The organism is Micromonospora yangpuensis (assembly GCF_900091615.1).
GTDB lineage: Bacteria > Actinomycetota > Actinomycetes > Mycobacteriales > Micromonosporaceae > Micromonospora > Micromonospora yangpuensis.
The window spans coordinates 6359504-6472487 of sequence record NZ_FMIA01000002.1; the positions used below are offsets into that span (position 1 = coordinate 6359504).

Sequence of the window (112984 nt, forward strand, 5' to 3'; positions counted from 1 at the left end):
CCCGCACCGTCCGGGTCTGACCACCTAACCGGCGGCCGGGGTGAGCCGGTGCCGGCGCAGCGCCACGTAGAACGGCTGGTGGTGGTCGCGGTAGCGGGCCAGCAGCGGGTTGTTCTCGGTGGTCTCGGCGTAGGCCGCCGGCCGCCGGACGAAGCCCCGGCTCCCGTTGACCTCGACGTGCCAGCGACCGGTCCGTTCCCAGTCCGGCAGGGCCCCCTCCGGCCAGCTCAGCGCCGCCGGGTCGAACGGCAGACCGACGGCTGCGCAGTAGGCGGCCATCGTCGCCGTCGGGCGGTCCACCAGGTCGTCGGAGTCCAGCACCACCGGTTCGTGCCCACCGGCGGCCCGGACCGCCTCGAACAGCTCGTGCATGTGCTCGATCCCGACGTCGGAGAGCCGCATGTCGGGGCGGAGCGCGTAGTAGGAGGGGATGATCTCCTCGGGCCGGCGGATCACGAAGGTGTGCCGGGCCGTGGCGAGGAAGTCCCGGTCCGCCAGCACCGCCGGGTACCGGTAGTCGGTGGTGTCCTTGAAGAAGACCGGCCCGTCGTCGCCGAGCGCCCGCAGCGCCCCGATCACCTGCCGGTGGTCGGCGGCGGTGACGGTACCGATGGTGACCTGCCCGAAGTCGGTCACCCCGCAGAACGGCTCGTGCACCGTGCGCAGGTCACCCCGGGCCACCATGGACCGGTAGAAGGCGGTGGAGCGGGACCTCGGCGCGCTCCAGAGCGCGACGATCGGGGCGGTCACCGGCCCGCCTCCCGTTCGGTCAGCAGGTCGCGCAGCGTCGCGGCGAGCGCCGGCGCGGCCGGCTGCCCCATCATCGCGTAGTGGTCGCCGGCCACCCGGTGCTCGCGCAGCCCGCCGGTCACCAGCGCACCCCAGCCGGTCCGGAAGCGTTGCGGGTCTCCCCCGTCCGTGGCCAGCAGCAGGTCCACCGGGCCGGCGAAGGGTTCCGGACGCCACACCGCCCCGGCCGCCACGGTGGCCAGGAAGACCCGGGCCCGGGCCGCCACGTCCGCAGGCCGCATCCCGGCGGTGAGCCCGGCGTCGGCCAGCCGGGCCAGCAGCACGTCGAACTGCTCCGGCTCCGGCCGGCCGCGCAGCTCGGCCGCCTCCAGCGCCGGTGGTTGCGCACCGATCGACAGGGCGAAGTCGGCCGCGAACAGCGCCAGCACCTCGGCGGTCTCCGGCGGTTCGGCAAGCATCGGCGGCGGCGCGGCGTCGAGCAGGGCCAGCAGCCCGACCTCGGCGCCGTCGGCCCGCAGCCGCTGCGCCACGGCCAGCGCCAGCCCGCCGCCGGTCGACCAGCCCACCAGGTGGTACGGCCCCTGCGGCGTGGTGGCCCGGATCAGCGCGGCGTACCGCTCGGCCATCTCCGGCACCGAGGTCAGCGGTGGCGTGCCGGTCAACCCGACGGCGTCGATGCCGTACCCGGGCCGGTCCGCGCCGAGGTGCCCGGCCAGGTGCAGGTACGCAAGCGACGACCCGCCACTGGAGTGCACGAACCAGACCGGCGGCCGACCGGTGCCCGGGTGCAGCGGGACCGGCCCCCCGGTGTTCTCCTCGGCGGTGCCGCCCACCGCGCGGGCCAGCTCGGCGATGCTCTGGTGGGTGAAGAGCAGCCGGACGCTGATCCCGAGCCCACGGCGGTTGACCAGGTCGACGACCCGGATCGCGACGATCGAGTTGCCGCCCAGCTCGAAGAAGTTGGCGAGCACGCTCACCTGGTCGAGTTCCAGCACCTCGCACCAGACCTCGGCCAGGGTCCGTTCCACGTCGTTGCGCGGCGCCAGCATCGGCGTCGCGGGGGCGGCCTGTCCCGGCTCGGGCAGCGCGGCGGTGTCCACCTTGTTGTTCGGGGTCAACGGCAGGGCGTCGAGCCACTCGTACGCCGCCGGCACCATGTGCTCCGGCAGGTGGGCCCGGAGGGCGACCCGGAGGTCCTCGGTGTCGGGGCGCGGCTCTCCGGCGGCGGCCACCAGGTACGCCACCAGCCGGGCCTCCCCACCGGCGGAAGCCCGGGTGACCACCGCCGCGTTGCCGACGCCGGGCACCGCGCGCAGCGCCGCCTCGATCTCACCGAGCTCGATCCGGAAGCCGCGCACCTTCACCTGGTGGTCGGCGCGTCCGTGGAACTCCAGCCGCCCGTCGGAACGCCACCGCACCAGGTCACCGGTGCGGTAGAGGCGGCCGGTGCCGGCGGCGTCGGGGCCGTACCGTTCGGCGGTCAACGCCGGCCGGCGGTGGTAGCCCCGGGTCACCCCGGCCCCGCCGATGGACAGCTCCCCGGTGATGCCGACCGGCACCGGTCGCTGCCAGCGGTCGAGCACCCGGACGACGGTGTTGGCGATCGGTCGCCCGATCGGCACGGCGGCGGCTGCGGTGTCCCCGGGCTCTCCGGCGGGCTGGGTGGTGGACCAGATGGTGGTCTCGGTCGGGCCGTACATGTTGACGATCCGGGCGTCGGTGGCGTCGGTCAACGCCGCCAGCAGCGCGCCGGGCAGGGCCTCCCCGCCCACCAGCAGGGTCCGCAGCCGGGCCAGCCCGGCCCGCCCGTGCGGGTGCTCGACCAGCAGCCGGGCCAGCGCCGGGGTGCACTGCAGGTGGGTCACCCCGTGCCGGGCGATCAGCGCGGGCACCGACTCGTCGGCCGGGTCGTCGGGGCCCTGGTCGCGGCCGGTCTGGGTCGGCTGTGCGCCGGTGACGAGCCGGCGTAGCCGGTCCAGGTGGGGCAGGGCCGCGAGCACCTCGTCCCGGTCCACACCGAAGTCGACCAGGCAGGCAATCTCGTCGACGCCGACGCCTACCAGCCGGTCGACCAGCGGCAGGCAGTCCTCGGGGGTGCCGAAGAGGCCGCTCTCGTGCACGTACCTGTCGAAGGCGTGGTCGAGGACGACGTCGATGTCGTCCGCGCTGACCGTGCCGGCGGCCACGTCCATCCCCATCCGCTGGGCGAGCGTACGGACCAGGTCCAGCGAACCCCGCAGGTACTCGATGAACGGCCCGCGTACGGTCCGCAGCACCCGGTCGTGGTCGTCGCCGACGAACGCGTGCAGCATCAGGGTGACGTGGCCGTCGGTGCCGGTGGCCTCCCGATGCGCGGCCCGGTACCCGGCGATCTTCTCGGCGAGCTGGTCGACGTCCTGGCCGAGCAGGTGGGTGAGCAGGTTCGCGCCGATCGCGCCGGCCTTGCGGAAGGTCTCCGGGCTGCCGGCCGCGGTGATCCAGACGGGCAGTTCCGGCTGCACCGGCCGGGGCCGGATCCGGACGTCGACCGGCGCGCCGGCACCGCCGGGCAGCCGGACCGAGCCCCCGCGCCACAGCTCACGCACCGCTTCGAGCTGCTCGACCATGACCGTACGCCGGTCGGCGTAGTTGTCCGGGGCGAAGACGAAGTCGTCGGCGTGCCAGCCCGACGCCACCGACAGCCCGACCCGGCCGTGCGACAGGTTGTCGATCACCGACCACTCCTCGGCGACCCGTACCGGGTGGTGCAGGGGCAGCACGACGCTGCCGGCCCGGATGGCGACCCGCTCGGTGACCATGCTCAGCGCCGAGGCGACGACCGCCGGGCTGGGATAGTTGCCGCCGAAGGCGTGGAAGTGCCGCTCCGGCACCCAGACCGCGCTGAACCCGTGCCGGTCGGCGAACCGCGCCCCGTCGAGCAGGAGCTGGTACCGGTCGCCGGGCAGCTCCGCGTCGCTGGCGAAGTAGAAGAGGCTGAACGCGGTGTCCGTGGGGGTACGCGGGGCGGGCCGGGCCGGCAGCACGTCGGCGGCCCGGCCACCGGCGACCACCACCCGCAGGCCCCGGGTGAGGGTCCAGAGCAGCTCCAGCACGGAGATGTCGAACGAGACACTGGTGACCGCGAGCCAGGTGCCGGGGCCGTCCTCGCCCCCGACCTCGATCTGCTGGTCCATGGCCAGGAAGAAGTTCAGCACCTGGGCGTGCTCCACGACCACGCCCTTGGGACGCCCGGTGGACCCGGAGGTGTAGATGACGTAGGCGGCGTCCCCGGCCAGCACGTCGTCGACGGCGGCGACCGGTTCCGCCCCGCCGTCGGCGTCCCGCTCCGGCCGGTCGTCGGCGTCCCGCTCGGGCCCGTCGTCGGCGGCAGCGTCGGCGAGGTCCACCAGGCGCGGGCCGGCCGGCAGCGGTCCCAGACACTCCCGACCGGCCTCGTCGACAAGCACCGCGACCGGTTCGGCGTCGTCGAGCATCAGCCGCAGCCGGGCGAGCGGGTACTCCGGGTCGAGCGGGACGTAGGCGGCCCCCGACCGCAGCACCGCCAGCAGCGCCACCACCAGCTCCGCCGAGCGGCCCGCGCAGATCCCGACCAGGGTGCCCGGCCGGGCACCGACGGCACGCAGCCGGGCCGCGAGCCGGTCGGCCCGCTCGGCGAGTTCCGCGTACGACAGCCGGGTGTCGCCGTGCACGACGGCCACCGCGTCCGGGGTACGCCGCACCTGCTCGGCGACGGCGTGGTGGATCAGCCGCGCCGGGCCCGGTGCCAGGTCGGTGGCCGTCCACTCGCCGAGGATCAGGTCCCGTTCCGCGCCGGTGAGCAGCTCCAGGCCGCTCAGCCGGGTGTCCGGGTCGGCGGTTACCTGACGCAGCACCTCCGTGAGATGGTCGAGCAGGCGGCTCATCCGGTCGTCGTCGAAGAGTTCGGTGGCGTACTCCAGCTCCAGGTCGATCCCGCCCTGGTCCGGAGCCTCGGCGGCGCTGATCGTGAGGTCGAACCGCGAGGTGCCGAGCGACACCGGCAGCTGGTCGACCCGGACGTCACCGAGGGCCAGCTGTCCGGCACCACCGTCGGCCAGGTAGAGCGCCACCTGGAACAGCGGGTTGCGGCTGGGGTCGCGGGCCGGCCGCAGCTCGTTCACCAGGTGGTCGAAGGGCAGGTCCTGGTGGTCGTGGGCGCCGAGAACCGCCTCGTTAACCCGGTCGAGCAGCTCGCCGAAGGTGGGGTCACCGGCGGTGGACATCCGCAGCACGACGGTGTTCGCGAAGAAGCCGAGCAGCGGCTCCACCTCGGAGCGCGTCCGACCGGAGAAGATCGACCCGACCGGCACGTCGAGCTGCCCGGTGTAGCGGCTCAGCAGGGCGGTGAACCCGGCGAGCAGGACCGGCAGCAGCCGGACCCCGGCCCGGTCGGCCAGCGCGGCGATCGACCGGTGCAGCTCCGCCGGGAGCCGCCGGCCCAGCACCGCACCGGCCCAGGTCGGCTCGGCCGGTCGGGGACGGTCGGTAGGCAGGTCCAGCACGGGCAGGCCGGCCAGGCGGTCCCGCCAGTAGGTGAGGTGCCGGGTGGCCCCGTCGCCGGCGAGCTGCCGCTGCTGCCAGGTCGCGTAGTCGGCGTACTGCACGGCCAGTGGGGCCAGGCCCGGAGTCCCGCCGGCACGGGAGGTGGCGTAGAACTCGCCGAGCTCGCGCACCAGCAGCCCGGTCGACCAGGCGTCGGTGGCGATGTGGTGCACGGCCAGCACGAGCACGTGGTCGTCGGGGTCGAGCCGGGCGACGGTGGCCCGGAACAGCGGCCCGGCCGCCAGGTCGAACGGTTGGGCGGCCAGCTCGGCGGCGAGTTCCCGGGCCCGCTGGTCGCGCTCCTGCGGCGGGATCCCCGGCAGGTCGTGCACCGGCAGGTCGAGCCGGTCCGGCGGCGGGTCGACGACCTGCCGCGGACCGGCCTCGGTGTGCACGTACCGGGTCCGCAGCACCTCGTGCCGGCCGACCACCCGGCGCAGCGCGTCGGCGAGCAGGTCCAGCTCGACCGCGCCGCGCAGCCGCAACGCGTACGGGATGTTGTAGAGCGGCAGTCCCGGTGCGAGCTGGTCCAGGAAGTACAACCGCTGCTGCGCGTACGACAGCGGAAGCGGCTCGTCCCGGCCGACCACCGGGATCGCACCGGCCACCGGGCGCCCGGCGCGGGCCGCCCGCAGTTGCTGGATCAGCTGGGCGCGCTGGGTGGGCGGCAGCGCCATAAGCCGGTCCCGCATGTCCGGTCGGTCGATCATCGGGCAGCCTCCGCAGGTGGGGCGTCACGGGAGCCGGGGACCGGGCCGAACAGGACACCGCCGGTAGAGTGGTTCGGGATGCTTCACGCCACTCTTCGCCCAGCCGGGCGAGCGGGCCAGTCAGGGATTACCCCGACCGGCGGAGGGAGCCGACGGTGAGCCTCGCCGAGCTGGGTTGGGACGACGAGCGCGACCGGGCCTTCGCCGCACTGCGCAACGCCGGCCGGACCCCCGCCCGGGTCGCCCGGGTGGACCGCGGCACCGCCCTGCTGTACGCCGCCGCCGGGCCGGTCCGGGCCCGGATCGTCGACGGTCGGCACCGGTCGGCCGCCCCGGCGGTGGTGACCGGTGACTGGGTGGCCCTGCGGGCCGGTGAACCGCCCACCGTCGACGTGCTGCTCGACCGGCGCGGCACGGTACGCCGGCCGGCCTCCGGAGGCGGGGTGCCCGACCAGGTGCTGGGCACCAACATCGACGTGCTGGCCGTGGTGGAGGCGCTGGATCCCGCGCCGGAGGCGCTCCGGGTGGGCCGGTTGCTCACGCTCGCCTGGCAGTCCGGTGCCGTACCGGTGCTGGTGTTGACCATGGCGGACCGGGTGGCGGATCCGGCGGCGGTGGCCCGGCAGTTGGCCGACGACGCACCCGGGGTGCCGGTGCACCCGGTCGACGCCACCGATCCGGCGCAGGTGGCGGTGCTGCGGCGGTACCTGTCCGGCGGGCGCACCCTGGGCCTGGTCGGCGCGCCGGGGGTCGGCAAGTCACTGCTGGCCGCCACCCTGGCGGCCACCGCCACGACCGACGGCCGGGCCGCGACAACCGACAGCCGGGCAACGCCGGACGACGACGGCCGGGCCGCGACGCCCGGCGGCGGTCGGGTGCTGGTCCGGGTGCCCTCGGGCGGCTGCGTGCTGGACACCCCCGGTCTGGCCGGCACCGGTCTGCTCGGGGCGGCCGAGGCGGTCGACCGCACCTTCGCCGACGTCGTGGCGCTGGCCGCGGAGTGCCGGTTCCCGGACTGCGCGCACCTGACCGAGCCCGGCTGCGCGGTGCTGGCCGCGATCGACGACGGCGTGCTGCCGGCCCAGCGGTTGGCCAACTGGCAGCGACTCGGCCGGGAGATCGACTGGGAGACCCGCCCCCAGGAGGCCCGGATCGCCTCGGCCGCCCGATGGGAGCAGCGCCGGGCCCAGCGCCGCGCCCGGGGCTGACCCCGACCCGCCGGCCGGACCCCGCGCGCCGCCCGTCGCGCGCCCGCCGGTCGGTCAGGTGCGAGCCGGTTCCCGCGCGGCCAGCGGGCCGGTGGCGGCGATCGAGGCGGCGGCGGCGATGTCGAGCAGGTCGCGGACCATGGCCGCGGAGGCCGGCTCCGCCCCGGGCTCCAGACTCGACGCGACGATCCGGTCCACCTCGTCGCTGTGGTAGACGACGCCCATCTCGTCGGGGGTCAGCCCGGCCAGCGGGTGGGTGAGCGGCACGGCGGTGGGGCGCACCGACAACCGGAACCCGCCGTCGGTGGCCTCGGCCAGGCAGAGCAGCACGATGCGCTCACCGCGTTCCGCGGCGGCCGTCACCGCCTCCCGGGTCACGCCCCGAATGCCCTCGACCCGCACGTCACCCAGCTTCGCCTGCTGGTCGAGCACGGCGTTGACGGTGATGACGAGCTTGCACGCGGCGTCCAGCCCGTCGACGTCGAGCGACGGGTCGGCCTCGGCGATGCCCCGGCGTTGCGCGTCGGCCAGGGCCTCGGCGTACCCCTGGCCGGCCTCCATGGCCCGCAGGATGCTCTGCGTGGTGCCGTTGAACAGCGCCTCGATCCGGGTGATGCCGGCACCGGCGAGGTCCCGGGCACCGATGTTCACCACCGGCAGGGCCCCGGCCACGCAGGCACTGAACCGCAGCCGCGGCCCCGGGTGCCGGTGCGCCAGCCCCCACCCGTCGCGCAGGTCGGCGGCGCCGGTCAGCTCCTCGTACGCCAGCGCCAGCGGGCCCTTGTTGGCCAGCACGGCGTGGGTCCCCAGCGCCAGCGCGGTGCGTACCGTGCCCAGGCCCGGCTCACCGTCGTCGAGGTTGACCGGGGTGGCCTCCAGCAGCACGTCCGGCCGCAGCTCGGTGACCAGCTCGGCGGGGGTCAGCCCGGGACGACCCACCCCGGGCAGCTCGGCGACCGGACGACCCTCGCGTACCGTCCGCCGGATCGTGGCGAGGTCGAGGCCGGCCGGGTCGACCGCCGCGCCGCCGTGCTCGGCGACGCCCACCAGGACGAACTCCAGACCGTGCCGGCGCCGCAGCTCGGCGGCCCGTTCGTCCAGGATGCGCAGCACCCCGGAACCGACGTTGCCCAGACCGGCGAGGACCAGCCGCCACGGCCGGTCCGCCGGGGGCCGGGGATGCGGGGACGCTACGGACTCAGGCATGGTGGCACTCCTCAGCGGGTGGCTGGTCGGCGGGCGGACCCGACAGCGGGTGCCACCGGGTCAGGGGATCGACCATCGGCCAGTTTGCCAAGGTGGTGCCAGGTCGGCGACTCGTCCGCGCGCCGGGGAGTGCTCGTCGCCCCGGTCAGCGGGTCTTCTTCGCCGCCCGCTTGCGGGGTGGCGTCAGCAGGTCCGCGATCGTGGCGATCGCGGACGGCACCAGGCGGTAGTACGCCCAGACGCCACGCTTCTCCCGCTCGATCAGGCCGGCCTCGGTGAGGATCCGGAGGTGGTGGCTCACGGTCGGCTGGGAGAGGCCGAGCGGCGCGGTGAGGTCGCTGACGGACGCCTCCCCCGCCGGCGAGGCCTGAATCAGGCTGAGCAGTCGCAGCCGCGCCGGATCGGCGAATGCCTTCAGCACTCCCGCAAGCCGCTCGGCATCGGCACGCTTGATCGGCTCGCCGGCGAGGGGCGAGATGGCCGGCGTCGAAGTCTTCGCAGTTCCCACGCCTTGCATAGTGGCAGCAACAGCGCCGGTCGGCGGCGAAACGAGGGCGGAATCACCGCGAGGCGGTGCGGCCCGTCACGCCGGCTCGGGTACGCCGCCCGGCTCGCCGTCGTCGGGCATCGGCTCGACCGGTGCGTCCGGCAGCGTGTCGGGCGTACCGGGAAGCAGTTCCTCGGCGTTGTCCGGCACCGGCTCACGCGGGTCCAGGGGTGGGTAGACGTCCGGATCGAGGTCAGGATTTGTCATCGGGCAAGTATCCGTCACCATCGCCGGCACCGCCTCCGGAGCCGCGGACGCGGGCCCGACGACCGCGCCGCCGTTCACCACAGACCCTCCATCTGCGCGACGGAGCTGGCCGGCGGCGGCTCCCGGAGGAAGACGTCGAGCAGGAAGTCCGGCTCCTCGTGACGAGCTGTGCGGGCCAGCCCGTCCAGGTCACCGAGGAGCCGGTGCACGTCGTCCCCGCTGCGTACGTGGTCGGGCACCGACGGGCGCCAGTGCACCGCGACGAGCGTCCCGCCCGGCGCGAGCGTCGCCATCACGCGGCTGGTCAGCAGGTCGAATCCGGCGTCGTCGAGGTAGTGGAGGGTGAAACCTGAGGCCCGTCCTATCCCCTGGGGTCGGAACCCCGTCCGGCCTGTCGTGCCTTGCCGATCAGCCCCAGGTGGGTGTGCTCGAACCCGTCGGTCGTCTTGAGGCCGTAACCCAACGCGCGGTCGACGGCGATGTGGAACACCCACGCGACGGCCAGCACCCCGAGCCAGCCGATCTCGTCGCGGAACGCGGCTGCGGCCACGGCCACCGCGCCGAGCAACGCCGGCACCGTGTACGAGTGGACCACGTTGTAGCAGAAGGCGCCGAGGCGCGGCCCCCGCAGGTAGCCGAGCATGGACAGGTCGAAGACGAGGAAGAGGGCGAGCAACGACCACCACGGGTATCCGACGGCGACGGTCACCACGACGGCGAGGGCCGCGACGACGACGGCCTCGACACGCTGCGCCACGACCGGGTTCAGCTCTGGCATCTCCACACCTCGATCAGGGGGTGTCGCTCGAACCCATGGTACGGGGCGTTCCCCCGGGTCCTCTTCTTCGGTAGATTTCGGTCGACGTGCAGCAGGACGGTGACGACAGCCTCGATCCGCGGGTCCTCCGGGAGATGGTGGACGACCGGGTGGTCGACGCCGTCCTGATCGGGCTGGCCGCCGCGGTGGGCCTGACCGCCGCCGTCCAACAGGCGAACGACCCGGTGCCGGTGTCCGCCTGGATCCTGGCCGCGGACTGGGTCGCGGGGGTGCTCGGCTGCCTCGCGCTGTGGTGGCGGCGCCGGTTCCCGGTCGTACTCGGCGTCGTCCTGACCGTGGCGAGCGCGTTCTCCGAGACGGTCGCCCCGGCCGCGATCGTCGCGTTGTTCACCGTCGCGGTGCACGGCTCGACCAGGGCGACGCTCGCGGTGTGCGCGGTCAGCCTCGCCGCGCTCGGCACCCATCAGCTGCGCTGGCCCGAGCCGGCGGTCCCGCCGTTGACGGTGTTCGTCATCATCGGGCTGGGACACCTCGCCACCGTGGCGTGGGGCCTGTCCGTGCGCAACCGGCGGGCGTTGGTCGCGTCCCTGCGGGCACGGGCGGCGGCGGCCGAGGTCGAGGCGCTGCTGCGGGCCGAGCAGACCGCGCGGGAGGCCCGGGAGGCGCTCGCGCGGGAGATGCACGACCTCCTCGGGCACCGGCTCTCCCTGCTCAGCGTCCACGCGGGTGCCCTCACCTACGCCCGCGACGCGCCGGCCGAGGACCGGGCGCGGGCGGCCGAGGTGGTCCGCGAGAACGCGCACCGGGCCCTGCAGGACCTCCGCGAGGTGATCGGGGTGCTCCGGGCCCCCGTGGGTGAGGAGCTGCCGATGCCGGGCGCCGAGGACGCCCTGGAGCTGATCGAGGAGGCCCGCCAGGCCGGCACGGCGGTCGAGCTGCGCGACGAGGCCGGGGTGACGACCGGCGACCGGAACATCCCGGAGACGTACGGCCGCACGCTCTACCGCCTCGTCCAGGAGGGCCTGACCAACGTGCGCAAACACGCCCCGGGTACGCCGGTGCTGATCCGGATCACCGGGCGACCCGGCGACCGGGTGACCGCCGAGGTGGTCAACGGGCCCCCGGCGGATCCACCCTCGCGCCCGGACGGTGCCGGTGCGGGGCTGCGCGGGTTGCGGGAACGCGCCCAGCTCGTGGGCGGGCGGCTCGACCACGGACCGACGAACTCGGGCGGCTGGCGGGTCCGGCTCCGGCTACCCTGGCCGTCGTGACCCATCCGATGCCCGCCGACGGCACGGGCGACCCGGTCATCGACGTGCTGCTGGCCGACGACGACCCGGTGGTCCGGTTCGGGCTCAAGATGATCCTGAGCGGCGCCCCCGACCTGCGGGTGGTGGCTGAGGCGAGCGACGGCGCGGAGGCCGTGGAGCTGGCCCGGCGCCACCGGCCCGACGTGGTGCTGATGGACATCCGGATGCCCGACACCGACGGGCTCACCGCCACCGAGACGCTGCGCAGCGGTGCGTCCGGCCCGCAGGTAGTGGTGCTCACCACCTTCGACGCCGACGCCCAGGTGCTGCGTGCCCTGCGGGCGGGCGCGGCAGGTTTCCTCCTGAAGGACACCCCGCCGGACGAACTCGTCGTCGCGATCCGGCACGCGGCGCAGGGCCGCCCCGTGCTCTCGCCCGAGGTGACGCGTCGGCTCATCGCGCGGGTCGCGGAGCCGGGGCAGGACGACCGGCAGCAGGCCGCCCGACGGCGGCTCGACGTGCTCGCCGACCGGGAGCGGACGGTCGCGGCCGAGATCGGTGCCGGGCGCACCAACGCGGAGATCGCCGCACGGCACCACCTCGGCCTGACCACGGTCAAGACCCACGTGTCGGCGATCCTCACCAAGCTGGACCTCAACAACCGCGTGCAGGTGGCACTGCTCGTGCAGGAGGCCGGGCTCACCCCCCTGGAGTGACCGGGCGGTCAGCTGCCGTACCCGCGCTCCTACTTTGGTTGGTGGATCCGGAGCCTTGGACGGAGAACGGAGCCGGGTGGCCCGCCTAGCGTCGATGTCATGCGACTTTCATCCCGACATAGCCGCGTGTCACCCGTACCCCTTCGGATCGGCGCGGCGCTGGCCGGCGCGGTGCTGGCCCTGACCGGTTGCACCGGTGCGGCCGGACCGGCGGCGCCGGACCGCCCGGTGGCGGCCGTCGGCCCGACCGGGCCCGCGCCGACCCCGGACCCGGTGCAGTGGAAGGAGTGCGGGCCGGGCCGCGACTGCGCCACCGTCGAGGTGCCGCTGGAGTACACCGACCCCGACGGGAAGCAGATCCCGCTCGCCGTGACCCGGCACCGGGCCACCGACCCGGACCGGCGCATCGGCAGCCTGTTCATCAACCCGGGTGGTCCGGGGGTGTCGGCCACCGAGACGGTCGCCTCCATCGACGCCGCCCACGACAAGGGTCCCTACTCGCCCGAGGTCGTCGCCCGGTTCGACGTCGTCGGCATGGACCCGCGCGGTGTCGGTGAGTCCGGTGCCGTGCGGTGCCTGACCGACGAGCAGCGGGCCGAGCAGGCAGCCGAGGACCGTGACCCGACCGTCCCCGGCGGAAAGCCGTTCGGCAAGCTGCTCACCGACGCCCGCACCTTCGCCAAGGGCTGCCTGGACCACCAGAGCCCCGAGTTCCTGGCGAGTCTCTCCACCGACAACGTGGCCCGGGACCTGGACCAGGTGCGCGCCGCGCTCGGCGAGGAGAAGATCACCTTCTACGGCGCCTCCTACGGCACGGTGGTGGGTCCCATGTACGCCACGCTCTTCCCCGACCGGGTACGCCAGATGGTGATCGACGCCCCGGTCGACACCGGCCTGTGGCAGAACGACCCCCTGCGGCTCCTGGACGACGTCGCCCGCTCCAACGAGGAGACGCTCGACGCCTGGTTCAAGACCTGCCGCGCCGAGGGCGTCAAGGTGTGCGCCTTCGGCGACGGTGATCCGGAGGCCGCGTTCGACGCCCTGATCACCAAGCTGGAGGCGAAGCCGCTGCGGGTTCCCCCGGTCGAGGGCCTCACGCCGGGCGGCACGCTCGACGGGGCGATGGCCCTGGAGGCCGTGCGCGCCGCCGCCGGCAACCGGACACTCTGGCCCACGCTCACCGCGGGTCTGCTCGCCGCTCAGCGGGGCGACGGCACGGCTCTGCACTTCGTGGTCTCATTCGTCACGGTCGCGCCGTTCGGCGCCCCGTTCGCGAGCCTCCAGGAGCCGCACAACGCCGTCCGCTGCGTCGACTGGCCGGAGCTGGGCAAGCTGTCCGAGCACCACGCCGCGGCGAAGAAGATCACCGGGCGTGGCGAACGGCTCGGCAGCCGGGCCGCCTACAGTGCGCTCAACTGCGCGTCGTGGCCGGTCGAGAACAAGGACCGGTTCACCTCCGAACTCACCGGTGCCGGCGCCCCGCCGATCCTGGTGGTCGGTGGTCGACTGGACAACGTGTCGCCGCACCACTGGGCCGAGAACATGACGAAGCGGCTGGCGGACGCCGTCCTGCTCACCCGCGAGGGCGTCGGCCACACCTCCTACCGGATGAGCGGCCCGTGCGTCGACGCGGCCGTGGACGCCGTACTGATCGACGGGGTGCTGCCCGCCGACGGCACCGTCTGCGACGACGTGCCCCCCGGCACCACCCGGCCGCCTGCTCCGCAGGGGTAGCCAGGGAGGCGCTCAGTCCCCCTGCTCCAGCGGTAGCCGTCTATGCTGTGCCGGTCGACAGCGATCCGCACCCCGGTGCGGTGGGGAGGTCCAGGGCAGTGGGACTGAGCGTCGTCATCCCGTACTTCCGACAGGCCCGGTGCCTGGACCTGACGCTCGGTGCGCTGGCGGCACAGGACCCGGACGCGGGCCGCTTCGAGGTCCTCGTCGTCGACGACGACTCCCGGGACGACGTGGACGCCCTCGTCCGCGCCTACCAGGACCGACTCGACCTGCGGCTGATCCGGTTGCCGGTCAACCGGGGCCGGGCGGTGGCCCGCAACCGGGGCATGGCCGAGGCCACCGGCGACCGGATCGTCCTGCTCGACGCCGACTCGCTGGCCGGCCCCGGGCTGATCGGTCGGCACGCCCGGTTCCACCGCAGCCGCCCGGAGGACGTGCTGTTGGGTGCCCGGATCGAACACGACTGGCGGGCGGTGCACGACCCCACCCGACCCCCGGCACCGTCGGCGTACCACACCGACCTGCGCTACCGGTGGGGCCTGGACCCGGGGACGTTCGCCGACCACCCGGCCCCGTGGATCTTCGGCTACAGCCATCACATGTCGGTGCCGTCGGCCCAGGTCCGGGCGGTCGGCGGTTTCGACGAACGCTTCGTCCGGTGGGGGCACGAGGACGTCGAGTTCGCCTACCGGCTCTTCCTGGCGGGCCGACGGCGAGCGGGTCACTTCCACTTCGACCCGCTCGCCCTCTGCCACCACATCCCGCACTTCCGGGAGACCGCCAACAGTTGGGCGGAGGCCGGCCAGCTGCTGACCTACATGATCGACAAACACCGTACGCTGGAGTTGGAGCTGTACAAGGACGGGCCGATGGGGGTCGCCGCGGCCCTGCCCACGTACCTGGAACGGCTGCGGGCCCTGCACGACTGGGACAACCGGGCCGCCCGCGACGAGGCCCTCGCCGCGCTACCGGCCCGGCAGGAGCCGGGTCGACTGGTGATGGGCATCGGACTGGCCGACCGCGTGCCGTTCACCGGGCACACCGAGGTGCTGGACCAACGGCCGCCGACCGAGGCGCCGCCCGGACTGATCGGCCTGCGCCTGCCGTTCCCCGCCGACCACTTCGCCGACCTGCTCCACCTGGACGTGTGGCGGACCGCCGCACCGGACCACCTATCCAGGATGGTGGTCGAAGGGCTACGGGTGGCCCGGACGGTGTACCTCGGCGCGTCGAAAGGTGTCCCCACCGCGGACGAGGTCGGCCTGGTCGACTGTCCCGAACACCTCTGCGACATGCTGCGCGGGCACACCGACAGCGAGGTGGTGCACGACGGTGACCACGCCTGGCTGATCCGGATCAGAAGGGGATAGTCCCGCCCCGCGCACCACGGCCGCCGGGTGCGCGAATGGATGTTCGGGCAGCCATGACACCCGGACGGTCGATCCATTGGGGACTGTCGGATTCCCGCTTTCGAGGGCCGGTTCCGCGCCGGAGGATGCTCTTCCAAGCTCCTCTGTCAGGTCCGCTGTGGAGGTGTCCGCAGGCGAAGGCGGTGAACGATGCGTTGTGTCACCTGTGGTGCCGACACCGATGCGGTGCTCCCCACCTGCCAGCGCTGCGGTTCGGCCCTGCCCGGCGCCGCCGCCGTACCGCAGGTGCAGTCGCCGGCCCACCCGGTGGGACCCGTGCCACCGGTGCCGCCCGGTGCTACGGAGCCGCCGGTCGTGCCGTCCGCGTCGCCGGGGTCGGCCGTGGCGGCACCGGTCCCGTGGTGGGACCTGCTGCTCTGCGCGGTCCTGCTCGTTGCCTGGCTGCTGGTGGTGCTTCTGCTCGCCTTCGCCCGGGGCGCCCGGGACCTCTCCCTGGTGCCGGATCGGCTGGCCCTGTGGCACCACCTGCTCGCCGCGCTCGCGGTGGCCGTCTACCTGGTGAGCGCCGTCCGGGGCGTACCCGAGACACCCGGGCACACGCTGGCGCGCAACATCCGGGGATCGGGGCGTGCCGGCGATCTGGCGCGGGCGGTCCGACTCCTCCTGCCCAGCCTGCTGGTGACCGTTGTGGTGGCGCTCATCGCGGGAGTGACCGTGCCGCTGCCCGCGAAGGTCTCCGGACCGGTGGTCACCGCCACGCCGCCGCCCGCCGCCGACCCGGTGCCGGTCGACACGACGCCGGCGCCCGCCCCGTCCGCGATGACGGCATCGGCACCGGAGACGCTGACCGGGATCGACGATCCGGACGCCCGGCGGCTTGCGCAGGCCGTGGCGGTGGATGCCCTGCTCTCCGAGTCGATCAATTCGCGCAGCGACCTGGCGGTCGGCATAGCGGCGGTGGGACAGTGCCGCGATCTGGAACGTTCACTCGGGCTGCTGGAGGGCGTGACAGAACGACGCCGCGACCAGCGGGACCAGGCCAAGGCGCTGGACGTCGACGCGCTCGCTGACGGGTCGGCGATGCGGAGCCACCTGGTGTCCGCCTTCTCGTACGCGGGGGACGCCGATGCCGCCTACGCCGCCTGGGCCCGGCGGTCCATCCGCTCCGGCTGCTCGCTCGACGCCAACTGGCGGCGCGGCAACCAGCTCTCCGAGCGGGCGCAGCGGGCCAAGAGTGAGTTCCTCCGCAGGTGGAACCCGATCGCCAGCTCCTGTGGACTGCCCACCCGCACGACGAAGGAAATCTAGGCTCCCGGGAGATGGTGACGGTGACCGACCCGCCGCAGGCTGATCATTTCGACTTTCCGTCGTACCAGGTGCCGCCCTCGCTGTCCGATACCACCCGGCACCTGTGCGGGGCGGCCCACCTCGACGAGAAACTCGCCGACACGGTTATCCGGGAGGTGGTCGAGGAGGGGCGCCGCGCCGTCGCCCTCTCGTTCGGCTTCGGAGCTTGCCATGGCAGATCCGGATCAGCCGGCCCGGTCGATCGTCTTCCACAACACCATCCACGGCGGCCAGCAGGCGATGGCCAGCGACAAACCGGTCATGGTCCAGTACAACGGGACGAGCGGGCCCGGGGAGAGGTTCGACGCGTTACTGCGGATCCTCAAGGAGCAGGTGACCGACTTCGACGACCCGGATCGGGCCGGCCGTGAGGTGGCGACGATCGAGGCGGCCCGGACGGAGCGGGCGACGGACCGCCGCCCGGTGCTTACCTCGTTGGAGGAGCTGGCCGCGTTGGCCGCGGCGGGTGGCACGCTGGCGGAGACGGTCGGCAAGATGATCGAACTGGTCTCCCAACACTGGCCGCTGTGAACCCCGCCGCAGGTGCGCCGCCACCTGGCGGGCCTGACTCATGTCACGTGCCGGGAGTGCGTACGGGGCCCGATTTCCTGGTCATCCACCAGATGATCGCGGTGATGACGACGAGCCCGGCACCAGGCAACAGGTTGTTGATCGAGCCGACCGCCTCGTCGCGACTCTCGAGGGAGCCACCGACATCGAGGTGCAGGGTCGTGGCGAGGACGAAGGCCATGGCGTTGTAGACGGCGTGCAGCACGACGGCGACCTCCAGCCCGCCGGTGCGCCAGGTGACGATCGCCATCGTCGAGAACAGCACGAGATACGACGTGAGCAGGTAGGGGTCGAGCGTGCCGTGCAGGAGCGAGAAGAGCACGGTCGTGACGATGATGCCGAGGACCGCCCCGGAGCGGGCGCCGCGGGTCCAGCCGCCGACGACGCGGAACATCAGGCCGCGCAGTCCGTACTCCTCACCCGCCGCCGCCAGCGGCGTGAGCAGGACACTGATCAGGAGGAACGCCACGAGGTCGGCGGTCGTCCAGGGGACCGGGTCGTCGGGAACGAAGAACCCGATGGTGACGAGGACGGCCAGCAGCGGGCCGAAGGCGAGCAGCGTACGGCCGAGGACGCCGTAACGGAAACGCCCCTCTCGAGGTCAGCTCGCGAGGGAGTCGAGCCAGTTCGTGCGCAGTCGCAGTGCGCGCTCGGCGCTGCCCGCGACCGCTGCGGCACCGGCGGCGATGTTCACCGCGAGCGGGATGCGCACCGGCAGTTCGAAGGTTCCGAGGGAGTCCGCCACGGGCGGGACGTGCGAGAGCGTCGCGACGAGTTGCGGCATGGCCACGCCGAATCCGACGAGTACGAGCAGGGCCGAGACGACGCCGATGAGGCGGCTCACGCCCGGGTGGGTCTGATGGAGGCGGGCGCGTCGACCTTCGGCGGAAGCGGGATGGGGCACCAACTGCGACTGGGTGCCGTCGGCACGCACGTAGTGGCAGCGGCGTAGGCCGAAGGTGTTGACGGCGACCTCGATGTGACCGCCCGGCACGGGGAAACGGGCGGGCACCGTCGAGAACGACAGGAGCGCGCCGTCGAGGTAGAGCCGCGCCCGTACCGCGCCGTCGTCGCGATCGCCCAGCTGACGGACGTCAACCGCGTACGTGGACACGGTGCCGTCTGGTGCGCGCAGGGTCAGTGTGCGTACGGACCTGCTCAGCAGCTGCCACCAGCGGAAGCGCGGCAGCGGCTCGCCGTTGCCGGGGCGGATGCGCCGCGCCGCGAGATGGTTTCGCATTATTCCGAACGCCACCCGAGGACCCCCTGTCTTCGATCACCACACGACTAACACACTGTGCTAGTCCCTGGAATCTAGCACAGTGTGCTAGAAATGGGTGTGAGGAGGTGCCGAAGATGCCTGACCGGCCGACGAAGCGGGACACCCGCGACCGGATCCTGATCGCCGCGGCGACCATGCTCGGGGAGAACCCGACCGCTCGGCTGAGCGTCCGAGGAGTCGCCGCGCGGGCAGGCGTCAGCACCGGGTCGCTCCGCCACTTCTTCCCGACCCAACAGGCGCTCGTCGACACCGTCGTGGCCAGCCTCTACGACATCGACATCCCCGACGATCCGATCCGCGACACCGAACGCACGCCGGCGGAACGCCTCGTCGAGTGCCTGCGGCAGTTGCTCGCGCAGGTAGGCACCGGAGATCGGGCGCGTGCGTACTGGCGCGGACTGTACGAGACGTACATCGCGCCCGGCCTGGCGGACGACGAGGTCGCCGCGTACCGCTCGCTCGAACGGTTGGGCCTGCACCGCATCGAGCGGTGGCTGACCGTCCTCGCCGAGGAAGGCGTGCTTCCGGCGGACGACGTCGCACGACGCGCACGCTTCCTGGGCACCGTGCTCAACGGTCTGTGCACCGAGCGCGCGCTACCCGTCGACGCCCTACGACACGAGTTCGAGGCCGACACCCTCCGGATGGCCGCCGACGCCGTCACGAGCGGCGGCACAGGGGGCGCCCTGAACGGTTGACGCCGCTGCGGCCCTGCGCTGAGAATCGGTCGTCGGGCAGCACGGGCCCGAGCCGCAGGAACGCGGCTCGGGCCCCTCGATCCCCAGGTGGGGCCACGAGTCAGCCGATGGTCACCCGTCGCTCAACCGGTACGCCCGGACGACCGTCTGGTCGAGGCTGTTGCCCTGCCCGTCGGTGACCGAGGTACGCAGCGACACGTACCCACCGGAGCGGGGGTGCTGGAGGGTCGCGGTCCACGTCGTGCCGGCACCCCGGACCGTGGCCGGCTGCCAGGTCTTGCCGTCGTCGTAGGAGACCCGCACGGTGACCTGCTTCGGGGTCACCGGGACCCCCTCGGCGCCGAGGACCCGCAGCCGTACCTCGAAGGGCCGACCGGCCGGTGCCGCCGACCGGCCGTCCAGCTCCGGGGCGTACCGCACCACCATGACCGGCAGCCGCACCCAGTCGTCCCCGTCCGGCCGGGCGGAGCGGAACCGCCAGGTCAGGTCGACCTCGGTGGAGAGTTCGGTGAAGCTGCGCCGGGCGGAGGCCTCCAGCCGGTACGCCGCCGCCTCCGCCGGCACCTCGAAGAAGCCGAAGCCGGCGGCGGTGGGTTCGGTGAACTCCTCGACCAGTTCGTCACCCCGGTAGAGCGCCGTCCGACCGACGTCACCGGCGGACCAACCGCCGTGCCCGGCCGCGTCGCCGTGCAGCGGGATGTCGACCCGGATCACGTCCTCGATCCGGCCGGCGCTGCTGTACGGGGTCCCGGTCGCCACCAGGGTCGGTCCGATCGGTGCGGTGTTCCACACCTCCCGGTAGCTGCGACCGGCCTGGTACCGCCGGGGCTGGCTGTAGAGCACCTTGCGGAACTCCGCCTCGGGCTCCCCCTCGACGCTCTGCCAGATGGTGATGCCACCCGACCAGGCGACGTCCGTGATGCTGTAGTACTCGGTCCAGGTGTCGCCGACCGGTACCTCCGCGCTGAAGGTCGAGCCGTACACCCCGTCGAACTCCGCCGACATGTTCCGTTCGACCTGGTCACCCAGCCGCTCGCCGCGCAGCTCGTGACGCATGGTGGCCAGCTCCGCGCGCCGCACGTCCTTGCGGTACCCGGTGGGCAGCCGGCCGGGGAAGCCCTCACCCAGGTGATAGAGGTACGGCGTCCCGGCGAAACCGCCGTCGCCGTCCGGCCTGGCCCACTGGTGCGCGACGTAGCCGGCGACGTGCCCGTGGGTGGCCTGGTCACCGAGTTGGGCCGAGTAGAGGCTGCCGAACCCGGCAGCCCCGATGTCGATGATCGCCGGGGAGCGGCCGAAGAGTTCCACCAGCACCCCGGTCTGCACCAGCACCGGACGGGCGGTGCGCTCCGGCACGGTCGCCGTGATCGGCTTGGCCTTCCGCGCGTCCAGGGTGACCGTGGTGTCCCGGGTCAGATTGATCTCGGGTCGGCTCAGCAGGCTGCTGCGCTCCCGCTCGCCGAACTCCTCGACCACCCCGGTCACCGCGTAGCGGCCCTTGGGCAGCCGCCGGATGGTGGGTCCGCCGGCGGTCCCGTCGAGCGGCTCGATCCCCGGTACGTCGATCCCGCTGACCAGGCTCCAGTACGTGTCGGCCGGCGCGCCTGTCGAGTCCAGGTGGGTGACGGTCAGGTCGTAGCTCTCCACCTCGCGGTGCACTCCGACCGGGACGACGGTGCGGTGCTGCCCGGCGGTGGCGAGCAGGTGCCCGCTGTAGTAGCCGTCCTTGCCGTCGACGCTGGTGTCCACGGTGGCGGCCACCTCGGCGGTACCCCCGGCCGGCACGGTGACCTGCGGCGCGGCGGTGCGGAACATGCCGGCCGGAGCGGGCCTGCCGTCGGGCCCGATGATCTGCCAGGCCAGGTCGAGGGTGAGCGCCTCGGTCCCGTCGTTGCGCAGGGTGAGGGTCCGGGTGATCGGGTCGTCGTCGTGGTGCGGCCACCTCGTGCGTCCGTACGACAGGCTCTGCGGGGTGGCGGTCACCGACTGCCCGATGGCCCGCGCCACGTCGACCAGGCCCGCGCCCTGCTGGTACGCGGTGTCACCGGGTCGCGGGTTGGCCGAGCCCATCAGGGTGGCCTTGATCCGGGTGGCGTCCCAGTCGGGGTGCTGCTGGGCGAGGAGCGCCGCCGCGCCCGCCACGTGCGGGGCGGCCATCGAGGTCCCGGACTCGGCGACGTACTGCTCCCCGACCGGTACCCCCATCTGACCCTCGGCGGCCTTGGCGGCGACGATGCCGACACCCGGCGCGGTGAGGTCCGGTTTCACGGCGTCGTCGCCTACCCGCGCGCCCCGGCTGGAGAAGGGTGCGAGGGACCCGTCCCGGTCGACCGCCCCGACGGTCAGCGCGGCGTCCGCGCTGCCGGGCGAGCCGACCGTCTGCCCGTCCGGCCCCTCGTTGCCGGCGGAGACCACGAAGAGGGCGCCGGTCTGCGCGGTGAGCGTGTTCACCGCCTCCTCGAACGGGTCGACCTCCGGCCCGTCGCCGCTGCCGAGGCTCATGTTGACGACCGTGGCCTTCTTGTCCACGGCCGCCCAGTGCATCGCCGCGAGGATCGCCGAGTCATCGCACCAGTAGTCGCAGACCTTCGCGGAGACCAGGCTGGCGTCCGGGGCCACCCCCCGGTACTTCCCGTCGGAGGCGGTGCCCCGGCCGGCGATGGTCGAGGCCACGTGGGTGCCGTGCCCGAACCGGTCGACCGGGTCGGTGTCCGGCAGGAAGGTGACCGCCTCGGTCACCGCCCCGGCCAGGTCGGGGTGGGTCGGGTCGACGCCGCTGTCGATGACCGCCACGGTCACCCCGGTGCCGGTGAAGCCGGCCTCGTAGGCGGCGGGCGCGCCGATCTGCCGTACGCCCCGGTCCACCGTCAGCCGACGCTTCCCGTCGAGCCAGATCCGCTCGATGCCGGGGATGCGGTCGGCGGTCTTCGGCGCGGCCCCGGTCAGCTTCGTCCAGACGTCGGCCAGGTCGGTCTTGTCCGCGCTGACCGCTACCCCCTCGATCGCCGGTAAAGCCCGGTCGACCCGGAGTTCGGCACCGGGCAGCGGCGATCCACCCCGCCGGGCGGCCGCCCGGTCCGGGTACGCCACGATCAGCGGTAGCCGGTCGCGGGCCGCGTCGTGGTAGCCGTACTCGATCAGCCTGCTGACGTTGAACAGTCGACGGTCCAGCACCCCGGAGGCGATCAGCGGCACCGCGTCCGCGGGTACCACGTGCAGTTCGCCGTCGATCCGGTGGGACCGGAACCGGATGCCGGCGCGGTCCTTCGCCGGTCGGATCGTCACCCGACCACCCCGGTCGACGGTGATCCGGTCGCCCGTGACCAGCGTGACCGTCGCCGGCTGGCCGTCGGCCCCCACCGGCACCCCGCCACCCGGGCCGGTTCCGTCGCCGCCGGGCGTACCGCCACCGTTCGGCGCGGCCCAGCCGGGTTGCCCCAGCCCCAGCAGCATCGCGGTGGCCAGCCCGGCCGCGCCGATCCGTGTGCGTCTCCTCATCGAACCTCCCGATCAGATCATCAAGACGTACGAGCAGGATCCGGACCACTCATCAGGTTCCGGTTAGGACGGTGCGGGTTGGGAGTGGCGCGTGTCACACTCACCCGTCTGCAACCCTTTGCCCGACTGCCACCGTTCCACCTCCGTCGAAGGAGGCAGGCGATCGTGAATGCCGAGGAAGAGGAAGGGTTCCGTCAGTTCGTCGCGGCCCAGTTGGGCCCGTTGCGCAAACTGGCGTACCTGACCTGCGGTAACTGGCACACGGCGGAAGATGCCGTGGCCACCGCCCTAGCCAAGCTGTATCCGCGCTGGCGGAAGCTCGACCGTCCCGACCTGTACGTCAAGACGATGGTGTACCGGGCCGCGGTGGACGAGATCCGCCGGCCGTGGCGTCGGGAACGCTCCGCCGGTGACGAACTGCCGGACGTCGCGCTACGTGACCCGGCGGCCGGCACCGACGAACGGATCCGGGTTCAGGCCGCCCTGCGTACCGTGCCCCGCAAGCAGCGGGCCGCGCTGATCCTCCGCTACTACCTCGGGATGACCCTCGAGGAGAGCGCGGCGGTCCTCGGGGTCTCCGTCGGCACCGCCAAGAGCCAGACGTCGCGAGGGCTGTCCCGCCTTCGTGAGGTGCTGGCCACCGAGAGCATCGACCTGCAGGTCGTGGAGATCAAGGAGTTGTCCCGTGCGGTTGCATGAGGTGGTGGAGCTGGCGACGTCCGACGCGCCGCCGGACCGGAACACGATCGACGAGATCGTGGGCAGGGGCCGCCGGGCGCAACGTCGCCGGCGGGCCGGCTTCGCCGGTGCGGGCGCGGCGCTCGCCGTGGTCGCGGTGAGCGCCGCGGTCGCCCTTCCCCCGCTCTTCGGGGGTACGCCCCAGGGCCCGGCCCTCCAGGCGGCGGCACCCCCGCCGGTCGAGCAGGCCGCCAAGCCGGCCCAGTGGGAGTTCCCGGCCGACCCGTTCCAGTTCACGTTCGGCGCCTTCGAGGTCGGCCGCTGGAAGGTGGCGGCACCGACCGTGGCGTCGACGTCGTACCAGATCGCGTCGGTGTACCTGGACGGCCGGACCACGAACGACAGGGCGATCACCGACGAGGAGGCCGCCCGGGTCGGCGACCGGCGGAAGAAGGGCGAGGCGGGCCAGCAGTCGGAACCGACGATCTTCGCGCACCTGACGCTGTACCGGCCGGGCGCGTTCGACCCCGCCGGCCTGACCGGGGCCACCCGGCTGACTGTCGACGGCAAGGAGGCGTACCAGGTCAGCAGCCTGAAATACGGCTACATGACCAACCGGACGCTCGCCTGGTCGTACGCCGGGGACGCGTGGGCGGTCCTGTCGGCGATCTCGGACTCCGCGCAGGACCCCTCCGACGCGGAGCTCCAGAAGATCGTCAAGGGCCTCAAGCCCACCCGGGCCACCCCGGCCACGCTGCCCTTCACCCTCGACTACGTGCCGGCCGGCTACCAGCCCGTCGAGCTCGGCTCGCACGTCATCTCCGGTCTCAACGGCATCGCGGGAGCCCGGGACGGCGACTACGGTGGCGCGATCTTCGCGAACCCGGCGCCGCCCACCACCGGCCTGGTCGAGCCGTACGGTGGCGCCGAGGGCGAGAGCATCCCCGGCAGCTTCCAGATCTTCGTGGTGCCGGCGAAGAACTCGAACCAGACGACCGGTGACACGACCATCAAGTGCGGCAACGGCTTCTGCACCCACCGCAGCGCCGACGGCGAGACCAGCATCCAGGTGGCCAGTGACGGCCGCCTCTCCGACGCCGAGATGACCAGGATCCTCAAGGGCCTGAAGCTGAGGAACGTGAACGACGACTCCACCTGGGCGGACGCGGCCACCGCGCTCGGCAGGTGACCGTCTCCTGACGCAGGCGGCCGGGCCCCGAGGGCCCGGCCGCTTCCGTTTCCGCCGAGTCCTCGGCGGATCACCAGAACCACCACCGCCGGCCTGACCGTCGATGGCCCTATCCGCCGCAGGCAGGGGCCTCGTGCTCGCTGTCGAGGTGGTTGGTGATGATGTCGGCTATGTCCCCTAGCGTGTCGAGCTGAGCGGGCGTGAGGAGATCGGCGAAGCAGTGTCGTACCGCGGCCACGTGCTGCGGCGCTGCGGCGTCGATGGCGGCGACGCCGGCGGTGGTGAGGACGACGTCGAATCCCCTCCTGTCGTCCGCGCTGGCGGCCCGCCGTACGGTGCCGCGATTCTCCATCCGGGCGATCTGGTGCGAAAGTCGACTGCGCTCCCACCCGAGCAGCTTGCACAGCTCCCTGGCGCGTAGCCGTCGGCCCGGGGCCTCGGAGACGGTTGCGAGGATCGCGTACTCGGCCTCGGTGAGGCCGTTCTGTTGGGCGAGTTGCCGTGCGAGGTGGGCGGTGAGTTCCGCGCGCATGGCCTGAAAGCCTCGCCAGGCCCGGTCCTCCCGGTCGTTCAGCCATCGTGGGGTCACCCCTGCAGGATAGGCTTTGTTGACACATCACGAGAAGCCTCGACCGCCCGGGACCTGCGGGGTAACCAGCACCACAGCACCTTTGTTGACATGTCACGGAGCCCGACGTAGCTTTGTTGACATGACAACATCGGTGGTCCGCAGCGACCCCCGACCCTCTCACCGGAACCGTTGATCACAGGGGTGGACATGGCCAAGATCGGGATCATCCTGGGTAGCACCCGTCCGAACCGCAACGGCGAGCAGGTCGCCAAGTGGGTGTACGACATCGCCTCCCGCCGGACAGACGCCGAGTTCGAGCTCGTCGACCTGCGGGACTATCCGCTGCCGCACCTGGACGAGCCGATGTCGGCGTCCTTCGGGCAGTACCAGCACGAACACACCAAGCAGTGGGCGGCCAAGATCGGCTCATTCGACGGCTTCGTCATGGTGACTCCGGAGTACAACCACAGCACCTCCGGAGTGCTCAAGAACGCGATCGACTACCTCTTCGCCGAGTGGAACAACAAGGCGGTCGGGTTCGTGTCGTACGGCGGTGCCGGCGGCGCCCGAGCCGCTGAACACCTGCGCCTGATCGCCGGCGAGCTGATGATGGCCGACGTGCGTCAGCAGGTGACGCTCTCCCTGGTGACCGAGTTCGAGAACTTCTCGGTCTTCAAGCCCGGCGAGTACAGCACCGGCGCGCTCCACACGCTGCTGGACCAGGTCGTGGCCTGGAGCACCGCCTTGGCACCGTTGCGCGTCACGGCCCGCGCAGCCTGACCACCTTCCTGCGGTCCCGGTGCCGGCTGCCGTCCTCCGGCAGCCGGCACCGCCGCCATCGACACCCATCCGGGATCGGAGCCATCACCATGTCGATCACCTTTTCGCCGGTTGTGGCCGCCGGAACGCGCCACATACCCGGCTTCACCGCACTGCACTTCATCGACCTGGAGAAGTTGGAAGTAGCGGCGTCGCCGCTGGCCGTTCTCGACGACTTCCGCGTCGACGGACTCCCGTTCTCACCTCATCCCCATGCCGGCTTCGCGGCTGTGACCTACGTGTTCGAGGACTCCCCGGGTGAGGTACGGAGCCGCGCCTCCTCGGGCGTCGACATCACCGTCGGGCCCGGCGGAATCGTGTGGACCGACGCCGGCAGCGGCGTCGTGCACGAGGAGGTCCCCGCCGTCCGCGGTCGCGAGCTGCACGGACTTCAACTCTTCGTCAACCTGAGCGCCAGGAACAAATCGGCCGCGCCACAGGTCCGCCACCTCCAGGGCCACGAGGTCCCCCAATGGCACAGCCCGGACGGCGACGACCGGGTCCGGGTGGTCGTCGGCTCGTTCAAGGGTGTGTCGTCGCCGTTGAGGCCCACCGAGCCGTTCACCATGCTCGACGCTCGGATACGACACGAGATCACTTTCGATCTTCCGCAGGCTGAGAACGCCGTCGTGTACGTCCTCGACGGGACGGTCGACGTCCACGCCGACAGCCAGACCCGGCAGGTCGGCACCAGCCACGCGCTGGGCGTCCGCGGCGGTGGCAGTGGCGGCCGACTCACGGTCGCACCGCGGCAGAGCGCGCACCTGCTCATTCTGAGCGGCGCGGAGATCCGGGAGCCGGTGGTGACTGCCGGCCCCTTCATCATGAACGACGCGGCGCAGGTCAGGGACGCCGCCGACCGCTACCACGCAGGATCGATGGGACAGCTGACGCCGCTCAGCGACGCGGGATGATCCGCTCGACCAGCTCCGGCACCCACTCGACGTACTCGACCTCCGCCCCACCGGCGTGCCGGGCGTACAGGTAGCGGCCGGTCGGACTGGTCGCCTCCGGCGTGGTGACCTCGCCGCCTGCGGCGGTCAACCCGGCGACGACGGCGTCCAGGTCGGCCACGATCACGGTGGCGGAGGCGTGCCGGTAGCGGGCCCGTTCCGCCGGCGCGCCGGCGATCACCAGGAAGTCGCCGATCGCTGCCAACTCGATCGCGTCGAAGGCGAAGCGCAGCTCCGGCTCGCTGCCGACCAGGGTCCGTAGTGACGGCAGCGACGCGTCGAGGTCATCCACCCAGAGCCGGGCGTACGTCTTCAGGATGGTCATGTCTCCTCCAGTACGTTCGAGATGGTCGACCAGACCGTACGACGACTGCCTCGAATGGGGTAAGTACGCACTTTTTGGTAAGTAGTGCGTGCCACGGAGGGAGGCAAGTGGACGAGCCGATGCCCGGCGCGCCGACAGCGGCGGCGGAGGTGGCGCAGGCACACCAGGCGGCTCGCGAGGTGTTCGACGTGGTCGGCACCAAGTGGGCGCTGTCGGTCATCGAGGCCCTCGGTGCCGACACCCGCCGCTACGGGGAACTGCACCGGCAGGTCACCGGCATCAGCCACCGGCTGCTCACCGCGACCCTGCGGCAGCTGGAGCAGCACGGGGTGGTCGAGCGGACGCTCCATCCCACCGTGCCGCCCCGTACCGAATACCGGCTCACCCCCGCCGGCCAGGAGCTACAGCACACGATCAACGGGTTCTGTCGGTGGAGCCGCCGACACCTTGACGAGATCCTGGCCGCACGCCGCCGGTCCGAGCAGGCCTGACTCCGGTGACTCAGCCGATCCGACGGGGACCGCGGGTCAGGTAGGCGGCAGCTCCGGTGACCGCGAAGACCGCGGCGGTCGTCAGGGCCGCGACGCTGTCCGGTGGTTGGCCCGCCCAGGTGAGCAGGTACAGCGCGAACGGCTCCGGGATGGCCGGGATGCCGGCGGAGACGCAACCCGTCACGACCGGCAGGGTCCAGGCCAGTCGCCGCCCGAACAGGGTCGCGGCCAGGGCGGCGAGCCCGGTGAGGCCCGCCGCGTCGCGCAGGACGACGCCGGCCGGGGCGGTGGTCACGACCGTCACCACGGTGGCGGTGAGCACGGCTATCGCGGCCAGGTGCAGCGCGCGGCGGGGGGCCCAGCGGATCGCCGCGGTCGCCTCCAGGCTGGGGTCCGCCCCGCCGAGGCCGTTGCCCAGGATGGCCACCCCCAGGGCCAGGGCGAGGGCAGCGGTCGTGACGGCGTGCCGTGGCTCGGCCTGTGCGGCGCCGAACCAGGCGAGGAGGACCATGGCCGGCACCGCCCACAGCACCCCTCCCGGCACCTCCCGGGAACGCACGAACAGGAGCAGGGGCGGATGCCGAAACTCGACGGCCTCGAAGCGACCCGGCTGCTGGCCGGTCCGGCCGTCCGGAACCCGCTGAACGTCCTCATCGTCACGACCTTCGACCTCGACGAGTACGTCTACCGGGCGCTGCGCAACGGCGCCTGCGGATTCCTGCTCAAGGACACCTCACCCAACCTGCTGGTGGAGGCGGTACGCGCCGCCGCCGCCGGAACCTCGCTGATCTCGCCGGCGGTGACCGTACGTCTCCTGGCCCACCTCGCTCCCCGCCGCGACGGCGGGCCGGAGACGGTGGAGACGACGGAGGCGCCGCCCACCGAGCCGCTCACCGAACGTGAGCTCGCGGTGGTCCGACTCGTGGCACACGGGCACACCAACGACGAGATCGCCGGACGGCTCTACGTGACGCTGTCGACTGTCAAGACCCACCTGGCCAACGTGCAGCGCAAACTCGCCGTCCGCAACCGCGTCGAGATCGCGGCCTGGGCCTGGCGCAACGACGTCAGCTCCCCGACCTGACCCACGAGCACTACGATGCCCCGCATGGCTCAGCTCGCCACGAAGGACAACGACGGTACGCCGTGGGCGACGATCAGGTTGGGATCCGTGGCGGTCAGATAGGCCGCACTGGTCACGTACACGGTTCTGCCCTGTACGGCGACCGACGTCGGGTTCTGCAGGCCGTCGGCCGCGGTCAACAGCGTCGTCGATCGGCCGGTCACGTCGACGCGGACCACGGTGTTCTGGCCGACCAGAGCGGCGATCACCTGGTCGGTGCCGTCGCCGGTGAAGGCGAAGTCGTCGATGCCGGTCAGGCCACCGGCCCGGACCTCGACCGGCGCCGGCCTGCCGTGGCGTACCGGAATCCGCAGGAGGGTCCCCTGGTCCAGGTTGGAGGCCCACACCGCTCCATCGCGGACCTTGATGCCGTTGACACCCAGGAAGCCGGTCGAGGCGAGTTCGGGAGCCGAGGACCAGACCGTCACCGGTCCGCCGGCCTGCCGCACGGTGGAGATGGTGCCGAGCACCGAGTCGGTGATGAAGAAGATCTTGCGGCGTTCGTCGAAGGCCAGTCCGTTGGGCAGGCCGTCGGCCGGCAACGCGGCGATGCGCCGCGGGGTCCCGCCCGGCCTGAGCCGGTACAGCCCCGTCGAGGCGGCGTCACCGCTGGCGTACAGGAAATCCACCGTGCCGTCCCGGTGCCGCACGATGCCGGTGGTCAGGGCGAACCCGAGCGCCGGCGTGTTGACGCCGCCGTCGGCAGGAGCGGCCAGGGTCGCCAGGATACGGATCTTCCCGCCCCGGTCGATCGCGGCGACCTGCCGGGCCCCGGCGAACGTGACGTACGCGGTGCCGTCCGGCGACAACGCGATGTTCTCCGGCATCTGCCCCCTGGCCAGGTCGAGGTGCAGCATGATCCGCGAACGGAGCACGGCAGCCGGCGTGGCCGACTGGTCCCGTGCGGCCACGGCCGGGGTCGGGCCGGTCGGCGACCCGGCCACCGCCGGGGTCGTACCGGTGCTCAGCGCCGCCACGGCGACGAGACCGGCGACCGTGACCGCGATCGGGGCATTGATTTTTCTCGTACGCATTCTTCCTTCTTTCCTGACTGGGTGACGCTCGGCGATCTGTCGGCCGAGCAGCGGACCAGGCGGCGGAAACCTCTTTCGGGCACGCGGCACCCGTTCCGCCTTTCCGGAGCTTGAAAACCCGATGATGAGCTGGGCGCGCGAAATGGCCACGCAATTCCCGCCCGATCAGGTACGACGAACGAATGGTCGGCGAAGCTACCGACCGGTCGGCGTGTCGGCGGTCGTCACCGCGCGGGACGCCGGCTGCCCGGTGACGACGCTGTGCACCAGGAGGGTCATGGCGGCCTGCGCCGGTGAACCGTTCTCGGTGGTGGCGACCACGACGTGCTGACCCTGGTCGGTCCGGAGGTTCTGCTGGGTGACCCGCATCGTGCCGACCAGCGGATGCCGCATCACGTACACCGGCTCACCGCCGGACTTCACCCGGTGGTCGGCCCACATGCGGCTGAACTCCGGGCTCTTGACCGACAGTTCACCGACCAGCGCCGCCAGGGCCGCGTCACCGGGATGCTGCCCGGACGCCAGCCGCAGGGCGCCGACCACGGCCCGCGCCTTCTCCGGCCAGTCGACGTACAGCTCGCGGGTGTGCGGATCGAGAAAGACCATGCGGGCCATGTTCGGCCGGTCCTCTGGCAGGTCCGGACCCCGGAAGTCCACATGGCCGGCGAAGAGGGCGTTCCCGGCCCGGTTCCAGGCCAGCACGTCGCCACGCCGCCCCAGCACCAGCACCGGCGCCTCACCCAGTGCCGCCACGAGCTGACGTACCGCCGGACTGATCCGCTCCGGCGTCGCTCGCCGGGCGTTGGCCCGGCGGCGGCTGCCGGTGGCCAGGTCGTGCAGGTGCCGGCGTTCCGCCTCGTCCAGCCGCAGGGCGGCGGCGATGGCGTCCAGGACCTGCGCGGATGCGTTCGACGACTGCCCCTGCTCCAGCCTGGAATAGTACGAGGAGCTGACCCCGGCGAGCAGCGCCAACTCCTCCCGCCGGAGTCCGGCCACCCGCCGCCGACCGGGGTAGGTGGTCAGTCCCACATCCGCCGGCCTCAGCTGTGCCCGGCGGGTCTGCAGGAACTCGCCGAGCTGTCGTTTCGCGTCCACGTCACCCAGTATTCGGCCGGCCGGACCGGGTAACCACACCTTGTCAGGGGTAGGCAGGCGTCTGCTCAGCCGTCCATACCGCTGATGGCCACCTGCACCCAGAGGATCGAGGCTGCGGCGATGCCCAGGAAGGTGAGCGCCGACAGTCCCGACGCGGCGGCGAGGCTCAGGCGCCTGCGGGTCACGACGAAGACGGTTGCGGATGCGGCCACTGCGAACAGCGCCAGGTAAGTCGTGAATCCCATGTTCTGCTTCTCTCTGTCCAGGTGGTTGGCATCGACGAGGAGACCGGCCGGTCGAGCGCCGTTACGGGGCGTACGGCAGGACCTGCTGGCTCTTTTTCCTCATGCCGTAGAGACTGCCGAACGGAGGCTGCGGCCTCTTCCGTCCGCGGGCCGGCGTCGGCTCGGCGCTGAGCGGATATCAGGCGCCGCGCCTCATTCGAAAGGTGGAGGCGACCTCACCGCGGCGACCGGGTCAGGCGTCGACCAGCCCGGCCCGCCACGCCCAGGATGCGACCTCGACCCGGTTGCGTACGCCGAGCTTCGACTGCGCGGCAGCCAGGTGGGTCTTGACGGTGGACACCGCCACGAACAGTTCACCCGCGATCTCCTGGTTGGTCAGTCCCCGGGCCACCGCCCGTACGACGTCGCTCTCCCGGTCCGTCAGGGCCTCCACCGGTGCGGTCGTGCGTTGCTGCGGCCGGTGCCGGAAGTGGCGCAGCAGCCGGACGGTGACCTGTGGCGCCACCAGGACGTCGCCGCGTACGGCCGCGCGGACCGCCTCCACCAGCAGGGCCGGTCCGCAGTCCTTGAGCAGGAACCCGCTCGCCCCGGACTGCAGGGCGATGTCCACGTACTCGTCGTCGTCGAACATGGTGATGACGACGACGGCGATCGGATCGGCCACGTCGGGGCCCGCGAGCAGCCGGGTGACCTGGAGTCCGTCCAGGCCCGGCATCCGGATGTCCAGGAGGCACACGTCCGGGCGCAGCCGACGCGCCGCCTCGACGGCCGCTCGCCCGTCGGCGACGTCGGCCACCACGGTGATGTCCGGCTGGGCCTCCAGGATCATCCGGAACCCGACCCGCATCAACTCCTGGTCATCGGCGATCAAGACCCGCACTGGCTACCGTCCCGTTCTCGTGACCGCTTCCCGGTGGACACCTGGCAGCCCTCGACTGATACTCGGCGGGACACCCCCGGAGGCCGTCGGAGTTCCCCGCTCAACGAGCACGGATGATACGGGTGGCACTACCGTTCGGCCGGGTACAGCGGCAGGTCGGCGCTCACCTGCCAGCCGCCGCTCGTGCGGCCGGCGGTGAACCGGCCGCCGAGCAGGCGCACCCGCTCCCGCATGCCGACGAGTCCGAAGCCACCGCGACGTCTGCCGATCATCCGGGTCACCCTCCCGTCGTCGCGGACCTCGACCCGGACGTACCCCTGCTCGGTCCGTACCGATGCCACGATCTGCCGTGCCCCGGCGGCATGCCGCCGGGCATTGGACACCGACTCCTGGACGAGGCGCAGTACCGATGTCGCGACCTCGTCGGCCACCGGTTCAGCCAGCTCGACCGTCACCCGTACCGGCGGACTGCCGGCCGACGTCATCGCCCGTAGGTCGGCCGACAGGTCGGTGGTCCGGGTCAGCGGTGCCGGCATCCTGCCTTCGCCCGGTTCGCCCGCACGCAGCGCGGCGACGAGGTGCCGCATCGAGGACAGCGCCTCGGTACCGGAGCGTTCGATCACCGGCAGCGCCCGGGCGGCCGCGTCGGGGTCCGACGCGGACCGCTCCTGGGCGGTCTGTGCCTGCTCCATCATCATCCTGACCTGGTACGTCACCACGTCGCGGAGTTCCCGCGCCAGGCCGAGCCGCTCCCGCTGCTGCACCGCGATGACGGCAGCCCGCCTCGCCCGGTCCCGTTGCCGGTCACGACCCCGCAGATACCACCCGTACGCCACTGGCAGCACCACCACCGCCATGTCCGACAGCGACACACTCCACCACGGCTCCGGCACCGACCCCGCGGACAGCGACCAGTACTGCGGCCGGAACTGCTCGGCCGCCGCGCCGGCGGCCAGGACCAACCCGACGAGGCCGGTGGCGACAGCCCCGGAAACCCGCCGGACGACCGCCACGGTGACGATCACCTGCGCGCCGATCTCGGTCATCGCCAGGCCCCCGGGCACCTCGCCACCGACCGCCCGCAGTAGCGCCGTCGAGAGGACGAGAGTTGCCGCGGCACCGAGCGCCCCGGCGACCGGCCGCGCCTGTGCCAGCAGCGCCATGGCCGCCATCACGACGATGCCGGGGACCAGCCACCCCCGGCCCGTGGTGTCGAGTTCCCCGGTGATCTGCACGTCGAGCAGGGCCAGGGCCGTCAGTACGACGGCCCACGGCAACTGCCGCAGCACCAGCGCCAGCACCATCGTCTTCTCACCATCCCGCGCGGTACCTCCACACTCGACCGGAGGACACCGGGAACCGTACGGCTCCTCGGCACCGCAGCGGAAACCGCTGCGGCACTACCCGTCACCGACGACACCCCCGAATCCGGACCGGTACGAGGACTGTTGTGATTGTGGTGTGAAGCTCGACTGGCGAGATCTGATCACCTGGGACTGGCCCCTGGCCGGGCTGCTCACGATCGCGCTGCTGCTGGACGGTGCGGCGGCGAGCGAGGTGGGACATTACGACGGGCGGTGGGAGCTGCCGGGTTTCCTCGCGGTGTGTGCCCTCGCGCTGCTGGCGTCCCGCTGGCCGGTCGTCGCGGGCGTCGGTGTCGTGGTGGTGCTGCTGGCGGGGTCGGTGGTGCTGCGGCTGGCCGGCGTCACGGTCCCCTCCGCCGCGGGCGGACTGGGGGCCGCCGAGGTCGCCGCGGTGCTGGCCGTCATCGTCGCGGTGGTCCGCCGGTTGTCCAGATCCACCGCCGCCGGCCTGGTGGTGCTGCTCCTGCTCAGCTGTCTGGTGGTCGGGGTGCTACGGCCGGAGCACCCCGCTGCTCCGCAGGATCTGGGCTGGTCCGGGATCCTGCCGGTGGTGGCCGTTCTCGCCGGATGGTACCTGCGTACGCGCGACGCCCGGCATGCGCGGGAGATGCGGGCTGTGACGGTCGCGGCGCAGTTGCGTGAGCGGGTGGCCCTGGCGCGGGAACTGCACGACGTGGTGGCCCACCACATCGGCGGCATGGTGGTGCAGGCCCAGGCGGCGCAGGCGGTGGCCGTACCTGATCCCGGCGCTCCGGCGCGGGTGCTGCCGGTGATCGAACGTGCTGGCGAGGGTGCCCTGTCGGCGATGCAGCGGATGGTCGCCATGCTGCAGGACGTCGGCGGGGAACCGGCGTCGCCGACCACTGACCTGCTCGCCGACCTGCGCGCGGCGACAGTCACCCCGGCAGGCGCCACTGAGGTCCGGTTGGCGGTGGAACTCGCCGAGCCCGTACCGGCGGCGGTCGCGACCACGGTGCTGCGGCTGGTCCAGGAGTCGGTGACGAACGCGCGGCGCTACGCCGTAGGCGCCCGTGAGATCACCGCGACGGTACGGTCCGCAGACGGGACCGTCCGGGTGCAGGTACGCGACGACGGGCGACACACCGACCGACCGAGCAGGTCCGGGGGCGGCGGTTACGGCCTGGTCGGCATGCGGGAACGGGTGCACCTGCTCGGCGGCCGGTTCGAGGCGGGCCGGGTGCCCGGTGCGGGCTGGCAGGTGCTCGCGGACGTGCCGCTGCGGGCCGAGTGAGCTCCGGGTGGCGGTCACGGACGCCGAGACCGGGTAGCTCAGGCCGTTGCTCACGGCGCGACCGTCGCTGGGAGAAACGGTGGAGAACACCTGTCAGCGCACTGGTCGATCCTCCTTGAAGGCCGCGCGCAGCATGTCGCGGTGCGTCCGTACGTAGCGGATGTCCGCCTCGTACAGATCGGCGTGCCCTGCCACGATGTGCTGCCGGAACGCCGCGTTGCCGTGACTGGCCTGATCGCGCATGAAGTCGATGAGCGCCTGCAGTCGGCCCGGGACGACGTCGACGACCTCGACGCCGACGTCCGGCCCGTACGCGCGGCAGAACTCGGGGGTACGCAGCTCCGGCGTGATCACGTCGGGCACCTCGCCGTCGAGGAACGTGAGTATCTCGTTGCCCTCGATGTCGAAGCCACGTGGCTCCGGCGCGCCGTGGAACCCGTGGTCATGGAGGTGCCGCAGGAGCCGGTGAATCGCCGGCGCCGCCGGTGACGCCGGCCGGTGGACGACGTCGCCGTGGCGGCGCACGACGTTCACTCCGCCACGGAACTCCTGCTGTTCAGTCATGCGCTGCTCGCTTCCACCGGACCAGGGTCCGGCCGTGGCCGGTTGTACCAGGGCGGGCAGCCGGTGCCGGAAGATCCCGCAGGGGACCATCGGGTGACAGGCGGCACCACCGTCGGTGACGCACCTCGGCAAGTATCACCGCCAGTGCGATCAGCGCGCCGAGTAGGCCCGTCGCGGCGAAGCCCCAGGCCGGTGCGGAGGCGTCGATCACCGCCCCGACCAGGGGGGTGCCGAGGGCGGCGATCGACTGCCGGATCACGGAGAAGACCGGGAGTGTGAGCAGCCCGCCCACGAGCGCGGCACCGAGCAGCACCGGGTACGGCAGGACCGGCGCCGTACCCCAGAACAGCGCCGAGACCGCCGTGGTCAGCAGCAACATCGGCCGTAGGCCACGCCTGTCGACCAGCCGGCCGAGCAGTGGCGCGCCGAACGCCGAACCGACCGTCAGCACGGCTCCGACCAGTCCGGCGGCGAAGTATCCGTGACCCAGATCGAGTACGTGCAGCGTCATCGCCACCGCGGTGGCCGCCACCGGCACCCGGGCGAGGATCGCGACCAGCAGCAGGGGCCGCAACCCCGGCAGCGCGAGCGCGTCGCGGCAAGATCTTACATCCAGCATGACCGATACCTTCCAGGGTGACCTGCTAACCGGAACTGAGGGATGTCTGCGTCAGATCTCGTTGCTGACCGACCGGGGTTTCATGGCCACCTGTCGAGCGTTGAGGCGAGGGCGGGCCCGGTGAAGCTGATCGAGTGGCGTCTTACCGGACCGCCCGCGAATCAGAAGCTGTACAACCCACCCCACCTGCCCGGACAGCACGGCAGGCCAAGGCTCACCGTGGTGGAGGCGGCGGGGATCGAACCCGCACATCCGGAGTGGTCAGGGGCATCGTCGTGAGGCCACCGCCACTGTGCCCGTCCGGTCGCTTCCGTGCCCTGGTCGTGTGGCGACCCTAACGGTCGCCCACTCCTGCATACCGGCCGTATTGAGCACCGCGCCGCAAGGCCCGGCCGGCGGACCACACGTCGGCACGACCGCTGATCCGACGCACTGCGGCACCCGACTGTCTCACCGTCCTACGCGCAGGAGATGCAGTGGCGGGCGAACGGCCGCACGGCGAGTCGCTCCTCGCCGATCGGCTGCTGGCAGCGCTCGCAGATCCCGTAGGTTGCCGCGTCCACCCTGAGCAGGGCGTCGTCGACCTCGGCAATCCGTGCCCGCGTTGCGGTGAGTAACGCGATCAGCTGAGCGCGTTCGAAGCCGACGGTGGCACCCTCGGGGTCGTGTTCGTCGTCGGCGTTCGAATCCCGCGATGCTGTGAAGAGCGCCTTCAGATCCCGCGCCAGCGTCTCCGCCTCGGACTCCGCACTCGCCCGTAGCCGCAGCAGCTCCTCCCGGACCATCTTCACAGTTTAGTACGGGAGGGTCGCACCAGCGGCTGATCCAGGTGGCGGGCGGGGCCGCTCCCGACCGTCGGCGGCCCGCGCGGTCAGGGTGCCTGGCGGGGTGCGGCGACGACAGCGACGTGCTCCATCGGTAGCGCACCGGTCCGCTCGACGTCCAACCCGGCACGGCCGAGAAGCTCGGTGACGTGGTGGAGGCTCCGGTGCGCGCCGCCGGTGATCATCAGCAGGTGAAGATCCCACAGGGCCGGCAGCACGGACGGGTCCTCGTCAACGACGAAGCGGTCGAGGACCAGCAGCCGTGCCGTCGGGCCGGACATCGCCCGGCGACAGTTGTCGAAGGCCTGGACGACCGCGTCGTCGTCCCACCCGGCCAGCGCGCGGGACAGGATGTAGACGTCGCCGCCCGTCGGCACGCTGGTGAACATGTCGCCGCCGACGAGGGTGACCCGGTGGAGCCCGACGGTGGCGGCGAGGTGTTCGCCGGCCCTGGGCATCATGTGCTCGCGGTCGAACAGCACGCCCTTGGCGTCGGGTGTGGCCGCGAGGAGCGTGGAGAGCAACTGCCCACCCCCACCACCGACGTCCACGATGGTCTTGCCGCCGGTGAAGTCGAAGGCGGCCGGCACCTCGTGGAAAAACATGTTGCCGGCATTCATGGTGGCCTGGAACCGGCGGGCGGTGTCCGGGTCCCCGCTCAGGTAGTCGTAGAAGGATCTGCCGTAGGCGGCCTCGAAGCCGGAGCTGACTGTGCTGATCGCGCGGTGCACGTGTCCCCACGCGGCGTAATACTCCTCGCCGTGCAGCAGGCACATGTCGCGCATCGACAGTGAGCCGGAGCGCAGTGCCTCGCTGATCGGGGTGCTGCGGTAGCCGCTCGTCTCGTTGCCGTCGAACACGCGCATCGCCACCAGGAGTCGCATTAGACGACGTAGCCCCACTGCGCCGGCACCGCTCGACGCGGCCAGTTCGTCGCTGGTGGTCCGGCCGGCGGCGACATGATCCGGTAATCCGAGTTTGACTGCGGTGTAGAGAGCCTGTGCCTTCCACCCGCCGGTCATGACATCGACAATGTCCCGAGTGGCCTGCAAGTCGATCGTCATTGGTCCTCCGCCCGCACTGCCCTTCGCGACGACGGTGGCAACCGTACCGCGTAGTGAACTGCCGAGGAAAGGATTTGGTGTCACGGACGCCCTCCCAACTTACCCAGCGGGCAGAAAGTCATCTTCCATGGCCCTTTCGGCCAATGACCGAAGTGCGACAAACTTGATGTACAACAACGGTGGATCCCGGCGTGCGTTCTGGCGAACCGCCGTTGTTGTATTGGCTGGTTGCTCGCGGGCGACGGGTTAGGGTGCGCACGACATACCCAGCTCACCGAAGGGGAGGGCCACCAAGCGTGTCCCAGCAGAGCACCGTCGCGACGGACGGCCGTGACGACGGAACGGATGACAACATCGAGACACTGTTCGAATTGCCCGCCCCGTCCTTCACCGCCCCGTCCACCGGCCCACGGCCGGGCGCGGCGGCACCGGACGCCGGCCCGCTGGCGACCCGGATGCGACCTCGCACGATCGACGAGATCGCCGGTCAGGCTCACCTGCTGCGTCCCGGTGCCCCGTTACGCCGGCTGCTCGAGGGTGCCGGCGCGGCCTCGGTACTGCTCTACGGCCCGCCCGGCACCGGCAAGACCACGATCGCCCGGCTGCTGGCCACCGCCGGCAGCACCCGGCAGTTCGTCGCTCTCTCGGCGCTGTCCAGCGGCGTCAAGGAGGTGCGCGACGTGATGGTCGAGGCCCGCCGCCGGCTCGACCGGCAGCATCGGCAGACCGTGCTGTTCATCGACGAGGTGCACCGCTTCTCCAAGACGCAGCAGGACGCGCTGCTCGGTGCGGTCGAGGACCGGCTGGTGTTGCTGGTCGCCGCCACCACCGAGAACCCGTCGTTCTCGGTGGTGACCCCGCTATTGTCGCGCCTGCTGGTGCTGCAACTGCGGTCGTTGGACGACACCGACGTCCGCGACCTGCTGCGCCGCGCCGCAGCGGATCCGCGGGGTCTCGGCGGCGCGGTCACGCTGTCGGCCGAGGCCGAGGCCGCGCTGGTGCGGTTGGCCGCTGGCGACGCCCGCAACGCACTGACCGCGTTGGAGGCCGCCGCCGACGGGGTGCTGGCGACCGGAGGCACCGAGATCGACGTGCCGGCCGTGGAACGGGCCGTCGCGGAGACAACCGTGCGTTACGACCGGCAGGGCGACCAGCACTACGACGTCATCAGCGCCTTCATCAAGTCGATCCGTGGTTCCGACCCCGACGCCGCGTTGCACTACCTGGCCCGGATGCTGGTGGCCGGGGAGGACCCGCGGTTCGTCGCGCGGCGGCTCGTCGTGCACGCCAGCGAGGACGTCGGTCTGGCCGACCCCACGGCCCTGCACACGGCGGTCGCCGTGGCACAGGCGGTGCAGTTGATCGGGATGCCCGAGGCGCGTCTCGCGCTGACGCAGGCCACTCTGCACCTCGCGATGGCGCCGAAGTCCAACGCGGTGATCGAGAGCATCGACGCGGCGATGTCGGACGTGCGCAGGGGTGCCGTGGGCGACGTTCCCGCCCACCTGCGCTACGGGCGCTACAAGGGTGCCGCGGAACTCGGCAATGCGATCGGTTACCGCTATCCCCACAAGGCGCCGGACGGGGTGCTGGAACAGCAGTATCCGCCGGACGGTTTGGTGGGAAAGAACTACTATCATCCGAGTCGGCACGGTGGTGAGCGCACCCTTCGTGATCGACTCGCAGACCTCCGCCGCGCGATTCGCGGCGGCTGAGACGTAGCACATAGGACGGTCGATGCAGAAGGGTTGGGCGGGTGGTCGGATCGGTATTTTCGGCATGATGTTCGAACCACTGTGTCGAGCGCCTCGAAGGGTAGTCTCGGGTGAGGCAACCAAGGATCAGGATGCGGATTGTGCGGTGCCGCCACAAGAGGGGTCGGGATGCCAATGCATAGATTGGTGACAATCGGAGTCTACGACTTTGACGTCGAATCATTCCTGCAACGCCTGCGCGCCGCGGACGTCAGACTGCTGTTCGATGTGCGCCAGCGTCGCGGGGTCCGCGGGCCCGACTACGCATGGGCGAATGCTCGCCGGCTGCAGGCGACCCTGGCCGGTGCCGGCATCGCCTACGAGCACCACCGCGAGTTGGCCCCGACCACCGAACACCGCCATCTGCAGTACGCCGAGGACGACCGTCAGGGCGTCGGTAAGCGGTCCAGACGGGAGTTGGCCGCCGAGTACGTGCGCCGCTACACCGCCGAGGTCCTCGACCTCGTCGACCTGGTGCCGCTGCTGGCGGTGTTACCGACGCAGGGACGGGCGGCGCTGTTCTGCGTCGAGCGCGATGCGGTGGCCTGTCACCGGTCGCTGATCGCCCGGCGGCTCACCGAGCAGCACGACGTGTCGGTCGAGCACCTGGCCCCGGCATGACCGGCCTGACCCCGACGGGCGGGACACGGCCCCGGATCGCGGTGTTCGCCGGGCCGACGGCGACCATCCTGAATACCCCCGACCTGGTCACGTCGAACAAGGCCCGCACCCGGCACGGCCTCGCACCCCGGCCGGGCCGGTTCGACGCACTGCGTCCGCAGCGGCTGGCGGCGCCGGTCACGGCATACGTCGAGGCGTACAGCGCGCATCCACTCGAACGCGACGCGGCACACCTGTACGCGCCGCCGGACGGCTGGCTCGACACCGACGGCGCGTTCCACACCACGCAGCCGACCGGCGACGCCACCCCGGTGTTCGTCGTGGAGCTGCACCCCGACGACGGGCTGTACCCCCTGCCCTATATGGGGCGGCAGCGTGACGGTTCAGCGTGGGAGGAGGCCGCGACCGCGCCGTACGCGCCGTCGGAGGCGGCCCGGCAGACGTTCTACCCGGACGCGCGCCGCCTCTACGAGGAGATCGAACGGTTCGGGCTGGGCGATCACGGCACGCCCGTCGAGTTCGGTTCGATCGCCGACTTCGACTTCTTCCGCGCGGCCCCGTCGGGTGGCTACACCGCAGGTCCGGACGGGGAGCGGCCCGGCCGTGACTTCTTCGTCTACTACCCCTACCACCTGCAGAGCGAGCCGCACCTGGGTGACCTCGCCGGGGCGACCAACCAGGTCCAGGCCATCCTCGCCGCGGGTGAGCACGACGGCGTGCAGTGGCTCGAGGGCAGCCCGACCGTCGACGAGACCCTCTACTGGCTCGGCCTGTTGATCGACACGACGGTGCCCCTCGTCGGCCACGCCGCCCAGCGGCGGCATCACTCGCTCAGCGCCGACGGCGACCGTAACGTGGTGGACGGAGTGAAGTACATCGCCTCCGGCGTCGCCCTCGACGCGCAGGGTGTCGACCGGGTCGGCGCCTGCGTGATCGTCGACGAACTCGTCTACACCGCTCGCGACGTGACCAAGGTCGACGCTCGGCCGGGCGGATACGAAGTCACCGGCGGCCACGGGGGAATCGTCGCCGACCTGGGCGGGTACGGTCCCCCGCAGCTCACCTACCTGCCGACGCGCCGGCACACCGCGCGCTCGCAGCTGCGCCTCACCGTGCTACCGAAGGAGGTGACCGGCGTCGCCGGCTCGTTGGAGTCGGGCGTCACCCTGCTCGGCGTCGCGACGAGGGACGGTGACGGGCTGATCCCGGAGGCCATGCCCAGGGTGACGATCACCAAGTACAGCCGCTACGCGGTGGAACCGGGCGGCGATCCCCAGGTGGGCGACGAGGTGGAGATCCTGGCCCGGATCCGGGCCAATCTCGCCGCTGCCCCGCTCGCCGGTTTCGTCTGCGAGGGCATGTCGCCGTTCGGGATGGCGGACCCGGCGAAGAACTTGGCGCTCGGTGTGGCCATCTTCGCGGGGATGCCGGTGGTGCGTACCGGCCGTGGCGACACCGGCGGCATGGCGTACCGGACGGATCCGACGTTCATCGTCGGCAACAACCTGACCGCGACCAAGGCCCGGTTGCTGCTGATGGCTGCCCTGCTCAAGTACGGTGCGCTGCCACCGGCCACGGACCCGTTCCGGCCCACCCACGCCGAGCGTGCGGTGACCGAGCAGGCGGTCGCCCGCTACCAGGCGCTGTTCGACACCCATTGACCCAGCTGAGTTCCGGATGGAGAGAGCCTGTGGGCACTCACGAGTACGTGGTGGCGGACGTTTTCACGGAGACGGCGTTGGAGGGCAACCCGGTCGCGGTCTTCCTGGACGCGGCAGCCCTGTCCGCCGAGCGGATGCAGCAGATCGCGAACGAGATGCACCTGTCGGAGACCGTCTTCGTGCTGCCTCCGCGCCGCGACGGTGACGTGCGGGTCCGCATCTTCACGCCGGTCAACGAGCTGCCGTTCGCCGGGCACCCGACCCTGGGCACGGCGATCGTGCTCAGCGAGCTGAAGCCGGTCGGGGAAATCCGGATGGAGACCGCCATGGGGACGGTGACCTTCGACATCGAGCGGTCCACCCGGGACGGGCGCGGCTCGGCGAGTTCGTGGCAGCCCGTCCCCACATGGGGGCGCTACGACCGGGCCGAGGAGCTGCTCGCCGGGCTGGGTGTCCCGGCCACCGACGCCGTCCTGCCGGTGGAGGTCTACGACAACGGGCCGAGGCACGTGTTCGTCGGTCTGCCGGGCGTACCCGAGTTGTCCGCGCTGGAGCCCGACCAGCGCGTTCTCGCCCGGCTGCCCGACATGGCCGCCAACTGCTTCGCGGGTTCCGGCGGGCAGTGGCGGCTCCGCATGTTCTCGCCCGCATACGGCGTCGTCGAGGACGCCGCCACCGGTTCGGCGGCCGGTTCGTTGGCGGTGCATCTGGCGCGGCACGGCATGATCCCGTTCGGTGAGTGGATCGAGGTCCGGCAGGGCGTCGAGATCGGTCGCCCGTCGACGATGCGGGCCCGGGCCACCGGTGCACCGGACCGGATCGAGACGGTCCAGGTCGCCGGATCCGCGGTCGTGGTGGCCCGGGCGACGCTCTACACGTGAGCCCCGGCGGTCCCGCCGACGCGCGGTGAGCCGACAGACCGAGGTGGGCCCGCCCGCTGTCAGCGGGCGGGCCCACCTCGGTGGCTGCCGTGCCGGATCGGCCAGGTGCGGCTGTTCAGCCCTTCGACCGGGTGATGTTGACCATCCAGAAGATCCCGAACTGGTCGATGAACGAGCCGGCCTCGTCGCCCCACACCTGCTTGTTGAGCGGCATCGTCACCGTGCCGCCGACCGACAGCCGCTCGAAGTACCCGCGCAACGCGGGATCGTCGCCGCCGAGATAGATGGCGACGTTGTTGCCCGGGTGGAACGGCACCCGTTCGGGGACGTCCCAGGCCATCAGGGTGAACCCGTCCGGGGTGGTGAGCACCGCGTGCATGATCTTGTCGGCGGCCATCACGTCGGACGCGCCGTACTCGGTGAACGTGCCGATCTTCAACTCGCCGCCGAGGACCTCGCGGTAGAACCGCAGGGCCTCCCGGGCGTTGCCATTGAAGGCGATGTACGGGTTGAGTCGAGCGGTCATCTGCTGCTCCTAGGTGGGGATTCCGCCGCGGTCGATCGTCGGCACCTCGATGCCCAGCGCCCGGAGCTGCTGGAACGGGTTCATGAATTCCCGCTGGCGGCGGATCTTGCCATTGTCCAACTCGAACGAGTGGATGAAGTGGTTGCGGTAGTACCCGGGCGGGTACGCCGGATAGAGGATCTGACCCTCGCCGTCGCACTCGACCCAGAACCGGTTCGGGTCCTGCGTCTCGAAGATCTCGACGTTCGTCCACTCCCAGTCGGGGAACATCCGCAGCGACCACTCGCCGTGCGCCCGGAGCAGTTCGTGGCCCTGTGAGGCGACCGGCTGCCCGGTGTCGGTGGTCCACAGGCCGGCGCTGCCGTCCTCGGTGAACAGCAGGTAGCGGGTCAGCCGGTTCTCGCCCATGCGACTCATGTAGTCGGTGACGGTCGCGCGGTTGCGGGCACGCAGGTCCACTTGGTCGGTGAATCCCGGAAGCTGGGTCTCGGTCGTCAACGGAAGTCCCTTCTCAGCCGGTAGCAGTCAGGTCAGAACCGAAGCTCGGGGCGGTAGATGTCCAGCCAGGTGCTCAGGTCGAGCACCCGCTCCATGCCGTTGCGGATCTCGATCGGCAGGGCGCCAGACTCGCGGGTGATGTCCTCCAGGTAGGTGCGGTCGACCAGGTTGAACACGGGGCTGTCGGTGGCGAGCAGGTCCCTGCACTGCTGCAACAGGGCGCTCGTGTACATCGGGTCGAGCGTGGCTGGATACGGGGCCTTCACCCGGTCGAGGACCGACCGGGGGAGCAGGTCGGCGGTCGCGGCCCGAAGCAGGCTCTTCTCCCGCCCGTCGAACGTCTTCATCGACCACGGGGTGTTGTAGACGTACTCGACCAGCCGGTGGTCGCAGAACGGCACCCGGACCTCCAGACCGACGGCCATGCTGATCCGGTCCTTGCGTTCGAGCAACATCCGGACGAAGCGGGTCAGGTGCAGGTAGCACATCTCGCGCATCCGGAACTCGTGGTCGCTCTCGCCGTCGACCCGCTCGATCTCGGTGAGCGCCTCGGCGTACCGGTCCCGGATGTAGCTGGGCAGGTCGAGAGCGGCCGTGATGTCGGCGTTGAACCGATCCGACACCTGGGCCTTCGCGCCGCTGACGAACACCGCCATCCAGGGGAAGGTCGCCGCGGCCTGTGCCTCCGGCTGAAAGAACCACCGGTAGCCGCCGAAGACCTCGTCGGCGGACTCGCCGGACAGGGCTACCGTGGAGTGCTGACGGATCGCCTGGAACAGCAGGTACAACGAGGTGTCCATGTCACCGAGGCTGAGCGGACTGTCCCGGGCGGTGATCACCGCCCGCCGTACCGCGGGGTCGGCGATGTCCTGGTGGTTGAGGACCACCGACTCGTGCAGCGAGCCGACGTGCGCGCTCACCTCGCGCGCGTACGGGGCGTCGGTGGTGGCGCGCAGATCGTCGGCGACGAAGTCGTCCTCGCGTCCGGTGAAGTCCACCGCGAAGCTGCGTACCTTCTCACCGCGTTCGCCGAGCTTGGCGGCGGCGATGGCGGTAATCGCGCTGGAGTCGAGCCCACCGGACAGCAGGGTGCAGCGCGGCACGTCGGAGACCAGTTGGCGTTCCACCACGTCCCCGAGTAACGAGCGGACGTTGGCGATGGTGGTCTGCAGGTCGTCGGTGTGCGGGCGGCTCGGCAGCGTCCAGTAGCGGTGCTCGCGCAGGCCTGCGCGGTCGACGGTGACGATCCCGCCGGGCAGCACCTCGTTCATCCCGCACCAGACGGCGCTGCCGGGCGTCTGGGTGAAGCTGACCAGCTCCCGGATCCCCGCCAGGTCGACGACACGTTCGGCCAGCGGGTTGGCGAGGATCGCCTTGGGTTCGGAACCGAAGAGTACCCCGTCGTCGGTGCGATAGTAGTAGAGCGGCTTGACGCCGAGCCGGTCCCGGATCAGCACCAGCTTCTCGACCCGGGAGTCCCACACGGCGAAGGCATACATGCCGTTGAGCCGTTCGGCGACCGCCTCGCCCCATTCCAGGTAGCCGTGCAGCACCACCTCGGTGTCGCTGCGGGTCCGGAAGCGGTGACCGCGGCGTCGCAGTTCGCCGCGCAGCTCCCCGAAGTTGTACACCTCGCCGCTGTAGGTGATTGTCACGGTGCCGTCGTCCGTCTGCACCGCCATCGGCTGGGTGCCGCCGTCGATGTCGATGACGGCGAGCCTGCGGTGGCCGAGCCCGGCGTGCCGGTCCAGCTGGACACCGGCGGCGTCCGGGCCCCGGCAGGCCATGGTTGCCGTCATCGCGTCCAGGTCGGCCTGGTGTCGCGCCAGATCCCGATCGTACGAGACCCAGCCCGCAATTCCACACATCTCGTCTACCTGTTCCTCTCGAGCGAACTGTCCGGGTGTGGTCAGGGTTGGAGGCGGCCGGACCTCCACCCGGTGCCGTCGCGGTCGAAGCGCAGCCGACGGTGCAACCGGTCCGGGCTGGACTCCCAGAACTCGACCGACTCCGGCTCAAGCAGGTAGGCCAGCCAGGCATCCGGACGGGGCAACGGCACACCCCCGTCGCCGAGCTGCCGCGCCTGCTCGCGCAACGCGTTCTCGTCGGAGAGGGGCGCGCTCTGCTGCGACGCCACCGACATCGGGTGGGTGGCGACCGGCCGGGCCATCCACAGGGCGTCGGCCTCGTCGGCGCCCAGCGGGCCGGTCGGCCCGCTGACGACCACCTGGCGGGCCACCTCCCTCCAGTAGAGGACACCCGACGCCCAGCGGTTGGCCGCCAACTCCCGGCCCTTGCGGCTGCCGGAGTGACTGGCGAACAACAGTCCGGTGTCGCGCACGGCGAGGACCTGCACCATCCGGGTCGACGGGCGACCGTCGGCGTCGGCGGTCGCCAGCGCCAGCGCACCGGGCTCGCGGACGGCGTCCGCTCGCGCGGCGTCCAGCCAGCTCCGCAGCAGCCCCATCGGCTCGTCGGGCGGAGTGGCGAAGACATTGCCACCCAACTGCTGTGCGGACGTGCTCACGACGGATTCCGGACGGGTCCGAATGCCAGCCCACGGTCGTCGGACGGCCCGGCGTGCAGTCCTTCCACGATGGCCTCCACCTCGGTCATCATCCGTACGGTGGGCGGGTATCCGATCAGCTCGGTGGCCCGGTTCGGCGGCAGGGGCGCGGACAGGTCGGCGGTGGCGTCCCACAGCATGACCGCGCCCCAGCGGTTGGTCTCCCGGTCGGAGATCCAGAACTTCAGACGCATTCCGTGTACCCGCTCCCACGGATGCACGCCCTCCTCCCGCAGGTAGTCGCGCAGTGAGTCGATGGTCTGGGTGGATCCGGCAAGGTCCCACCAGGAGATGGCGGCCTTCATGCGTTCATGACCCCTCGATGTGTGTCAGCGATGCCAGCAGGTCACCCAGCACGCGTTCGCCGTCCTGGGTGAGCACCGACTCCGGGTGGAACTGCACGGAGCTGAAGAGGGCTCCGCGTAGGGCGTGCACCTCACCGGTGGTGCGGTCGTGGCTGACGCGCACCTCGCCGGCCTTGGGACTGTGGAACTGCTCCATCCGCCCGTACGCGACGAAGGAGTTGTAGAAGCCAACCCGTGCCGGGGTGCCGAACAGGTCGATCTCGCGTTGGACACCCTGGTTGGGGATGTCCCGGCGCCGCAGCGGCAGGCCGAGGTGCCGGCACAGCAGTTGGTGGCTCAGGCACACCGCCAGGAACGGGGTACGCCGGGCGAGGAGCTGGTCGATCACCTCGGTGAGGCGGCTCATCCGTGGGTCGGCGGTGTCGCGCGGGTCACCCGGACCGGGGCCGAGGACGACGAGGTCGTGGGCGTCGAACCCGGGGCGGGTGTCGAACCGGGTCACCTGCACCGCCAGGCCGAGTGCCCCTAGCTGGTGGGCCAGCATCGCGCTGAAGGCGTCCTCGGCGTCGACGATCAGGGCTCGGCGGCCGGCCAGGGCGGGCTGCGGCCGCCTGCGGGTCTGCGCGTCGCTGAGCCAGAAGCTCGCGATCGCCGTGTTGCGGCGGTCGAGCGCCTGCCGGATCAGTGGGTGCCGGTCGAGGCGTTCGCCGACGCCCAACGCGGAGAGGACCCCGGCGGCCTTGGTGTGGGTCTCGGCGACCTCGGCGTCGGGATCGGAGTGCCGGACGAGCGTGGCACCGACGCCGACCTCGATGCTGGCGCTGTCGTCGGTCTCCGAGGGCCGGATGTCGACGGTGCGGATCATGATGGCGGCGTCCATTGTCCGTGCGCCACCGGCGTCCCGGCCGATCAGGGCCGCGATGCCGCCGTAGTAGCCGCGGCCGTGCGGTTCGTAGCGGGCGATCACTCGGAAGGCGTTTTCCAGCGGGCTCCCCGTCACGGTCGGGGCGAACATGGTTTCCCGGAGGATGTCCCGGGGGTCCAGACTGCTGGGGCCCTCGATGTTGTACTCGGTGTGCGCGAGCCAGGCCATCTGCCGCAGGAACGGGCCGACCACCCGGCCCCCACCGTCGCACACCCGGGCCATCATCTTGAGCTCCTCGTCGAGGACCATGTACAGCTCGTCGGTCTCCTTGCCGTCGGTGAGGAAGTCGAGGACCTCCGCCAGCACCGGCCCAGTCCTCGGGTAGCGGTAGGTGCCGCTGATCGGGGTCATCGCCGCCACGCCGCCACGCAGGCTGATGTGCCGTTCCGGGGTGGCGCCGACGAAGGTCCGGGTGCCGGTGTGCACGAGGAAGGTCCAGTAGGCGCCGGTCTCCCGGGCGAGCAGCCGGCGGAACAGGCTCAGCGCCGTGCGCGGGGAGTACCCGGTGACGGTGGTGACGTACGACCGCTTGATAACGAAGTTCGAGCCGGCACCGGTGCTGATCTCGTTGGCGAGTACCGCACGTACCGTGTCGGCGTAGGTGTCGTCCTCCGTGTCGAAGCCGCCGTTGGTGAGGCTGATCGGCTCGTCCGGGAGGTGTTCGAACGCTTCGGCCCTGGTCATCGAGCCCTGTTCGGTCACCGACAGGGTGATCAGCGGTGACCCGTCCGCGACGGCGGTGAATCCCCGCTCGGTGATTTGCTGGTGGGGCACCAGCACCAGCGTCTCGTGTAGCGCCTCGTCGCCTGGTCCGGCCCCGTGGAGCGGGGCGTCGGGGAGTGGGACGTCGGCGAGCCGGGCGACGGCGCCGATCCGGCCGGACAGGATCTCCACTCGGTCGCCGTCCACCGACTCGGGGCGGTGCAGCAGGGCGAATGCCTCCCGGCCGGGATCGACGAGCTGTCGGAGCAGACGGGGCGCGTTCACGGGAAGACCTCCTCCGTGGTGGTGACCACCGCGCAGCGCGCGGCCGCGTAGTCGAGCGTCAACTGGTGGTGGTCGGCGGAGAAGTCACCGATGGCGTCGGCGACGAGGAAGGGCTGGATGTCGTTGGTGAACGCGTCGAGGGCGGTGGCCAGCACCCCGACGTGCCCGTAGACCCCGCAGACGATGAGCTGGTCGCGACCCTGCCGGCGTAGTCTGGCCAGCAGGTCCGAACGGTGGAACGCGCTGTAGCGCCACTTGGTGAGAATGTGGTCCGCCGGTCCGGGCGCGAGTTCGGTGACGATCTCTCGGTCGCCGGGTTGCCCGCTCATCCCGGGACCCCAGATGTCCTTGAGCAGGCCGCGCTCCTGCTCGGTCATGCCTCCGGGCTGGGCCGTGTAGTAGGTCGGCACGCGGAGTTCGCCGCATCGCTGGCGTAACTGGACGCAGTTGCGGACCAGCGGCTCGCGTACCGACGGGGCGAACGGGCCGAGGAAGTAACGCTGCATGTCGTGGACGAGCAGCGCTGCCCGGCTGGCGTCGGGAGTCCACTGCGCGATGCTGGCGGGCAGGTCACCCGTGGTCGGAAGCGGGTAGGCGGCGATCGGTGTCAGGCCCGGCACGATTTCTCCTCAGCCCGGTTCGTCAGGGGTATCGCCTGCCAGGCGGAGACCACGGTCTGCGCCTGGCGGAAATTGAGCCGCGGGTCGCAGAGCGAGGTGTACCGCCGGCCGGCCGGCTCGCCGCTGTGCCCGTCGTCGATGCACTCGGTCACGTCGTCGGGGGTCGTCTCGAGGTGCATGCCGCCCGCGACGCCACCTCCGGCGTGCACCGCGACCTGGAACGCGGTGACTTCCCGGATGATGGTCGACAGGACGCGCGTCTTGCGTCCGGTGGATGTGGTCACGGTGTTGCCGTGCAGGGGATCGACCAGCCAGACCACCGGGTGCCCGGCAGCGCGTACGGCCCTCACGAGCGGCGGCAGCCGGTCAGCGGCCACGTCGGCGCCCAGCCGGGCGATCAGGGTGAGACGGCCCGGTTCCCGCAGTGGATCGAGCCGTGCGCACAGGGCGAGCAGGTCGGCGACCGTCATCGTCGGCCCGACCTTGCACGCGACCGGGTTAACCACCTGGGCGAGCAGGGCGACGTGGGCACCGTCGAGCTGCCGGGTCCGCTCACCGATCCACGGCCAGTGGGTGGAGGTGAGTACGAGTCGGCCGGCGCGGTCACGGCGCAGCATCGGAACCTCGTAGTCGAGCAGCAGCGCCTCGTGGCTGGTCCAGACGGGCGCATCGGCGGCACGGCCGGTCCGGAGTTCGCTGATGGTCCGTCTCGCCGACCGGTATCCCACGAGCAGCCGCTGCGGGTCGGGCCGGCGTGCCAGCCGGGTCGCCGCAGGATCGTTTACCAAGTGGCCGCGGTAAACGGGCAGGTCGACGCCGTCGACCTGTTCGGTGGGCCTCGACCGTGGCTTGGCGTACTGGCCGGCGATGCGGCCCACCCGGACGACGGGTCGACCGGTGGCGGTGCTCATGGTGTTGGCGAGGGCGTCGAGCAGGGCCACCTTGCGCCTGACGTGTTCCGCGGTGCATTCCGCAGGGTCCTCCGCGCAGTCACCGGCCTGCAGTACCTGTGCGTGCCCGGCGGCGACGTCGGCGAGTGAACTCTGGAACGTGGGAAGTGACTCCGCCTCGATGAGCGGGGGGAGGCTCGCCAAGACGTCGCGGATTTGCGTGACCTGCTCCGGGTCTTCCCATTCAGGTTGCTGCTGGGCGACCTTGGCCGGTGGAACATCGAGTGAGATGGCGTTCACACTCTCTCCCAACCTCGGACATTTCGGCATTCGCTGGTTACTTCAGGTGTGGCCCGCAGTCGATTCGGCTGGTGAATCGGCTGCGGGCTCACTTACCGACGTGCTGTGGAGTGCGTGAGAGAGACGCGGTCAGTGGATGGGCCGATCAGCTGTGTGGCGGGTAGGGATTGTCCTGAATGTAGAGCCAGGTGCCGTTCACCTGCTGGCGGACGATGTCGCAGAAGTTCCCCGAGAAGCTCACCCGGGTGCCGTCGGGCCCGTCCTGTTCCAGCGTGTAGGTGCCCATCACGGACGCCGAGCGACCAATCACCTTGTTTCCGACGCGCGTTCCGCCGGCCTCCACGATCTGGAGCGGGTTGACCTGGAGGATCGGGTCTGATTCGAACCACTCGACGTAGAACGCGCGAATCGCGGCATGGCCGCGAATGACCGATCCGTCCCAGTCGATGATGGCCGCCTCGCGCTCCTGGAGCGCGATGATCCCGTCGACGTCCTTTGCCACGATCCGCTGACCGAGGAGGTTGATCAGCTCGGCGGGGGTCTGGGCGCCGGCCTGGAGGGCGGCGGCGTTGGCGGCGGGGGCCGGTGCGGCGGTGGTGGTCGGCGCGACGAATCCGGGCACTCGGGCGTGCGCTGCGTGTCCGGCGGAATGGTTGGTGTGTGCCGTTTGGGGGCTTTTCGTATCGGTCTGGCCATAGGCGGAACTGGCCCCGAAGAGGGTGCCGGCGGCCAGCAGGATACCGCAGGCGACAATGGGTAGCGTGCGCTTGATTTCATGCATGACTGTCTCCCCCTAATTGGAAGTGGTTACTAGGGTTTGAGTCGCTCATCTGGCCCGTCATTTACGGGCACGCTTCATGATCCCCGGTTTGTTGTTCGGCGGTCCGATGGCATTGATACAACAGCCCGCCTCTGACCCTGTCAAGACACATTAAGCTCGGGCGGCGACAGTATTTCAACATCATGAATCGCTTGGTGGGGCGTTGTGCCACCGACTCGTGCTTACTACCAGCCAAAACGCGAATCTCCGATTCTCTCCTTCCGGAAGGATGCCCCCAAAACGCGCTGGCCGAAGTTGTGGACTACAGTTGCGGATCTTGGTCTCATGGTGGTCGCACGGCGGTTTGCGAATCCCGTCGGCGCACTTACCTAAACTTTGGCCGTTTTGCTGGCTTTCGGTAGTTCGATCTGGGTGATGGCTATTTCGTAGGTGACGCCGCGGGATGCGTTGTGTTCGTCGTTGGTGTTTCGTGCGGGTGCGGGTGTGTCGGTTGCGGGTATCGGCCAGGTCGATCGCGGTGCCGTCGATCGCGGTGACCAGCAGGCCGAACGCGTACGACTCGGGGCCGAACGTCGGTGTGGACCGGGCGGCGTCGGTGAACACCTGCTCCGTCACCGCCGCCGGGAGCCTGGCCCGGGCCTTCGACACCGCCGCCGCGGTCGGTACGCCCTCGACCCGGGTGCGGGGGGTCCGTGAGATCACCCGTGCGGCCACCACCACCGGCATGAATACCGGATGACGACAGCCTGGCTGGAGTTCAAATGAGAGCGATGGTCCGATTCGGACGGCGCCGCCGGTGTGTTGTCACGGCCGAGCTCCCCGCCCCTGCCACTGCCCGAGGTCCGACCGGTGCCCGGTCGACCACGCCCTTACGAAGTCCGCTGGTGCCCCGAGCCACTGCGCAGCGGGTGGCTCGCTACGCCGGTGCCCACGCCGGGGCGGCAGGCCGCGACCTGCCGGGGCTTGCGGGGGGCGGGGCAGGCATCGGGCGCGGTTGCCAGTTGCACCGTGCGGAACGCGTGGGCGAGCATGCACGTGGTGATCGTGTGGTGCCAGGCGGTCCAGGTGCGCACCTGGTACTGGTCGAGACCGATCAGTTCGTCGCCGGGTTGCTCCGGCTGCCCCGCGCGGTGTCGCCGCTCCGCCGCGCTGATCAGGACGGACGCGGGTGTACGGCGGCGCGCGTGGGCCACGAAGTAGGCGACATCGTGCGGGTTGTCGACCGACCGCCGCATCATGAGCGACTGGGCGAACCCACGGGTGGGGACCTCGCCACCGACCAGCAGGCTGCCGCCGAGTCCGACGAGCGCCCAGTCGTGCGTACGTCCGGTCGTCCGTTCGGTCCGGCGGTGCCAGTAACTGTCGGCGATCTGACCGAGGATCTGTTCGGGGCCGGTCGTGGTGGCCGACCTGGTTGCACCGACCCTGATCAGGGGCAGCGTCGCCGGCACGGCCGCGATGTACGGCAGGGCACGCTGCACGCACCAGTCGCGGACCTGCGGATGCTGGGCGTATCCGTCGTCGAGGCTGACCCAGCTGAACGGCACCGCCGCATCGACTGCCTCGGCCAGCAGCTCGACGGCCTGCTCCGGCCGGGAGGCGTACGCGACGTCGGCGGGAATGCCCGCCTTCCTGCGGCGCACCGAGTCGGCGATCCAGGTGCGCGGTAGGTGCAGCCGATGCCCGACGTACGCCGTCCCGGCCGGCGCGGCGTACGCCAGCATGACCGCGACCTGGCAGTTCTCGACGCGGTTGGTGAGCGTGCAGTGCTGCGGTCCCACCCCGACGGACTTGTCGCCCCGCTTGATCACCTGGGCGTCGCGGATGACGAGCATGGCGTCCGGGTCGCCCAGGTGCTCGATCACGTACGAGCGGACCTCGGACTCCAGGGCGTCGGCGCTCCACGCGCCCCGCGACAGCAGCGCCTGCATGCGGCCCGGGTGGCTGTGCCCGGCCCGTTCGGACAAGGACCAGCAGTTCTTCTTCGGCAGGTCCGACAGCAGCCCTTCGACCAGATCGTGGAAGACGACGCGGGGCTCGGGGCGGGCGAACACGTGCCCGACACGGTCCGTCAATTGTCGCAGTTGCGACGCCCAGCCGGGGGGCAGGCCGTTGGCCACCAGGGTCACCCAATCTGCCAGCTGCCCGCGCCGGACGGACCGGCGCGAGCAGCGAGCGTGGCGAGGTCGGTTCAGGCGACGGCGGTGCCCTCGAGCTCGACCAGTTGGCCGGGGATCGCCAGGCGCGTCACCCCGAGCATCGTCGTGGTCGGCGCGACACCCGCAGCCCCCAGTCGCCCGGCGAGCACGCCATAGTGGGGGAACAGCTGGTCGACGTCGGTGGTGTAGACGTTCAATCGGATGAGGTTCGCCAGGGTCATGCCCGCTTCCTTCAGCACGGCCTCCAGGTTGTCGACGCACAGCGCGAGCTGCGCGGCCATGTCGCCGTCGTGCTCGGGCTTACCCTCCGGGCTCATCGACGTCTGTCCCGAGACGTACAGCGTCCGGGTCTGACCAGAAACGACTTCACCCTGGTTGAAGCCCATCTCGAGCGACCAGTTCACCGGGTTGACCGCGATACGCTCTGCTGCCACAGTTACTCCTTGACTCATTGAGGGCGAGCTCGGTTGAGGACGCGTGCGTCACGCTGCCTGAGCAGGTGGCGTGACGCGCTTCTGCGGACGAGTGTCACAAGGAATCACGACACCTTGTGTCAGGTATTCCGGGGCTGTCCCTGGCTAGAGTTGTCCTGTGCGCGCCGATCGGCTTGTCTCGCTGATGTTGCTTCTTCGCCAGCGTGGTCAGTTGACCGTCGACACCCTGGCGCGGGAGCTCGAGGTCTCCACCCGCACGGTGCTGCGTGACGTCGAAGCGCTGTCCGCCGCCGGTGTGCCCGTCTACACCGAGCGGGGCCGCCACGGAGGCGTCGCTCTACTACCCGGCTTCCGCGCTGAGCTCACCGGCCTCAACCACGACGAGACGCTGGCCCTGGTAACCGCTGCCTCCGCCCGGGGTGAACAGGTCTTCGGTCTCGGTGGCGCCCTCTCCTCGGCCATCCGCAAGGTCGTGAACGCGCTGCCCGACGGCCATCGGGTCACCGTCAGCGACGCGGCCCAACGGCTACTCGTGGAGCCGGAGACCGATCTGCTCTCCCGCAGGCAGGCTGCCCGAGCCGTCCCTGACAGCACCATGCTGACTGTCCGGCATGCCGTGGTCGCCGGTAATCGGCTGCGAATCCACTACGCGGCTCGTGACCAGAACCCACTGTGGCGCACGGTCGACCCGGTGGGCCTGGTGACCGTGCGCGACCGGATGTATCTGCTCGCGACCCGCAACGGCGAAGATCGCACCTACCGGTTGTCCCGAGTGCTGGCCGCCGAGGAACTTGACGAACGGGCGCAGCGCACCGATCACATCGATCTCGACTTGCTCTGGAAGCAGCGGTGCGCGCAGTTCCTGTCCGCCGACCACATCTCCGTGTCGGTCAGGGTCGCCCCGATGTGGCGTGAGGAACTGCTGGCCAGTGCCGTGGCCGTTCGCGCCGAAGAGCCCGACACGGACGGCTGGCTGCGCCTCAACGTCACCTTCGAGAACCTGCGGCATGCCGTCTGGGCCGTGTGGCAACTCGGCGCCGATGCGGAGGCACTCTCCCCGCCCTCCCTCCGGGCCGCTCTGGGCTGCCGGGCGGCGACGCTCGCCGACCTCTATGACAACTCCGGGGACGCCCATCGTCACGCGAGTGCTGCCCCGTCCCCGGCCGCCCCGGGTGACCGGCGAGAGTGACGGTTTGAGAGGGCATCGAAACCGCTTCGGGATGTACGCCGTACCTGTCCACCCCGAGGGAGAAGCCGCCCATCGCCCGGAGACCCGCACTGCGGGTGTACCGCAGACTCATGGGCGCGGTTCGTCCCGACCGACCCACACCGGGCCCGCACCCGCCTCGTGCTCCGGTGCCGTCACTGCGTCACCCGGTGGCCCGTGCGCTGGTGAGCAGAGCACGCAGCGCCGCGCCGAACGCCGCGGGGTGGGTCCGGTACCCCTCGTGGCCACCCGGCAGGTCGGCCAGGTGTACGCCGAGTACGGCCGCGAGCCGGGCGGCGGAGCGACTGGGGAAGGTGTCGGTCTCTCGGCCGGTGGCGGGCACGATCGTCGGGGCACCCGTGCGCAGCGCCGCCCAGCCAGCGGCGCTGACCTGGTATTCCCACGTCGCACGCGCCTCGCCGGTGAGGAAGGCGTTGATGTTCGCGACAGTCCGACTGCTGGGCGGCTCCCACACCACCTCGTCCTCGCGGTCGCGTGGATCGTGGGAGGGGTCTCCGAAGCCGGCCCGCAGGACCCTGAGCGCCGCCTGCCAGCCGGACTCCGCGTGGACCCGGCGGGCGTCGCGGTGCAACCTGTCGTACTCGGCGCGCTCGGACGCGGTGGCGAGCGACCGCAACGGGGACTCGTGGGCGACGAGGACACTCACCCGCTGCGGCCGGCGCCATGCGAGTTCCAGGCCGATGACCGCGCCGGTGCTGCATCCGAACACGTCGACGGGGGCCGCGCCGAAGACGTGGTCGGCCAGCGCGCCGGCGTCCTCGGCATGCCGCTCGAGTGACACCGGGCGCCCCGGGTCGTCCACCGTGGTGCGGGTCTGGCCCCGCCGGTCGTACGTCAGCACGGTGTGGGTCTCGGCGAGCCGGGTGGCGAGCAGATCGGCGGCGTGCGCGTCACCACCGCCGCTGGGCAGCAGCATGAGGGGCGGGCCGGCACCGCGTACGACGTGGTAGAAGTCCGCGCCGTCGCCCCGGAACGTCCCGGTTCGGTCAGCGGCCACCGTCGTCCCCGCCCTGGCTCTGGAAATGCTTCGCCCGCGCGAGATCACCGTTGGTGAGGCCGTGTCGCCGGAAGTACATCCGTGGGTTGAAGTACACCGCGATCCGCGCGGGTCCGTCGGCGGAGCGCTGTGCGCTGAGGAACGAGTGCGCGTACATCTCCCTGTCGGCCTCGCCGCCCAGGAAGAACCGCGCGCAGCGCTCGTAGGCGTCGCGGCTGCGCGCCGACACGTCGTAGGCGTCGAGGACCTCGCGGATCATCCACTGCGCCTCCGCGTCGGAACGGCAGCGCGGGGTCAGCCCGAACTGGTGCATCACCGACTCGATCGGACGCGTGCCGCCGGGTACGAGCGAGACGTAGGTGCCGTACGACCAGAACCGACGGTGGTTGGAGCGCCATTCGAGCCGGGTCCGCGCCGGGGTCCCCGGTGTCCACGCGGATCGTGCCCAGGCGCGGCTGGCGATCGCGGCCATCGTGGGCCCGTCGCCGAGGTCGGCGCGTGGCCCCAACCGGTCCCAGCGGGCGAGGCGTTCCGGGGTGAGGACCCCGCGGTGCTGCACGTACAGCTTCGTCCTGGCTGACGGTCCGTCCGCGAGGTCGAGGCACAGGTAGGAGACCGTGTCGTCGTCGTGCATGGCGCCGGCGATCACCTGCCACTGGCCGGGAAAACCGAGCGCGGACAGGGCCGCGTCGACGCGCGCGGCCGTGTCGGCGGGGTCGGGGCCGCCGAGCCACAGATGGATCTTGCCGCTCGGTGGTCGACCGGGCACCCAGCCCATGGTGTGGAACGCGGCCATGGGCGGGCGGTCGGCCGGTCGGGGTGCCACGAGGTGCTCGATCCGCCGCAGCCGGCTCAGATCGAGGCCGTGGGTGGCGCTCAGGCGCGCGCTCAACCGTTGCGCGCTCTCCCAGTACGACACCGGGTTGGCGGGTTCGGCGTGCGCTTCGACCGAGGCGCGCAGACCGAGCGGCTCGTCGCCGAGCACGACGGAGAGTTCGAGCGGTGTGCTGTCCGCGGTGAGCGTCGACCACGCCGGCGGGGTGTCGAGCAGGCGATGTCGCCACGTCTCCCCCATGAGCTGGACGTCCGCCGCCGCCTGGTCGGCGAGTTGGTCGAGGCCGGCCGCGTGGCACAGTCCTCGCACGGCGGCCTCCGCGTGCTCGCCGCAGGTCGTGGTCACGGCGTGAACCTCATCGGCAGGCTGGCGATCCCGTTCACCACGGCCGACACGAGGTGACGCGGAGGGCCGGCGAGAGCGAAGTGGACGCCGCTGTCGGCGAGTTCGTCGACGACGGCGGTGAGCAGGGTGCGTGCCGCCGCCGCGCCGACGCAGAAGTGGGGGCCGAGCCCGAACGCGAGGTGCGGGTTGGGCGCGCGGCGGGGATCGAACCGGTCGGGCGACGGAAACACGGACTCGTCCCGGTTCGCCGACGCGATCCAGGCCACCACCCAGTCGCCCGCGCGCAGCCGCGCCCCGCCGAGTTCGACGTCCGTGGTGACCCGACGCACCAACTGCCGGGCGGGGGTGGTCCAGCGAGCCGCTTCGTCGACCAGCCCGGGAATCACCGACCGGTCGTCGACGACCGCCTGCCACAGGTCGGGCGTGCGCGCGAGGTGCAGCAGCAGGTGGAGCGCGACGCTCACCGTGGCGGTGTTGCCGCCGACCAGCGCGCTGTGGACGTTCAGCATGATCCGGCGCCGGGTCAGCGCGGTGCCGTCGACAGGGGTCGCCGACAGCGCCCCGATCAGCGTTTCCGGTCGGGACAGTGACGTGGGCAACGAGGCCCTGATCGACCCGAAGAGCCGGGAACTCGCGCGTAGGACGGTCTCGTCCTCGTCTCCGTCCCGGTAGGACGGGTCGCCCGGGGCGATGGTGGCGAGGGCAGCCGTGACCGCGTTGTCCCAGTGTTCCTCGGGCATCCCGAGCAAGGGTCCGGCGGCGATCATCGGGAGCTGCCGCAGTGTGGTGGCCAGATCGTGGACGCCTCCGGCGAGCATCGGGCGCAGCAACCGACGCACGCGCACGCGGATCTCGGTCTCGTGCGCCCGGACGGCAGCCGGCCCCACCGCGCGGTTGGACGGCCGGCGCAGCGCCGTGTGCTGGGGTGGGTCCGTGAGCGCCAGAGCCTGGCCGCCAGCCGGATCAGGTGCGCCGACACAGGTGAGCACGGCGCCCGAAGTGGAGCTGTAAACCGCCGCGTCGCGTAGCACCGTGTGACATTCCGCATAGCGGAAAAACGACCAGCATTTCGTCCCGTTGGGGGCGACGTCCTTACGCACCGGCTCGGTCCGCCGCAGTGCCCGCCACGCCGCGTGCGCACCACCCTCCGGATAGGAGGTGGCGTCAAAGCAATCAAAAGTGGACATCACATGTGCTGCTCGCGAGCGGCCTGATTCCGCAGCCATGCCGTATCACCGCCCTGCGCCGACGACAACTGCCGTGAGCTTGCCAGACTCTTGCACACTCCCACAAATAGTTGGATCATGGCGAGACCCCCTCACCAGGGAAGGCAAGACAGTGGACGACATCGAACGGGCAATCCACGGCTTCATCGCGAACGTGCTGCTGGAGGGCGAGGACATCTCGTTCGACGAGCACACTCCGCTCCTGGAGCACCGGCTGATCGACTCACTCAACGTAGAAGAGCTCATCGCTTTCATCGAGAGCACCTATTCGGTTACGTTGAGCGACTGGCCGCACTCGAAGTGGGAGACCATCCAGAACATGGCTGGGCTCATCCACGCGCATTCCCCACACTTCCCGGAGGCCGCCATGAGCACCACACCCGAGGCCATCGTCACCGATTACGAAAAGTCAGTCGCTCGTTACTGGAACGAGAAACTGGACGACCCGATCAACCTTCTGCTCGGTGCCGAGGACGGGCTGGTCCACCACCACTACGGCCTCGGGGACTACGACCCCGCGGTGCTCTCCGGCAGCGGCGCCGACCGCGAAGCCGCCATCATCCGGGAGCTGCACCGGCTGGAGTGCGCCCAGATGGACGTCGTGCTGGACGCGCTCGGCGGCATGGAGCCGGACAACCGGTTCCTCGACGCCGGGTCGGGCCGGGGCGGTGGCTCGTTCAGCGTGCACCGCAGGTTCGGCTGCTGGGTGGATGGCATCACCCTGTCGCAGGCCCAGATCGACTTCGCCACGAAGCTGGCAGCGCGACACGGCTGCACGGACAAGGTCGCCTTCCACCTGCAGAACATGACCCGAACGCAGTTCCCGGACGGCCACTTCGACCGGATCCTCACCAACGAGACCACCATGTACGTCGACCTGGCCGCCGCGTTCGGCGAGTTCGCCCGGGTCCTGCGTCCCGGCGGTCGCTACGTCTGCGTCACCTACTGCGTCAACGACGCGATCGCGCCGACCAGCGCGGACTGCGAGGCGGTGGACGCGCACTACGGGACCCGGATGCACAAGCGCAGCGAGTACCTCGCGGCGTTGTCCGCCGCCGGGTTCTCGCCCAGTCAGGTCACCGTCCTCAACTCCCAGACGATCCCGTACTGGGAGCTGCGCAGCCACTCCGAGCACCGGACCGGCGTCGAGCGGGCGTTCCTCGACGGATACCGGTCCAACGTGCTGCAGTACGTGCTGATCGTGTCCGAACGCCTGCCGGCCTGACCCGGGCACCCCCGCCGAGGACACATGGACTTTGCACCGGACCCCGACCAACGGCTGCTCGCCGACAACTTCCACGCCCTCGGCGTCACGCTCAACGCCTCGGACGAGCACGACCGCCACGGCGGGACGTACTTCAGCCGGCAGAAGTGGCGACGGTGCGGAGACATCGGCCTGCTCGGACTCAGCCTTCCCGAACGCTGGGGTGGGCTCGGGCTCGACTCGCTGAGCACGGCCATCGCGATCGAGGCATTCGCCCGCGGGCACGAGGACCTGGGGCTCGTCTTCTCCGCCTGCGCCCACCTGTTCGCGGGCGCGATGCCGATCGCGGCGCACGGCACCGACTCCGTACGGGACGAGGTGCTGCCGAAGCTCGGGTCGGGCGAGTGGATCGCGGCCAACGCGATAACCGAGGCCGAGGCGGGGTCCGACGTCTACGCCATGCGCGCCACGGCCGTACGCGACGGCGACCGGTACGTGCTCGACGGCGTGAAGAGCTACGTGACCAACGCTCCCCTGGCCGACGTGTTCGTGGTGTACGCGAGCACCGATCCCCGCAGCGGTTACCTGGGCATCAGCGCGTTCGTCGTCCACCGCGACACACCCGGGGTGACGGTCGGCTCGCCGCTGCCGAAGACCGGGCTCGCGTCCTCGCCACTCGCCCCGGTCTACCTAGACGGTGTGGCGGTGCCGGTGGCGAACCGGCTCGGCGGCGAGGGCGACGGGCGCGACGTCTTCACCGGGTCCATGGAATGGGAACGTACCTGCCTGTTCGCCGCCTACGTCGGCGCCATGGACCGTCAACTCGGCAGGACCGTCGCGTACACCGGCGAGCGCCGTCAGTTCCGCAAACCGCTCGCCAGACACCAGGCCGTCGCACACCGACTCGCCGACATGAAACTACGTCTGGAAAGCGCGCGTCTGCTGCTGTACCGCGCCTGCTGGGCGCGCGACCAGGGAACGGTCCGCCCGCTCGACGTGTCGCTCGCGAAGCTGGGCATCAGCGAGGCCGCCACCCTCAACGCGCTCGACGCCGTACACCTGCACGGCGGTGCGGGCATCGTGGAGGGTTCCGGCGTCGAGCGGGCCATCGCGGACGCGGTGCCCGCGGCGCTGTTCTCCGGCACCTCCGAGATCCACCGCGACGTCATCGCGGCGCAGCTACGCCATGAGACTTGAGGAGCACGTCCTCCGCGCCGCCACGGCGACACCCGACGCGGTGGCCGTGTGCGGTCCGGACGCATGCCTGACCTATCGCGAGCTGAACGCCCGCGCGGACGAGCTCGCCGCCGGACTGCGCGCGCTCGGTGTCGATGCCGGTGACCGCGTCGTCCTGTGGTTGCCGAAGTCCGCGTTCGGCGTCGCGGTCACGCAGGCGGTACTGCGGCTGGGCGCGGCCTACGTACCGGTGGACCCGCGCGTTCCGGCACTGCGGACGGCGGCCCTGATCGGCGACTGCGCACCTGCCGCGGTGGTGACGACGGCCGGGAGGGCCACCGACCTCGCCGGGCAGACGGCGCTACCGCCCGTGCTGGTCGGCCACGACGATCTCGCCCGGTGGGACCTCGCTCCGGCGCCACGCCCGCCCCGGCCGTCGACACGGGACGTCGACCTCGCCTACGTCCTCTACACGTCGGGTTCGACCGGAAATCCCAAGGGCGTATGCGTCAGCCACTCCGCGGCATCCGCGTTCGTCGACTGGGCGGCGGACGAGATCGGCCTCACCGGCGGCGACCGCCTCGCCAACCACGCGCCGTTGCAGTTCGACCTCTCGGTGTTCGACCTCTTCGCGGCGTTCCGGGCGGGCGGTTCCGTGCACCTGGTCCCGGAGTCCACCCCGGCGCGGAACCTGGTGCGGTTCATCGACGACCACGCCATCACGGTCTGGTACTCGGTGCCGTCCGCGCTGACGATGATGATCGAGTTCGGACGTCTCCTCGACCATGACCGCCTGCCGCTGCGCACCGTCGTGTTCGCGGGCGAGCCGTTCCCCATCGAGCACCTCCGGGCGCTGCGCCAGCGCTGGCCCGCACTGGACCTCTACAACTTCTACGGCCCCACCGAGACCAACGTCTGCGCCTTCCACCGCGTCGGGGCGATCCCGGCCGACCGCACCACGGCGGTGCCGATCGGCACCGCCGCCGCAGGCGACGAGATCTGGGCCGTACGCCCGGACGGAACGATCACCGAGCCCGGCGAGGAAGGCGAACTGATGGTCGCCGGGCCGACGCTGATGACCGGATACCTCAACGCCGAGCCGCTGCACGGCCCGTACGCCACCGGCGACGTCGTGCGCCGACTCTCCGACTGCGCGTTCGAGTACGTCGGCCGCCGCGACCACATGGTCAAAGTTCGGGGCTACCGGGTGGAACCGGCCGAGATCGAGGCGGCGCTACACGCTCACCCGGATGTCGTCGAGGCCGCGGTCGTGGTCACCGGGACCGGTCACCGGGCCCGCCTGCGCGCCTGGGTGCGCACCCGATCCGGACACCCCCTGCCGCTGGGCGAGGTCAAACCGTTCCTCGCGCAGCGACTGGCCCCGCACCTCGTTCCCGACAGCATCCGCACGATCGACCGGCTGCCGCGAACGCCCAACGACAAGATCGACCGTCGTGCGCTGGTCGAGAACCACACGACTGCAGGGAGGGACGGATTGTGACTGCCGAGACCTACGACGTCTGCATCATCGGAGGTGGCCCCGCCGGTTCGACCACCGCGTCGTACCTGGCTAAGGCTGGTCTGCGTTGCATCGTGTTGGAGGGCGACCGGTTCCCCCGCCCGCACGTGGGCGAGTCGCTGGTGCCGAGATCCACGGTCGCCCTTGAAGAGATCGGCGTGCTGGACAAGATCGACCGGGCCGGGTTCGCGCGGAAGTACGGCGCGGCGTGGACAGCCGCGGCGGATGACGCCCCGACGGTCGACGGCGTGGTGCGTTACCGCCGCCACTTCTCCATCCCGCAGGTCGCCGTCCGGTTCGCCGAACGCCAACAGACCGGGGTCTCGCACGAATACACCTATCACGTCGACCGGGCCCGCTTCGATCTCTTGCTGCTGGAACATGCCGCCGAGCTGGGCGCCACGGTGCTCCAGGAGGCCCGGGTCGGGCGGGTGGACCTCGACGGCCCGATGAAACGCGTGACCTTCCGGCGGCACGGCGTGACGTCCGAGGTGCACGCGCCGATGGTGGTCGACGCGAGCGGCCGCCGCACCATGCTCGGTCGTCAACTCAAACTCAAAGTCGCCGATCCGGAGTTCAAGCAGTACGCCGTGCACTCCTGGTTCGAGGGCCTCGACCGGGAGGCGGCGAGCGGCACCACCGGCATCGGCGACTACACGATCATCCACTTCCTTCCCTTCGCCGGATCCTGGATGTGGCAGATCCCGATCTCGGACACCGTGACCAGCGTCGGCGTCGTCACGGAGAAGGCCCGCCTGCGCGAGGCGAGCGGTGACCTGGAGACGTTCTTCGACTCGTGGGTGAGCACCCGGCCACCGCTGGCACAGGCACTGCGCGCCGCCCGACGACTGCGCCCGTACACCGCCGAGGGCGACTACAGCTACTCGATGCGCGAACTGTGCGGCGACGGATGGGTGCTGGTCGGCGACGCCGGGCGGTTCGTGGACCCGATCTTCTCCAGCGGTGTCGGCATCGCGCTCAGCAGCGCGCGGCTCGCCGCGAGCAACATCATCGCCGCCGCACCGCTCGGCTTCCCGAAGTCCGCGTTCGCCGAGTTCGAGCGCAAGTCGCGCAACGCCACCCAGTGGTGGCGCAACTTCATCAGCCTCTACTACCGGCTGAACGTGTTGTTCAGCTCCTACATCCGCAACCCCGAGTACCGGCTCGATCTCATCCGGCTCCTCCAGGGCGACTTCTTCGACGACGACGAGGAGCCGGCGGTGCTCGGCAAGATGCGGGAGAAGTTGGCGTTGGTGGAGAGCAACCCGAACCATCCGTGGCACAGCGGCCTCCGGTCGTTGCAGCCGCAGTCATGGCGGGACGGCTCCGTGGAACGCTGACCCGACAGACTCCGGGCGGGGCCGGTCATCCACTCGCCGCGTCCGGGGTCCCAACGGGGTCGCGCCTCCATACGCCGAGGTCTAGCTTCGGGCAACAGGTTGTCCGTCTCTGCGTCATCGGGGCATCGGCGCGTACTCGGCGACCAGGTACGACCGGTAGGAGATCACTGCGGGAATCGTCACGTTCAACTTCCCCGCCGTCGTGGTCAGCACCTCCTCGTATCCCCACAGCCCGCCGGAGCGCGGGTCGACGATCACCGTGTACTGGGCAGGCCAAGGTCGTCACCGCGTACGCGATGACCGATCGACGGCGGGGAAGCCGTCGGTCAGTGCGGCCACGGTGCGGCGAATCCGGGTCTCCGCCACCGGGTCGGTCTCGCCGGAGCGCACGACGTGATGCAGTTTCTGCTCGGCGATCCCGATGCACCGCCCGTCGCCATCCCAGCCGACAGCCCCGACCGCCCGCGAATCAGAAGCTGTACAACCCTCCCCACCTGCCCCGACATTCACCACCGCCGAAACAGACGAGCACCCACGGAGCACCAACGTCCCACCAGGCGGGACCGATGGCCGCGAAGATGGGAAAGAAAAAGCCGCGACCCCTGTCCTAGCAGGTCACGGCCTTGATCATTTGTGCGCCCGAAGGGACTCGAACCCCTAACCTTCTGATCCGTAGTCAGATGCTCTATCCATTGAGCTACGGGCGCTGGTGCTCGGCCAGTCTACACACCGGCTTTCGCGCGGAGACTCCGGGATTCGAACCCGGGAGGGGCTTTAAGACCCCAACCGCATTAGCAGTGCGGCGCCATAGACCAGACTAGGCGAAGTCTCCTCGGTGGCCCGCAGACCACCGCGGCTGAGGATACAGGCCGACACCCATGCGGGGCAAAGCGACTATCCGACCCACCCGCGCCGGCCCCGCACGGCCGCCGCCACCACGGGCCCTTCACGCTGTACGTGGGCCGGATCAGGGCTAGTCTCCATCGATATGCAGGAGGAGCCGCCCAGCGACCCGCCCCGCCGCACCAGCCGCGACGCGTCACCGAGCCCCGGGGTTCGAGGAGGCCGTGAGCTGCGCGGGAGGACGCCCCGCAGCCGCTCCACGAAGCCGACCTTCACGCCACCGATCCAACGCGACGAGACTGCCCGACCCGACGAGACTGCCCGACCCGACGGAACTGCCCGACGCGACGAGGCACACCAACGGGACGAACCGAGCACGGGGGGCGATACGAACCACCCAGGCGGTCAGTCGGGGGCGACTCCAACACAGCGGAAGTCGACCCGCCGCACGAAGGCGGCACCCACCGTGCTCTTCCAACCGCCCGAGGCGACCGACCCACCGTCCGCTCCGCGACGCAGGGCGGTTCCACCCGCTCCGGCGCCCGGACCCGAGTCGCCGGGCAGGCCAGCGAGCGAGACGAGTGATCCACCGCACACCAGGGCCACTCCCGCAAAGAAGATCACTCCCACGAAGAAGGCCACTACGGCAAAGAAGGCTGCCCCCGCAACGAAGGCCACCACGGCGAAGAGAGCCACTCCAGCCCGCCAGACTCCGGAACAGGCAGCCAGGCCGGAGCAGGCAGCCAGCCCGGAGCAGGCAGCCAGGCCGAAACCGGCAGCCGCACCGGGGCACCAGGACGCCACCGGTACGCACGCCACCGCCAGGCCGGCACCCGCAGGTACGGCGCGTACCGGCGGCCTCACCGCGCGCCTGGTCGACCATCCGGGGTTCGCACCGGAGCTGCTCGCCCTGGCCGCGGTCGACGTGTTGGGGCCGGGCGCGCGGGCCTGGGCCGACCGGATACGCGCGGGTTATCCGGAGGCGGACTCGGCAGGGCTGGCCCGGCTCGCCACCCGGCGGTTCGTGCGACGGGCCGGGGTGGGTGGGGCGAGCGCCGCGACGGCCGGGCTCTTCGCACCGGTGGCCGAGTTGGCGGCGGCGCTCTGGACGCAGGCCGATCTGGTGCTCCACCTGGCTGCGGCGCACGGTCGGGATCCGGCCCACCCGGACCGGGCGGTCGAGTTGCTGGTCCTGACCCGGGTCCACCCGGACGCCGACGCCGCCCGCACCGCGCTGACCGCCGCCCGCACCGCGATCAAGCCATTCTCCGAGGCCGGGATCAAGCCACCCCACGAGGCCGTGGACGAACCGCAGCACGAAGCCAAGCCACAGCCGTGGTCGGAGCTGGTGGAGGGGGCGCGGCGATTGGCGGCACCGCTCGCCGCGCAGGATGGCGGCTGGTGGGCGGTGCGGTTGGCGGCCCGGCTGTTGCCGGGGGCGGCGGTGCTCGCGGCGGCGGCCGGCGACAGTGCCGCCGCGCAGCGCCTGGCGGCCCGCGCGACGGCCAGCTACCGGCACGCCGGCCGGGAGACTACTCAGAGCCAGTCGAACCATTCCCGGGGCAGCAGCGCGTAGCCGACGAAGGCGAAGATGTCGAGCAGGGTGTGCGCCACGATCAGCGGCATCACCCGTCGGGTCCGCAGGAAGAAGTAGCCGAACACGATGCCCATCACCACGTTGCCGACGAACGCCCCGAAGCCCTGGTACAGGTGGTACGAGCCGCGCAGCACGGCGCTGGTGGCGATGATCACACCGACCCGCCAGCCGAGCTGCCGCAGCCGGGTGACCAGGTAGCCGACCACGATCACCTCTTCCAGGATGGCGTTCTTGAGCGCGGCCAGGATCAGCACCGGCACCGCCCACCAGTAGTCCGGCAGCGCCGCCGGCACCAGGCTGGCGTTCAGACCGAGCTGGGCGGCGACCCAGAACAGCGCCAGGCCGGGCAGGCCGATCAGCGCGGTCAGGCCGACGCCCCGGGCCAGGTCGGAGGCGGGTCGACGGCCGTCCAGGCCGAGGGTCCGCACCGCGTCGCCGGGGTCCCGGTTCACCAGGTGTACGGCGAGCAGCACCGGCAGCAGCGCGAAGGCGATGCCGAGCAGTTGGTACGTCAGGTCCAGGTACGGCCGCGCCGACTGGGAGGTGTTCAACGAGGCGGTCTGGTTGGACAGGCCTCCCTCGGCGGTCAGCTTCGCCACGATGGAGACCGTCGCGTACACCGCTGACTGGCCCAGGGAGAGTCCCAGCACCAGCAACGTCTCGGTGCCGAGGGTCCGACGGGACGCCTGGCGGTTCAGCTCGACCGTCACCGCACCACTGTGCCCGACGGCACGCCGTAAGCCACACCACCCCACCCGTGACCGCACCCCGGACAAGGCCCACGACAGCGGCAGTATGAGCCGATCGCACATTCTGTGCGACCACCGGGCACGCTCCGTGTCCATCCTGTGCTGGCCCGATCCGCCGTACCCGAGGGAGCGTGCCAGTGGAAGACGTCGCGCGGCTGCTGAAGGAGAGCTGGACCCTGGTCGAGTCCGACCGGGAGCGGCTGAGTGGCCTCTTCTACGCCCGGCTCTTCCTCCTCGATCCTGAGCTGCGGAAGTTGTTCCCGGCGGAGATGTCCGGCCAGGGTGACCGGCTGCTGGAGGCGATCGTCACCGCCACCCAGTGCGTCGACGACCCGGAGAGCTTCGACGAGTACCTGCGGTCGCTGGGCCGGGACCACCGTAAGTACCACGTGGACGCCGCGCACTACGCGACCATGGGGGTGGCGCTGTTGGACGGGCTGCGCCGCACCGCCGGCGACGACTGGACGCTGGAGTACGACCAGGCCTGGCGGGACGCGTACGCGGCGATCTCGGCGAAGATGATGGCCGGCGCGCAGGACGACCCGAACCCGCCGTTCTGGCACGCCGAGGTGCTGACCCACAAGCGGCTCGGCCCGGAGACGGCGGTGTTGACCTGCCGGGCCCTGCAGCATCCGCTGCCCTGGCAGGCCGGCCAGTACGTGAGCGTCGAGGTGCCCCGGCACCTGCCCCGGGTGTGGCGGACGTACTCGGTGGCGAACGCGCCGAACGACGACAACGTGCTGGAGTTCCACGTCCGTACGCCGACCGGTGCGGGCTGGGTCTCCGGCGCGCTGGTCCGCCGGACCCGCCCGGGTGAGCTGCTCCGGGTGGCCGCGCCGATGGGTTCGATGGTGGTGGACCGCTCGTCGAGCCGGGACATCCTGGCGGTTGCCGGCGGGGTGGGGGTGGCTCCGATCAAGGCCCTGGTCGAGGAGCTGGCGACCTGGAACAAGACCCGCTGGGTGCACGTCTTCTACGGGGTCCGCAAGCCGGCGGACCTGTACGCCCTGCCGGGCCTGCGGGAGCTGGTGGAGGCACATCCGTGGCTCTCGGTGACTCCGGCGTGCAGCGCGGAGGCGGACTTCGACGGCGAGACCGGGGACATCTCCGAGGTGCTGGGCCGGTACGGCCCGTGGACGAACCACGACTGTTTCGTCTCGGGTTCGGCCCGGATGGTCCGGGCCACCCTGCGGGCGCTCGCCTCCGACGACGTGCCGCCGGCCCGGATCCGGTACGACACGTTCGGCAGCCTCTAGGCAGCAGACTTTCCTCCCCCCATGCCGGGTCGCGTGCCCCTGCCCCCTGGGGCACGCGACCCGGCCCCCTGTCGTCAGGATCCCGGCATCAGGACCCCCGGCATCAGTACCGCCAGGGGTGGCCGGTTTCGCGGTACTCCTCGACCGGCACCAGCGGTACGCCCGGTGCCATCCGGTCGACGTAGAGCCGCCCTTCCAGGTGGTCGACCTCGTGGGCGACCAGCCGGGCCATGCCGAACTCGAACGAGGTGATGATCCGGCTGCCGTCCCAGCGGGCGTGCTCGACGTCCAGGCGCAGCGGTCGGGGCACCAGTCCCCGGTGGTCGAAGAAGGAGAGGCAGCCCTCGTACTGCTCGTCGGTGTCCGGTGAGGCGTCCACCACCCGGGGGTTGAGCAGGACGACCGGCTCGGCGCTGCGGTCGGGTGGGCGGACCACGGCCGCCGCCCAGGCCAGCCCGAGTTGCGGGGCGGCGATCCCCACGCCCTTGCTGAACGGGTGCAGCTCGTCCAGCCGGGCCAGCGCGGCGGTCATCCGGTCCACCAGGTCGCGGGCGGTCTGCTCGTCGCGGGGCAGGTCGAACTGCCGGCTGGGTTGCCGGAGCAGGTCGGCGCCGCGTTGCACGATGCCGAAGGCGCGCATCCGCTCGCTGGCGCGTACCCGGTCGGTGGCCTCGGGGTCGTCGGGGTCGGTGCCGGGCTGGTTGCGGAAGCGCCACTGCATCCGGTAGCGGGCGTTGAGCGGCGGGTCCTCGGTCGACCAGTCGAAGATCGCCCGGTCGTCCTCGTCGTGCCGGCTGACCGGGGTACGCAGCGGGCCCTCCTCGGCCGAGAGTGAGGTCTCCGCCCCCCAGACCTGGGGGTCGAGGCCGGTAGGCAGGTTCAGCCGGACGGCGAGGTGCCGGGTGGGCAGCCGGACGGCCCGCTGGAACCAGGGGCCCCACTTCTCCCGCCCGACCTGGTACGAGTACTCGATGGTGGCCCGGTGGCCGGGGTAGAGCGGGAAGCGGCGTTCGCCGTTCTCGAAGAGCAGCCAGATCTCCTTGAAGGCGTCCCGGTCGTGCTTGGCCCGCCAGTGCATCGGCTCCTGTTCCTGGCCCTCCTCCCGGACAGCGTGCAGTTGCAGCTCGGCGAAGGTCAGCGGGTGTTCGCGGTGGTGCCGGTTGGAGCGCCCGGGGTCGCTGGGGTACCTGTCGACGGCGACCCGGGCGAGGTAGCGGGTGACCGGTTCGGTGCCGGCGTTGTACAGCTCCCGGCGGATGACGCAGCGGTAGCCGTCGGGGGTGTGGATAAGGGTGGCCAGCTCGCGTTCGACGATGAGGCCGGTGCCGGGTGGCATCCACTGGCCGGGCGAGGGTGGCTCGCGGTGGGCCGGCACGGAACGGGCGTGCCGCAGCTCGTCGTACTCGCAGAAGCGTTGCCAGATCGCGCCGCTGGCCTCCAGGACGGCCTCGGCCCGGCGGGCGAAGTCCTCGGTGGGTCGGTGCCGGCGTCCCTCGACGTGGCTGACGTACGACGGGTCGAAGCCCATCATCGTGGCGAGCTGTTTCTTGGACAGCCCCCGGCCCGTGCGGTGTCGGGCGAGCTCGGTGGCGAAGAGGTCGGCGGCCCGGTCAAGCGGTGAGGCGGTCATCGGCTTCCTCGGAGCAGGGAAGTACAATTTTCACGTTGAGTGCCCGGATGCATACAGAAGTGCCATATTGTCGACAAGTTGCTTGACAAAGCGAGCATCTTTCGCGTCACCCGAAACGGCTACCGCTTCCGCCGAGGAGTGGTTAGGTTAGCCTTAGCTGAAACGGTGACGTCGGGGGGTGGGTCCAGTGACAACGGTGCTGCCCCGGCACGACACCGCCAGCCTGTTCGCTCCGGTGACCGCCACCCTGCGGGCCATGTTCGGCACCGACGACCTGCCCGGCCTGACTCCGGGCCTGCTGGTGACCGACGAGTACGGCTGGTCGCCGGCGAGCACCCTGGTCGACGGCACCCGCCTGCCGCAGCTGCTCACCGAGGCCGCCGCCCGCTGGGGCGGCACCCCGCACGCCTGCGCCGCGCTGGCCTGGAAGTCCTACAGCTACTGGGCGGCCCTGCCGGTGGTCCTCGGCTGGGCCTCGGCCCGTCGGGTCCCGCTGGCCGACGCCGACGACGTGCTGATCCACTTCGCCGACCGGCGTCCGTTGATCACCCTGGGGCTGCGCCGGTCGACCACCGTGGCGGTGCTCCCGCACGACCCGCTGGCCCTTTCCGGGCTGCCGCAGGTCCGGGTGGTCGCCGACGAGGCCGAGTTGCTCACCGCGCTGCGCGCCTCGCTGCTCGACGCCCACCTCGCCCCGCTGGTCGAGGCGATCCGGGGCGAGGTCCGCATCGGCACCCGTACCCTGCTCGGCTCGGTGGCCTCCGGCATCGCGCACGGCGTGCTGCGGGCCGCCGACGCGCTGCCCGGCTCCTCGACCGAGGCGGTCGGGACCCTGCTCGACGCGCTCGACCTGGCCGACCTGGTCGAGCTGGTACCCGGTCCCGGCGGTGCGCCGACCGTGCAGCGGCGTACCTGCTGCCTGGCCTTCACCCTGCCCCGGCCGAAGCTCTGCCAGGGCTGCTGCGTCACACCCTGACCGACCCGGCCCACTGACCGGGGCCCGGCCCGGCTCACTGACCGACCCGGCTCAGTCGATCAGCGGGCGCACGTCCCAGAGCCACACCCCACCGGTACGCACCGGCTCGATCCCGGTCAACGCGGTCATCCCCCGCCGCAACGCCTCCTCCCGCGGGTGCGGCCCGAGCACCACCACCCCGGCCCGCCAGTACCGCAGGTCGTCCAGGACGGCGAGCCGGGTCTGCGCGGTGATCGGCGGCACCTCCCCGGTGCGCCGGATCTGGTCGAAGAAGGTACTGGTGGTGCGGGGTGGGGCACCGAAGATGCCGATCCGCCCCTCGGGGGCGTCCGGTCGGGTGTCCGGGCCGAGGAAGTACCCCCGGGCGATCGGCATCTCCAGCCCGGTCTCCGCCGACCAGCGCAGCGGCTCGGCGTAGTTGCTGTCCGGCATCGGCAGGGTGACCAGGCTGCGCCCGCCGGCCAGGTAGGGCCGCCAGGCGCCGGCGGTGACGAACTGGGGGGTGGGCTCGATCCGCGTCGTGGGCAGCGGGGTCGGCAGGATCGGCACCAGCGCCATCGCCAGCACCAGGGCGGTCACGGTACGGATCGGCCGGCGCTGCTGCGGATGCTCCCGGGCGAGTTGGCGGACCCGCTCGGCGCCCAGCGCCAGCAGCACCCCGACGATCGGGGTGATCGCCAGCGACCAGCGGGTGGGCACCACCGAGTGCAGGACGGGCAGGTTCTCCAGCAGCGCCCAGGGCCCGGGTACGCCAGTGGGGTGCCCGTTGAAGCGGATCTCCCGCCCCAGCGACAGCACCGCCAGCAGCAGGCCGAGCACGGCCAACCCGACCACCACCACGTTGCGCCGCAGCCACCACACCAGCGCCGCGACGAGGATCACCAGCGGCCAGCCGAAGAAGGCGTTCTCCTCGGTCGGGTTGACGGCCAACCGGCCCGCGCCCTCGGGGTCTCCGGCGAACGACTCCCCGGCGAAGGAGACGAAGGACCACAGGTCGGTCGAGTAACCCCGGATCAACCGCGACAACCCCTGGTACGCGCCGGGCCCGAAGAACTGCACGTGCAGCGGGTACGCCAGCAGCGCCCCGGCGAGCACGGCGGCCACGGCCAACCCGGCGAGGAACGGTCGGGCACTCCGGCGCAGCTCCGGCCGGCCGATCGCCAGCGCGGCCACCACCACCCCCAGCCCGATCGCGGTGACCAGCAGGATCTCCAGGTTGAGGAAGGCCTGCCAGACGATCAACAGCCCGAGCAGCAGGCCGTTGCGCAGCCACCGGCCGGGCTCGGCCAGCCGCAGGGTCCGCCAGACGATCAGCGGTACGACGTACTGGGCGACGATGTTCGGGTGCGCGTTGGCGTGCGACACCATCGCCGGGGCGAACCCGCAGAACGCGGCCCCCAGCCAGGCCGGCCCCCGGCTGCCGACCACCACCCGGGAGAGCACGAAATACCAGCTCGTCGCGGTCAGAATCAGGGCCCCGGTGAGAAAGACCAGGAAAGCGGCGCGCGGCCCGGCCAGCAGGGTCAGTGGCGACAATGGCAGTGATACCGATAATACGGAGGTATTTGCCACCAAATTGACACTCTCCGGAACGTTCATCCGGTCCGAGCCGAACGGATAGGCAAAATCGGTCACGACTCGCGCACCGTGTGCCATCATCCACTCGAACTGCGCCTGGTCCGTCGGGTTGTCCCGCACCCCGTGACCGGGATCCCACCAGAGCCGCAGCGTCACCCAGAAGGCGAGCACGACGAAACTCGCCACGGCGGCCAGGTCCGTCCAGCGCCCGGAATGTGGTCGTACCGCACGGTTTTCCGGCTCGCCGTCCGAGCCGGCACCTCCGGTCGGTCCCGATTGGTGCGTAGTCATAGCAATTCATAGCGTAGTGAGGCTATGACGGCCGCGTGGCGGCTTTCGGGGTACTGACGTACTATGTACCGGGTTCGCTGACCGCCGATCTTCGCGCCGCCCCGACCGCTATTCGGCCATCCCGGTCCCCCGTTTCCGTCACCACTCCGGCGGATGGTTCACTCTGTCGGTCCAGGCGCGGGTCGAGGCATACCGTGAGGAATCGACGCATGGCAGAAATCACTGGGGATCAGCGCGTCCAGTCCGAGGTCCTAGAAGGCCTGGCTACCGCCGTCAACCACCGCACGTGGTTCGTCGAACTGGCCCTGCCCTACCTGGGCGAGGACCCGATCGAGATCGGCAGCGGGCTGGGAGACTACGCCCTGGCGTGGGCGCCGCACGTGCCCAAGTTCACCGCCACCGAGGCCGACCCGGACCGGCTGGTCTCGCTGAAGGAACGCCTCGCCGACCAGCCCAACATCGACGTACGGCAGATGCTGCTGCCCCACTTCGAGCCCGCCGAGCACAGCGCGGCGGTGTCGTACAACGTGCTGGAACACATCGACGACCACGTGGGTGCGCTGCGCAGCATGCGCGACCTGGTCCGGCCCGGTGGCGCGGTGATCATTATCGTCCCGGCGTTCCAGTTCGCGATGGGCCCGGCGGACATCGCCACCGGACACGTCCGCCGGTACACCAAGAAGACCCTGGCCGGCGCGATGACCGAGGCCGGCCTGACGGTCGAGAAGATCCACTACGCGAACGCGCTCGGCCTGATCGGCTACTTCATGGCCACCAAGGTCTTCCGGCTGATGCCGAAGGAGGGCCCCATGGTCAAGGTGTACGACACCCTGGTCCTGCCCGCCACCAAGGCCGCCGAGCAGCTCGTCCGCCCGCCGTTCGGGCAGTCCGTCTTCGCCGTGGCCCGCGTCCCGTCCTGACCGCCCGGCACCACTCCTCCCTCCCCCACCCCGCAGCGCCCCGCCCGCGCCCTGCACCTCCGCTCCGTCCCGCGCCACCGCCTGTGCCACCGCCAGGCGCCGGCCGACGCCGGCAGGCGGGCCCGACGATTTCCAGGAAACAGTGGCCTCACCCGACGTGGAGGCCACTGTTTCCTGCTTGTGGGGTCTCGCTCAATCCTTGATCTGGTACGTGGGCCGGATCACCGCCCGGGCCAGGGTGTGGAACGCCAGGTTGAACCCGACGTACGCGGGCGTCGCGTCCGCGCCCACCCCGAGGCTCTCGGTGTCCAGGGCGTGCACCGCGAAGACGTACCGGTGCGGCCGGTCCCCGGGCGGCGGCGCGGCACCGCCGTACCCGCTCTGGCCGTAGTCGTTACGCACGCTGAACGCGCCACCCAGGTCGGCCTCGGCGACCCCGTGCGGCAGCTCGGTCACCGAGGCCGGCACGTCGACCAGCACCCAGTGCCAGAACCCGCTACCGGTCGGCGCGTCCGGGTCGAAGCAGGTCACCACGAAGCTCTTCGTCTCGGCCGGGAAGTCCGACCAGGCCAGCTGCGGCGAGACGTTCTGCCCACCGGTGCTGTCGTGCGCGTACGTGGCGTCCATCGGCTCGCCGTTTGCCACGTCGGTGCTGGTGAGCGTGAACGACGCCACGGTGGGCAGCAACTCGTACGGGTCCGGGGCGATCGGTCGTTCCAGGGTCATCGGGACGGATCCTTCCGGTTCGCGGATGTCTGCGCCCCCTTCATACCCCGCCACCACCCCCTCCCCCACCCGACATCACCGCCGGGAAGTCGACGGGACATTGCTGGACGCGATCGGGCGGTAGCCTCGCTCGGTGATCGCGATGCCCACTCCCGTTCGGTCGCGGCGTACCCGAACGGTGTTTTTCGCTGCCCTCACCGCCGCTGCGGTTTCCTGTGTCGGGCTGCCCGCCGGTCGGGTGGTGCTGCGGGGCTTCACGGCGATGCGCGGGGAGGCGACGTCGACCGCTGCGGCCGAGGCGTACCTGCGGGCGGTGTTCGAGTCGGGCGAGGGTACCGAGATCAGCCGCTGCCTCTGTGGAGAGGATCACGACGCCCGGTTCCGTGAGGCCCGGGAGCTGCGCCGACAGATCGAGCCGTACGCGAGCTTCGGTGTCGACGTCGACGCGACCAACTGGCGGAGAATCGGCACGGAGGGCACGGTCGCGGCGACGGTGAACCTCCGCTTCACCCAGATCGACCCGGGTACGGGCAACGTCACCTTCACCGAGGGCACGCCTACGCAGTGGCGGTTCCACACCAGGGAGGAGCAGGGCCTGACCGGCGGCTGGAAGGTCTGCCGCATCGAGGCCCCGCCCCTGTGCGGCACGTACCTGCGCTGCTGAACGCTGCAGAGGCGCGCTCGCTTGCAGTAACTCAGGCGCTGGTGGAGAGTGGCGGGATGGGTACCAGGCAGGAGATCAGCGAGTTGCCGCCGGACGCCGACCTGGCGCGGGCCGACTCGCTGGCCCGTGAGATCTTCTCCGACATCGCCAACAAGTGGGCGCTCCTGATCATCGAGTTCCTCGGGCAGCGCACCATGCGCTTCAGCGAGCTACGCGACGCCATCGGCGGCATCAGCCACAAGATGCTCACCCAGAACCTGCGCACCCTGGAACGCAACGGCCTGGTCGAGCGGCACGTCCACGCCACCGTCCCACCCCGCGTCGACTACACACTCACCGAGGCTGGCCAGGCCCTCCGCGGGGTGGTGGATGGCATGTGCGGCTGGACCCAACACCACCTCGGCACGATCGAGGCCTGCCGCAGCCGGTTCGACGCCTCCTGACGTACCCGATGGGTTGTCAGTCGAGGACGGCGGTGGCCTCGATCTCCACCAGATGCTCGGGTACGTCCAGGGCCACGATCCCGAACAGCGACGCGGGCGCGGCCGGGGTGACCCCCAGCTTCGCCGCCGCCCGACCGATCCCCTCCAGCAGTACGGGCATCTGCTCCGGCTTCCAGTCGACCACGTGCACGGTCAACTTCACCACGTCGGCGAAGGTGCCGCCGACCCCGGCGAGCGCCGTGGCCACGTTCAGGTAGCACTGCTCGACCTGCGCGGCGAGATCACCCTCACCGACGGTCCGGCCGTCGGCGTCCCCGGCGACCTGTCCGGCGACGTGCACGATCCTGGTACCGGTCGCCACCGACACCTGCCGGTACACCGGGACCTCCGGCAACCCCGCCGGGTTCACCAACGTCACAGCCATGCTGAATGCCTCCTCGCCTGCTCGTTTCCGGGTACGGGAGAAACGTAGATGAGCCTCCCCGAACTGGGAAGAACGCACTTTTTCGTGACCAGGTCACCTTTTGGTGACCGCTCCGACGGCCAGCGGCATCGAGGCTGGCGGGCTGGCTCCCCCCACCAGGCCCCCAACGAGCACTCAGCCCCGGCCGGCAGACCGAGGCTGAGCTGGGTAAGGGGAGATCATCAGTGGGCGGAGGGTGTGGGATTCGAACCCACGAAGACATCGCTGCCTTACCGGTTTTCAAGACCAGCGCCATCGGCCTCTAGGCGAACCCTCCCGGAGCGTGCCCCGTGGGGCACGACCGTCGACCAGTCTGCCAGAGTCCGCCCAGCGGCGCTCTGTCGTACCCCTCGGCTGAACGCCGACGGTGAGCACCCGCCGCGCCTCAGCGCAGCCGGTCCGCCACCTGCGCCAGGCCGCCCCGGATCAGCTGCCCGTACGGGTCGTCGCCGAGCGCGCCGATGGTGGCCTGCGCCTGCTGGAGGTGTTCCCGGGCCCGGTCCAGGTCACCGAGCTTGCGGTAGCACTCGCTGAGGTTCAGGTGCAGCGACGGGTACAGCGCGGCCACCGACATCGGCACCCCGGCCTCCGCGATCCGCGCCTCCGTGATCAGGTCGGCGGCGGCCAGCGCCCGCAGATCCCAGAGCAGTTCCTGCTGTACGTCGTCCTGCACGTCCGCCATCGCGTGCGCCAGGGTGCAGCGTTGCAGCGGGTCACCCTGCTCGCCGCCGATCTCGTCCCAGATCTCAGCGAACTGCACGCGAGCGGCATCCCGCCCGCCCTGGTGACTGAGCTGCACCGCCTCGCCGATCCGCAGAAGCGTCGGCTCAGTGATCATGCGTGTCTCCTTCCGTCAGGCCACCCACCGGCCAGCGTTCAGCTCGGGAAAGCGCGCACTCCACAATGCACGGAGGCGAGCGGGCAGCCACAGCACCGGCCATAGTTTCCGCAACGTGTTGGCGTCGAGACACCGGTTCAGGTACGCGACCTCGGTGGCCTGACTCAACACCGTCTGGTACATCAGTTGGCGGTCCCCATCGTCGTCCAGGTCGTAGGTGCTGTCGCCGGACCAGTCCATCCTGCGGTCGAGTGTGATCAGACCGCCGACCGGACCCCGCAGGTCGGCCAGGCTTGCGGCAACGACGTAGTGCCGCTGGTCTACGTACCTCGAACCAGGCGGCGCGCGCCTTTCCCTGACCATTTCCACAGCCCCCGGGCGGAGTCAGACCGCGTACACGGCCGTGGCGTCGTCGCTTCGCTTGTTGCGGGCCCATCGCATGCAGGACGGGTCGGCCGCCTCGAACGCGCGTACCCTTCTGATCAGCTCGGTGGGGCCGTGCTGGTCGAGCAGTTCGAGCACGTCGGGCCAGTCCATAAGCTTGAACAGGGCCACCAGGCGGGCAGCTCCGTCGGTCAGGACGGCCACCCGCCGGATCGTGTCGAGCGGGATCTTCCCGGTGATGGCGTACCGGGCGGCGGTTGGATCGGCAGCTGCGACCCAGTATCCGCCCGGTGTGTTGCGGGCGGCCAACTCGGCGTGCTTCATCCGTAGCAGCGCGGCCTGTTTCTCGGCTGACCCGAACGGATACCGGTCGGCTTCCTCCCGCTCGGCACGAGCCGTCCGGTCCACCCGATCGTCCGCGACAACCTGGAGCCCGTCGGCAGTGTCGATGATGACGGTCACGTCGCCGAGAACCAGGTACTCCAGGACGGTCTCGTTGAGGCGTAGCAGGGCCACAACCGCCGACGGCGTACCCGGGTGCAACAGGTCGCAGGTGGCACGGTGCTGGTCGGCCACCGCCTGGATGCTGGTCATCAGCGTGCTCGGTAGGCTGGCGTCTAGGTCGGCCGCCAAGCCGGCGAGAGTGGAGCCGAGCTTGGCGACAAACCAGGAGATGCCGTGCATGCACCCCGTGCCGGTGCGAGCTGTGGCCCCGTCCAAGACGACGATCTGGTTCTCGCTGGCCATCACCCAGTCTTCGTTGCAGGCCTTCGGGTCGCCCGCTTCTGATGCTGCCGAGATTGACCATCGCAATCGGCAGGTTCTACGCACCGAGCTGTCCAACTTCTTCGAGGAAGTCTCTTGCCGCCGGCACGGTTGGGTAGGTGCGGACAAACGCGTCGCGCAGTTCGCCCGTCACCATCAGGAGCGAGGGCAGGGACTTTCGCTCGCCCGAGATCGCCTGCCGGCCCCACTCCACCGCCTGCTCGACGTCGCCCTGCCGGGCTGCGACGACAGCCAGCGTGATCTCCGCTTCGGCGATTCGCATCGGCTTGCGTGGCGTACCGTCCAGGTCGGTGGAGGTTCTGATCACCTCCTCGGCGTACACGGTGGCCCGGTCGTTGTCGCCGAAGAGGCGGTAGCAGTCCATCGCATAGAAGTCGAACTTCGCGGGGTCCACCACGAAGTGGTGGTCGACATCCTCCGGGTAGGGCAAGGTCTCCAGGACAGCGCGTCCGTGGTCGAGGGCCTTCTCCATCTCCCGGTAGTCGCCGATCCGCGCCCAGGCCTTGGCCCGCTGCGCCGCGAGTTGCACGGTCACGCTTCGCCGGGAGGCCGTCTGCTCCCCTTCCGCGGCTGCTACCAGCACCCCACGGTAGTCACCTTGGGTGATGGCGAACCAGGCCGCCATCTCGTGTGCCCAGCCGATGACGTCCACGTCGTCGGCCTCCTGCCCGAGCGACAGTGCCGCCCGTCGGGTGGCCTTGGCTTCGCGTCGCAGCCCCAGGTCGTACTCGACACAGCCGACCAGGAGCGAGACGAGCCCGGCGAGGGAAAGGATCTCCCGGTGCTGGGCGAGGGTCAGGCGGCGGTCGAGCAGTCCACAGATCCGGCGTAGCCAGGCGTGTCCTTCGACCGACAGTTGCTCCGGGCTGAGGTAGGGGTATTCGGAGCAGAGGCGGTCAGCGGTGATGCGCAGCGCGTCGAGGGTTGCCTGTGAGACGTCCGAGGCGCGTAGCCGGGCAACCAGTTCGAGCGTGTCCAGTCCGGTGCCGGCGATCAGCTCGGCGCTGGCTCCGCGCGGTCCCGGGCTGGGAAAGAAGGCAGCGCTCACGGTACCGAAGGTCTTGGCGATCAGCGGCTTGTAGAAGGCGTCCGGCTCAACCTCGCCCGTCTCCCATCGTTTCCAGTTCCTCAGCAGACTGGAGGCAGCGGGCAGGGGCCTGTCGGAATGGCTTGTCAACGCGCGCACCGCGTCCGGTTGGGACCAGCCACGCGCCTGCCGCTCGGCCCGTAGTCGACGCGCCCAGGCGGGTCGCCCGTCCTCGTGCCCGTTGCGGTCGGCCATGCCCCTGAGTATCGCTCCGCACCGCTGGTGGCAGGAAGGGGACATCGGGCTGTCCTCACCCCTGACACTGGTGGACCGCCTGCTTCCTGTCGCAGACTCAGCGGTACCCCTCACCCACCATGCCGGCACGGCAGACGTCCGGCCCGAGCACTCTTCGACGGTGCTTTCCCGGTAGGCAGGAGGCGATCACCGAACGACGAATCAATTCATGCTGGCCCGGGTCACTTTCACCAGTCAGGCGGAGAAGGTGTAGTCGAGGAGGTAGGCGCTGCCGTCCAGGACCATCCGGTTCACTTCGACACACCTGTGCGAGTCGTCGAAGGCATGCCGGGTGATCTCGACGACGGGCGTCCCTTCTGGCAGGTCGAGGCGGTCCGTCTCCTCCGGTACCGGCATCCGGGCCCGGAGGTACTCGGTGAAGGTCACCGGGGCGTACCCGCTCTCGGCCAGTCGGGCGTAGATGCCGCCCGGCCCGGCGTCGGTGTGCATGATCGGCGTACGCCTGGCCAGGTCGACGGGTAGGTACGAAGTGGCCAACTGCACGGGCCGATCCTCGACCAGAAACCTCCGGGAGCGGAAGACGACCAGGCTGCCGACGTCGAGCCCCAGCGGTTCGGCGACCCACTCGACGGCCGCCGTCTCGCCGGTCACCACGTCGACCGCGCGCGGCCGGTCGGCCGTGTCCGCCTGCTGGATGGCCTGGCCGGTGCCCCAGTGCTGACGGGCCAGCCGGCCCGGCGAGCTACGCCGGATCGGACGAAACTGCGGCACGGTCACTCCACCATTCCCCTCTTACCGACGCCTTCTCACTGATCATCGATGTCGGCGACGACTGCCGTGACGTTGTCGGGGCCGCCGTATTCGAGGGCCAGGGTGATCAGCTGGTCGACGGCATCCTGCGGCGTGCCGGCGGCGCGGAGCGCGGCGTGCAGCAGGTGGTGTGGCACGTAGGAACTGAGTCCGTCGGAGCAGAGCAGAAGCCTGTCCTCCGGCCGCAGGGTCAGTGGGGTCAGGTCGGGCGACCGTCCGTCCGCCCGACCGTCGAGGAAGCGGGCCAGCTTCTCGGGAAGATGGGGTACGTCGGCAGAGTCGGCCACCAGGTGGCGGTAGACGTGGTCCTCGGTCAACTGGACGGTCTGGCCGTCGCCCGGCCCTCCCCGGAGCAGGTACGCGCGGGAGTCCCCGACGTTCGCCAGCACGGCTGATGTTCCGTTGTGGAGCAGTGCGACCAGGGTCGTACCCATCCCGGCCAGGTCCGGCTCGGCCTCGACCCGTTGCCGCAGCGCATCGTTCGCGGTGCTGATCGCCCCGCCCAACGTGGTGGCCAGCGCCGATGCCTCCACCGCGCGGTCGTACCACTTCATCGTGTCGATCACCGTCGTGCTGGCGACGTCACCGGCCACGTGCCCACCCAGCCCGTCGGCGACGGCGAGCAGGTTCGGGCCGACGTGGTACGCGTCCTCGTTACGTCGTCGTACGAGACCGAGGTGGGAGGCGGCTGCCACGCGAAGGATCATGACTCACCTGCCTGGTCCGGGGCGGGTGGGTTCTCGGCGTCGTCCGGCCACGGATCGCGGGCCGACTCGTCCCGGTGCAGGACGTGGATCGTCTCCACCCGGTCGCTGGCGACGACGTACTCCGTCACCTCGACCGGCTTGCCGTCACCGCCCGAGGTGCCGACCCGCACGATCTCCAGCACCGGCAGGTTGGTCGGGATCTCCAGCAGGGCAGCCTCGTCCTTGCTGGGCATCCGGGCCCGGTGGATCTCCATCCAGCTGATCGGCCAGTGGCCGGCCTGTTCCAGCCGGTACAACCAGTCACCCGGCCCGGGTGCCTGTGCGGAGACGCCGGAGATGTCGGCGACCCGGGGGTGAATCCACGAGACGTTGATCTGGAAGGGCGGCTCCGACTCGGGACCGGTGACCCGGAACCGGCGCAGGACCGCAGTGCCCGGTGGCACGCCGAGCAGTCGCGCGATCCGCGGGTCGTCCAGCGTCTCGACTGAGGCCACCGGCGGGATGTGGTGTTTCCACACCTCCTTGCTGGAGGCGGAGGGGAACGAGTAGCCGGGGGCGACGTGGTTCCGCTTCACCAGGTTCCCGCGCGGCCGACGGGGTCCGCGCTGGCCGGGTCGCACGCGGTCAGGCCGATTCGGTCTCGGTGAGCACCCAGTCGACGTACGCGGGGTTGCCGGCGATCACCGGGAGCGCGATCACACAGGGCACGTCGTACGGGTGCTCGTCATTGGCCCGCTGCACGATCTGCGGCACCAGACTCACCCGCGTGTGCAGCGCCACCCGCGCCTCGGGCTCGTCCTGCACCGCCCCCTCCCACCGGTACACGGACCGGATGGCGGCGATGTTCTGGCCGCATGCCGCCAGCCTGTCGTCGACCAGCCGGCGGGTGAACTCCACCAGCCAGTCGGCGCTGTCAGCCGTGATGACGACCTCGCAGATCTCAGTGCTCACAACCTCGGTTCCCCTTCGCTCTTCAGCCGGTTGACGATGCTCAGCACTTCGTCCTCGGTCTTGGCGATGGCACCCCAACCGGTGAGGATCGGCCCGTCGTAACTCAGCCCCACCCAGCGTCCGGTCATCTGCTGCCCGTGCTGGTGCAGTGCGAAGTAGAGCGTCCCCTTCGACCGGACGGCTGCCTCGTCGGCGACGTACCAGCCCATCAGCACTTCGTTGTCCCACAGTCGCAGCTCACCGCGCCACAGGTAGCCGCCCTCGTCGAACTTCTGGGTGCCCCGGGTCACGGCGAGCACGTCGAGGATGTCGCCCTTCTGCCGCATCCGGATCCGGTGCGGGTTCAGGATCTCCATCCCCTTGTTCCAGGTCTGCCAGCAGGCCCACCACTCGCCGGTCAGGTCGATCCGGTGCACATCCTCACCGGCCAACTCGTCGACGGTGATCTCCAGGGCGCGAGCGATCGACCGGGCCACGGCGAGGGTGGGTTGGGTCTCGCCAGCTTCGTACCGTCTGATCTGCCGCTTGTCCACGCCGACCCGAGCGGCCAGGTCCGCTTGCGACAGGCCCAGGACGCTACGGCGCTGACGCATGATCTCGGACATCTCCACCCCTCATATCTTCCGGGGACACTCCTGTCCGCACAACGCCCGACCCACCACACAGGCAAGGGCGTTGATGTCCTTGACAGGGGACTTGGTAGTCCTCAAACTACAGGACGTATACGTCCCCCAGCAAGGGACATGAAAGTCCTTTTTGCTTCGCTCATCTCTTCGACCCATCTCGTCGAGGAGAGCAGGTACCCCGGTCGCCACCAGTGCGAGGAGGACTCCCATGCGCAGCCGTGTGTCGTACGACGAGTATTTGCTTCGGGTTGCGTTGACCTTGGCGCGGCGGCACCGGTCGGTGTGGTCCTGGCGGCGGTGGCGGCGGGTCTGCCGCTGCGGCGCGGAGCTGCCCTGCCGGCAGCAGCACCGGGTACCGATCAACCGGGGCCACTGGCCCGACCAGGAGCAACCCCGCTCACGCAACCAGCGGTCCCTCGCCGAGCAGATGCATGAGGCCGAGCACAACGCGGCGCGGGCGCGGATCCTGGCGCAGGCCGAGGCGGAACGGATTCCGGTCGAGGAGACGACCCGGGCGGTACCGGAGTGGTGGTGGCGGCGTGGGCGCGGCTGAGCGGCCCAACCAGCGGGAGCTGCCGATCGGGCGGCAGGTGGCGCAGTGGCGGGTACGGCGGCGGATGACCCAGCAGATGCTCGCCGACCGGCTGGGCAAGTCGAAGAGCTGGGTGGACAAGGTGGAGCGCGGCGTACGTACCCTCGATCGGGTTTCGGTCCTGCACGACCTGGCCGGGGTGCTGCGGATCGCCCCGGCGGCGCTGCTCGACCCGGCCCGACCGCCGACGGTCACCGTGGGCGCGGTCGACGGGGTGGAGGGGGTACGCGCGGCGCTCGCCGTCGGTGAACCGTCGGGGTGGCGGGCGGTGGGCTCGGGCGCGGAGGTGGCCGGGCGGCTCGGGCACGCCTGGTTGACGTACCAGCATACCCGATACTCCCAGTTGTTGCGGATTCTGCCGGAGCTGCTGGCGGTCGTGCGGCACGCTGCCGAGGCGGGCATCATCGAGACGGGGACGCTGGTGCGGGCGTACCGGCTCACCGGGCAGGCGCTCGTCAAGATCGGCGAGGCCGAGTTGGCCTGGCTGGCCGCCGACCGGGCGGTCACCCTCGCCGCCGGAGAGCCGCGATGGTGCGCCGCCGGCACGGTGCCGCTCGCGCAGGCGCTCCGCAGCCTCGACCGGCCCCAACTGGCGTACGCCGCAGCGCTGGCCGCCGCCCGTCAGCTGGCCGCCGAGGTACCCGGTTCACCGGCGGCCCGCGCGCTGCACGGGGCGCTGCTGATCGAGGCCGCCTTCGCCGCCGCCGACCAGCCCGACACCGCAGTGGGCCTCGACCCGGGTACGGCCGACGGGCTGTTGCAACAGGCGGCGGCGAGCGCCCGGCTGGTGGTCGACGGCGAGGATCCGGAGTGGACCGGGTTCGGGCCGTCCGCCGTCGGGCTCGCCCGTGCCACGGCCGCCGCACTGGCCGGCGAGACCGACGACGCCCTTGAGCGGTACGCCCGGCTGAGCACCCGACCGGGGTGGCGGCGGCTGCCGGTCGAGCATCGGGCGGCGTACCTGCTCGACGTGGCGCGGGCCTGCCTGCGCGTCGGCGACCTGCTCGCGGCCGGCCGCCTGGTGATGATGGCGGAGCAGACGGCCCCCGCCGAGGTACGGACCCGGCCGTACGCCCGTGACCTGGTCACCGGGATCATCCGCGGTGGTGGGGCGTCGAGTGCGCTGATCCGGCTCGGCACCGACCTCGGCACGGCCTGACCCCTCGGCCGGACAGGCGGCAGGAGTCGGACGGGCAGGCGGCGGCGGGCGGACGGGCAAGCGGCGGCGGGCGGACGGGCAAGCGGCGGTATCGGGCGGGCAGGCGGCGATCGTTGAGCGGGCAGGCGGTGGGAGTCGGGCGGATGGCTCGTCGGGGCGGGGTGGGTGGGGTATGACAGGGGGATGCGAGCGATCACGATTCCCGAGCCCGGTGGACCCGACGCGCTGGTCTGGAGCGAGGTGCCCGATCCGCAGCCGGCCCCCGGCGAGGTGGTCGTGGCCGTCCGCGCCAGTGCGGTCAACCGGGCTGACCTGCTGCAACGGCAGGGACACTATCCGCCCCCGGCGGGCGCTTCGGCGTACCCGGGATTGGAGTGTTCCGGGGTCGTCGCCGCGCTCGGGCCGGAGGTGACCGGCTGGACGGTCGGGCAGGAGGTCTGCGCGTTGCTGGCCGGCGGCGGGTACGCCGAACGGGTGGCGGTGCCGGCCGGGCAGCTGCTGCCGGTGCCGGCCGGGGTGGACCTGGTCGACGCGGCGGCGCTGCCCGAGGTGGCCTGTACGGTCTGGTCGAACGTGGTCCAGCTGGCCGGGCTGACCCGGGGCGAGACGCTGCTGGTGCACGGCGGCGGCAGCGGGATCGGCACCTTCGCGATCCAGCTCGGTACGGCGCTCGGGGCGACCGTGCTGGCCACCGCCCGATCGGCGAAACAGGACCGGCTGCGGGCGTTGGGCGCCGCACACCTGATCGACTACCGGGAACAGGACTTCGTCGAGGAGGTCCGGCGGATCACCGACGGCCGGGGCGCGGACGTCATCCTGGACATCATGGGCGCGTCCTACCTGGGGCGGAACGTGTCGGCGCTGGCCACCGGCGGCCGGTTGGTGGTCATCGGGATGCAGGGCGGACGCAAGGGCGAGCTGGACCTCGGCGCGCTGCTGGCCAAACGGGCCTCGGTGAGCGCCACAGCCCTACGGTCCCGCCCGGTCGCGGAAAAGGCGACAATCGTGACCGGCGTACGCGAACAGGTGTGGCCGCTGGTCGAGGCGGGCGCGGTCCGGCCGGTGGTGGACCGGCGGCTGCCGCTGGCCGACGCGGCGCAGGCGCACCGGCTGATCGAGTCCAGCGACCACCTGGGCAAGGTCCTACTAACCCTGCCCTGACCCGAGCACTACGACGCCGGCGCACTGCGGTGCCGAAGACCTGACCCGAGAACCGACCACCTCGCACGACTTGCCCGGTTTGCCGCTTTCGACAGGGCAAGAAGTGTAGATCTTGGACACTTACCGTCCAAATAGAACGGTAAGTGTCCAAGATCTACCTTGGCGGCCCGCCTCGATGGCGGTGCGGTGCGTGCGTTGGTGGGGTTGGCTGGGGAGCGGGACCAGCTTGCACCGATTTGTCATGCTTTACACCTGAGCCGCCTGCGGCAGGCCGAGGATCTTGGAAGAATTCGGCCCCTCCAGGGGCACATTTCTTCCAATATCTTTTGACCAGAGCTGCGCCGCCGAGCGAGGCAACATCCAGTGGGGCGGTGCTACCAGGGAAAACCCCGGCGGGGCGGCGCCACCCAGCGGGGCACCCCGGCGGGGCCCACGCCACCCAGCGAGGCACCCCGGCAGGGCCCGCACCACCCAGCGGGGCGGCATCCGGTGCCCGCCAAGCGGTCAGCGGGGCAGGAGCCGGCGGGGGCCGGGGCCTTCGGCGGCCAGCTGGTCGACCGGGTTGTAGAGCGTGCAGCGTTGCAGGGACAGGCAGCCGCAGCCGATGCAGCCGGTCAGGTCGTCGCGGAGCCGGGTCATCAGGTCGATCTTCTCGGTGAGCCGGTCCCGCCAGGCGGTGGAGAGCTGCGCCCAGTCGTCGGGGCTCGGGGTCCGCCCGGCCGGCAACGAGTCCAGCGCCTCCCGGATCTCCTCCAGCGAGACGCCCACCTGCTGGGAGATCCGGATGAACGCCACCCGGCGCAGCTCCGCGCGGGCGTACCGGCGTTGGTTGCCGCTGGTGCGCTCGGCGCTGATCAGGCCGAGCCGCTCGTAGTAGCGCAGCGCGGAGGCGGCGACCCCACTACGGGCCGCGAGTTGGCCGATCGTCAGAGACTCGGGCATGAATCACCTTGTGCTGAAGTCGACTTCAAGTTGCAGGCTAAACCCATGACAACGACCACCGCCAGGGTGGGCCGGCTGCCGACGCCGGTCGCGCCCTACTTCGATCGGGTACGCGCCGGACGTGCGTTCGACGCGAATGTCTACTCCACCGTCGACGTGCTCTGGGTGCTCTACGACCGGGTACTGCGGATCAGCCCGGAGACGGTGGACGAGCCGGACCGGGACCGGTTCCTGCTCTCCAAGGGGCACGCCGTGGCCGGGTACTACGCGGTGCTCGCCGCCAAGGGTTTCGTACCCGTCGACTGGCTGGACGACCAGGGCGGCCCGGAGAGCCGGCTCGGCGACCACCCGGACCGGGTGCTGGTGCCCGGGGTGGAGATCGGCTCCGGTTCGCTCGGGCACGGCCTCGGGCTGGGCGTCGGCACCGCCCTCGGCCTGCGCGCCCAGGGCCTGCTCACCCCCCGGGTGTACATGCTGCTCGGCGACGCCGAACTGGACGAGGGATCCAACCACGAGGCGATCGCGTACGCCGGTGCCACCGGCCTGGGCAGCCTGACCGCGATCGTGATCGACAACGCCTCGGCCACCCACGGCTGGCCCGGTGGGATCGCCAGCCGGTTCACCGTCAACGGCTGGACCGCCGACACCGTCGACGGCCGGGACCACGAAGCCCTGCACACCGCCCTGACCCGGCCGCATCCCGATCGGCCGCACGTCGTCGTCGCGGTCGTCAACTCCGAGGAGTGAACATGTCCACCACGACCGCCCCGAGTTCCACGAGCGCCCAGCACCCCACCACCGCCCCGAGTTCCACGACGCCGGCCGGGCGGGACGCGATGGTCGAGGAGACGATCATGCGGCACGCGTTCGTCGACACGATGACCGCGATCCTGGCCGAGGACCCGCGTACCGCCCTGGTGCTGGCGGACATCTCCGCCTCGGCCTTCCATGTGGCGGCCGACCGCCATCCCGACCGGGTGCTCAACGTCGGCATCCGGGAACAGTTGATGCTCGGGGTCGCCGGTGGGCTCGCCCTGACCGGGCTGCGTCCGGTGGTGCACAGCTACGCGCCGTTCCTCGTCGAGCGGGCGTACGAGCAGATCAAGCTGGACCTCGACCACCAGGCGGCGAGCGCGGTGCTGGTCGGCATCGGCGCGTCGTACGACCGGGCGGCGGCCGGTCGGACCCACCTGAGCCCTGCCGACGTGGCGCTGATCGACACCCTCGACGGGTGGACCGTGCACGTGCCGGGGCACCGCGACGAGGTGCCCGACCTGCTGCGCTCGACGGTGGCCGGCGACTCGTCGGCGTACCTGCGATTGTCGGCCGAGTCCAACGACCGACCGCGCGGCGGCGACGGCACGTTGCAGTTGGTCCGGGACGCCGGGCCGGGCGCTGCGCTGCTGGTGGCGGTGGGGCCGCTGCTGGACACCGCCCTGGCGGCGGTACGGGAGCTGCCCGTTTCGGTGGCGTGGACCCACCGGCCCCGACCGTTCGACACCGCCGGGCTGCGCGCGCTGGCCGGTACCGAGGTGATCCTGGTCGAGCCGTACCTGGCCGGCACGTCCAGTCGGGTGGTCGGCGCGGCACTTGTCGACCGGCCGCACCGGCTGCTGGCGCTCGGGGTCGGTCGGGCGGAGCTACGCCGGTACGGCTCCGCCGAGGACCACCACCGGTGGCACGGCCTGGACGCGGGCGGTCTCCGGCAGTCGGTGACCTCGTTCCTGACGCCCTGACCCGAGCGACCCAGGCCGGGTCGGGTCGGGGTCAGCGGGGCGCGGTGGGCTTGCGGCGGGTACGTTCCCGGCCGAGGATCCAGAGTGCCTCCACGCCGTCCTTCCAGGTGATCTTCTTGCCCTCCTCGCGGCCCCGCGCCCGGTAGCTGATCGGCACCTCGTACGGGCGGATGCGCTGGCGGAGCAGCTTGCCGGTCACCTCGGCCTCCATGCCGAAGCCCCGGGACCGGATGTCCAGCGAGCGGTAGAGCGCCACCGGCATCAGCTTGAAACAGGTCTCCAGGTCACCGATGTAGGAGTTGAACATGATGTTCGCCGCCATGGTGACGCCCTTGTTGCCGATGACGTACCAGAAGCTGTAGGCGCTGTGGCTGCCGAAGGTGCGGTTGCCGTAGACCACGGTGGCCCGCCCGTCGAGGACCGGGTCGAGCAGCTTGGGGATGTCCTGCGGGTCGTACTCCAGGTCGGCGTCGAGAATGACCATGTACTCACCGTCGGCGTTGTCCACGGCCGTGCGGATCGCCGCACCCTTGCCCCGGTTACGTGGATGCGTGATCACCCGCAGCCGGGCGTCGTCGGCCCGACCGAGGATCTCGCCGGTGCCGTCCCGGCTACCGTCGTCGACCACGAGCAGCTCGATCTCGCACGGGTAGTCGACCGCCAACGCCTGCTTGAGCGCGTCGGCTATCCGGTCCTCCTCGTTGTAGACCGGCATCAGGATCGAGAGCTTCACGGGATTCTCCACGGTGGGGACAGTAAATCCGACCTAGCCTAGCCTGGTAGTTCGGCAGAACGTGGTCGCCACCGCCGAAGGGCGGCTCGGTGCGTACAGCTGGATGGTGTTTACTTCCCGCCATGTCCGCCGGGTCCCTACTCACGGTCCTGCCCGTCGCCACGATGATCGCCCTGGCGTACGCCGTCAGACCTGTCGAATCGACAGCCGTGGCACCGTGGCGTCTGGCGGTGGTCCGGGCGGCGCTGATCACCGGCGGGTACGCGGTGGTCGTGGTGGAGCTGTTCGGCGCGCTCGGCGTCCTCACCCGGCCGGCGTTCACCGCCGCCTGGCTGCTGCTGCTCGCCGCTGCCGCGACCGCCGCCTGGCGCCGCCACCACCGCGACCTCGCCACCCGGTCCGACGCTGCGGGCGGCCCGGGTGAAGATCGCGGCGTCGCCGGGCGACCGGGTCGGTCCGACGCCGCGGGCGGCGCGGGTGAGGACCGCGGCGTCGCCGGGCGGCCGGGCAGGTCGGGCGCTGCGGGCCTGGTCGGCCGGTTGCGGACCTTCTGGGGTACGACCGGAGTCGGCGACCGGCTGCTGGCCGGCACGGTCGGCGTGCTGATCCTGGTCGAGCTGCTCATCGCCCTGCTCGCCGAGCCGAACAACTTCGACTCCCAGACCTACCATCTGCCGAAGGTGGAGCACTGGGTGGCCCAGGGCACCCTGGAGTTCTGGCCGACGGCGATCCACCGGCAGGTGACCATCCCGCCAGGTGCCGAGTACCTGCTCCTGCACCTGCGGCTCTTCACCGGCTCCGACGTGCTGCACAACCTCGTCCAGTGGGCCGCCGGGGTGCTCTGCGTACTGGTGGTCGCCCGGATCACCGCGCAGCTCGGCGGCGGCCGGCGGGCCCAGTTGCTCTCCGCGTTCGTCCTGGCCACCACGCCGATGATCGCCCTACAGGCCACCAGTACGCAGACCGACCTGGTCGTCGCCGCCTGGGTCGCCTGCGTGGCCACCCTGGTCCTGGACGGGCTGCACCGCCGCAGCGGCCCCGCCACGGTGCTCGCCCTCGGGGCGGCGACCGGGTTGACCGCGGTGACCAAGACCAGCGGGCTGATCGGCGTGGGACCGCTGCTGCTGCTCTGGGGCCTCGCCCAACTCCGCCTGGCGTACACCGCCACCCGCCCCACCACCGACCACACCGGCCGAGCCCAACCCCAGTTGGCGTACGCCGCCAGCCCCGGCCGAGACCTGACCACGACCGGCCCAAGCCGGGCGACCGCCGTTCAGGGTGGGGCCGACCCCGGCGGCCTGACCACGACCGACGCAAGCCGGACGGCGGCCGCTCGGGGCGGGACCGACACCGGCCGGGACCTGACCACGACCGACGGGAGCCGGGCGGGAGCCGACGGGGAGCGGGGCTCGGCCGACGGGGGCCGGACCGGAACCGACGGAAGCCGGGCGTCGGCCGCTCGGGGCGGGGCCGCGAGCGGTGGGGGACGGGGGCGGCAGGTCGCGGTCACCGTACTCGGGTCGGTGTCGATTCTGCTGGTCGCCGCGTTGCTGGTCGGCCCGTTCCTGGTCCGGGTGACCGCCGAGTTCGGGCATCCGCTCGGGCCGCCGCGCCTACGCGAGTCGATCCCGATGGAACGGCACGATCCGCCGGCGATCCTGGTCAACGCGCTCCGGATCGGGCACACCGCGCTGGACACCCCGTTGACCCCGCTGGGCCGGGCCGCCGCGTCGGCGATCGTCGCCGGGGCCGAGGCGATCGGCGTCGACCCGCAGGACCGGGCGATCACCTTTGGGCGGGAGAACTTCCCCGAGCCGTCCTGGTACCCCGACGAGGACCGGGTGGCGTTCCCGCTGGCCGGCTCGCTGGTGCTGATCGCCGCGGTACTGGCCCTGGCCCGGCCGGCCCGGATCAGCCCGACGGCTCCCGGCTCGGTACGGGCGTACGCGACGGTTGTCCTGGTCACCCTCCTGCTGCACACCTCGATGATCAAGTGGCAGCCGTGGGGGAACCGGCTGCTGGTCTACGCCCTGACGTTCGGCGTACCCCTGGCCGGTCTCTGGCTGGCCACGCTCCTGCGCCGCAGGTACGACGACACCAGTGCCGGTGCCGGCCGGGACAGCGCCGCTGCCGGCAGCGGTGATGGCGGCGGCAGTGCCGGCGGCGGTGATGGCGGCGGCGGTGCCGGCCGCGGCGGTGGGCGGCGGTCGGTGGCCGCCGGGTTGGTCGTCACCGTGCTGGCCACCTCGGCGTTGGCCGGGGTGCTCGCCCTGTCGTACGGCTTCCCGCGTCGCCTGGTCGGGGCCGGTTCGGTCTTCACCACCTCCGAGTGGGACACCCGGTTCCTGCGTCGGCCACAGTGGGCCGACGAGTTCCGCTGGGCCGCCGACGCGGTGCGCGCCGACGGTGCCCGCCGGATCGGTCTGGTGCAGCAGAACGACAACTGGGAGTACCCGTGGTGGCTGCTGCTGCGCGACGCCGACGGCGGATCACCCGAGTTGGTGGCCCTGCAGTCGGTGCTGCCCAAGCGTCCGCCGGCCGATCCGGCGTCGGTGGACGCGATCGTCTGCACGGGTACCCGGTCGGTCTGTGCCGACTTGGTGCCGGAGGGCTGGCAGGTGCGGTGGCGCGGCTACGTCGGCTACGCACTACCTCCCACCCGCTGACCAGCCTCGCACCACCAGCGCTCGCCGGCTCCCGCCACCGAAGTCCGCCGGCACATGCTCACGCCCGCCGGCCGCCCACGTGCTGACACCCGCCGACCGGCACGCGCTCACTCCCGTGGGCCGGCACATGCTGACTCCCGCCGACCGGCACGTGCTGGCCGCCGACCGGCACGTGCTGACGCCCGTCGGCCGGCACGTGTTGGCCGCTGCCCAGCCGGCGATGGTGAGAGGGGTACCCCGCTCTACCAAATGCGTTAACAGGGGGCCCTTCCTTACCGGCTGGGGAGGGTTACGGTGAAGGCGGCGCCGCCTTCGGGGGCGTGGCCGGCGGTGATGTCGCCGCCGAGGCGGCGGACCAGGCCGGCGGCCAGGGCCAGCCCGAGGCCGCTGCCCACCTTGCGTACCCCTCGGTAGCGTCGGTGCAGCTCACCCCGTTCGAAGGCCACCGCCAGGTCGTCCTCGGTGAAGCCGGGTCCGCCGTCGCGTACCTCGATGACGCCGCCGTCGGTCGCGGACGCCCCGGCCGCAGAGCCGTCGGTCGCGGACGCCCCGGCCGGACGGACCGCGACCACCACCGGGGCTCCCGGCGGGACCACCCGCAAGGCGTTCTCCAGCAGGCCGTCCACCACCTGCCGGATCCGGCCCGGATCGGTGTACGCGGACACGACACCGACCGGTCCGTCCTCGGCCGACAGCCCCTCGGCCGGTGGCGGCAGGTCGATCCGCAGGGGTACGCCGGCCGCCGCGTACCGGTCGGCCCAGTTCCGGCCGATGTCGGCGACCAGGCCGGCCAGGTCGACCGGTACCGGTTCCAGCGGGAAGTCGGCGGCCTCCAGCCGGGCCAGCGCCAACAGGTCGCTGACCAGCCGGTCCAGGTGCCGGGCCTCGGCCAGCATGGTGCGGCCGGTCGCCGGCACCGCCGCGCCGTCGATCACCCCGTCGGCGAGCGCCTCGGCGTAGCCGCGCAGTGCGGTCAGCGGGGTACGCAGCTCGTGCGACACCGAGAGCAGGAACTCCCGTTGCCGTCCCTCGCTGGTGGCCAGCGCGGCGGCCAGCCCGTTGAGCGCGTACGCCAACTCGGCGACCTCCTCGGGCGGCTCGGGCGACAGCCGGACGGTACGGTCACCGGCACCCAGCCGGGCGGCGGCGGTGGCCGCCTCACGGATCGGCCGGGCCAGCCGGCGGGCGAGCAGCAGTCCGGCGGCCACCCCGGCGGCGAGTCCGGCGAGCAGCGGTAGCCAGAGGCCGCCCGCCATCCGTCGCCACACCCCGGGGCTGGTCGGCCGGGTGAGCACCACGGCGTCGCCGCCGGGCAGGGCGCGCCCTTCGACGAACGACCGTTCGCCGGCGACCAGCCGTCGGCCGGAGACGTCGTGCCCGGCGGCGAGCCGGCTGACGACCTGCCGGGACAGCCCCGGCCGGTCCGCGCGGCCAGCCTCGATCAGGTGGACGGTGACGTCCTGTTCGGCGAGTTGGTCGACCAGTCGTCGACCGGCGGCGTCGGGTGGTCGGGTCCGCAGCACGTCGACGGCGAGCCGGGCCTGGTCGGCCAGCGCCTCCTGGTCGCGCCGTTCCGCGCCGCGTACCGCCACCGGTGCCGCGACCAGCGCGGTGACCAGCACCGACACCAACGCCACCGCGCAGCTGACCAGGACCGCGCGGGTGGTCAGCGTACGGGTGAACCGGCCGGACCGGCGGGGCGTCGCGGCTGCGGGCGGGTCAGCCATCGGCGGCGTACCCGACGCCCCGGTGGGTCCGGATCACGCTGGTCGGCCCGAGTTTGGCGCGTACCTGTGCGACGTGCACGTCGACGGTGCGGGTGCCGGCGTGTGCGGCGTACCCCCAGACGGCGGCAAGCAGTTCCTCCCGGGTGAAGACCCGTCCGGGCCGGGACATCAGGTGGGCGAGCAGGTCGAACTCGGTGGAGGTGAGCTGCACCGGGATGCCCGCCGAGGTCACCGTCCGGCGGGCCGGGTCGAGGGTCACCCCGCCGACCACCCGGGGACGGTCCACGCCGTCGGGCCCACCGGCGGTCCGCCGCAGCACCGCCCGGATCCGGGCGACGAGTTCGCGGGGGCTGAACGGCTTGGTCACGTAGTCGTCGGCACCCAACTCCAGGCCGACGATCCGGTCCACCTCGTCGTCGCGGGCGGTCAGGAACACGACCGGGGTCCAGTCGCCGGCCTCCCGCAGCCGCCGGCAGACCTCCGTACCGGCCAGGCCGGGCAGGGCGATGTCCAGCACACAGGCCACCGGACGCAGCCGCCGGGCGGCGGCCAGTCCGGCGGCACCGTCACGTTCCAGGTGTACGCCGTAGCCATCCCGGCTCAGGTAGAGCCGTACCAGGTCGGCGATGGCCGGCTCGTCCTCGACGACCAGGACGAGCCCGCGGTGCGGCGTGTCGACGGTCACCGGCTCATGATTACCGACCGGTGCCGGCGGTGGTCCCCGGCACGTGTTCGAATCCGGTAAGGACGCTCAGCCGGCCACGGCGGCATCCGGCCGGGCCGGGGTGCCGGGTGGTTGGAGCCGGAAGGCCTGACCGAAGAGGGCGTCTAGGTGCCACAGCTGCTTCGGGTGGTGGGCCGGGATGACGAACCGCTCGCGGATCCCGTCGATCGCGGTGACGGCCAGCTCGATCGCGGGCGACCTCGGATCGGCGTGCCAGTTGACGTTGCTCAGATCCCGCAACTCGCTGTTGAGGTGCAGCCGCAGCCGGTGCAGCACCCGGCTCTGCTGGATGACGACCAGCCGGTGGTGGGTCAACAGGAGCAGGTGGTCGGCGGCGACGGGGCGGTCCGGGCGACTGCACCGGGCCACCAGGATGGTGGCGTCGCCGGAGCCGACGCAGCGGCGGAAAATCGACATGTGTCGACTGACGGTCTGCACCGCCAGGCCGGCCTCGGCGGCGGCCGGGAGGAACGTTCGGGAGAACACATCCATGCAGGTGACAACGACGGCACCAGTCAATGTGATGTGGGACACGGCCAACTTTGTGAAAGTTCCACGCCGAGGCCGTGGTCAGAGCGGCTCCGGCTCGAAGAGTTCGGCGAGCCAACCGGGGACGGCGTCGGCGTACTCCCCCCGGGCCGGGTCGTCGGTGCGCAGGGCCCGCCGCCAGGACAGCGCCCGGCCCACCTTGGCCGTGGTCACCGCCAGCCCGGCCGCCTTCAGCAGGGTCCGCCGGTCGTACCGGTCCGACCAGATCTCCAGGTACGCGTCGCGCAGCCGGCCCAGCGCCGGATCACCCGCCGACAACCCGAAGCGGTACGCCGCCGAACGGAGCGTCACCAACAGGCTGCCGAACGGGTGACCCACCGAGGCGTCCCCCCAGTCGAAGAAGCGGTACCCGTCGACCGTGGCGAAGACGTTGGCATCATGCAGGTCGTCGTGCTGCACCGTGGCGGGCGGCCCGATCCCGGCCAGCCGCTCACACACCCGGGCGAACTCCGGCCGGTACCCGCGCAACCGCTGGTACGCCTCAGCGGTCGGCCCGCCAGGCGAGTCGAGCAGCAACGCCGCCCGGTCCTCCAGCAGGTCGGCGAAGAGCTGCGGCAACACCTGCGGCCGGTGGTCCGGCACCCCGAGCGCCACCAGCTCGTCGACCTGCCGGCCGGACTCACGTTGGAGCACCGCGTACCGGGTCAGGGCCGCCTCCCACCGGCCCAACCCATGCCCACCAGCCCTGCCACCGTTCGGGCCGGCCGGTTCACCGGTCACGGACTGCGGAGCCGCCCCCGCCGCCGCCGGCTGCGCCCCCGACTCGGCCGGTTCATCGGTCGCGGACTGCGCAGGCTCGCCTGCCGGGCGGTCCCGTTCGGTGCTCTCCCGCAGGGTCTCGCCACCGTCGGGCAGGAGCAGCCAACCCCGGTCTGGCCGGACCGCGAGCGGGGTGAGCACCGCGTCAGGATCCAGTCGGCTCAGCGCATCGACCAGGCCCGCCTCGTACCGGGTGCCGATGCTGTTGGCCTTGAACCAGACCGGCCCGCTCCCGGTCGGCACCCGCCACACCAGCGACCAGGGCCGTACCCGGGGTTCGACCTCGCCGGTGATCCGCCGGCCGGTCCGGGCCAACTGCTCGGCGATCCAGCCCCTGGCCGCACGCTGCCACACCGGGTCCGACCAACCCGCCTCGCGCGGCACCTCCGACACCCCAACGGACGGTTGCGCCGACACGACAGACGACTGCGGCTGCGACACGGCAGGCGACTGCGGCTGGGGTTGCGGCTGCGACACGGCAGACAGCTGCGGCTGCGGCGCGCCGGACGACTCCCGCGACACGGCAGACGGTTGCAGCGGCACGGCATGAGGCTGCGGCACGGTCACGGTGCGGAGCCTAGATCAGCGATGCCGACATCAGGGGGCATTAGCTCGGTCATGATCGACTCGGTTGGGTCGATATGGCGGTGTCAATCTGCCTCGGACCCCGCAACATCAGCCCAACCGAGTCGATCATGACCGCTCGGCCCCGAAACCCGCCCGACCCGAAGGCCCAACCGCCCAGACCCGAAACCCGCCCGACCCGAAAGCCCAACCGCCCAGACCCAAGAACCCACCCGACCCGAAAGCCCGACCGCCCAGACCCGAAACCCGCCCGACCCGAAAGCCCAACCGCCCAGACCCAAAAGCCCACCCGACCCGAAAGCCTGACCGCCGAGACCCGAAACCCGCCCGGCCCAGAAGCCTGCCGTCGCAAAGGCCCGCTCGGGCCGAGAGCCCGCCCGCTCGGCGCGGAGGCCGGCTCGGTCGCCGGGGTCAGAGAAGTTCGACGACGGTGGCGTTGGCCATGCCGCCGCCCTCGCACATCGTCTGCAGGCCGTACCGGATTCCGTTGTCCCGCATGTGCCCCAGCATGGTGGTCATGATCCGGGCACCGGAGGCGCCGAGCGGATGGCCGAGGGCGATCGCGCCGCCGCGCGGGTTCAGCCGCTCCGGGTCCGCCTCGGTCTCGGCCAACCAGGCAAGCGGTACCGGGGCGAAGGCCTCGTTCACCTCGTACACCCCGATCTCCTCGATGCCCAGCCCCGCGCGGCGCAGCGCCTTCGCGGTGGCCGGGATGGGGGCGGTGAGCATGGTGACCGGGTCGTCGGCGGCGACCACGGCGGTGTGGATCCGGGCCAGCGGGCGCAGCCCGTGCCGGCTGGCCCACTCGCTGGTGGTCACGGCGAGCGCCGCCGCCCCGTCGGAGATCTGCGACGCGGACCCGGCGGTGACCACGCCGTCGGCGCGGAACGGGGTCTTCAGCTCGCCCAGTCTGGCCAGCGTGGTGTCCCGGCGGATGCCCTCGTCGGCGGTGACCGTGCCGCCGTCGGCCAGCGGCACCGGGGCCAGCTCCGCATCGAACGCTCCGGCGTCCTGCGCCGCCGCCGCCCGGACGTGGCTGGCCAGGGCGAATTCGTCAAGCTGGGTACGGGAGAAGCGCCACCGCGCGGCGATCAGCTCCGCCCCGACGCCCTGGTTGAACGGCAGCGGCTGGTCGTCGGCGAAGCCCTCGACACCCCGGTACCGGTCGCGGAGCTGATCGCTGAAGGGCAGGCCGTCGGCGACACTGGAGCCCATCGGCACCCGGGTCATCGACTCGACCCCGCCGGCCACCACCAGATCGGCCTGACCGGCGACGACCGTGGCGGCGGCGAAGTGCAGCGCCTGCTGGCTGGAGCCACACTGCCGGTCGAGCGTGGTGCCGGGCACCGATTCGGGCCAGCCGGCGGCGAGGACCGCGTTGCGGGCGACGTTCCAGGACTGCTCGCCGACCTGGGACACGCAGCCCCAGACCACGTCGTCGACCTGTGCCGGGTCGATGCCGGTCCGCTCGGCCAGCGCCCGCAGCACGTGCGCGGACAGGTCGACCGGGTGGACGTCGGCCAGCCCGCCCTTGCGCCGCCCGACCGGGGTACGTACCGCGCCGACGATGACCGCGTCACTCATGTTTACTCCCGGGTAACCTGAGCCGACCCCGATCCTACGTCGCCCGGCCAGCCCCTCCCAGCACCGGACGCCGCCGCCCAGCCTCGCCCAGCGGCCGGCTGGCATGCTGGACGGGTGCAGCCATCGACGTTCCCCACCCGGCAGTGGCGGGTCCCGCCGACGGTGCCGGTGATCAAGTTCGCCCTGGCGGCCGGTCTGGTCCTGCTCGGTCTGCTCCTGGACAACGGTGACCAGGTCGGGTTGGCCCTGGCCGGTCTGATCGCCGCCGGGTTGGCCGGCTGGGCGCTGCGTGACCTGGTGGCTCCGGTCCGGCTGGCCATGGACGCCGACGGTCTGGTGGTCCGGGTCGGGTACGCCGGCCGCCGCCGGTTGCCCTGGTCGGCGATCGAGCAGATCGACCTGGATCGGCACTCCCGGCGCGGGCTCACCACCGAACTGCTGGAGATCGACGCCGGGGAGTCGCTGTATCTCTTCGGGCGCTACGACCTGAACGCCCCACCCGCCGAGGTGGCCGACGAACTGCGCGCCGCCTGGCCCCACCCCGACCAGCCCCACCCCGGCGACACACCCGCCTGACCGCACCGACACTGTCGTGTCAAGTGGTCGCGGCGGGACGGGCTCAGCTGAGCAGGGTGACCGTGCGGACGACCGCGGCGGCGAGCAGGGCGATCACGATGGCGGCGGTGCCGACGGTCTGCACCAGGGTGCGGTTGGACCGTGGGGCGTACGCCATCACCAGGGCCAGCAGCGCGCCGGTGACCAGGCCACCGAGGTGGCCGGCGATGGAGATGCCCGGCACGGTGAAGGTGAAGATCAGATTGATCACCAGGATCGGCAGGATCGCCGAGGTGTCCCGGCCCAGCCGTCGCATGATCACGAAGATGGCGGCGAAGAGGCCGAAGATCGCGGTGGAGGCACCGGCGGTGGCCTGGTTCGGCGCGCTGAACAGGTACGCGGCCACGTTGCCACCGAGCCCGGCGACCAGGTAGAGCGCCAGGAACCGGGCCGGACCGAGCACCGCCTCCAGGGAGCCGCCGAGCACCCAGAGCGCCCACATGTTCAGCAGCAGGTGCAGCACGCCGTAGTGCAGGAACATCGCGGTCAGCAGGCGGTACCAGTCGCCCTGGGCGATGCCGCCGATGGTGCCGTCGGCGAAGACGGCCTGGCCGAGCACGGCACCCCAGTTGGTGAGCGGGGTGCTGCCGCCCATCAGGCCACCGAAGCCGGAGCCGCCGAAGGCCGCGTCCCCGCCGCGCGCCGAGGCGATGGAGACCAGCATCATCAGCACGTTCAGCGCGATGAGCGTCTTGGTGACGTAGCCGTGCTGGCCGGCGAGCCCGCCACCGAAGGCGGTGCGCGCCGGCCGTACGCTACGACGACCTTCCTGAACGCAGTCCGGGCACTGGTGCCCGACGGCGGCGTCCCGCATGCAGTCCGGGCAGATCGGCCGATCACACCGGGCGCACCGGACGTACGTCTCCCGACCGGGGTGCCGGTAACAGACCGGGGTGGTCGGCGGGGACTCGCTCACCGGGCCCGTCCTGGGCAGCGCTCAGTCATGCGAGCAAAGGTACCTCGCAAACCGGCTCAGGCCGGGTTGCCCTCGATGGTGACGCGCTCGATGACCACGTCCTGCAGCGGCCGGTCGCTCGGGCCGGTCGGGGTGTTGGCGATGGTGTCGACGACCTTCACCGAGTCCTCGTCGGCGACCCGGCCGAAGATGGTGTGCCGGTTGTTCAGGTGCGGCGTCGGCGCGACGGTGATGAAGAACTGCGAGCCGTTGGTGCCGGGGCCGGCGTTCGCCATGGCCAGCAGGTACGGCTGGTCGAAGCGCAGCTCGGGGTGAAACTCGTCACCGAACTTGTAGCCCGGACCGCCCCGGCCGGTGCCGGTCGGGTCACCCATCTGCACCATGAAGCCGCTGATGACGCGGTGCGAGATGGTGCCGTCGTAGAACGGCCCGTTGCCCGGCTGGCCGGTCCGCGGGTCGGTGTACTCCTTGTTTCCCTGGGCCAGGTCGACGAAGTTGCGGACGGTCTTCGGCGCGTGGTTCGGGTAGAGCTCCAGCCGGATCGGGCCAGCGTTGGTGTGCAAGGTGGCGTAGACAGCCTCGGCCACGGGTACTCCTCAGTCGTTGGTCAGTTCCATGCGGATCCTCCCATGTGCCCGATGTGGCAGTGCGGAGGCATCCGTTGGTGGAGGATGACGGAGGAACTACTCCCAGGAGGTGGGACCGTGTTTGGAATCGGGCGGCGGAAGTCCCAAGGGCAGCTGGCCAGGGCCGAGCTGAACCAGAGTGTCGGTCACCTGAAGCAGGCGGCCACGTACGCCGCCAGGGGTGCCGGCGCGACGGTCGGTCCCCGGGTCGAGGCGGCCCGGGGCTACGTGGCGCCGGCGGCGGTGAAGGTGCGTGACGGTGCCGCGACCGGCTGGGGTGCGACGGTGACCACGCTGGCGCCGCTGGCGGTGGCGGCGCGCAGTGGTGCGCTGGAGGCCACCTCGGCGTCGAAGAAGGCGGGCCGTAAGGCCGGCGTGGCGACGAAGAAGGCGAAGGCGAAGAACGTGCGCCTGGCCCAGCAGAAGCTCGGCCGCCGCAGGCCGGCCCGTCGGCGTGGCGCGATGCTGACCGGGCTGCTGGCCGCCGGTGCGGTGGCCGGGGTGGCCGGGGCGTTGGCCATGCGCCGCCGCCGGGAGCAGCTGGAGTGGGCCGAGTACGACCCGACCGAGAGCCTGGAGCCGATGCGCGACGAGGTCGAGACCATCGAGGTACGCACCAGTGGCGCGCCGGTGCCGAGCGCCCCGCTGGCCGAGGCGTCGCGGATCGACTCGACGGTGACCGGCGCGTCGACCACGTCGAGCAACTCCCCGGTGGCCGGCGGCCCGACCGGTGCGGGCAGCTCGGCGGTGGCGGGCGACAACAGCGCCTCCACCACCCAGCCGGGCCGGCAGCCGGTGGTGCACCCGACGGACCAGGTGCCGTCGGTGGCCGAGGGTGCCCGGGACGTCACCGGGCGTCCGGCCGACGACATCAGCAAGGCGGTCGAGGCCGGCAAGGCCCGCAACTGACTGTCCCCCTCCTGTCCGGTCGGGTCACCGCGACAGGCGGCCCCGACCGCACCAGCCGCCCGCGGCGCGTGGACGTGACGACGTCCGCGCGCCGCGGGCGTACCCGTGGTGGGGGTGTGGTGTCGGGCGGGCCGGACCGCGTCAGGGGGGTGAGGGCGATCCGGCCCACCCGACACCGGTGGGGGCGGGGGTGATGCTCACCACGCCACCCACCGGCACGGATGCCCAGGCAGACCGGGTGACCGTGCCCACAACGTGAATGGCGCTCGCGACATTGTGGGCAGAGGACCACCTGGTTGGGGACCCCTGAGGGTCACCATCCGATAACTTTCTTCCGGCCGCGCACCTCGGCGACCGCTGCGGCGAGCCGCCGTACCCCTTCTTCGATCTTGTCGGCGGTGACCGCCGAGAAGGCCAGCCGCAGCGCGTGCCGGCCGCCCTCCTGGACGAAGTCGCTGCCCTTGACCACGGCGACGCCACGCTCGGCGGCGGCCGGCGCGAGCGCGTCCACCTCGACGTCCTCGGGCAGCTCCACCCAGAGGAAGTAGCCGCCGTCGGGCTCGACGAACGAGGCGTCCGGGATGTGCCGGCGCAGCGACTCGGCAAGCACCCGGGCCCGCTCACCGAGGGCGGTGGAGACGGTGGCGATCGAGCGGTCGATGTCACCGGAGACGCAGAACTGGTGCACGATCGCCTCGGAGACCATGCCGGGCGAGATGTACAGGTTGGTCGCCCGCTTGGCGATGTCGGCGATCAGGTCGGCCGGCCCGACCAGGTAGCCGACGCGGACGCCGGGGCAGACCGTCTTGGTGAAGCTGGAGGCGTGCACCACCACACCCCGGGTGTCCAGGGAGAGCATCGACGGCAGCGCCTCGCCCCGGAACCGGATGTCGGCGTACGGGTCGTCCTCGAAGATGGTGAAGCCGTACTCCGCGGCCAGGTCGAGCAGCTCCCGGCGCTTCTCCAGCGACAGGGTCACCCCGGCCGGGTTCTGGTAGTTCGGGATGACGTGCGCCAGCTTCGGACGGACCCCGGACTCCAGCAGCTTGCGCAGCTCGGCGGTGTCCAGCCCGTCCGGGGCGACGGTCACCGCGTGCACCTCGCTGCCGAGTTGCTGCAGGTTGAGCAGGGTGCGGTCGTACGTCGGGCGCTCGACGACCACGGCGTCACCGGGGCGTACCAGGTGGTCGAAGAGGAACGCGTCGGCCTGCAACGAGCCGTTGGTGACCAGCACCTGCTCGGCTGCGACGCCGTGCTTGTCGGCGATCCACTTCCGCAGGGGCGGGTACCCGACTGAGGTGCCGTACGCGGTGATCCCGGCGGGGTCGGTGTCGAAGGCGCGGACGGCGGCGGCCTTGAGGCCCTCGACGTCGACGATGTCCAGCGAGGGAGCGCCACGGGCGAAGGAGATCAGCTGCTCGGCGGTCATGGTTCCAGAGCGTACGGCCGGCCCTGGGCTGCGCGTCGACGGCACGGCGATGTCCGCATCCTGAGCCACCGGACGGGTGACCCGCCCCGGCCGCTCGGCCGGACGGACCGGACCGGGAGGGCGGACCGGGCCGGACCGCAGGGTCAGGCCGCGAGGCTGAGCGGCTCGTGCGCCAGCCCCCGGGACAGCCCGCTCACCCGCACCCCCAGGGCCAGGTAGAACTGCCCCCAGTCGAAGTAGGACCGCCAGGCTGCGATCTTGCCCCGGCGGACCCGGACCACGTCCACCACGTCCCAGCTCAGCGTGCGGCCGGTCGGGGCGATGGTGCCCAGCGGAGTGTGCAGCACCCCGGTGTGGGTGCCGGTGAGCCGCTGCTCCAGCGCCATCCCGCCGGCTGTCTCCACCCGCCCGGTCAGCTCGACCCGCAGGTCGGGAAAGGCCCCGGTCCAGGTACGCATCAACGCCGGCAGCTCGATCGGGCGTACCGTGACCCCGGGCATGCTGTAGAAGGCGTCGTCGGCGTAGAGGTCGGGCAGGCGGGCCACGTCCCGCCGCAGGACCATCGCGTACTGCTGACCGGCGAGTCGTTCCGCGTGGCTCATGACGCCCTCCCCTACGGGCCACGGCCCGTCCGCGCCCACCCACATCCCTACCCGTCGATCCACGGCTCACACCTGTTTTGGCTGATCAAAGCCGTATTGCCCGACGGTGTCCCGGACTCCGACCGAAAGCGACCATCGCCTAACCGGCGGCCGGCTCGCTAGGGTCGAGAGGTGTCCACCGAGCCTCTACGCTGCGTCGGCGCGCTGATCGTCGACGACGACGGCCGCATCTTCTTCCAGCGGCGGTCCCCGCAGCGACGCCTCTTCCCCAACACCTGGGACGTCGTCGGCGGCCATCTGGAGCCGGGCGAGGAGGTCCACGACGCGATGCGGCGCGAGGTGACCGAGGAGACCGGGTGGACCGTGTCGCACGTGCTCGGCCCGGTCGGCGTCTACCGGTACACCGGTAACGACGGGCTGGACCGGGTGGAGAGCGACTTCCTGATCCGGGTCGACGGTGACCTCGACCGACCCCGGCTGGAGGTGGGCAAACACACTGAGTTCCGCTGGCTGACCGAGGACGAGCTGGCCGTGCTCGACGAGGACCGCGAGGTCAACGACGGGCTGATGCGGCGGATCGCCGAGGACGCCTTCGCCGCCCTCCGCTCGATCGGTCGGTGAGCGACGCGGTCGAGCTGGCGTCGCACCGGTTCGCGGGGCTGGTCGCCCCGACCATCGACCGGGTTGTCGTCGCCGGCATCCTCGCCGGCCGCGACGGCGGCGGCGCCGAGCTGAGCCAACGGTACGGCGGCCCGCTGGCCACCGGTTTCCTCGTCGAGTTCCGCACCCGGCTCGCCGCACCCGGCGGGACGGTCAGCGCGGCGGGCTTCGCCGGGGTGACCCGCCACCGCGACCCCGCCACCTGCACCCGGATGCTGGACAAGCACGTGGCGCACGGCATGCTGCACCGCCGGGCCGACGGCGCGTTCTCCGCCACCGAACGCGGTGCCGCCTTCCTCACCGAGATCTACCAGGTGCACGCCGAGGTCACCGAGGAACTCTGGGCCGGCCACGACGAACGGGTGGACCGGCTGGTCACCACGCTGGGCCGGCTGCTGGCGTACGCCCTGGTGGCGGTGGAGGAGGAGACCGGCCCGAGCGAGGCGTTCACCGCCGTGGCCCCGCCGTACGAGCCGGACGGCACCGCGCCGGGCGTGCTGCTGCTCAACCGGCTCGGCGCGCTGCGGTACCACCGGGCGGACGCGCACGCGGCGGCCTGGACGGCGGCGGGACACACCGCGCAGAGCGTCGAGGCGTTGCCGGCCGGCCCGGAGCAGCGGGCGATAGCGCTGGAGACCGACCGCCGGGCCGCCGCCCCGTACACCGTGCTGACCGCCGAGGAGCGGCTGGCGATGCTTGCCGACCTGGCCGCCCTGCCCGGCTGAGCCGGTTGGCCCGAGGGGTGGGGGGCGGCAGCGCTATCCTCCACCGATGACCACAGTCGTACGAGGGGGGACGTTGGCATGATCGGGATGGTGCTCGCCGCCGGTGCCGGACGCCGGCTGCGGCCGTACACCGACACCCTGCCCAAGGCGTTGGTGCCGGTGGACGGTGACACCACCATCCTGGACATCGCGCTGCGCAACCTGGCCGAGGTCGGGCTCCGGGAGGTCGTCATCGTGGTCGGCTACGCCGCCGACGCGGTCCGCGACCGGCAGGCCGAGCTGGAACAGAAGTACGGCGTGACGCTCACCCTCGTGCAGAACGACAAGGCCGAGGAGTGGAACAACGCCTACTCGCTCTGGCTGGCCCGGGAGCACTTCGCCCGGGGCGTACTGCTGGTCAACGGGGACACCGTGCACCCGGTGAGCGTGGAGAAGACCCTGCTCGCCGAGCGTGGACCGGGGATCCTGCTGGCCATCGACAACATCAAGCCGCTGGCCGAGGAGGAGATGAAGACCACCTTCGACGCCGCCGGCCAGCTCACCCGGATCACCAAGCTGATGGACCCGGGCCAGGCGTACGGGGAGTACATCGGCGCGACCCTGATCGAGCCGCAGGTGGCTTCGGCGCTGGCCGACGCGCTGGAGGCGACCTGGCGGCGCGACCCGAACCTCTACTACGAGGACGGGTACCAGGAGTTCGCCGACCGTGGCGGCGAGGTGCGGGCGGCCCCGATCGGGGACGTCTCCTGGGTCGAGGTCGACAACCACGACGACCTGGCCCGCGCCCGGGAGATCGCGTGCCGCTACTAGCCCGTACCGTCAACACGCCCCTGGCCATCGAGGTGCGCCGGGGCGCGGTGGCCGACCTGGGCCCGCTCCTGGCCGACCGGCGGATCTCCGCCGGTGGGGACGTGGCGGTGGTGGTCGGCCCCGGGCAGGGCGAGAAGATCGTCGAGCTGTGCCGGCCCTCGCTGGGCTCGGCGGACGTCTTCACGGTCACCGGCGGCTCGCTGGACTCCGCCAACGAGCTGGGCGACCGGCTGCGGCGGCGCAACTACGACGCGGTGGTGGGCATCGGCGGCGGCCGGACCATCGACACCGCCAAGTACGCCGCCACCCGGTACGGCATGCCGATGGTGACCGTGGCGACCAGCCTGGCCAACGACGGCATCGCCTCGCCGGTGGCCTCGCTCACCCACGAGGGCGGCAAGGGCTCGTACGGCGTGCACATCCCGATCGCGGTCATGGTCGACCTGGACTTCGTGGAGAACGGGCCGGACCGGCAGACCCAGGCCGGCATCGGCGACGCGGTGAGCAACCTCAGCGCCTGCGCCGACTGGGAGTTGGCCCACCGGGTACGCGACGAGCCGATCGACGGCCTGGCGGTCACCCTGGCCCGCACCGGCGCCGAGGCGCTGATCAACCATCCCGGCAAGATCTGCGACGACGGCTTCCTGACCACGCTGGCCGAGGCGCTGATCCTGGGCGGCATCTCCATGTCGATCTGCGGATCGAGCCGCCCGGCCAGCGGCGGCGACCACGAGATCTCGCACGCCGTCGACCAGCTCTTCCCGGGCACCTCGTCACACGGCGAGCAGGCCGGGCTGGGCGCACTCTTCTGCACCTTCCTCCGCGGCGACCTGGAACGCTTCGGCCAACTCGCCCGCTGCCTGCACCGGCACGGCCTGGCCACCACCCCCGCTGAGCTGGGCCTGACCGACGAGCAGTTCGTCGAGGCGGTGCAGTACGCCCCGGGCACCCGACCGGACCGCTACACCATCCTGGAACACCTGGCGATGCCGGCTTCCGAGACCCGGGGGCGGCTGGCAGACTACGCCGGTGCACTCCGCGACCACCTTGGCTGAGCCGTCCCGTCCCACCGTCGCCGACTTCCACCGGGTCAACCGGGGCGGCGGCCTGTTCAGCGAGTCGGTAAGCCAGTGGCTGGGCGCGGTCTTCGCCCTGGTCGCCCAGCGGCTCGGCCTGCGCCCCACCGCGCTGACCATCACCAACCTGCTGCTCGGCCTGGCCACCTCGGTCACCGTGGTGGCGCTCGCCCCGGCCGTCGCCGACGGTTCGGTGCCGGCCTGGCTGGTCGGCCTGGTCGCGCTGGTCGGCTGGCAGGTGGCGTACGCCCTGGACTGCGCCGACGGCCAACTCGCCCGGGTCACCGGTCAGGGCAGCCCCGCCGGCGCCCGGGTCGACGTGCTCTGCGACGTGGCCGCCCAGATCGCCCTGGTGGCCGCCCTGGCCGCGACCGCCGTGGCGCAGCGCCCCGACACCCCGACCTGGCTGGTGGCGACCTTCGCCGGCACCTGGATGGTCAACCTGGTCACCTCGGTGATGCAGTCCGGCCCGAACGCGGCCAGCATGGTCACCTCCACCTCGCTGCCGGTACGCCTGGTCAAGCTGGTCCGCGACTACGGCGCGGTCATCTTCGCCGCCGGCCTGGTGCTGGCGCTGGCGCCCGCGCTGGTGTTCTGGGTGATCGCGGCCTTCACGCTCGTCAACGGTGGTTTCCTGCTCGCCAGCATCGCCTTCTCCGCCCGCGCCTCGTTGTAAGGAAGGGCCCCCTGTTAACGCTTTCGGTATAGCGGGGAACCCCTCTCACCTCCGCACCGCTGGGCTCGACGCCAGCTGGGCCGCGGGGCCAGGTCGGCAGATTCCGGTCGACCCGGAGCCCGCCGGTGTGACAGGGTCGCCCGGTGCCCGCATCCCGTCTTGAACTGCTCCGCTGGCAGTTCGACCTGGCCTGGTCGCTCTTCGAATACCATCTGGACCGGCTGGAGCCGGCGGACTTCCACTGGGAGCCCGCCGCGCACTTCTGGGCGGTACGCCCGGACGCCGCCGGCCGATGGGTGCCAGACTGGGCAGACGCCGAGCCCGACCCGATCCCCGTCCCGACGATCGGCTGGCTGACCTGGCACATCGGATGGTGGTGGACGGTCACCATCGACCATTCCCGGGGCCGCGCGCCGCGGGAGCGTACCGAGATCGACTGGCCAGGTGACGGCGACCGGGCGGTAGCGTGGCTGCGTAACCTCCGTACCGAATGGTTGGTGGTCCTGGACCAGCTCAGCGACGCGGACCTCGACGCCACCGCGCCCTTCCCCTGGCCGAACGACCCCGCACACACCGTCGCCCACCTGCTCGCCTGGGTGAACACCGAGCTGACGAAGAACGTCACCGAGATCGGCCAGCTCCGCCTACTCCGGCACGCCCGCACCTGACCCCGCCGAGCCCTCCCCGCCCCGCTGAGCCCCCCGCCCGCCGCTGAGCCCCCCCCGAATGATCTTGGAAGGAAAATACCCCCATGGGGGCCGAAAGCTTCCGAGATCTTTCCGCCCCCACCCCGCACCGACGTGCTGCTCGGCGGCTGGCGCCCCATCCGGCTCCCGCTGCCCAGCAACTTGTCGCCCAGGGAGGGCCGCCCCCAACCCGCGCCGTAGATCTTGGACACTTACCGTCGAAATAGGACGGTAAGTGTCCAAGATCTACACCTTTCCGGGTACGCAGAGAGCAACGCCCCGACTCTCGGGAGGGAGCCGGGGGGACTGTGACTGGTCGGGGCTAGTTGTTCCTCAGGGAGTCGACGAAGGTACGCCAACCCTGGGCGTCGAAGGCGAGGACGGGGCCGGCCTTGTCCTTGCTGTCCCGGACGGCGACTCCGCCGCTGAGGTCGGCCACTTCGACGCACGCGCCGCACCTCCAAGAGGATTATCAATCGGCGGCCGGGGCGACGATGTGGTGGTACTGCAGTTCGTACATGTGCCCGGCCTTGACCATCACCGTTGCCTCGATCGGGCGGCGACCCTCGGCGTAGACGACCCGGAAGGTCCGCATGATCGAGGTGTCCGGCGGAAGTTCCAAGGCAACATGCTCCTCAGGGGTCGGAGGGCGCGTCGACACCTGATCGATGAACTCGTAGGGTGCGATTCCCATGTCACCGAGAGCGCGCAGCGCTCCGCCCTTGATGCGCCGCTTCTCGGCAAGCGGAGTCCCCCGCGCGAGGTCGACCGGGTAGTAGGAGTGCACCAGCTCGGCGGGTTCGTCGTCGAGTCGCAGGAGCTGCTTGCGCAGTACCGCCACCTCACCTTCGCCGAGGTCGAACGCCAGTCGCACCTGAGCGGGCGGGGCCACCTCGGCGACATTCAGCAGGTCGACCACCCCCTTCAGGCCACGTCGCTCGGCCTCGCTGAGCCAGGGGTACGACTGCCCGGCTGGCGGAGGAGCGATGAAGGCCGCCGGCGTGACGATGTGCTGCGGTCGCTCACGAACGAACACACCCTTGCCCGGCGCGCTGTCGGCGTAGCCCTCCCGCTTCAGAACGGCGACGGCGTTCTGCACCGTCTGGTTGGGCACGCCGTACTCCTGCTGAAGCTGTGCGGTGCTCGGCAGCTTGCTGCCCGGTGACAGGTCCTTGGCGAGGATCATCGCCCGCAGGTCGGCGGCGATCTGCTGGTGGCGCGAACGTGGGTCCTTGGCAAGTCGAGGCATGATCACGCCCTGCTCTGGTAGCGGAGGTGCCGTCCGGCGGCAGTCATCGTCATGACGCTGTACTCGAACGGAGTGTCATTCGTGTCGAATGTGACCCGGGTCAGGACGATCACCGGGTCCTGTTCGGAGATGTCCAGGTCATGTTGCTCCCTCAGGGTAGGCAGCCGCGCGGTGATGTCGTCCACGGCGTGACCGGGAGCGTGGCCGAGCGTGGCGAGCAGCGTGACGGCACCGCCAGGGATCTTGGCGAGGTCGGCCAGTGGCGTTCCGGTGGCGATGCTGCCCGGATAGTAGGAGTCGGTGAGTTCGACCGGCTGGCCATCCAGCAGCATCACCCGCTGCCTGAGCACGACAGGCGTGTCCGGCGCCAGCCGCAGGGCCTCGGCCACCTCCGGTGGTGCGGCAAGCTCCCGTGCCGCGGTGATGTGCTGGGTTCCCCGTTTGCCCGTCGAGGCGGCTTCGCTGGCCCACGCATCGCCACCGCCGGGGGCCAGGTAGCGGTCCGACGTGCTGCTCGGCTGCCGATGACTCATCCGACTTCTCCTCTCCAACGCGAGAACAACTCTACTGCCCTACTCAACAACGCTAATCCTCCCTCCTTGTGCCTTACCTGGTACGGCAGTATGGTTTCCCTAGTTCTGGGAGCCCTTGCCAGCCCGGACCGCTCAGCAGACCAGGACCGCCGAAGCGAGGCCGCGCAGAGCCGCCGATCACGAGGGGACGTAGGCACATGGCACAGAAGTTGGACACACCCGCCCGACACACGTTCAGGAGCACGTCGGAAGCGCCGGTGACCTACCTGCCACGGCGGCCGTTGCTCACTTTGGCGAGTGAACACCGGGCGGGATGCTGACCGTGACCGCCCGACGCACGCCCCACCTGGTCCAACAGGCCTGGTACGTCCTCGAATACCACCGGCACCACCGCTGCCCGAACTGCACGGCCAGCGCCTGGTGCCGGGAGGTCATACTCGCGCGCTCCCGGATCGCGGCCTGGCACCGCTACCGACGGCGTTAGCACGAGCGCTACCGATCACGGCGGCAGCCGCCACGACAGCAGTCGTAAGGGGATGGTGATGATCAGACGTACCCGTAAGGATTCTGACCGGCCGAGCGGGGCCGAGGTCCAGGCCGCCGAGCACGAGGCCGCCAGGCAGCGGATTCTCGCCCAGGCCGAGGCCGAGCGGACCCCGCTGGATGACACCACGCGGGCCGTGCCCGTCGGCAAGGTCCGGCGGTGAGCGTCGACGAGCCGACGGACCCGGCGGCCCTCTGGGTCGTGGGGCGGCGGATGGTGGCCGTCCACGAGGCGGGTCATCCGTGCTGGCGGTGCACTGCCGACACGGTCGCCAGCTGCCGCGAGGTGCGGTGGTGGCGGGCACGGCTCGCCGCCCTGGCCCCGCGAACAGCGGTGGCGACGCGAACAGCGGTCGCCTCGTGAACGACGGTCTGCCGGTCGGTCGGCGGGTGGCGTACTGGCGGCAGCGGCGGAAGATGTCGCAGCAGGTTTTCGCCGACCGGCTCGGTAAGTCCAAGTCGTGGGTCGACAAGGTCGAGCGTGGGGTACGCCGGCTGGACAAGTGGTCGGTGTTGCGGGAGGTGGCCGACGCGCTCGACGTCGACCCGGACCTTCTCCTGGGCGAGGCCACCCCGCCCCGGCCCGCCGACGAGGCCACCGCCGACGTCGAGCCGATCCGGGCCGCGCTCACCCGCTACCCCGGCCTGCTGCCGACGACAGCCGACCAGGCCCCGACCGATCCTGCCGGGTACCGGACCCGGCTCGACCACGCCGACGCGGTCTACCAGCATGCCCGGTACCCGGCGCTGCTGCGGCTCCTACCCGACCTGCTCGACGACGCCCACGACCGTTGTCTCCCCGCCGACCTGCGGGTCCAGGCGTACCGGCTGACCACCCAGGTCATGGTGAAACTCGGCGCGCCGGAGTTGGCCTGGCTGGCCGCCGACCGGGGCCTGACCGTGGCCACCGGCACCGACGATCCGCTGCTGGAGGCGGTCGCCGCCACCCCGTTCGGTCAGGCGTTGCGGGCCGCCGGTCGGCAACGGGCCGCGTTCGAGACCACGATCACCGCCGCCCACCAGGTCGCTCCGCTCACCGACGAGCCGGGTACCACCGCCGGGCGCTCGGCCTGCGCGACCCTGCTCGTCCAGGCTGCCCTCGCCGCCGCCGAACACGGCGATCCGTCGGCCACCCGGGACCTGCTCGACGATGCCATCGTCCTGACCGAACCGGACGGTCCCGCCCGGACGGCGGTCGACGCGGCCCGGGTCACCGCCACCGCCACCCTCGGCGATCATCGCACCGCCATCGACCTACACCAAACCCTGACGGTACGACCGCAGTGGCCGGCCCTGCCGATCGAACACCGGGCCGCGTACCTGCTCGACGTGGCCGGGGCGTACCTGGCTGCCGGCGACGCACCCGGGGCGGCCCGGACCCTGCGGGCCGCCGACCGGCTCGCCCCACCCGAGATCCGGGTACGCCCCGCCGGTCTGGCCGTCCTGACCGAGACGTTGACCAGATCGCCGGCACCGGACCCGCACCTACTGGCCCTGGCCGAAGCGGCCGGACTGCACGGCGCGTGGTGACGGTCGGGCCCGGCCCGAGATCGGTGTCCTTCGAGCCGCCGGTGGCCGTGTCGACGAGCCGACGTGGACGGCCACTCGCCGGCGAAAGACTCGGCACTTCCCGTTGAACCGACGACCCCTCGCATCCGTGCTGACGGTATCCGACCGCAACCGTGGGGCAACGACGAAGCAGTCACCGCCATGCGGGCCGCGTCCAGGTGGAGAGCCGCGGGGCTCTCCGAGCCGATCCAGCAAAGGTTGACAGATGCCAGAGAAGTTCAGCGTCGAAAAGCGGAAGGAACACGTCCTGGCGTGGGCGGAGGCCAGCCTTGCCGAGGAAAAGTCGAAGACTGCATACGCGAGGGAAAATAATATTTCGCCCACGTCGCTGCACAGTTGGATAAACGACGCCAACGGCGCCAGCTTTACCATCGAGGAAAAGGAGCTTGTCAACCGGGCGAGACGAGTCGCAGACCTCCAGACCTACTCGCCCGCAGAGCGCAAACAACACGTTGCAGAATGGGTCAAGGAATGCCTGAAGAAGGCTACACCAATCAACGCCTACGCGGAGATGAATGGCTTTTCAAACACTACTCTGAAAAATTGGATAAACGGGAAGGGTGTCACCTTCACACCCGCCGAGCAGGAATTGATCAACCAGGCAAAACGAGCTATCTCCAAGCAGACCTACTCGGCCGAGGAACGCATCGAGCACGCTGTGAGCTGGGCAAAGGAAGGCACTGCACGCGGAACAACCACCACCGACTACGCCACAAGAAACAACATTGCACCCGGCACACTGAGAAGTTGGGTCTACGAGAATAGCGGCGTCATCTTCACACCCGCCGAGCAGGAATTGATCAACCAGGCAAAACAAGCCACTGAACGAACCTTGCCGGTCGAGGCACGCATAAAACACGCCTTGGGCTGGGCAGCGGAAAGCATTGCAAACGAAACAACCATGGCCGAGTACGCGGCAGAGAACGGGATTTTGACCGCGACACTGAGAAGTTGGGTGAACGGGAGTGGCAACGTCACTTTCACACCCGAACAACAGGCAACCATCAACCAGGCGAAGCGAGCCGCCTCCCAGCGGACCTACTCGGCCGAGGAACGCATCGAACACGCCATTAGCTGGGCACAAGAAGGCATTGCACGCGGAACAACCATGACCGAATACGCTGCAAGGAATGACCTGGCATTTCATACACTAAATAATTGGATCCACGGGCGCAGCGTCACCTTCACACCCGAACAACAGGCAACCATCGACCAGGCGAAGAAACTTCAAGCCCGCCCGGCCTACTCGGCCGAGGAACGCATGAAACACGTGTCAGGCTGGTCATCGGAAAACAGCACACACGGAACAAGCGTGATCGAGTACGCGGCAAAGAACGGGCTTGCGGCCGACACGCTGCAAAGATGGGTTCACGACCGGCAGAACCAAGCTACGCCTGAAGAAAAGGCTCAACTGGAGAAAGAACGACATGCGACCGACGTTGCGAATGCAAATTCGATGGTGGCGCGCGCGGCCGGGAGCCGCATGAGGAAATACACCTGGATGACCTCAGCCGGTGCCGGTGCCAGCTCCAGCGCCGCGGAACCTCCTGCTAAGACCTGGCATTCCGATCGGAACACGGCGGAACGGCGGAGCCAGTCCCCCCGATCCTGAGCTGGTCCCGCCCCGGCGGACCCGGGGCGGTCCGAACGCTGCATGGCAGCGACCGAGGTCACGAACGGGGCCGGTCTCGGCCGGCCGAGGTCGAGTGTCCGGCAGATCTCGACAGCGAGGAGGAGGCAGGAGTGCTTCCAGTCGATGAACGCAAACGGCATGCCCTGGCCTGGGCGGACGAAAATCAAACCGGCGACGGCAGGGGGTATACGGCGTACGCGAGGGACAATGGTTTGCCCATGACAAATCTGCGAAATTACGTCAACGGCCAGAAAGGCGTGATCTTCACCGACGGAGAGCAGCAAAGAATTGACCGGGCCAAAGAAGCCCGTGAGCGTTTCTCACCTGAAGTCCGCAAGCGGCACGCCCTGAGATTTTCGGACGAAGTTCTGCGCGGCCGGACAGTAACGGTGGCGGAGTACGCACGTCGGCACGACATTAGCGAAACCAGCCTCCGCAGCTGGCTCGACGGAAAGGGCGTCACATATACCCCTGACGAACAGCGGAGAATAGACTCCGCCAGATCCTTTCGCCTTCCGTCGGATGACTCCGTGACAATTTCGACCAGGAATCAGGTGGCGGCGGCTGCGGCAGGAATGAGGACCTACGGCTGGATGACGTCGTCCCGCAGCGCTCCCAGCGCCTCCGGCTCCGCCCGCAATCCGGCCAGCCAGGGGGATCCCGCGCCGAGCGAGCAGCGGCGGAGCCAGTCACCTCGGTGAGCGCAGCTCCTGGCACGACCGACGGCCGCGCCTCCGGCCACCGCCGGAGGCGGCTCGGTCAGGCGCGGGCGGCGGCGAGTGAGGCGTACACGTCGATCAGGCGTTTGGTGACCACGTCGGGGTGGAAGGTGCGCTCGTAGCGCGACCGGGCCGGGGCCGACAGCGCGGCGGCCCCGGCGGCGGCGACCGGCAGGGCGGCGGCCAGGGCGGCCGGCTCCGGGGGCACCACCCAACCCGCCTCACCCGGCACCAGCGCGGCGCCGGCGGGCGTGCCGGGGGTGTCCGCG

The 112984-nt window shown here is 71.2% G+C and carries 114 protein-coding genes, 3 tRNA genes and 3 pseudogenes (2 of these 120 cut by a window edge); 51 read left to right on the forward strand and 69 right to left on the reverse strand.

Features of this window, described 5'->3' with window-relative positions; all coding sequences use genetic code 11:
• Positions 1–20, forward strand: partial view of a M20/M25/M40 family metallo-hydrolase gene (locus tag GA0070617_RS28785; RefSeq protein WP_175440701.1) — the 3' portion only. 2239 nt of this gene lie to the left of the window's left edge; only the last 20 of its 2259 coding nucleotides appear in the window; its start codon lies beyond the left edge, outside the window; the stop codon is at positions 18–20.
• 4 nt (positions 21–24) lie between these two features.
• Here GA0070617_RS28785 and GA0070617_RS28790 read toward each other — a convergent pair whose 3' ends face one another.
• Both GA0070617_RS28790 and GA0070617_RS28795 read right to left on the reverse strand, forming a co-directional pair.
• A complete protein-coding gene (locus GA0070617_RS28790; RefSeq protein WP_217628889.1) occupies positions 25–750 on the reverse strand; it encodes a sulfotransferase-like domain-containing protein in 726 nt (241 codons plus the stop codon).
• Complete coding sequence (locus GA0070617_RS28795) at positions 747–6020, reverse strand: MupA/Atu3671 family FMN-dependent luciferase-like monooxygenase (protein ID WP_139135805.1); 5274 nt, start codon at positions 6018–6020, stop codon at positions 747–749. Before GA0070617_RS28795 ends, GA0070617_RS28790 begins: the two co-directional genes overlap by 4 nt.
• A gap of 155 nt (positions 6021–6175) precedes the next feature.
• On the opposite strand from GA0070617_RS28795, the gene rsgA reads away from it, so the two are divergent.
• Entirely contained in the window at positions 6176–7228 is a 1053-nt protein-coding gene (rsgA, locus tag GA0070617_RS28800; protein ID WP_229688258.1) for a GTPase RsgA, read from the forward strand.
• Positions 7229–7282: 54 nt separating this feature from the next.
• Here the strand turns inward: rsgA and GA0070617_RS28805 are convergent, their stop codons facing one another.
• From GA0070617_RS28805 to GA0070617_RS28820, 5 genes are all read right to left on the reverse strand, one after another.
• A complete protein-coding gene (locus GA0070617_RS28805) occupies positions 7283–8434 on the reverse strand; it encodes a homoserine dehydrogenase (protein ID WP_091445452.1) in 1152 nt (383 codons plus the stop codon).
• Between the two features lie 145 nt (positions 8435–8579).
• Positions 8580–8951, reverse strand: a complete 372-nt coding sequence (locus tag GA0070617_RS28810; protein ID WP_091445454.1) for an ArsR/SmtB family transcription factor — start codon at positions 8949–8951, stop codon at positions 8580–8582.
• A 66-nt stretch (positions 8952–9017) separates the two neighbouring features.
• Positions 9018–9188 (reverse strand): hypothetical protein, encoded by a 171-nt coding sequence (locus tag GA0070617_RS30920; protein ID WP_175440702.1) that lies wholly within the window; start codon positions 9186–9188, stop codon positions 9018–9020.
• Positions 9189–9262: 74 nt separating this feature from the next.
• Positions 9263–9481, reverse strand: coding sequence for a hypothetical protein (locus GA0070617_RS28815; protein ID WP_139135806.1), 219 nt, complete (start codon positions 9479–9481; stop codon positions 9263–9265).
• A 68-nt stretch (positions 9482–9549) separates the two neighbouring features.
• Entirely contained in the window at positions 9550–9966 is a 417-nt protein-coding gene (locus GA0070617_RS28820; protein ID WP_091447701.1) for a DUF4260 domain-containing protein, read from the reverse strand.
• A gap of 86 nt (positions 9967–10052) precedes the next feature.
• On the opposite strand from GA0070617_RS28820, the gene GA0070617_RS28825 reads away from it, so the two are divergent.
• From GA0070617_RS28825 to GA0070617_RS28850, 6 genes are all read left to right on the forward strand, one after another.
• Entirely contained in the window at positions 10053–11237 is a 1185-nt protein-coding gene (locus GA0070617_RS28825) for a sensor histidine kinase (RefSeq protein ID WP_217628890.1), read from the forward strand.
• Between the two features lie 8 nt (positions 11238–11245).
• Complete coding sequence (locus GA0070617_RS28830; protein ID WP_091447708.1) at positions 11246–11932, forward strand: response regulator; 687 nt, start codon at positions 11246–11248, stop codon at positions 11930–11932.
• Between the two features lie 126 nt (positions 11933–12058).
• A complete protein-coding gene (locus GA0070617_RS28835; RefSeq protein ID WP_217628891.1) occupies positions 12059–13666 on the forward strand; it encodes an alpha/beta hydrolase in 1608 nt (535 codons plus the stop codon).
• Positions 13667–13764: 98 nt separating this feature from the next.
• The gene (locus GA0070617_RS28840; protein WP_175440703.1) at positions 13765–15039 is read left to right on the forward strand and encodes a glycosyltransferase family 2 protein; all 1275 of its coding nucleotides are present in this window, start codon (positions 13765–13767) and stop codon (positions 15037–15039) included.
• Positions 15040–15228: 189 nt separating this feature from the next.
• Positions 15229–16347: a hypothetical protein gene (locus GA0070617_RS28845; RefSeq protein WP_139135807.1), complete on the forward strand. Its 1119-nt coding sequence runs from the start codon at positions 15229–15231 to the stop codon at positions 16345–16347.
• Between the two features lie 210 nt (positions 16348–16557).
• Entirely contained in the window at positions 16558–16917 is a 360-nt protein-coding gene (locus tag GA0070617_RS28850) for a hypothetical protein (protein ID WP_091445464.1), read from the forward strand.
• A gap of 43 nt (positions 16918–16960) precedes the next feature.
• On the opposite strand, the gene GA0070617_RS28855 is transcribed toward GA0070617_RS28850, so the two are convergent.
• Both GA0070617_RS28855 and GA0070617_RS28860 read right to left on the reverse strand, forming a co-directional pair.
• Positions 16961–17425 (reverse strand): CPBP family intramembrane glutamic endopeptidase, encoded by a 465-nt coding sequence (locus GA0070617_RS28855; protein ID WP_217628892.1) that lies wholly within the window; start codon positions 17423–17425, stop codon positions 16961–16963.
• A 132-nt stretch (positions 17426–17557) separates the two neighbouring features.
• Complete coding sequence (locus GA0070617_RS28860) at positions 17558–18196, reverse strand: hypothetical protein (RefSeq protein WP_091445468.1); 639 nt, start codon at positions 18194–18196, stop codon at positions 17558–17560.
• Positions 18197–18312: 116 nt separating this feature from the next.
• On the opposite strand from GA0070617_RS28860, the gene GA0070617_RS28865 reads away from it, so the two are divergent.
• Positions 18313–18936 carry a TetR/AcrR family transcriptional regulator gene (locus tag GA0070617_RS28865; protein WP_091447712.1) on the forward strand — a complete coding sequence of 208 codons (624 nt, stop codon included), beginning with the start codon at positions 18313–18315 and terminating at the stop codon, positions 18934–18936.
• A 111-nt stretch (positions 18937–19047) separates the two neighbouring features.
• Here GA0070617_RS28865 and GA0070617_RS28870 read toward each other — a convergent pair whose 3' ends face one another.
• Positions 19048–22434 (reverse strand): S8 family serine peptidase, encoded by a 3387-nt coding sequence (locus GA0070617_RS28870; RefSeq protein WP_091445470.1) that lies wholly within the window; start codon positions 22432–22434, stop codon positions 19048–19050.
• A gap of 165 nt (positions 22435–22599) precedes the next feature.
• Between GA0070617_RS28870 and GA0070617_RS28875 the strand changes: the two genes are divergently transcribed.
• Positions 22600–23133 carry a SigE family RNA polymerase sigma factor gene (locus GA0070617_RS28875; RefSeq protein WP_091445472.1) on the forward strand — a complete coding sequence of 178 codons (534 nt, stop codon included), beginning with the start codon at positions 22600–22602 and terminating at the stop codon, positions 23131–23133.
• Complete coding sequence (locus GA0070617_RS28880) at positions 23120–24301, forward strand: hypothetical protein (RefSeq protein ID WP_091445473.1); 1182 nt, start codon at positions 23120–23122, stop codon at positions 24299–24301. The genes GA0070617_RS28875 and GA0070617_RS28880 overlap by 14 nt, the downstream gene beginning before the upstream one ends.
• A 109-nt stretch (positions 24302–24410) precedes the next feature.
• On the opposite strand, the gene GA0070617_RS28885 is transcribed toward GA0070617_RS28880, so the two are convergent.
• Positions 24411–24890: a MarR family winged helix-turn-helix transcriptional regulator gene (locus GA0070617_RS28885; RefSeq protein ID WP_229688259.1), complete on the reverse strand. Its 480-nt coding sequence runs from the start codon at positions 24888–24890 to the stop codon at positions 24411–24413.
• 189 nt (positions 24891–25079) lie between these two features.
• Here GA0070617_RS28885 and GA0070617_RS28890 point away from each other — a divergent pair, with 189 nt between their 5' ends.
• Together GA0070617_RS28890 and GA0070617_RS28895 are read left to right on the forward strand one after the other, a co-directional pair.
• On the forward strand, positions 25080–25652 hold the full coding sequence (locus GA0070617_RS28890) for an NADPH-dependent FMN reductase (protein WP_091447714.1): 573 nt from the start codon (positions 25080–25082) through the stop codon (positions 25650–25652).
• Positions 25653–25741: 89 nt separating this feature from the next.
• The gene (locus tag GA0070617_RS28895; RefSeq protein ID WP_091445478.1) at positions 25742–26605 is read left to right on the forward strand and encodes a pirin family protein; all 864 of its coding nucleotides are present in this window, start codon (positions 25742–25744) and stop codon (positions 26603–26605) included.
• Here the strand turns inward: GA0070617_RS28895 and GA0070617_RS28900 are convergent.
• Complete coding sequence (locus GA0070617_RS28900; RefSeq protein ID WP_091445481.1) at positions 26589–26969, reverse strand: VOC family protein; 381 nt, start codon at positions 26967–26969, stop codon at positions 26589–26591. The two genes, GA0070617_RS28895 and GA0070617_RS28900, sit on opposite strands and share 17 nt — an antisense overlap.
• 119 nt (positions 26970–27088) lie before the next feature.
• Between GA0070617_RS28900 and GA0070617_RS28905 the strand changes: the two genes are divergently transcribed.
• Positions 27089–27460: a winged helix-turn-helix transcriptional regulator gene (locus GA0070617_RS28905; RefSeq protein WP_091447718.1), complete on the forward strand. Its 372-nt coding sequence runs from the start codon at positions 27089–27091 to the stop codon at positions 27458–27460.
• A 10-nt stretch (positions 27461–27470) separates the two neighbouring features.
• Here GA0070617_RS28905 and GA0070617_RS28910 read toward each other — a convergent pair whose 3' ends face one another.
• Positions 27471–28019, reverse strand: a complete 549-nt coding sequence (locus tag GA0070617_RS28910; protein ID WP_175440388.1) for a hypothetical protein — start codon at positions 28017–28019, stop codon at positions 27471–27473.
• A 15-nt stretch (positions 28020–28034) separates the two neighbouring features.
• Between GA0070617_RS28910 and GA0070617_RS28915 the strand changes: the two are divergent.
• Positions 28035–28544: pseudogene (locus GA0070617_RS28915) on the forward strand (LuxR C-terminal-related transcriptional regulator); the annotation flags it as partial.
• A 29-nt stretch (positions 28545–28573) separates the two neighbouring features.
• Here GA0070617_RS28915 and GA0070617_RS28920 read toward each other — a convergent pair.
• The 5 genes from GA0070617_RS28920 to GA0070617_RS30925 all read right to left on the reverse strand — a co-directional run bounded on the left by GA0070617_RS28920 (position 28574) and on the right by GA0070617_RS30925 (position 33141).
• Positions 28574–29617, reverse strand: coding sequence for an SMP-30/gluconolactonase/LRE family protein (locus GA0070617_RS28920; RefSeq protein WP_091445485.1), 1044 nt, complete (start codon positions 29615–29617; stop codon positions 28574–28576).
• A 195-nt stretch (positions 29618–29812) separates the two neighbouring features.
• Positions 29813–30712 (reverse strand): helix-turn-helix domain-containing protein, encoded by a 900-nt coding sequence (locus tag GA0070617_RS28925; protein WP_091445487.1) that lies wholly within the window; start codon positions 30710–30712, stop codon positions 29813–29815.
• Positions 30713–30777: 65 nt separating this feature from the next.
• Positions 30778–30957, reverse strand: coding sequence for a hypothetical protein (locus GA0070617_RS28930; protein ID WP_091445490.1), 180 nt, complete (start codon positions 30955–30957; stop codon positions 30778–30780).
• Between the two features lie 232 nt (positions 30958–31189).
• Positions 31190–31837, reverse strand: coding sequence for a response regulator (locus GA0070617_RS28935; RefSeq protein ID WP_268239658.1), 648 nt, complete (start codon positions 31835–31837; stop codon positions 31190–31192).
• 128 nt (positions 31838–31965) lie between these two features.
• Positions 31966–33141, reverse strand: coding sequence for a sensor histidine kinase (locus tag GA0070617_RS30925; RefSeq protein ID WP_091445492.1), 1176 nt, complete (start codon positions 33139–33141; stop codon positions 31966–31968).
• A gap of 157 nt (positions 33142–33298) precedes the next feature.
• Here GA0070617_RS30925 and GA0070617_RS30930 point away from each other — a divergent pair, with 157 nt between their 5' ends.
• Positions 33299–34453: a sensor histidine kinase gene (locus GA0070617_RS30930; RefSeq protein WP_175440704.1), complete on the forward strand. Its 1155-nt coding sequence runs from the start codon at positions 33299–33301 to the stop codon at positions 34451–34453.
• Positions 34454–34546: 93 nt separating this feature from the next.
• Here GA0070617_RS30930 and GA0070617_RS28950 read toward each other — a convergent pair whose 3' ends face one another.
• From GA0070617_RS28950 to GA0070617_RS28965, 4 genes and pseudogenes are all read right to left on the reverse strand, one after another.
• The gene (locus GA0070617_RS28950) at positions 34547–34987 is read right to left on the reverse strand and encodes an aminoglycoside phosphotransferase family protein (RefSeq protein ID WP_244891692.1); all 441 of its coding nucleotides are present in this window, start codon (positions 34985–34987) and stop codon (positions 34547–34549) included.
• A 262-nt stretch (positions 34988–35249) separates the two neighbouring features.
• Positions 35250–35636 (reverse strand): annotated as a pseudogene (locus GA0070617_RS30270) (MFS transporter); the annotation flags it as partial.
• A gap of 458 nt (positions 35637–36094) precedes the next feature.
• Entirely contained in the window at positions 36095–36421 is a 327-nt protein-coding gene (locus tag GA0070617_RS28960; protein WP_091447728.1) for a TraR/DksA family transcriptional regulator, read from the reverse strand.
• A gap of 86 nt (positions 36422–36507) precedes the next feature.
• The gene (locus GA0070617_RS28965; RefSeq protein WP_217628893.1) at positions 36508–37482 is read right to left on the reverse strand and encodes a methyltransferase; all 975 of its coding nucleotides are present in this window, start codon (positions 37480–37482) and stop codon (positions 36508–36510) included.
• 338 nt (positions 37483–37820) lie between these two features.
• On the opposite strand from GA0070617_RS28965, the gene GA0070617_RS28970 reads away from it, so the two are divergent.
• From GA0070617_RS28970 to GA0070617_RS28985, 4 genes are all read left to right on the forward strand, one after another.
• Positions 37821–39239 (forward strand): replication-associated recombination protein A, encoded by a 1419-nt coding sequence (locus tag GA0070617_RS28970; protein WP_483308349.1) that lies wholly within the window; start codon positions 37821–37823, stop codon positions 39237–39239.
• 186 nt (positions 39240–39425) lie between these two features.
• Positions 39426–39899 (forward strand): DUF488 domain-containing protein, encoded by a 474-nt coding sequence (locus GA0070617_RS28975; protein ID WP_229688261.1) that lies wholly within the window; start codon positions 39426–39428, stop codon positions 39897–39899.
• Entirely contained in the window at positions 39896–41560 is a 1665-nt protein-coding gene (locus GA0070617_RS28980; protein WP_217628894.1) for an asparaginase domain-containing protein, read from the forward strand. The genes GA0070617_RS28975 and GA0070617_RS28980 overlap by 4 nt, the downstream gene beginning before the upstream one ends.
• A 29-nt stretch (positions 41561–41589) precedes the next feature.
• Complete coding sequence (locus tag GA0070617_RS28985; protein ID WP_091445501.1) at positions 41590–42441, forward strand: PhzF family phenazine biosynthesis protein; 852 nt, start codon at positions 41590–41592, stop codon at positions 42439–42441.
• 115 nt (positions 42442–42556) lie between these two features.
• On the opposite strand, the gene GA0070617_RS28990 is transcribed toward GA0070617_RS28985, so the two are convergent.
• The 9 genes from GA0070617_RS28990 to GA0070617_RS29030 all read right to left on the reverse strand — a co-directional run bounded on the left by GA0070617_RS28990 (position 42557) and on the right by GA0070617_RS29030 (position 50839).
• Positions 42557–42967 (reverse strand): VOC family protein, encoded by a 411-nt coding sequence (locus tag GA0070617_RS28990; RefSeq protein ID WP_091445503.1) that lies wholly within the window; start codon positions 42965–42967, stop codon positions 42557–42559.
• 9 nt (positions 42968–42976) lie between these two features.
• Positions 42977–43465: a PhzA/PhzB family protein gene (locus GA0070617_RS28995; RefSeq protein WP_091445506.1), complete on the reverse strand. Its 489-nt coding sequence runs from the start codon at positions 43463–43465 to the stop codon at positions 42977–42979.
• Between the two features lie 32 nt (positions 43466–43497).
• Positions 43498–45333 carry an asparagine synthase (glutamine-hydrolyzing) gene (gene asnB / locus GA0070617_RS29000; protein ID WP_091445508.1) on the reverse strand — a complete coding sequence of 612 codons (1836 nt, stop codon included), beginning with the start codon at positions 45331–45333 and terminating at the stop codon, positions 43498–43500.
• A gap of 41 nt (positions 45334–45374) precedes the next feature.
• A complete protein-coding gene (gene phzG, locus GA0070617_RS29005) occupies positions 45375–45992 on the reverse strand; it encodes a phenazine biosynthesis FMN-dependent oxidase PhzG (RefSeq protein ID WP_217628895.1) in 618 nt (205 codons plus the stop codon).
• On the reverse strand, positions 45989–46336 hold the full coding sequence (locus GA0070617_RS29010; RefSeq protein WP_091445511.1) for a hypothetical protein: 348 nt from the start codon (positions 46334–46336) through the stop codon (positions 45989–45991). Before GA0070617_RS29010 ends, phzG begins: the two co-directional genes overlap by 4 nt.
• 4 nt (positions 46337–46340) lie before the next feature.
• Positions 46341–48248, reverse strand: coding sequence for an anthranilate synthase family protein (locus GA0070617_RS29015; protein WP_091445513.1), 1908 nt, complete (start codon positions 48246–48248; stop codon positions 46341–46343).
• Positions 48245–48868 carry an isochorismatase family protein gene (locus GA0070617_RS29020; protein ID WP_091445516.1) on the reverse strand — a complete coding sequence of 208 codons (624 nt, stop codon included), beginning with the start codon at positions 48866–48868 and terminating at the stop codon, positions 48245–48247. The genes GA0070617_RS29015 and GA0070617_RS29020 overlap by 4 nt, the downstream gene beginning before the upstream one ends.
• Positions 48856–50058 (reverse strand): 3-deoxy-7-phosphoheptulonate synthase, encoded by a 1203-nt coding sequence (locus tag GA0070617_RS29025; RefSeq protein ID WP_280519279.1) that lies wholly within the window; start codon positions 50056–50058, stop codon positions 48856–48858. Before GA0070617_RS29025 ends, GA0070617_RS29020 begins: the two co-directional genes overlap by 13 nt.
• A 145-nt stretch (positions 50059–50203) precedes the next feature.
• Positions 50204–50839 carry a YybH family protein gene (locus tag GA0070617_RS29030; RefSeq protein WP_139135809.1) on the reverse strand — a complete coding sequence of 212 codons (636 nt, stop codon included), beginning with the start codon at positions 50837–50839 and terminating at the stop codon, positions 50204–50206.
• Positions 50840–51371: 532 nt separating this feature from the next.
• On the opposite strand from GA0070617_RS29030, the gene GA0070617_RS29035 reads away from it, so the two are divergent.
• A complete protein-coding gene (locus tag GA0070617_RS29035; protein ID WP_139135810.1) occupies positions 51372–51578 on the forward strand; it encodes a hypothetical protein in 207 nt (68 codons plus the stop codon).
• Between the two features lie 130 nt (positions 51579–51708).
• Here GA0070617_RS29035 and GA0070617_RS29040 read toward each other — a convergent pair whose 3' ends face one another.
• Both GA0070617_RS29040 and GA0070617_RS29045 read right to left on the reverse strand, forming a co-directional pair.
• Positions 51709–52968 (reverse strand): IS701 family transposase, encoded by a 1260-nt coding sequence (locus tag GA0070617_RS29040; protein ID WP_421480483.1) that lies wholly within the window; start codon positions 52966–52968, stop codon positions 51709–51711.
• A 62-nt stretch (positions 52969–53030) separates the two neighbouring features.
• Positions 53031–53432 (reverse strand): RidA family protein, encoded by a 402-nt coding sequence (locus GA0070617_RS29045; RefSeq protein WP_229688262.1) that lies wholly within the window; start codon positions 53430–53432, stop codon positions 53031–53033.
• A 157-nt stretch (positions 53433–53589) separates the two neighbouring features.
• Here GA0070617_RS29045 and GA0070617_RS29050 point away from each other — a divergent pair, with 157 nt between their 5' ends.
• Entirely contained in the window at positions 53590–54621 is a 1032-nt protein-coding gene (locus tag GA0070617_RS29050) for a helix-turn-helix transcriptional regulator (protein WP_091445528.1), read from the forward strand.
• Positions 54622–54802: 181 nt separating this feature from the next.
• Here the strand turns inward: GA0070617_RS29050 and GA0070617_RS29055 are convergent, their stop codons facing one another.
• Genes GA0070617_RS29055 through GA0070617_RS29065 form a run of 3 tightly spaced genes read right to left on the reverse strand, consistent with a single transcriptional unit; the run spans position 54803 to position 57682 of the window.
• Positions 54803–55657, reverse strand: a complete 855-nt coding sequence (locus GA0070617_RS29055; RefSeq protein WP_091445530.1) for an alpha/beta fold hydrolase — start codon at positions 55655–55657, stop codon at positions 54803–54805.
• Entirely contained in the window at positions 55647–56837 is a 1191-nt protein-coding gene (locus GA0070617_RS29060; protein ID WP_091445533.1) for a hypothetical protein, read from the reverse strand. Before GA0070617_RS29060 ends, GA0070617_RS29055 begins: the two co-directional genes overlap by 11 nt.
• A complete protein-coding gene (locus tag GA0070617_RS29065; protein WP_175440706.1) occupies positions 56834–57682 on the reverse strand; it encodes a cytochrome P450 in 849 nt (282 codons plus the stop codon). The genes GA0070617_RS29060 and GA0070617_RS29065 overlap by 4 nt, the downstream gene beginning before the upstream one ends.
• Before the next feature lie 493 nt (positions 57683–58175).
• Between GA0070617_RS29065 and GA0070617_RS29070 the strand changes: the two genes are divergently transcribed.
• From GA0070617_RS29070 to GA0070617_RS29085, 4 genes are read left to right on the forward strand one after another with little or no spacing between them, the layout of a single operon-like run.
• Entirely contained in the window at positions 58176–59288 is a 1113-nt protein-coding gene (locus GA0070617_RS29070; protein WP_229688263.1) for a methyltransferase domain-containing protein, read from the forward strand.
• A gap of 24 nt (positions 59289–59312) precedes the next feature.
• The gene (locus GA0070617_RS29075) at positions 59313–60464 is read left to right on the forward strand and encodes an acyl-CoA dehydrogenase family protein (protein ID WP_091445537.1); all 1152 of its coding nucleotides are present in this window, start codon (positions 59313–59315) and stop codon (positions 60462–60464) included.
• Positions 60454–61944: an amino acid adenylation domain-containing protein gene (locus GA0070617_RS29080; RefSeq protein ID WP_091445539.1), complete on the forward strand. Its 1491-nt coding sequence runs from the start codon at positions 60454–60456 to the stop codon at positions 61942–61944. Before GA0070617_RS29075 ends, GA0070617_RS29080 begins: the two co-directional genes overlap by 11 nt.
• Positions 61941–63302, forward strand: a complete 1362-nt coding sequence (locus GA0070617_RS29085) for an NAD(P)/FAD-dependent oxidoreductase (RefSeq protein ID WP_091445541.1) — start codon at positions 61941–61943, stop codon at positions 63300–63302. The genes GA0070617_RS29080 and GA0070617_RS29085 overlap by 4 nt, the downstream gene beginning before the upstream one ends.
• A 114-nt stretch (positions 63303–63416) precedes the next feature.
• Here the strand turns inward: GA0070617_RS29085 and GA0070617_RS30935 are convergent, their stop codons facing one another.
• From GA0070617_RS30935 to GA0070617_RS29095, 3 genes are all read right to left on the reverse strand, one after another.
• Positions 63417–63560: a hypothetical protein gene (locus GA0070617_RS30935; protein ID WP_175440707.1), complete on the reverse strand. Its 144-nt coding sequence runs from the start codon at positions 63558–63560 to the stop codon at positions 63417–63419.
• A 376-nt stretch (positions 63561–63936) separates the two neighbouring features.
• A tRNA-Arg gene (locus GA0070617_RS29090) sits at positions 63937–64009 on the reverse strand.
• Positions 64010–64043: 34 nt separating this feature from the next.
• Positions 64044–64134 (reverse strand) — tRNA-Ser (locus GA0070617_RS29095).
• Positions 64135–65070: 936 nt separating this feature from the next.
• On the opposite strand from GA0070617_RS29095, the gene GA0070617_RS29100 reads away from it, so the two are divergent.
• Positions 65071–65721, forward strand: a complete 651-nt coding sequence (locus tag GA0070617_RS29100; protein WP_229688264.1) for a hypothetical protein — start codon at positions 65071–65073, stop codon at positions 65719–65721.
• On the opposite strand, the gene GA0070617_RS29105 is transcribed toward GA0070617_RS29100, so the two are convergent.
• A complete protein-coding gene (locus GA0070617_RS29105; RefSeq protein WP_091445543.1) occupies positions 65682–66452 on the reverse strand; it encodes a CPBP family intramembrane glutamic endopeptidase in 771 nt (256 codons plus the stop codon). The two genes, GA0070617_RS29100 and GA0070617_RS29105, sit on opposite strands and share 40 nt — an antisense overlap.
• Positions 66453–66628: 176 nt before the next feature.
• Between GA0070617_RS29105 and GA0070617_RS29110 the strand changes: the two genes are divergently transcribed.
• Entirely contained in the window at positions 66629–67747 is a 1119-nt protein-coding gene (locus GA0070617_RS29110; protein ID WP_091445546.1) for a globin domain-containing protein, read from the forward strand.
• 103 nt (positions 67748–67850) lie between these two features.
• Here GA0070617_RS29110 and GA0070617_RS29115 read toward each other — a convergent pair whose 3' ends face one another.
• Positions 67851–69377, reverse strand: coding sequence for a peptide deformylase (locus GA0070617_RS29115; protein ID WP_091445548.1), 1527 nt, complete (start codon positions 69375–69377; stop codon positions 67851–67853).
• A gap of 256 nt (positions 69378–69633) precedes the next feature.
• Between GA0070617_RS29115 and GA0070617_RS29120 the strand changes: the two genes are divergently transcribed.
• Entirely contained in the window at positions 69634–70353 is a 720-nt protein-coding gene (locus tag GA0070617_RS29120; protein ID WP_175440828.1) for an IucA/IucC family C-terminal-domain containing protein, read from the forward strand.
• A 51-nt stretch (positions 70354–70404) separates the two neighbouring features.
• Here the strand turns inward: GA0070617_RS29120 and GA0070617_RS29125 are convergent, their stop codons facing one another.
• Positions 70405–72222 carry a DUF6311 domain-containing protein gene (locus GA0070617_RS29125; protein WP_091445550.1) on the reverse strand — a complete coding sequence of 606 codons (1818 nt, stop codon included), beginning with the start codon at positions 72220–72222 and terminating at the stop codon, positions 70405–70407.
• 209 nt (positions 72223–72431) lie between these two features.
• Between GA0070617_RS29125 and GA0070617_RS29130 the strand changes: the two genes are divergently transcribed.
• Complete coding sequence (locus GA0070617_RS29130; RefSeq protein ID WP_091445552.1) at positions 72432–73142, forward strand: class I SAM-dependent methyltransferase; 711 nt, start codon at positions 72432–72434, stop codon at positions 73140–73142.
• Between the two features lie 192 nt (positions 73143–73334).
• Here GA0070617_RS29130 and GA0070617_RS29135 read toward each other — a convergent pair whose 3' ends face one another.
• The gene (locus tag GA0070617_RS29135; protein WP_091445554.1) at positions 73335–73868 is read right to left on the reverse strand and encodes a YbhB/YbcL family Raf kinase inhibitor-like protein; all 534 of its coding nucleotides are present in this window, start codon (positions 73866–73868) and stop codon (positions 73335–73337) included.
• 178 nt (positions 73869–74046) lie between these two features.
• Between GA0070617_RS29135 and GA0070617_RS29140 the strand changes: the two genes are divergently transcribed.
• On the forward strand, positions 74047–74532 hold the full coding sequence (locus GA0070617_RS29140; RefSeq protein WP_139135811.1) for a hypothetical protein: 486 nt from the start codon (positions 74047–74049) through the stop codon (positions 74530–74532).
• A 56-nt stretch (positions 74533–74588) separates the two neighbouring features.
• On the forward strand, positions 74589–74975 hold the full coding sequence (locus tag GA0070617_RS29145; RefSeq protein WP_091445559.1) for a winged helix-turn-helix transcriptional regulator: 387 nt from the start codon (positions 74589–74591) through the stop codon (positions 74973–74975).
• A 16-nt stretch (positions 74976–74991) separates the two neighbouring features.
• Here GA0070617_RS29145 and GA0070617_RS29150 read toward each other — a convergent pair whose 3' ends face one another.
• The 11 genes from GA0070617_RS29150 to GA0070617_RS29200 form a co-directional block, all read right to left on the reverse strand.
• A complete protein-coding gene (locus GA0070617_RS29150; protein WP_091445562.1) occupies positions 74992–75399 on the reverse strand; it encodes a RidA family protein in 408 nt (135 codons plus the stop codon).
• Positions 75400–75628: 229 nt separating this feature from the next.
• Positions 75629–75715 (reverse strand) — tRNA-Ser (locus tag GA0070617_RS29155).
• A gap of 108 nt (positions 75716–75823) precedes the next feature.
• Positions 75824–76276 (reverse strand): hypothetical protein, encoded by a 453-nt coding sequence (locus GA0070617_RS29160; RefSeq protein WP_091445564.1) that lies wholly within the window; start codon positions 76274–76276, stop codon positions 75824–75826.
• A gap of 15 nt (positions 76277–76291) precedes the next feature.
• Entirely contained in the window at positions 76292–76516 is a 225-nt protein-coding gene (locus tag GA0070617_RS31910) for a hypothetical protein (RefSeq protein WP_229688265.1), read from the reverse strand.
• Between the two features lie 144 nt (positions 76517–76660).
• Positions 76661–77407: a protein phosphatase 2C domain-containing protein gene (locus GA0070617_RS29170; protein WP_091447765.1), complete on the reverse strand. Its 747-nt coding sequence runs from the start codon at positions 77405–77407 to the stop codon at positions 76661–76663.
• Positions 77408–77483: 76 nt separating this feature from the next.
• Positions 77484–78728 carry an NsdA family TPR-like regulatory protein gene (locus tag GA0070617_RS31915; RefSeq protein WP_091445566.1) on the reverse strand — a complete coding sequence of 415 codons (1245 nt, stop codon included), beginning with the start codon at positions 78726–78728 and terminating at the stop codon, positions 77484–77486.
• A 234-nt stretch (positions 78729–78962) separates the two neighbouring features.
• Positions 78963–79499, reverse strand: a complete 537-nt coding sequence (locus tag GA0070617_RS29180; protein ID WP_175440708.1) for a GntR family transcriptional regulator — start codon at positions 79497–79499, stop codon at positions 78963–78965.
• A 35-nt stretch (positions 79500–79534) separates the two neighbouring features.
• Positions 79535–80245, reverse strand: coding sequence for a PP2C family protein-serine/threonine phosphatase (locus GA0070617_RS29185; protein WP_091445570.1), 711 nt, complete (start codon positions 80243–80245; stop codon positions 79535–79537).
• Positions 80242–80823, reverse strand: coding sequence for a UTRA domain-containing protein (locus tag GA0070617_RS29190; protein WP_373868336.1), 582 nt, complete (start codon positions 80821–80823; stop codon positions 80242–80244). Before GA0070617_RS29190 ends, GA0070617_RS29185 begins: the two co-directional genes overlap by 4 nt.
• Positions 80824–80869: 46 nt before the next feature.
• A complete protein-coding gene (gene cutA, locus GA0070617_RS29195) occupies positions 80870–81196 on the reverse strand; it encodes a divalent-cation tolerance protein CutA (protein ID WP_091445574.1) in 327 nt (108 codons plus the stop codon).
• Positions 81193–81801, reverse strand: coding sequence for a helix-turn-helix transcriptional regulator (locus GA0070617_RS29200; RefSeq protein ID WP_091447769.1), 609 nt, complete (start codon positions 81799–81801; stop codon positions 81193–81195). The genes cutA and GA0070617_RS29200 overlap by 4 nt, the downstream gene beginning before the upstream one ends.
• Before the next feature lie 229 nt (positions 81802–82030).
• On the opposite strand from GA0070617_RS29200, the gene GA0070617_RS31920 reads away from it, so the two are divergent.
• From GA0070617_RS31920 to GA0070617_RS29215, 3 genes are all read left to right on the forward strand, one after another.
• The gene (locus GA0070617_RS31920) at positions 82031–82375 is read left to right on the forward strand and encodes a hypothetical protein (RefSeq protein WP_229688266.1); all 345 of its coding nucleotides are present in this window, start codon (positions 82031–82033) and stop codon (positions 82373–82375) included.
• A complete protein-coding gene (locus tag GA0070617_RS29210; protein ID WP_229688267.1) occupies positions 82362–83573 on the forward strand; it encodes a helix-turn-helix domain-containing protein in 1212 nt (403 codons plus the stop codon). The genes GA0070617_RS31920 and GA0070617_RS29210 overlap by 14 nt, the downstream gene beginning before the upstream one ends.
• A gap of 183 nt (positions 83574–83756) precedes the next feature.
• Positions 83757–84734: an NAD(P)H-quinone oxidoreductase gene (locus GA0070617_RS29215; RefSeq protein ID WP_091445576.1), complete on the forward strand. Its 978-nt coding sequence runs from the start codon at positions 83757–83759 to the stop codon at positions 84732–84734.
• Between the two features lie 504 nt (positions 84735–85238).
• Here GA0070617_RS29215 and soxR read toward each other — a convergent pair.
• Complete coding sequence (soxR, locus tag GA0070617_RS29220; protein ID WP_091445578.1) at positions 85239–85676, reverse strand: redox-sensitive transcriptional activator SoxR; 438 nt, start codon at positions 85674–85676, stop codon at positions 85239–85241.
• A gap of 45 nt (positions 85677–85721) precedes the next feature.
• Between soxR and GA0070617_RS29225 the strand changes: the two genes are divergently transcribed.
• On the forward strand, positions 85722–86423 hold the full coding sequence (locus tag GA0070617_RS29225; protein WP_091445580.1) for a thiamine pyrophosphate-dependent enzyme: 702 nt from the start codon (positions 85722–85724) through the stop codon (positions 86421–86423).
• Positions 86424–86530: 107 nt separating this feature from the next.
• Complete coding sequence (locus tag GA0070617_RS29230) at positions 86531–87412, forward strand: transketolase family protein (protein WP_091447778.1); 882 nt, start codon at positions 86531–86533, stop codon at positions 87410–87412.
• Positions 87413–87443: 31 nt separating this feature from the next.
• Here the strand turns inward: GA0070617_RS29230 and GA0070617_RS29235 are convergent, their stop codons facing one another.
• On the reverse strand, positions 87444–88145 hold the full coding sequence (locus GA0070617_RS29235; RefSeq protein ID WP_091445583.1) for a glycosyltransferase family 2 protein: 702 nt from the start codon (positions 88143–88145) through the stop codon (positions 87444–87446).
• 122 nt (positions 88146–88267) lie between these two features.
• On the opposite strand from GA0070617_RS29235, the gene GA0070617_RS31925 reads away from it, so the two are divergent.
• Positions 88268–90811, forward strand: coding sequence for a collagen-like triple helix repeat-containing protein (locus GA0070617_RS31925; protein WP_229688268.1), 2544 nt, complete (start codon positions 88268–88270; stop codon positions 90809–90811).
• 272 nt (positions 90812–91083) lie between these two features.
• Here GA0070617_RS31925 and GA0070617_RS29250 read toward each other — a convergent pair whose 3' ends face one another.
• The 5 genes from GA0070617_RS29250 to GA0070617_RS29270 form a co-directional block, all read right to left on the reverse strand.
• A complete protein-coding gene (locus GA0070617_RS29250) occupies positions 91084–92538 on the reverse strand; it encodes a sensor histidine kinase (protein ID WP_091445585.1) in 1455 nt (484 codons plus the stop codon).
• Positions 92531–93223: a response regulator transcription factor gene (locus tag GA0070617_RS29255; protein ID WP_091445587.1), complete on the reverse strand. Its 693-nt coding sequence runs from the start codon at positions 93221–93223 to the stop codon at positions 92531–92533. The genes GA0070617_RS29250 and GA0070617_RS29255 overlap by 8 nt, the downstream gene beginning before the upstream one ends.
• 66 nt (positions 93224–93289) lie before the next feature.
• The gene (locus tag GA0070617_RS29260; protein WP_091445589.1) at positions 93290–93754 is read right to left on the reverse strand and encodes a hypothetical protein; all 465 of its coding nucleotides are present in this window, start codon (positions 93752–93754) and stop codon (positions 93290–93292) included.
• 78 nt (positions 93755–93832) lie between these two features.
• Positions 93833–94954: a phosphotransferase gene (locus GA0070617_RS29265; RefSeq protein WP_244891693.1), complete on the reverse strand. Its 1122-nt coding sequence runs from the start codon at positions 94952–94954 to the stop codon at positions 93833–93835.
• Positions 94955–95566: 612 nt separating this feature from the next.
• The gene (locus tag GA0070617_RS29270) at positions 95567–96739 is read right to left on the reverse strand and encodes a thiolase family protein (protein WP_091445593.1); all 1173 of its coding nucleotides are present in this window, start codon (positions 96737–96739) and stop codon (positions 95567–95569) included.
• Between the two features lie 114 nt (positions 96740–96853).
• Between GA0070617_RS29270 and GA0070617_RS29275 the strand changes: the two genes are divergently transcribed.
• Entirely contained in the window at positions 96854–97315 is a 462-nt protein-coding gene (locus tag GA0070617_RS29275) for a PH domain-containing protein (protein ID WP_091445596.1), read from the forward strand.
• A gap of 43 nt (positions 97316–97358) precedes the next feature.
• Here GA0070617_RS29275 and GA0070617_RS29280 read toward each other — a convergent pair whose 3' ends face one another.
• Together GA0070617_RS29280 and GA0070617_RS29285 are read right to left on the reverse strand one after the other, a co-directional pair.
• Positions 97359–98270, reverse strand: a complete 912-nt coding sequence (locus GA0070617_RS29280) for a rhomboid family intramembrane serine protease (protein ID WP_091445599.1) — start codon at positions 98268–98270, stop codon at positions 97359–97361.
• A gap of 56 nt (positions 98271–98326) precedes the next feature.
• Entirely contained in the window at positions 98327–98857 is a 531-nt protein-coding gene (locus tag GA0070617_RS29285; RefSeq protein WP_091445601.1) for a peptidylprolyl isomerase, read from the reverse strand.
• Between the two features lie 84 nt (positions 98858–98941).
• Here GA0070617_RS29285 and GA0070617_RS29290 point away from each other — a divergent pair, with 84 nt between their 5' ends.
• Positions 98942–99805: a hypothetical protein gene (locus tag GA0070617_RS29290; protein ID WP_091445604.1), complete on the forward strand. Its 864-nt coding sequence runs from the start codon at positions 98942–98944 to the stop codon at positions 99803–99805.
• Positions 99806–100118: 313 nt separating this feature from the next.
• Here GA0070617_RS29290 and GA0070617_RS29295 read toward each other — a convergent pair whose 3' ends face one another.
• Together GA0070617_RS29295 and GA0070617_RS29300 are read right to left on the reverse strand one after the other, a co-directional pair.
• A complete protein-coding gene (locus GA0070617_RS29295) occupies positions 100119–101234 on the reverse strand; it encodes an aminotransferase-like domain-containing protein (protein WP_091445606.1) in 1116 nt (371 codons plus the stop codon).
• A gap of 143 nt (positions 101235–101377) precedes the next feature.
• Positions 101378–101836 (reverse strand): ester cyclase, encoded by a 459-nt coding sequence (locus tag GA0070617_RS29300; protein ID WP_091445608.1) that lies wholly within the window; start codon positions 101834–101836, stop codon positions 101378–101380.
• A gap of 171 nt (positions 101837–102007) precedes the next feature.
• On the opposite strand from GA0070617_RS29300, the gene GA0070617_RS29305 reads away from it, so the two are divergent.
• The 6 genes from GA0070617_RS29305 to GA0070617_RS29330 all read left to right on the forward strand — a co-directional run bounded on the left by GA0070617_RS29305 (position 102008) and on the right by GA0070617_RS29330 (position 106451).
• Positions 102008–102457, forward strand: coding sequence for an NUDIX domain-containing protein (locus tag GA0070617_RS29305; protein ID WP_091445610.1), 450 nt, complete (start codon positions 102008–102010; stop codon positions 102455–102457).
• Positions 102454–103221, forward strand: coding sequence for a helix-turn-helix domain-containing protein (locus GA0070617_RS29310; protein WP_091445612.1), 768 nt, complete (start codon positions 102454–102456; stop codon positions 103219–103221). Before GA0070617_RS29305 ends, GA0070617_RS29310 begins: the two co-directional genes overlap by 4 nt.
• Before the next feature lie 78 nt (positions 103222–103299).
• Positions 103300–104031, forward strand: coding sequence for a phosphocholine cytidylyltransferase family protein (locus GA0070617_RS29315; RefSeq protein WP_091445614.1), 732 nt, complete (start codon positions 103300–103302; stop codon positions 104029–104031).
• Positions 104019–105086, forward strand: coding sequence for an iron-containing alcohol dehydrogenase family protein (locus GA0070617_RS29320; RefSeq protein ID WP_091445616.1), 1068 nt, complete (start codon positions 104019–104021; stop codon positions 105084–105086). The genes GA0070617_RS29315 and GA0070617_RS29320 overlap by 13 nt, the downstream gene beginning before the upstream one ends.
• On the forward strand, positions 105061–105783 hold the full coding sequence (locus tag GA0070617_RS29325) for a CDP-alcohol phosphatidyltransferase family protein (protein ID WP_091445618.1): 723 nt from the start codon (positions 105061–105063) through the stop codon (positions 105781–105783). The genes GA0070617_RS29320 and GA0070617_RS29325 overlap by 26 nt, the downstream gene beginning before the upstream one ends.
• 143 nt (positions 105784–105926) lie before the next feature.
• Complete coding sequence (locus GA0070617_RS29330; protein ID WP_091445620.1) at positions 105927–106451, forward strand: DinB family protein; 525 nt, start codon at positions 105927–105929, stop codon at positions 106449–106451.
• Between the two features lie 340 nt (positions 106452–106791).
• On the opposite strand, the pseudogene GA0070617_RS29335 reads toward GA0070617_RS29330, so the two are convergent.
• From GA0070617_RS29335 to GA0070617_RS29345, 3 genes and pseudogenes are all read right to left on the reverse strand, one after another.
• Positions 106792–106923 (reverse strand): annotated as a pseudogene (locus tag GA0070617_RS29335) (DUF397 domain-containing protein); the annotation flags it as partial.
• A gap of 18 nt (positions 106924–106941) precedes the next feature.
• Positions 106942–107718 carry a GntR family transcriptional regulator gene (locus GA0070617_RS29340; protein ID WP_091447781.1) on the reverse strand — a complete coding sequence of 259 codons (777 nt, stop codon included), beginning with the start codon at positions 107716–107718 and terminating at the stop codon, positions 106942–106944.
• Between the two features lie 2 nt (positions 107719–107720).
• Positions 107721–108251: a GntR family transcriptional regulator gene (locus tag GA0070617_RS29345; RefSeq protein WP_091445625.1), complete on the reverse strand. Its 531-nt coding sequence runs from the start codon at positions 108249–108251 to the stop codon at positions 107721–107723.
• A gap of 542 nt (positions 108252–108793) precedes the next feature.
• Between GA0070617_RS29345 and GA0070617_RS30940 the strand changes: the two genes are divergently transcribed.
• The 5 genes from GA0070617_RS30940 to GA0070617_RS30280 all read left to right on the forward strand — a co-directional run bounded on the left by GA0070617_RS30940 (position 108794) and on the right by GA0070617_RS30280 (position 112697).
• Entirely contained in the window at positions 108794–108958 is a 165-nt protein-coding gene (locus tag GA0070617_RS30940) for a hypothetical protein (protein ID WP_175440709.1), read from the forward strand.
• Complete coding sequence (locus GA0070617_RS30945) at positions 108955–109158, forward strand: hypothetical protein (RefSeq protein WP_175440710.1); 204 nt, start codon at positions 108955–108957, stop codon at positions 109156–109158. Before GA0070617_RS30940 ends, GA0070617_RS30945 begins: the two co-directional genes overlap by 4 nt.
• Entirely contained in the window at positions 109155–110324 is a 1170-nt protein-coding gene (locus GA0070617_RS29350) for a helix-turn-helix domain-containing protein (protein WP_175440711.1), read from the forward strand. Before GA0070617_RS30945 ends, GA0070617_RS29350 begins: the two co-directional genes overlap by 4 nt.
• A gap of 244 nt (positions 110325–110568) precedes the next feature.
• Positions 110569–111975: a hypothetical protein gene (locus tag GA0070617_RS30275; protein WP_139135813.1), complete on the forward strand. Its 1407-nt coding sequence runs from the start codon at positions 110569–110571 to the stop codon at positions 111973–111975.
• A gap of 131 nt (positions 111976–112106) precedes the next feature.
• Positions 112107–112697, forward strand: a complete 591-nt coding sequence (locus GA0070617_RS30280) for a hypothetical protein (RefSeq protein WP_139135814.1) — start codon at positions 112107–112109, stop codon at positions 112695–112697.
• A 58-nt stretch (positions 112698–112755) separates the two neighbouring features.
• Here the strand turns inward: GA0070617_RS30280 and GA0070617_RS29360 are convergent, their stop codons facing one another.
• Positions 112756–112984, reverse strand: the 3' portion of a protein-coding gene (locus GA0070617_RS29360) for a glycosyltransferase family 4 protein (protein ID WP_091445631.1). It continues 977 nt past the right edge of the window; the window shows 229 of its 1206 coding nt (coding positions 978–1206); its start codon lies off the right edge, out of view; its stop codon occupies positions 112756–112758.

Bases quoted from the DNA above. Each gene is read 5' to 3' on its own strand.
- GA0070617_RS29295 (WP_091445606.1), bottom strand. From the start codon at position 101,234: ATGACCGCCGAGCAGCTGATCTCCTTCGCCCGTGGCGCTCCCTCGCTG.
- GA0070617_RS28810 (WP_091445454.1), bottom strand. From the start codon at position 8,951: ATGCAAGGCGTGGGAACTGCGAAGACTTCGACGCCGGCCATCTCGCCC.
- GA0070617_RS29125 (WP_091445550.1), bottom strand. From the start codon at position 72,222: ATGACTACGCACCAATCGGGACCGACCGGAGGTGCCGGCTCGGACGGC.
- GA0070617_RS29250 (WP_091445585.1), bottom strand. From the start codon at position 92,538: ATGGCTGACCCGCCCGCAGCCGCGACGCCCCGCCGGTCCGGCCGGTTC.
- GA0070617_RS29010 (WP_091445511.1), bottom strand. From the start codon at position 46,336: ATGAAGGCCGCCATCTCCTGGTGGGACCTTGCCGGATCCACCCAGACC.
- GA0070617_RS28820 (WP_091447701.1), bottom strand. From the start codon at position 9,966: ATGCCAGAGCTGAACCCGGTCGTGGCGCAGCGTGTCGAGGCCGTCGTC.
- GA0070617_RS29075 (WP_091445537.1), top strand. From the start codon at position 59,313: ATGGACTTTGCACCGGACCCCGACCAACGGCTGCTCGCCGACAACTTC.
- GA0070617_RS29260 (WP_091445589.1), bottom strand. From the start codon at position 93,754: ATGGATGTGTTCTCCCGAACGTTCCTCCCGGCCGCCGCCGAGGCCGGC.
- GA0070617_RS29150 (WP_091445562.1), bottom strand. From the start codon at position 75,399: ATGGCTGTGACGTTGGTGAACCCGGCGGGGTTGCCGGAGGTCCCGGTG.
- GA0070617_RS29200 (WP_091447769.1), bottom strand. From the start codon at position 81,801: ATGTCCGAGATCATGCGTCAGCGCCGTAGCGTCCTGGGCCTGTCGCAA.
- GA0070617_RS29135 (WP_091445554.1), bottom strand. From the start codon at position 73,868: ATGACCCTGGAACGACCGATCGCCCCGGACCCGTACGAGTTGCTGCCC.
- GA0070617_RS29130 (WP_091445552.1), top strand. From the start codon at position 72,432: ATGGCAGAAATCACTGGGGATCAGCGCGTCCAGTCCGAGGTCCTAGAA.
- GA0070617_RS31920 (WP_229688266.1), top strand. From the start codon at position 82,031: ATGCGCAGCCGTGTGTCGTACGACGAGTATTTGCTTCGGGTTGCGTTG.
- asnB (WP_091445508.1), bottom strand. From the start codon at position 45,333: ATGTGTGGAATTGCGGGCTGGGTCTCGTACGATCGGGATCTGGCGCGA.
- GA0070617_RS29340 (WP_091447781.1), bottom strand. From the start codon at position 107,718: ATGCCTCGACTTGCCAAGGACCCACGTTCGCGCCACCAGCAGATCGCC.
- GA0070617_RS28980 (WP_217628894.1), top strand. From the start codon at position 39,896: ATGACCGGCCTGACCCCGACGGGCGGGACACGGCCCCGGATCGCGGTG.
- GA0070617_RS29170 (WP_091447765.1), bottom strand. From the start codon at position 77,407: ATGGCCAGCGAGAACCAGATCGTCGTCTTGGACGGGGCCACAGCTCGC.
- GA0070617_RS28845 (WP_139135807.1), top strand. From the start codon at position 15,229: ATGCGTTGTGTCACCTGTGGTGCCGACACCGATGCGGTGCTCCCCACC.
- GA0070617_RS29270 (WP_091445593.1), bottom strand. From the start codon at position 96,739: ATGAGTGACGCGGTCATCGTCGGCGCGGTACGTACCCCGGTCGGGCGG.
- GA0070617_RS29185 (WP_091445570.1), bottom strand. From the start codon at position 80,245: ATGATCCTTCGCGTGGCAGCCGCCTCCCACCTCGGTCTCGTACGACGA.
- GA0070617_RS28830 (WP_091447708.1), top strand. From the start codon at position 11,246: ATGCCCGCCGACGGCACGGGCGACCCGGTCATCGACGTGCTGCTGGCC.
- GA0070617_RS31925 (WP_229688268.1), top strand. From the start codon at position 88,268: ATGTCCGCCGGGTCCCTACTCACGGTCCTGCCCGTCGCCACGATGATC.
- GA0070617_RS30925 (WP_091445492.1), bottom strand. From the start codon at position 33,141: ATGGTGCTGGCGCTGGTGCTGCGGCAGTTGCCGTGGGCCGTCGTACTG.
- GA0070617_RS29120 (WP_175440828.1), top strand. From the start codon at position 69,634: ATGTTCGGCACCGACGACCTGCCCGGCCTGACTCCGGGCCTGCTGGTG.
- GA0070617_RS28920 (WP_091445485.1), bottom strand. From the start codon at position 29,617: ATGCGTACGAGAAAAATCAATGCCCCGATCGCGGTCACGGTCGCCGGT.
- GA0070617_RS29030 (WP_139135809.1), bottom strand. From the start codon at position 50,839: ATGCATGAAATCAAGCGCACGCTACCCATTGTCGCCTGCGGTATCCTG.
- GA0070617_RS29160 (WP_091445564.1), bottom strand. From the start codon at position 76,276: ATGATCACTGAGCCGACGCTTCTGCGGATCGGCGAGGCGGTGCAGCTC.
- GA0070617_RS30940 (WP_175440709.1), top strand. From the start codon at position 108,794: ATGATCAGACGTACCCGTAAGGATTCTGACCGGCCGAGCGGGGCCGAG.
- GA0070617_RS28890 (WP_091447714.1), top strand. From the start codon at position 25,080: ATGGCCAAGATCGGGATCATCCTGGGTAGCACCCGTCCGAACCGCAAC.
- GA0070617_RS28850 (WP_091445464.1), top strand. From the start codon at position 16,558: ATGGCAGATCCGGATCAGCCGGCCCGGTCGATCGTCTTCCACAACACC.
- GA0070617_RS29315 (WP_091445614.1), top strand. From the start codon at position 103,300: ATGATCGGGATGGTGCTCGCCGCCGGTGCCGGACGCCGGCTGCGGCCG.
- GA0070617_RS31910 (WP_229688265.1), bottom strand. From the start codon at position 76,516: ATGGACTGGTCCGGCGACAGCACCTACGACCTGGACGACGATGGGGAC.
- GA0070617_RS29345 (WP_091445625.1), bottom strand. From the start codon at position 108,251: ATGAGTCATCGGCAGCCGAGCAGCACGTCGGACCGCTACCTGGCCCCC.
- GA0070617_RS28905 (WP_091447718.1), top strand. From the start codon at position 27,089: ATGCCCGGCGCGCCGACAGCGGCGGCGGAGGTGGCGCAGGCACACCAG.
- GA0070617_RS28965 (WP_217628893.1), bottom strand. From the start codon at position 37,482: ATGACCGGCGGGTGGAAGGCACAGGCTCTCTACACCGCAGTCAAACTC.
- GA0070617_RS29230 (WP_091447778.1), top strand. From the start codon at position 86,531: ATGCGGCACGCGTTCGTCGACACGATGACCGCGATCCTGGCCGAGGAC.
- GA0070617_RS28990 (WP_091445503.1), bottom strand. From the start codon at position 42,967: ATGACCGCTCGACTCAACCCGTACATCGCCTTCAATGGCAACGCCCGG.
- GA0070617_RS28930 (WP_091445490.1), bottom strand. From the start codon at position 30,957: ATGGGATTCACGACTTACCTGGCGCTGTTCGCAGTGGCCGCATCCGCA.
- GA0070617_RS28795 (WP_139135805.1), bottom strand. From the start codon at position 6,020: ATGATCGACCGACCGGACATGCGGGACCGGCTTATGGCGCTGCCGCCC.
- GA0070617_RS30275 (WP_139135813.1), top strand. From the start codon at position 110,569: ATGCCAGAGAAGTTCAGCGTCGAAAAGCGGAAGGAACACGTCCTGGCG.
- GA0070617_RS28815 (WP_139135806.1), bottom strand. From the start codon at position 9,481: ATGGCGACGCTCGCGCCGGGCGGGACGCTCGTCGCGGTGCACTGGCGC.
- GA0070617_RS28865 (WP_091447712.1), top strand. From the start codon at position 18,313: ATGCCTGACCGGCCGACGAAGCGGGACACCCGCGACCGGATCCTGATC.
- GA0070617_RS29290 (WP_091445604.1), top strand. From the start codon at position 98,942: ATGACGGAGGAACTACTCCCAGGAGGTGGGACCGTGTTTGGAATCGGG.
- GA0070617_RS29115 (WP_091445548.1), bottom strand. From the start codon at position 69,377: ATGACCGCCTCACCGCTTGACCGGGCCGCCGACCTCTTCGCCACCGAG.
- GA0070617_RS29225 (WP_091445580.1), top strand. From the start codon at position 85,722: ATGACAACGACCACCGCCAGGGTGGGCCGGCTGCCGACGCCGGTCGCG.
- GA0070617_RS28895 (WP_091445478.1), top strand. From the start codon at position 25,742: ATGTCGATCACCTTTTCGCCGGTTGTGGCCGCCGGAACGCGCCACATA.
- GA0070617_RS28960 (WP_091447728.1), bottom strand. From the start codon at position 36,421: ATGGTCCGGGAGGAGCTGCTGCGGCTACGGGCGAGTGCGGAGTCCGAG.
- GA0070617_RS28900 (WP_091445481.1), bottom strand. From the start codon at position 26,969: ATGACCATCCTGAAGACGTACGCCCGGCTCTGGGTGGATGACCTCGAC.
- soxR (WP_091445578.1), bottom strand. From the start codon at position 85,676: ATGCCCGAGTCTCTGACGATCGGCCAACTCGCGGCCCGTAGTGGGGTC.
- GA0070617_RS29145 (WP_091445559.1), top strand. From the start codon at position 74,589: ATGGGTACCAGGCAGGAGATCAGCGAGTTGCCGCCGGACGCCGACCTG.
- GA0070617_RS29215 (WP_091445576.1), top strand. From the start codon at position 83,757: ATGCGAGCGATCACGATTCCCGAGCCCGGTGGACCCGACGCGCTGGTC.
- GA0070617_RS29300 (WP_091445608.1), bottom strand. From the start codon at position 101,836: ATGAGCCACGCGGAACGACTCGCCGGTCAGCAGTACGCGATGGTCCTG.
- GA0070617_RS29080 (WP_091445539.1), top strand. From the start codon at position 60,454: ATGAGACTTGAGGAGCACGTCCTCCGCGCCGCCACGGCGACACCCGAC.
- GA0070617_RS31915 (WP_091445566.1), bottom strand. From the start codon at position 78,728: ATGGCCGACCGCAACGGGCACGAGGACGGGCGACCCGCCTGGGCGCGT.
- GA0070617_RS28870 (WP_091445470.1), bottom strand. From the start codon at position 22,434: ATGAGGAGACGCACACGGATCGGCGCGGCCGGGCTGGCCACCGCGATG.
- GA0070617_RS30920 (WP_175440702.1), bottom strand. From the start codon at position 9,188: ATGACAAATCCTGACCTCGATCCGGACGTCTACCCACCCCTGGACCCG.
- GA0070617_RS28805 (WP_091445452.1), bottom strand. From the start codon at position 8,434: ATGCCTGAGTCCGTAGCGTCCCCGCATCCCCGGCCCCCGGCGGACCGG.
- GA0070617_RS28860 (WP_091445468.1), bottom strand. From the start codon at position 18,196: ATGCGAAACCATCTCGCGGCGCGGCGCATCCGCCCCGGCAACGGCGAG.